Here is a 113,133-nt window from a genome sequence, read left to right on the forward strand (position 1 = left end):
AGGCGACAACTACCACTCCACCAACCGAGGAAGAATTACTTGTTCAGAATGCCGAAGCATTGGGTGCAGATGTCGTTGACCTTGGACGGAGTGCCGACTTGTTTGGAATGGACAATTTCACACTCAGTGCAACCTTTTCATTAAATTCCCTAAATGGAGGAAATCAAACGCTTTTGTGGAACCATATGCAGTATGGCATCACAGTAAAGGACAATGACCTCCAAGTAGCGCTAAGAGGGTCTGATGGAAACCTGGACTATATAAATATTAAGGACGTGTTTTCGGATACCGGTTGGCACGATGTTCAGGTTGTTCGGAATGCAGCGGGAAACACGCTTGAAATATTTGTAGATGGATCAAATGTTCACAGTCAAGACGCAACAAATTTTGAACTGACAGAGCCATTGTATTGGAATGTCACAGCGGGGGGGACGCCGTGGGGTGACTCCTTTGATGGAATGCTGGCTGATGTTTCTGTGGTGAGAAGTGCAGTGGAGGTTGATGAAAGTGCGTCTATCTACCAACGAATGTATGACATGGATGCAAATGATGTCGCAAAACCACTAGACGTTGAAATGCAAGAGACTACTGGTGGATCTGATGCGAATGATGTAGCGCTTCTGTGCCGCCTGCCGAGGAAGAAGATCCGGTTACTGAAGCTGAATATGTGACCGTCTCCAGCAAAGAGCAACTGATGTCGGTCATACAGTCTAATCCGGATGGTGTGTCTATCAAGGTGGCACCCGGCGATTACATTGGAATTGACCTTGTAGGCTTAGACGCAGCTAGCGGTATTTCAATTTCTTCGCTGGATCCAGCTGATCCTGCGCGATTTGCTGATGTAAATATTTCTGGTTCCTCAAATATCAGTTTTGCAGATATTGAGTTTAGAGCAGACAATAGCTCTGAGGCTTTCTGGGGAACGCATGTCGTTCGAGTGGATGGTAGCTCCGCAATTTCTTTTGAAGGGAGCACTTTTGCAGGTGGGCCCGGTATGATGAATGAAGGCCTTTTCGGCTTATATGTGAACCACAGCTCAGGAGTAACTGTTCATTCAAGTGAATTTACAAATACCGAGCGCGGTGCAATGTTTTCGGAATCTGATAATCTGGATATCAGGGGGAACTATGTTCATGATCTGCAATCGGATGGGTTCGATTTCTCTGGCGTTCAAAATGTCGTAATTGACGGTAATAACTTTGAAAGTTTTTATCCCGTGGAAGGAGATCACGCTGACTTTATTCAATTTTGGTTGGTGGGTTCTGATGAGGGAACTGAAAATATTCAGATCTCAAATAATTTTATGGCACAAGGTGCTGGATTGCCAGTACAGGGGATTTTCATTACAGGTTCCGATACACTTGCAAATACGAATTTTAGTATCGAAAACAATGTCATAAATCAATCTGCTTATCACGGAATCACTGTGATGGGGGTAGATGGACTTGAGTTAAATAATAATACGGTTTTGTCCTCTGTTGGTGAACAGAGAGATACCTGGATCATGCTGGAAAGTGTGACGAACGGAACCGTTGCAAATAATATATCGACCGCATTTGTTGAACAGAATTCTTCTGGAATTAGTTATGAAAATAACCTCATTGCAGACGAAGCGGGTTTCAATGGAGCGACATATTCAGAATTATTTCAAGGGCATATTACGCAAAACTCAAATAATGTTGAGCTGTTTGAACTGCAGGGAGATGTTGGGGCTGGTGCGGATGTTTATTCAATATTAGCTTCAAATTTGGGTAATTCATCAGGTACAAACTCAGATGATTTGATTGAATATACAGAAGGTGATCAATCAATCTCAGGCTTTCTTGGCGATGATACATTAATTGGTGGATCTGGTGACGATGTCCTTTTTGGTGGTTGGGGAGCGGATCATCTAACCGGTGGATCTGGATCTGACACATTTGTGTTTAAAAATTATTTTGATTCAGGTCTTGGCACGGATAGAGATGTCATTACTGATTTTGACGCTGTAGGAAATACAGATAAAATTGATATCAGCGCCATCGCGTTTGGTGACTTCAAATTTTCTACTGGATCTGAGTTCACCGCTCAGTCATTCAATGAAAATGAGAAAAATGTGGTGTTGGCAGAAAAGGCTGATGAGTTTGGTGCGGGTGTTGTCAATCTCGGACGAGACAGTTCTTTGTTTGGTTCTGAGTCTATGACAATTAGCGCAACATTCGAGATGAATAGTCTGGCAGGTGGCTCTCAAACAGTTTTATATAATCACACGCAGTACTCTATTTCTGTTGTAGACAACAGTTTGCAGGTAGGTTTAAGGCAATCTTCCGGCTCGATCCTTCCCCTGTCCTTTGATAACGTAATCACGAGCCCTGGCTGGCAAGACGTTCAAGTGGTGTTGGATGGGACAAGTAATTCTCTGGAAATTTGGATGAATGGAGAGAATTTATATTCTAGCAATGGTCATGATATTGAAATCGGTGACCCTTTATATTGGGATGTAACTGCAGGCGGAACTCCATGGGGAGGTGCCTTGGATGGACGGGTTGCTGATGTGAGTGTTGTGGATCAGGCAATAGATATGTCACAGATAAATGACTTGTTTGACAGAACGCTTCATGTCGACCAGTTTGATGAGTATCTGGAGCTCGACCTGAGTACTGGTAACACTGAAGTGATCTTCAATGAGCAGGATGATGTTTTGTCAATCGACATTGATGGGGATCAAAATGCGGATATGGAAATACAGCTGCTGGGTGTGAGCGCGGTTGATCTGGACGCGTCCGATTTCATCACTTGAGGGCTAGTTTTTCTTCGCACATAGCAAGACTTGTGGAGCCAGAAATTCATCCAAAACTCCTAATGTAATTTTCGACAACCATTTTTCTAGGCGACCGCTGAATTTATACTCGGTTTTTTCAGTGGTTGCTCCGACATTTTTTATCCATGACTTGACCCTCTTCATCGTTGTGATCTGAAGGTGGGTGTTGTCGAAAATACCTGCAGTTCTATTTGGGACGGTACCCTTTATAAATAGGTGGAAAAATACGCTGTAGTGGCGAAAATTTGGTACACTGATTATGATTTTTGCACCTGATGGCAGGAGCTCGCTGCATTTGAGCAATATCTGCTGTGGCTCTGTAAGATGTTCCAGGACATCTGACAACATAACGCAATCAAATGTTTCGTTGGCTAGTTCGTCAAGCCCTTCCTGCGCAGTTTTTCTGATCACTCTTAAGCCATTTGACTCCGCAATCGGAGCGGCTTCTTCTGATGGTTCGATACCGGTAATTTTCTTGCCTTGTTCAATCAAGACCTTTTCTGTCCTTCCAAACCCGCACCCAATCGACAGAATGCTGTTAGCTGTGTGAGGGACGTAACGCAGCACATCGGAGCGAACATAACCGTAATATATATTATTTTTTTGATCCATAGTCGCCTGACGTTAATAATTACAAATCAGAAAGAGCAGTTCTAATTTTTACTACTAGTTTACATAAAGCAAGTTAGAAAAAATAGCATCGTAATATGTATGGTATTATTTTTGCCATTGGACTTTGTTTAAGAATCCTTTTAATGCTTTAATATGTTATTGGCTTGCGTGGCAGTTGGTGAAACTGTTTATTTATAAATTGGTGTAGTCTTGCGAAGAATTGGCTGTAAAAACTTAAATGCCTTATATGTTTCTCGGCATGATCCCAAAAATATAAGCAGTTGGTCGGGAACCCCGCATTTTATATATGAAGAGCTATGTCGACAATTCGAAGATGTGGATGTCTTAGTCCCTAAATCTTTGCGATGGTTTAGGCTGGTTTCAAAAGCTTTTAAAAAACTGTTCCAATATTTCGGAAATCATTCGATTGATTTAACACGCACCAGCTTCTACTCAAAAAACATTGGTAAAGAAATTGCTGCTTATGTGCAGGACACTAAACCGGATGTGATTATCGGGGTTGCCGCTTCAATTGAACTGGCCCATGTTGAGACTGACATTCCGATTGTTCATATTTCAGATGCGACATTCGCAGCGATGATCAATTATTATCCTGAATTTTCGAAAGTATGGAAACTGCTCGAATCTGAGGGTAACAAGATCGAAAAACTTACTTTATCGCGAGCAAGAGCTGTAATTTGTTCTTCAAACTGGGCACGTAAGTCTGCGATTGAGTATTATGGTGTTTCATCAAGTAAAGCTTTTGCGATTCCCTTTGGGGCAAATGTTCCGAACCTGCCGGATTTATCTGATGCAATGCTTGAACAGAAATTTCATGGTACCTGTAAGTTACTTTTTGTCGGCAAGGACTGGCAGCGCAAAGGCGGTGAAATTGCTTTGGAGGTATTCAGAAAGCTAAGGCAGTTGCAAGTCGATGCTGAAATTATCATTGTTAATGATCAGGCTAGGGTTGAGCCTGAGGAGGGCGTGACAGTTCATGGTAGTATCGATAAGAGCACAGTCCAAGGGTTAAGTCTTTTTTGTCAGCTGTTTGAGGAGGCATCTTTTTTCGTCCTGCCGACACAAGCAGAAGCATTTGGCTTAGTATATGCGGAGGCAGCCGCGTATGGATGCATAGCGGTAGGACCTGAAACAGGTGGTGTACCTGATATTATTGATGACGATGTTACGGGTATACTTATGCCAGAAACTGCTACGGTCGATGAATATGCAAACAGAATTGCCGAACTGTGGAAAAACAAGAAGAAGTTAGAGCAAATTTCGAAGGCCGCACGAAATAAGTTTGATGATCAATTAAGTTGGTCTAATTGGGGAGCGCAAGTTTCTGAAGTCGTCTCAAAAAAATTGCAGAAGTGATATGTGTTCTGCCCCTTTTAAACTTTGTTGAACTGTGGATTTTTGAGCTCTTTTCCTTGTGTGCGGCCAAGCGGAATGCGCGACTTAGGAGCAATTTGATTTATTGAGACAAGGCCCCCTAACATAATATTACTGATGATCAAGCTGGGCCATAAATACCAACAGACATGCTCGTAATATTAAGGGCAACTATTGCTGACGCCATGCAGAATACCAAATGTCGGTATGGGATTTCTGTTGAGCGAGTGTAGGACTTGATCGCTTGTTTAACGGCGTAATAATGCGAGGCAATATAGAGAATAGGGGCCATGATACCGCTCAGGTAAGCCAGTAGTAAGAAGTGATTTACAATATCCAGGCTGGCCTGACTTCCGATTTCCTGGATCCAATGGTCGGTGCTTTTGCCATCCATTCCAATCAGCCAGTATTCGTTCAGATGGCTTATCATTACTTCAATTAGTCTTGTTCTGTACACGCTGTGCCTCCACTTAGCCCCAGATAACTGATGAGGTGATAAAAGTGCCTGTTTGAAACAACTTCGACAAATAGAATGCCAAGTAAACTGATGCCAATCATTGGCTTTATGTATTTTGTTTTTTTCTCGAAAAAATTGCAGAAAAATAAAATGGCGCAACCAATCCAAGGCCCGCTTGATAAAGAGGTTAAAGCACCTAATACAGCAGCGGCTATTGCAACCCAATGCAAGGCGATATGTCTTGCATGCGATTTTGTCGCCCAGAGAATAGCTGCTAGTAGAACCATCGCGAGACCAAAAAAGATTGGTGTTGATGTACTCGTCCTCGCGCGTAGAAAACCAAGTCTTTGGCCTGCTTCATCGCCAAGGTTTACCCAGTTACGATATTGTTCCAACTGATGATAGGGAGAGTAATGAGTTGCTGCTTCGAAGACGCCAAACAAACACATAGTAATAGAAATCAAAGCTACTGGAGTGATCAAATCCCTTACGCTTTTCTCTGTTGTAAGCGCGATCCTCGCCAGTACGTAAATCAGTACAGTGTCCAATCCAGCACCAACCATTCTTGATGGTTTCGGGCCGTTTTCGCTCAAGAGTGCAGCAAAAATTGTCCATAACCACAAGGCCAGAACGAGTAGATCGACAGCGCTGATTTTTGGTAACTTTACGCGTGGCGCTAAAACAAATTTGCAAACGAGTAAGAGCGCTATTATGCGGGGCGCCGACATTTCAGCCGGTCCTATTCCCACTCTCAAATACTCCGGCCAAATGAGAGTAGAAAATATGACTATTCCAACGGCAGTTCCAGGACGTGACATTAAAGCTAACACACTTAGCCCAATAGCAATCAATCCTGTATACAATTCCATTTTTGGGGCCTTTGTTATTCGAATTACTGTAAGGTTGGCGAAATGCTTATCATATAAAATCTTAATCCTAAACTAAGTGGCGAGGAAAAAGCTTGGAAACAATAATTAAAAAAATACTATTGTGCACAATCATGGCTATCAAATTTATTATTTGAGGTATTCTTTGAAAATTGTGACGAATGAAAATAGAAGCAATTTATGACCAATAACAATCGTGTTCGCAGCGGAGCCGTTTACCTTGTAACAGGTGAACTGGCATTTCAGTTTTTTGGATTTTTGCGTAACATCATTGTTGCTCGCGCGATTGAGCCAGAAGATTTTGGTATTGCTTCTGCAATAGCTGTTTCAGTCACTTTTATAGAGGTCCTTGGTGGTCTGGAGGTCGGCAGGTTTCTCTCTCGTAAGCATGAGGATGCGTCCTCAAATTGGCTCAGTATTACGCACACCATTACTCTGTTTCGCGGGTTGATGACCGCAGCTATGTTACTTTTGTTCAGTGGATTGATCTCTGAATTTATGGCTCTGCCTGAATATAGTTGGGCATTTGCAATGATGGCAATAGTTCCCGCCCTCAGAGCGTTTATTAATAATTCTCATTGGGTGGAACAAAGAAATCTGAATTTTAGGCCATTTGTAATATGTCAGGCTGTACCGCAAGTCGTCAGTTTGCTCTTAACATTTCCAGTTCTTTATTTATTCCCGGACTTTAGAGCATTGCTTGTCTTGTCGATAGTAACCGCCGCCACCCATACCTTGTTATCTCACTGTGTCACTCGAACCGTTTATTCGCTGAAAATCAATAAAGAACAGTTTATTGAGCTGTGGAGATATAGTTTCCCTTTGTGGTTCGACGGACTGTTAATGTTTTGGGTTCTCCAGGGAGAACGCGTAATCGTGAGCCGTGAGTTTGGCCCTCAATGGCTCGGTATATACTCAGCAGCATTCATGCTGACATGGACACCAGCTGCAATTGCTAGTAGATTTTGCCAGTCTATAGGGGTGCCGTTTTTTTCCAAGAGCCTGCACTCAGGCACTGATTATCAAGATCCAGAGCGAGTAATGGCCACAATTATTGGTACGCTCGCGGTTGGGTTCTCGGGAATTATGACGCTTGGTGGTGCCATTTTGCTAAGTTGGTTGTTTGGTAACGCATATGCGGTCCCTTTTTTGCTGATGGGCTTGCTTGGAGCGCATTACGCTTTCAGGATAATTAGAGTTACCCCTACAGTTCTTTTCCTCGCGTTTGGCAATACTAAATATATTGCACAAGCTAATTTAATACGAGGTGGCGGTGTTATTCTTGCTTGGTGGGCTGCCGTATTTACCCAATCAATTTATGCGATTTTTGTTGTTTCGCTGCTGATGGAATTTTTGGCGAGTGAATGGCTGTTTCTTAAATGTGCGAAAATATCGAAAATTTCGGTGGGCTATAGATACGGTATTTATTTTTTATGTATCCTTCCCTTTCTAGCCCTGTTGAGATGGAACGCAGATATTGAAGCATTGTCATCAAGCCAATATTCCTACTTCTTCATCGTATCTCTGGCCTCAGCCTGCCTTGCAGCGGTGGTATTTCTGTATTCACTTTTTCGATACAAGGGGCTTGGAAAGTTATTTCTGGATGTAATCGGGGGCAAAAATTAGTCCAGAGGTACTGAAAACCTTTATGCTATCCGATGTCACAATCAGTCATTTGGAATGAGCTGGTAATCTCTCTCGAGCTTTCTTCTGTGATGATACTTGGTCGTGACGGGCTTTCCAGGAAACAAATAGGAAGCGTTCTGTGTTTAACATATCCACTAAAAAGATAACTTAAGAGGTTAGACTGTTGAACGTTTACCTGGTCTTTCAGATAAACGCCATCATAGTCTGAATAGGTTAGCTTGCTGGCCAGTTTGATTAACTTCAATTTGGTGGAAAAGGAAATTGAATCCTTGTCGTGAAAACATTCTGAAACCAAAATTAGGTTTAAAAAGTCAAGCTTATGCTTCTTTAAAGCAAGAAAGAAGGACCATTCTTTATTGTATACACGAAAATATGCGCGCTCCAGATTTTCGCCCGGAAAATTCACTCTATTTAACCTGGATTTCAAATAATCTTCGCTAGCACAATTGAGACGACGAAAATTTCTGGTGGCGGCAATGTATTCATCAATGGACAGTTTTTCTATTTTGCCGTTTATACTTTTTACTTCGCGTCTTATAGGCAAATCAGAAGATTTAACGTCTGGTGCCTTTTTGAGTATTTTTTTTCTGAATATTGATGTTAGCCGTGGAAGAATAATGAGTTGGCTGTTGGTCTGGTCTATAAAACTGTAGCCTAGCTTTTTGTACCCTGGACCTGATCTGTCATTTGGAGTGCCATAAATGAGTTGGATTTCAGGATCATCAAATGCAATGGCTTTTGCAGTGTTCACCAATTTGGAGAACAAGCCTTGTCGTTGGTGTTGGGGATAAGTGTTAGTTCCGCCAATTTCATAGCATTTATATGTTGTGCCAGAAACCTGGATGTCTCTTCTCGTTAAAAAACAAGTGGCAGCTATCTCTTCATCTGTATGCGCAAATATTGCGTATCCGCCAAGTAAATTTTGTGGGGCCCAAAAGCATAAGCTGTCATGCGTGTATTTTTCTTGGGTTTCGTTTTTTAATTTACCAATGAGGTTGTAGAATTTATCCTCTTCAGTGCTCTTGAAATAACTAACCTCATAAGTCACTGTTTTATTCTCCCACAAATCGAAAATTAGCAAACGGGAAATTCAGAATTTAATTATATCAAAAATAGTAAAAATTAGGTAGCAAGCTTTTATAGATGGCGCTTATTTAATAGTTAATCATTTTCTCAGTAAATATAAGTATTAATTAACAACCTGATTTATTGAAAATACATTGCTTACCAAAACTTATAAGGAATTATGATGTTTGTTGTTCAGGTTTTTTTGATTTGCGTTGCGCTTATCTGTTTGGTTTGGGTTGTTTTTCCCTACTGCATTAAACGCTATTCAATTCAAAAATTACGCAACAAATGCGCTAAATATGGCTTGCTGTGCTTGACATATGATGATGGGCCATCACATCAAGTGACTATACCTATAGTTGAATTGCTGGATTCTTATAAGGTCAAGGCAACTTTTTATGTATTAGGAAATAAATTGCAGTCGAATAAAGAAGTTTTGAGTCAAATAGTTGAGAAAGGGCACGCTGTTGGATGTCATTCTTATCAACATCGGAATGCTTGGAAGAGTAACCCGATCAGTGTGCTCATCGATATCCAAAAGGGAGTGCAGAGCTTGGGGGAACATGGTTTAAGGCCTTTATTGTTTCGTCCGCCCAGCGGAAAAGTCACGTTTGGAAACATGTTGCAGGCGATGTTCTTAAAAATGAAACTGGGCTGGTGGACACTTGATTCAACAGATACATGGGCTCCGCCTAGCAAGATAAACGACATAGTGAAGAAAGTGATTGATGCAAATGGCGGGGTGGTATTGTTACATGACCATAACCGAACTGAAAATCCAGATCGCCACAGCTACGTTATTGACTTAACCAGAGCGTTATTGGACGCGGCTTTCAAGAATAATATTAAGTTGGTGACCCATGAGGAATTATTGAACCGAAAGTTGTGGCCATGACGAACATAAAAGTATTGGCAATTTCGTCCGCTGGAGGGCATTGGGTGCAACTTCAACGAATTTCACCGGCTTGGGATGGCTGCAAAGTAATATACGCTACAACAAGAAGTGAATATTTTGCAGAGATTTTAAAATCTTCAGCTAATCGCAATCAGACTGAGCCTGTGTTTGAAACTTTTGTTGCGGCAAATCGGTGGCAAAAAATTCGTTTGTTAATACAGCTTATTCAGATCTTATGGATTATTGTAAAACACCGCCCGGATTTTGTCGTATCAACAGGCGCGGCATCAGGGTATTTTGCATTAAGAATTGGTAAGCTAACCGGCGCTAAAACCATTTGGCTGGATAGCATCGCGAATTCTGAAGAATTGTCATTATCTGGTCAGAAAGTCTCGAAATATGCTGATCTTTACCTGACACAGTGGGAACATCTGGCCAACCCAGATCAAGGCGGCCCATTATTTAAGGGGGCTGTGATTTGATTTTTGTGACAGTTGGACATGAGCTCGGCTTTGATCGTTTGATCCGTGCAGTTGATATCTGGAGCCAAAGTCAAGACGTGCAGGTGTTTGGACAACTCGCGGAACTAACACCCGAAAGTTATCGACCTCAAAATTTTGATTATGTGGACTATTTGGGCCCAACCGAATATCAGAAAAAATTTGATCAGGCGGAGCTGATAATTTCTCACGCGGGTATGGGAACAATAATTACAGCGCAGACTACAGGTAAACCTCTGCTGATAATGCCAAGACGCGGGCAACTTAAGGAAACCAGAAACGATCATCAAGTTGCGACAGCACGTAAATTTTGCGGCAAGTCTGGAATTTTTGTTGCGGATGACGAAACGGTATTTCCAAATGTAATTAAGGTGGCATTAGAGGCTGTCCATACGGCAGATAGGCCGTCTGCAAGTGAGTTCGCAGAGCCCGCATTGTTGGACGCATTACGACATTTTATAAAAGAAAACGGATAAGGCTCGTGCTTAAAAAAAGTATGGAAAATACTGAATTTGACGGTGTCATATGTTTTGGTGGTGTTGACTGGTGGTACCATAATCGAGGGCATTACGACCTTCAGATGATGCGTGAGTTTAGTCAGAAATATCCAGTTCTTTATGTTAATTCAATTGGCATGCGCCCTCCAAAAATTGGTGAAGGTGCAATGTTTGTCACCCGAATTAAAAGAAAATTGAAAAGCCTGTTCAGAGGTCTTGTTAAGGTTCGCAATAATTTTTCGGTGTTTAGCCCTGTGACCTTACCTGGCGGTGGTAACGGACCATTTTCTGCGTGGGTTGCAAAAACTGCACTGGTAATGCAGGTGAAAATTGCTGCCTGGCGATGTGGAATCAGGCGACCGCTGGTCTGGGTCGCATGTCCCCCTGGCCTGGTTGCAGTTCCGCATCTGAAATCACAAGCAGTTATATATCAGCGTACCGACAGGTTCGAAGATTTTGCCGGCGTTAATTCGAAGCGGATAAAAGAATTCGATACAGAGCTTAAAAAGATTGCGGATATCGTTCTCTTTTGCTCTCGGGAACTATACCAAGCTGAAAAACAGCAAAACTCAGGATCTCTGTTTGTTGATCATGGTGTTGATTTCTCGCATTTTGAAAAAGCCGGGATTGCGTATGAAAAAAATGGCAAAGAGCCGCCAGATTTGTCCGGTATCCCTCATCCGCGGGTTGGCTTTATTGGGGGGATAGATGCCCACACATTTGATCCAGAATTATTTGTAAATGTTGTGAGCGGGCTTCCTGACGTCTCTTTTGTCATGATCGGTGCCTGTTCGCTGCCTGATAATTGGTGCCCTTATGAAAATGTCTACCTGTTGGGGCAAAGACCATATGAAGAAGTTGCCTCTTATATGGCAGCCTGCGATGTATTGATAATGCCCTGGAATCAAAGTGATTGGATAAAAGCCTGCAATCCAGTCAAGATGAAAGAGTATCTCGCTGTTGGAAAACCCATTGTCAGCACATATTTCCCCGAAGTGGATTTTTTCAGGGAACATATTCATGTGGCTTCCAACGCTAATGAGTTTCAGGACATGATTAAATCCTGCTTAGCGAATAGTGAAGAGCCACTTGAAAAGCGCGCATTTGTTCAGGATCACACCTGGTCAGCCAAAGCAGATGTTGTGCTTGGCGCATTAAAAAATTCTGGTTAGTTATACCCTTGCATCCACTCTTTCCGACGTTGCCATAATGACTGCCAATATGTTTCTTCTTGGGCCGAGCTGAAGGATTTTGAACGGGCACATCTTATGAAAACATACAGTTTCATCAGGTTTAACCCTATGGAAGTGGTAAGCCTTGGCCAATGGTCGATAATCAATGTGATTTTGGCTTTTAGGATCAGGAGCGTTTTGTCAAGCCGTTGGTCAGAGGACGCGCCAACCAGATGCATTATTTGTGCATCAGGAGTAATCATCGGAGAGTAACCTTGTTTTTTAGCTCGCAAGCACAGATCGGCTTCTTCTCCATACATTACATATTTCAGATTAAAGCCCCCAAGGTCGCTCCATAGTTTTTTACGTATCATAAAAAAACAGCCGCTCACAATGTCCACATGTCGAACAGTGTCTCTTTTCCAACCACCCATTGCTTCAGGGTTGAAAAGGTTGGTCTGAGGAAAGAGTGTTGTCAACCCAAACGCATGACAGAACATGCTCCATAGGGTGATCTTTTGCCAGCATGAGGCAATATTTAATGAACCATCAGGAAAGACTGTTCTTCCACCAGTAATACCCGCCTCTGGATGCTGCCGGGAAAATTTCAGTAAATTGTCAATGGCATGTTTGTGAACTTCTGTATCGGGGTTGAGCAGTAAAAGCCATTCCGTTTCGGCTTTTTCCGCAACTATGTTGTTGGCTTTTGCAAATCCAAGATTTTCATCGGAACGAATAAGCTCAACTTGGGGGAAGTGCCTTGCAACGGCGTCGGCTGAACCGTCGTGTGACGCATTATCAAACAAAACAGCCTTGAATTTAGTGCGTGACGTGTTCTGAAAAAGCGTTTCAAGACATTTTAAAGTTAAATCTCTAGTGTTGTAACTAACGATAATCACCGTCAGCTCATCCAATTCGTTATTTGCCATTAATACTAATCTCTACATGGGGTTTGCAAAGAGAATAAGGCGCTACATCTTAAAATGTTGTTCACGTAACAGTGCCCCCACTGGTTATTGTTGGTACATGAAAACTTCCAAGAGTTTAATAAACTCTTTAGAGGTTCAATTATAGTTAACAATCAATATTGTATAAATGGTATAAAGAAAACGGGCACATGATAGGCCTTGTCAGATATTTAACGCGACTGACGCAAGATTTGGGACGTAAACAGATGCGAAATCATTATATTGCAAGTACTGCAGGTAAAAAGATAATCACTGCTGTGATTGGGCTCTTGCTTTTGTTGAACCTTACCGCCTGTGACTCTCCGGAAGAAAAAGCGCAAGCATATTATCAGAATGCTATGCAATTGTTCGAAGAGGAGAATTTTGAAAAGGCGGATTTGGAATTTCGCAATGCGTTGCAACTTGACCCAAATATAGCCGATGCATGGTATCATCTGGCACTGTTAGAAGAGAAAAATGGCAAAGCGCGGCAGTATGCAGGTGATTTGCTTAAAACTGTTGAATTGGATCCAAATCACGTTGGCGCTCAGGTTCGCTTGGCGAAAATCATGCTATTTTCTGGACGACCCGAGGAGGCCCGTGAAAAATCAGATTTGGTTCTGAGGCTTGCACCAGAAAATCCAGATGTTTGGTCCTTGCGAGCTGCAGTGTTATTACAGGATAAACAGCAGGAGCAGGCACTGGAAGCCGCGCAAAAAGCACTTTCGTTGGATAAGGGACATGTTGAGGCCAGTCTCGTAATTGCAGTTGAGGCGCTTGGGAAGCAGGACTATCAAAAAGTCCTCGATATTATTGCGATGAGCCGTGAAGTTCATCCTGAAAATGTACCGCTTTTGCTTACAAAATTGCGCGTTCATGAAATGCAGAAAGATAAGCAAGGTATTGAGGAGACTTTTCGTGAGCTTATTCAGGTTGACCCTGAAAACCGTCAGTTCCGTACTAATCTGACCCGTTTTTATCTTGCTGAGGGGAATAAGGATAAAGCGGAACAGGAAATTCGGTCAATTGCAGAAGAAAATCCTGAAGATACCAATGCAAAGCTTGATATCGTTCGCTATCTGCAGTCGGTTTCTGGAACTGAAGTTGCAAAATCCGAGCTTCAGAAACTAATAAAAGACCAGCCAAACGAATATATCTATCAACTCGCACTGGCTGAAATGTATCTGTTGGAGAGGGATATAGAAGGCGCAAAATCCATTTTGCAAAAGGTTATAACCGGTGCAGGCACGGAAGAGGACGGCTTGAACGCTCGTATAAAGCTGGCCGAACTGCTCTTGCGTGAAAGCAAATTGGAAGAGGTAAACAAGCTGATTGAAGAAACAATCGCTGCTGATAACCGTAATATTCAGGCGCTGACCATGCGGGCTGCATTGGCGCTTGATGAGGGGCGAATTGAGGATGGGATTACGGATCTGAGATCCGCTTTGAGAGATCAGCCCGATAACGTGCGGGCAACATTGTTGCTTGCGCGTGCTCATGAAATGAACGGTGCCGTAGAGTTGGCAGACGATCGATTTGCTGCAGCCGTGAAACTTTCGCGAAATGCGCCAACCGCATCTTTACAATACGCACAGTTTTTAATTCGTCGCACCAATTTTGACCGAGCGACTAAGGTGCTGGAGCAATCATTGAAAGGTGCACGGCAAAATCGGGCGCTATTGACTTCGCTTGCCCAAGTTCATCTCATTCAGCAGAACTGGACCGCTGCGGAGGAAATTGCTGCTTATCTAAAACAAATCGATAAGGATAATCCTGTTTCGGACCAGATTCTGGGACGCTCCTACGCGGGTCAAAATGATCTGGAAAAGAGTATGGAGGCTTTTAAGTCAGCTCATGAAAATCTTCCAGGTGGTGTAAACACTCTGGTTGCTGTTGTTCGCTTGTATGTTTCGCAAGGTAAAACAGAAGAAGCTTTGACATTTTTGAACGAAATAGTTGCTGCGCGACCCGACAATCATGCTGCGAACCTGTTAATTGCTCAATTACAAAGTAGTTCAGGGAATGAAGAAGAAGCCTTGAAAATGTATGAAAAAGTCATAACGGCAGCGCCCAAATACGAGTCTGCTTATTATGCACTATTTACTCACCACGTTCGTCGTCAGGACTTTGGTGCAGCGCAAGCGACACTTGACCGTGGGCTTGCAGAGTTGCCCGCAAATTATACATTGATGATGTCGCAAGCCGGGCTTTATGAGTTGCAGAAAGACTATAAAGCAGCGATCTCTGTTTACGAAGACATCCTTGAAGAGCGGCCGAATACGGATGTTGTCGCTAATAATCTCGCAAGTTTGATGTCTACAGTTTATGATGATGAAGAAAATTTGCGAAAGGCCTATACTTACGCAAAACGTTTCAGAAGCTCGACTATAGCTCATTTCCAGGACACACTTGGCTGGATCCATTATAAGTTGGGCGAATATGAGTTGGCGACGGAGTTATTGGAACAGGCAGTCGAGAAAATGCCTGAATTTGGAACGCTCCGATATCACTTGGGTATGTCTTACCTTGCAGAGAGCCGAACTGATAAAGCTCTTACAGAGCTTGAGAAAGCAGTTGAAATAAGTGCTTCCAACCCTTATCCAGAAATGGATGAAGCCAAAGAGCAGCTTGAAAAGTTGAAAACGCCATAAGTTGCTACGAAGAGTCGTTATTTGTTAAGGGATTGCCTGTATCCTTCGAAGGGCAATCCTTTCTTTTAGGCAGTTGCCATGTTTGGTTTTAGCGAATGTATGAAGAGTTTTACGGGCTAAAGAATAAGCCGTTTTCAATCCAACCCGACCCGGAATTTATTTATTGGGGCCGTACACATTCACTCGCCTACGCCATGCTTGAATATGGCGTAATGAATCACGCTGGGTTCACTGTTATTACCGGTGAAATTGGCTGTGGGAAAACCACACTCATCAGGCACCTCTTAAACCGGCTCGAAGAAGACTATACGGTTGGCCTTGTGTCAAACATTCAAGGGGGGAATTTGCTGGAATGGGTTCTGTCGGCTTTTGATCAACCCTATGACAACCCATCCGAGGTTGCGCTTCATGATCAGTTGCAGAAATTCCTTATTGAGCAGTATGCATCAGGGCGAAGGACTATTTTAATTGTTGATGAAGCTCAGAATTTAGGTCACAAACTTTTGGAGCAGTTGCGCTTGTTGTCCAACATAAATGCGGATAATGACCAATTACTACAATTAATTCTGGTTGGGCAGCCGCAACTCAAAACCCTGCTTCAATCACCGAAGCTGGTCCAGTTTGCGCAACGAGTTGCATCGGATTTTCATCTTGTTTCTTTGGGCAAAGAGGATGTGAAAGAATATATTACTCACCGCCTTGAAGTTGCAGGAAGAGAGAGTGGATTATTTACAGACCTCGCTTGTGAACGGATTTTTGAAGCGAGCCGTGGCGTTCCAAGAATTATAAATATTCTATGTGATACTTGTCTCGTCTATGGCTTCGCACAAATGGCAGAACAGATCGATAGCGAAGTCGTCGATGAGGTGATCGCAGACAAGAAAGAGCATGGGGTATTTAAGCTTGGTGAAGAAGAGGCTTACCCTGCCAGCGATATGGATGAAAAAGGGAGCGCCGCCGAGGACGAGGATGACGAACCTGCTCTAGTCATCAGAGACAAAGAATTAGTGAAATTATTGCTGGAAAAACTGCAGAGTTAAAAGGCAAAAATCATGGAACTGCTGCTAAGGGTCCTAATTGTATTTGTTTTCTGTACTTATAGTTACAAGACAGGAACTGCAAAAGATCACTATGTGTATGCGGTTGGAAATGCAGGCTCCGCACCTGAAAAGGCCGTTCCAGTACAAGTGAACGGTCTACTCGAATTTTTGACCTCTGATAAGGTTGTTTCGGGGGATACTATTTATTTGTACCCCGGGAATTATGGAAACTTGGTCATCAGGAACTTTGACCAAAGTAAAGAAACCAGATTAATTTCCATAGAAAAACATAAGGCAGTATTTTCCAAAATTACGCTCTGGGGTTCTGATAATTGGACAATTGAGAGTGTGAAAGTACACAAGGATCACAACACTCCTTCGAGCGCCCGCAACTTGGTAGATATTGAGGCAAGGGCCAAGCATATAGTTATCCGGAACTCACTTATTCAGTCCGCAGCCAATACCAGTGGCTGGACAAAAAGCAGATGGAATTCGGGATTGCTTTCCGGCGTTTTCTCCCGCGGTGAACACATAAAGATATTGGATAATGAAGTTACGAACATAAATTTTGGAATTTCAATGTTGGGGGATTATTCCGAAGTTGTCGGTAATACGGTAAGCGATTTTGCTGGTGATGGTTTGCGAGGACTGGGAGACAACGCCCTCTTTGAAAAAAACTCAGTTTTAAATTGTCATTCTGTAAACGATAACCACGACGATGGGTTTCAGTCTTGGAGTGTCGGTGACGACGGGAAGCTGGGTGCTGGGGTTGTTCAAAATGTTGTTTTTAGAAAGAATTTAATTATTGGAAATGCCCGGCCAGATAATTCTCCAGCCTGCGAAATGCAAGGTGTTGGAATGTTTGGTGGGCATTTTCGAAATTGGGTAATTGAAAACAACATTGTAATTGTCGATCATTGGCATGGAATAACGGTTCTTGGTGCTGAGAATGTTAAAATACTGAATAACACGGTATTTGATCCAACTGGTAAAAAGCCTGGACCAGCGTGGATTAGAGTGACAAATTATAAAAACGGGAAAGCTTCTTCAGGGAATCTTGTCGCAAATAATCTAGCGCATTCGTTCAGTTTTCCAGATGGTGGTGTGTTACAGCTTCAAAACCAGATTATACGCAACCCTTATGCGCTTTTTGTGAACCCGGATGAAAATGACTTTCGATTAAAGGCCGGTAGCAGAGCTATTGACGCTGGGATGGATGGGCTTGGAGTCGCAAATGATTTTTATGGGAAACCAAGGCCTACTGGCAGCAAAACGGATGTTGGGGCTGTTGAATATCAGCCAAACTGAAACAGGGTTTCAGAATGCTTTGCGTAATCCAACTGTAAAAGAGTTTTCTGTAATGTCGCCGCTGCTGTCATTCTTACGTGTCAGGTTTGAATATCCTGCGCTTGCACTCAAGCCGTTTCCAAACTCATAGATATAGTTGGCGCCAAAACTATATACGGTTTCTTCTGCACTGGGAGTTTGACCGTCAATTACCTCTGTAAGACCAGCGGACAATCTTAAATTTGCGCGTGGTGTCAGTTGTCTGGAGAAATTACCGCTAATACCGACATTTCGTTCACTGCTATTATCTTCAAGAATTTCCTGTTCAATATAATTTCCAGAAAGGCCATAACTGTTTCGCCCTCGCGACCCTTGCCAGGAAACTTGCAGGCTTTTGGTTTTGCTGACACCATCAATATATCTGGCGACAGAAAAGTCCGGTTGGACCAGTTCGCCTTGCTCATCCAGAATATCTGTGTTTGCCAGCGAATAATCTGCAGCATTGATATTTACGGTATAGGTTGCCGAAATGCTGTCTTGGCTGGTTGGCAAGTAGGAAACATTTACGTCAAACACCAGATCATCAAAACGGTGCCCTATCTGAAAACTGGCATCAGTTCGCGAGTTAGGATGAAATCGAATGCCAGTACCGCCAAAAATACCTCCAAGATCATCTTCATCAGAAATGGAATTTATATCAAACTCATCATAACCAATGGTTCCCAGAAAGGAAAACATCCGGCTAACCGGGATTTCACCCGTCACCACGCTGGAATAGTGAGTAAACTCATCTCCTACATCGGACTCGTTAAATACTGCTCGATTATCAAAAGACCATTTCAGTTTTTCAAATCGAATGCCGCTTCCCAGATTGAGTTGGAATTCATTGGATTGCTGATTGGAAGGATTGGCCGTATCCGCACCAACATTGGGCTCATAAAACCGGGTCTCGGAATATCCATATTTAGCAGTTAAAATAGCCCAGTCGTCGAGGTTCTGTGTGTAATATGGTGAAATGGAGCCATTAAAAACCTGTGTTCTGTCTCCGGACTGGGTTCTATTCCCCGCACTTGTAGCTCCCACCGTATCAAGAGTTTCTTCTGTAAAGGTAACTCGGCCATCAACAAAAAATCGGTCATCAATCAGTTCAACTGTTGCATTTCCGATCAAATTTTGCCGGTACCCATCGAGTTCATGATATTTGGCATAATAATCCTGCGAAAGCGTGTAACTAAGATTTATTTCGCTGCGGCGGGTATTGCCTGTGACGTTGAAGCCAAGATCGAGCGTTGTGATAAAATCGCTTTTCTCATTATTGGTTGTGCCAAATACGTTATCCGTAAACTGCTCTTCTGCCGCCACAAACGGCTCAAACGTCCAGTCATTCGCCGAGGCAGCGTGTGAATACATGGTGACGCTTGCGAAAAGCACAGCAACTGCAGTGCCAGATGGCGCTGCAATTGCCGAAGTTAATTTTATCTGCTTGTGCGGTGAGCTCAACGTACCTGTGTCCTGACTGCTAATTGCTTCCAGTGTTTTCTTAAACTCTAGAACCAGCTTTCGGGAATGATGATGATGTCACCCGGCAGAAGCGGTACGTTTGCAGAAACGTCTCCGTCAAGAAGCAGGTCGTCCAGACGAACACGATATGTTTTTTTCTGGCCATTTTCATAACGCACTATGATTGATCGGTTGCCCGCAGCAAACTCGGTAATGCCACCAACCGCAATCATTGCGTCCAGAACGGTCATTTTATCATTGAAAGAAATTGCCATTGGTTGAACGGCCTGTCCAACGATCCGAACCTGTTGGCTGTACGGGCCCGCGAACTTTGTCACCGATACCGTGACAACCGGATCTACAATATAATCTTTAAGCCTGACAGCGATGTCCTTAGCCAGTTGGTCAGCCGTTTTTTCGGCGGCTTGGATATCTCCAATTAATGGAGTTGATACTTTACCGTCGGGGCGGACAGGAACGGTTACAGAAAGATCAGGATTCTGCCAGACGAATACCTGCAATTCGTCATGTGCCCCGATTACATACTCAGGAGCACTTGTTAAGGTCGTTGGTGCATCTTCAGAGAGTTCAGGGTAGGATGTGCATGCCGCAAGCGACATGGCCACGCCTACTGCGAAGGCGCATCGAAAGACGGTTTTCAAAAAGATGTTTTTCACAAAAGCCTCCCGCTGGTAGCAACCCAACTAATTTTAGCCACATTAAAGCATTATTCACTAACGCAGGAATATAACTACATTTTTAACGCGTGTAAAAGCGAAGCTTTTGTTTATTTTGGGTTTATTGACGGTAGTGTTATAGGCGCAACGTATAATAATATTTATGACAAACGCAGGTCGGGTGCTGCTGTGAAGCAAAAAGGACATACACTCTTAAAAGAAACCCTTAGTAAATGTCGCCGGGTCTTTGTCATTATTGCCCTGTTTGGCTTGTGCATTAATGTGCTTATGTTGACGGCACCTTTGTTTATGATGCAGGTGTTTGACCGGGTCATTACAAGCCGAAATACAGATACACTGATAATGCTCTTGCTTGTCGCGACAATCGCGCTTGTGACGATGGCAGCGCTTGAGGGTGTGCGCACCTATGTAATGGTAAGATTAAGCTCCTGGCTGGATCGACGCCTCGGCGGCATTTCCCTGACCGCCAGTATTTATTCTACGTTAAAAAAAGGCGAAGACCCCAACATACAAGGGTTGAGGGACCTGAACACCTTTCGCTCGTTCTTAACTGGTGCAGGTGTGTTTCCAATCTTGGACGCCCCCTTTGCTCCCATATTTCTCGGTATTATGTTTCTGCTTCATCCTTGCTGGGCGGCATAGCCCTTGCCGGAGCGGGAATATTGTTTTTGTTGGCACTTTTAAACGAAGTGGTTACCAGAAAGGCATTGGCGCAAAGCAGTCAGCATGCCTTTAACGCCATGAGCCAAGCAGAGGCAGCGGCGAGAAATGCGGATGTCATAGAGGCGATGGGCATGATGCCCAATCTGTTGGCAAAATGGGGGAAAGCCAATGATCAGGCGCTTGATATGCAGGCAAATGCCAGTGACCGGGGTGGGATTGTATCTTCACTCTCCAAATTTTTCAGAATGGGGTTGCAGATCGGTGTTTCAAGCGCTGGTGCATGGCTTGTCATACAGGGTGATATGACGCCCGGCTCCATGATTGCCGGATCGATGATTATGGGGAGGGCGCTGGGACCGGTTGAGCAGGCAATTGGAACCTGGAAAGGTTTTATTGGTGCACGCGCAGCCTATGGCCGACTTAAAGCAAAAATAGCTGAAACGGACATTGAGGCGAAATCCATGCCGCTACCTCGTCCAAAAGGAAATGTAAGTGTTGAAAATGTCACCTATTCACACCCCGGTCATTCCGAGCCTGTCCTTCGTAATGTAAGCTTTAAAGTTCTTGCTGGCGAAATTGTTGGTCTTATTGGTCCGACTGCTGCTGGCAAATCAACACTTGCTCGAATCCTTGTTGGAAATGTGGATCCAAGGAATGGGCATGCGCGTCTGGATAATATGGATGTGTCGGAATGGCCAGCAGCGGACCGCGGCCAGTATATTGGGTACCTGCCACAGGATGTTGAATTGTTTTCTGGAACAATTCGGGAAAATATTTCCCGCATGGCTGAGGGTGATTCAGAATTGGTTATAGAAGCGGCGAAGAAAGCAGGCGTCCATGAGATGATTCTTCGCATGGAAAAGGGATATGAAACTCAGATCGGAGATGGCGGAGCTGCCTTGTCCGGTGGACAGCGACAACGCATTGCACTGGCAAGGGCTATATATGGAAATCCCTGTTTGCTAGTTCTGGATGAGCCAAACGCCAATTTGGATAGCGAGGGAGAAAATGCCTTAATGAAGGCAATGGATTCCCTCTCGAATGAAGGCATGACCATCATAATTGTTGCCCATCGGCCCAACGTCTTGCGCTATGCTGATAAAATTGTTGTCCTGCGTAATGGAATGGTTGATGACTTTGGCTTCCGTGATGACATTCTTGAAAAACTGCAGGGCCCCAAACATTTAGCTTTGGGAGGACCCAAAGGATTTGAAGCACCGCAAGCTGAACCTGAATTGGTACTTTCCAAACCTGATAGAGCGAAACCGAAAACTGCTGAACAGGCAGGAAGAACTGGTGAAAATGAAATGTCAGCCAGATTATCTCGTTTGCAGGCAATTAAACAGCGAAATGCTAGGCGCTCACGCGTAAAATCCGAGGCGGTACAAAGTAAACCTCCTGCTACAGGTGTTATTGCCGCGTCTGGAGAAATACCGGGCTCGAGCTCTTCGATAAAACCAATTACCAGTGACATAAAAGCAGAAATAGTGTCATTAGCTGGTCGTGACTTGAGTGAAGCAGAAATATCGGAAATTTATAAGCTGTATCAATCAGGGGAAAAGCAAAGCATGCTTGAAAAATTGAAAGGCACTGGGTGATGCAGGCATGTATCAGTGAATGCCTTTGGAGCAGAACATGACTTCAACAAGTGAAAGCATGTCAAATATGGGAATCGCCAAACCGGTTTGGGTTGGTTTGATCATAATTGCGTTATTTTTTGGCGGTCTTGGTGGGTGGGCAGCTTATGCGCCACTTGGTAGTGCCGCGATCGCTACTGGCGTTGTAAGCGTAGAGGGAAGCCGGAAAACAGTTCAGCATTTTGAAGGCGGTATCGTATCCAGAATTTTGGTTAAAGACGGTGATCGGGTGGAGCAGGGGCAGCCTTTGTTCTTGCTCGATCAGACACAGGCAAAGGCGTCACTTCAGCTTATTTTTGGTCGTAAAGCCGTTGCGCTTGCGGAAAAGGCCAGGTTGGAAGCCGAACAATCCGGTGCAGAGCAGATAGAGTTTTCAGATTGGCTGACGGAGCGACAAGAAGATCCGATCGTAAGTAAAGCAATGGAAGGTCAGAGAAATATTTTTGAGGCCCGTAAGCTTGCCAGGCTAGGTCAGATCACGATCCTGAATCAGAAAATTGCTCAGTTGAATGAAGAAATCAAAGGGCTGCAAAGTCAAATCAGGTCTCTGGATCAGCAGATTAAACTGATTAACCTTGAACTGAAGGATGTTCAGTCACTCGTTGAGAAAAAGCTGGCGAAAATGACCCGTTTAAGATCTCTTCAAAGAACTGCTGCAGAACTGCTTGGCGCAAAGAGTCAAAATATCGCAAAGATCGCCCAATCGCGTCAGGCTATAGGTGAGATAGAATTACAGATATCGGAACTGAATAACAGCACCATCAATGAAGTGGTGGAAAACTTGAAAATCGTTCAGGCTCAGATTTTCGATCTACAGGAACAGGAACGTTCTTCAAAAGATATTTTAAATCGGACCGAAATTGTGGCGCCGACTGATGGCGTTGTCGTCAACCTGGCGGTTCATACTGTAGGAGCCGTGATTGCCAGCGGTGAGCCTTTGCTGGAGATTGTACCTGTAGATCAGTCATTAATCGTTCAGGCGCAGGTGAATCCAAGTGACATCGATGTCGTCAAAATCGGGGCCAAGGCTCGAATTACATTTCCGGCTTTCAGTCAACGGGAAGTCTCCCCTGCAGATGGTATTGTGACAAATGTTTCAGCGGACAGTCTTGTCAATGAAAGGACAGGCGAGTCCTATTATCAAGCTCAAGTGCAGATCGAAGATTTAAAAAGTGCCAATCTTACTTCAGAGCAGCTCCGGCCCGGAATGCAAGCGGATATCATGATTTCCACAGGCGAGCGCACGGCGCTGGAATATATCATGAAACCGATAATCGCGAGCTTTAGAAAAGCAATGACCGAACAGTGATCCTATTCGGAAGGAACATAACGCGGCAACACTTCAAAAAGCTCAGTTGCAAATTCGCTCAAACGTTGATCAGCAACAACTTCTGACATCTCGGTTGTGACGGGCATTGTCAAACGGACGAGTGCGCCGTCAGTGCGATTTGAGACGAGCCCTCCAACAAGCAAGTTGAACTTTGCCATGTATTCATTGGCTATATATTTACCGCGTTGCTGGAACCAGTAATAGACCAGTAGTCTTTGTTCACCTTTGCCAATCATAACTCTATTTACAGGAACGGGGGTCCCCTGATTGTTAAGTTCGATGGTTGTCAGGTCTGTAATTTTCCAGCCACCTGACGGGATACAGACTCTCGGAGAATGGGGTGTCTGTCCCGCAGATTGCTGTTCGTAATATCCGATAAATAGTGAAATTGGAGCGAGATCTTCTTCCCTGTAATGCCCAAGAAAATAATCGCTCATTTGCAAAATTTCTTGCTCAATTCCCGGAATCTGGTCCTCTTCTGCGATCATGCCATTAATTTTAAGCGGAAAACTTGCAAACGTTGCTCTCTCTGGAATGACGGGATCAATTGAGCGAAGAAAGAATGACAGAGGCCCAAGTGCGATACACAAGGCAATAACTGCAATTACAGGCGGTGTGTTGATCGTCATCTCGGAAGAATTATCACTCGCCTCTATTCTCAAGACGCCGTTACCAATTGTTTTCTTTTCAGCTTTCGTCAGCGTCAACCAACAGACGCCTAAAGTTAATGCAAAGGAAATGAGGAAGAACACCCAGCCTTCGAATAAATGGAAAAAGCCCTCAGATACGCCCATATCGGTAAATTCGACGAAGGCTCCTGTCAGGAATATGCGGACGCTATTCATAATAATGGAAACGGCCGCCGCCAGTACAAGGAACAAGCCGCGTTTCCAAAGATGGATATCGAATAACATGCCCGAAAGTGCACCCAGTCCGATCATTGGATAGAGGTATCGAAGACCACTACAGGCTTCTGCGACTTCCAGTTTCATTTTTCCAAGATCAATAATGTTACCATCCTGAAATACTGTAATTCCGATCGAGCGAAGCCAAAACACACTTACATCTGATGAGAAAAGCTGCAGCCCATAGGATAAGTTGGAATTCAGGAAGCTGGGAGGAGGAACAACAAAGGGTAGTAGAATGATGGATGGGAAAACATATCGGGCATAGGTCCATCCACCAAATGTAAGGAACAGGGCAAATATAAGGGAAAAAGTGCTTAGATGTCTTAAATTCTGAACGCCTGACTTGATCGCAAGCGCATATGCTGCAATGGAGATTAATGCAAGTGCTACGCCCGCATACCGCCCATTTTCACTCGGGCGTGACAAGAGTTCACGGCGTGCCCACAACAGATATATTGAGACAGCCAGCATCAATGGCCCATGACTGAACTCTTCTTGTTCCATCCAGGCATCCCACAGCAGATGCGCATCAGGCATGTAGAATGCCAGGACGAGTAAAATAGTAAGTGGGAGCAGAAGCTTTGGCCACTCCAAACCTGATGTTGATAGATTTGTCATTTGTGTCACTTAAATTTCCCCCTCATGCGCGGGTACGCCCTGTGGTATTCAATCTACAAGAATATAAGCTTTTAAAAACATTATGAAGTAAAATGAACGTTAGTAGTAATGTGTCTGACGTTCTGAGGATTTATTTAGGACGACGCCCAGCAGATTTGTGGATTGGATCTGCCGTCTAGCCTCTTTCACTTCAATTGGTTTTGTCTCTCCGCTTGCTACAACAAGAAGAACACAATCAACTTGCGGCATAAAAGCGATTGCGTCATCTCCCGCCATAAGTGGTGGCAGGTCATATATGACGATGCGGCTTTCATATCGTGACTTTAAGTCATGCACTAAAGATTTAACTCGACGAGAAGTGAGTGTCTCCGCAGAATTTTTAACTGGTACAGTATTTGGAAGGACGACCAGCCGGGGAAAGCCTGGATTGATGAGTATGTCTTTGACTTCCAGATCATGTTCAAGATAATCAAACAGGCTCGCTTTCGGCTTAAGCCCAAGATAGTCAGCAATTCTTGGACGCTTTAGATCAAAATCGACAGCAAGGGCAGTTTTGTCCGTTTGTTTGGCGATGCTGAGTGCGAGATTTAGCGCGACTACTGTTTTCCCGCATTCGGGCGAAGGACTTGTAATCGCAAGAGTATTCCAGCCATTCTCATCCATTTTTGCCAAAACCTGGGTTCTCAGAACATCAAATGCTACAGAATCCGGATCTTCGCTATCAAAGGTTATGATGCGGTTGCTTGACAGTTGTTTGGTATCCAGTTCGGTGACCGTCGTTTCGCTATATGCGATTTTTTCACTTTCCACATCCGGTGCGGGGCGACGGGGCCTTGAGGGTGAAAGTGATTTGTTCAGGCCTGATTGGGTCTGAGATTGTCGCGCTTTGGATATGGCGTCTTTGATGCGTTCCATTAGTGTCTCCTAAAAAGGCAGAGCGTTCATGCGCTCTAACGCTGCCCAAGCACGGTAAAACAGGATGTCCAATGGTTTGTAATACATGTGAATGAGTAAGATACCGATGGCACCTACAAAGGTAGGGGCTAATAAAAAAGCACCCAATTTGTAGCGTTTCTTTTGAATATCCCGTTGGGTTTTGATGAACGGAATAGCGACCAGTGGTGGATGTTTGAGCAAGGCCTCCAGCTCGCGCGATGAGCGAACGCGTTTGTCAACCAACTCCATCAGAACAGCGGTGCCAATTCCAGTCGCGAATGCTAGAAATACACCAATCCCAAGGAATTTAGGTCGGTTTGGCCACACAGGTTCTGTGGGTGCAATGGGCGGTTCTATCAGCAAAAACCGTTCCGCTTTTTTCTCTTCTTCAAGATTTTGCGCCAGCCGTGCTTTCCCTTGCTTGGCTTCCAGTTCCTGGTATTTTGCGTGAATTTCCCGATGAGTGCGAACCAGTACCAACAGGCCACGTTCGACTTCAGGGGTTTTTAAAATGAGCGCTTCGGTATCGATGGCTTTCTGTTTGAGTTCATTAAGCTGGTTGATCGTGTCCTGAGTCGCTTTGGCATTTGAATCAAGCCTAATCTGGATTCTTTTTACGAGTTGAGCAATTGCAGGATTGGCAGGGTTTGAGCTCTCTGTTTCTATGCCATCTTCGGCACTTGCGGCCAGTTCCTCATCCAACTTTTCTTCAAGCGCGGCAACTTTACGCTTAAGAGCTTTAATTGTCGGGTGCTTTTCAGTGAGCTGGGTTAATGCTTGTGTGAGTTGGTCTTCAGCTTTTTTGAGTTCCAATTCGGTTGTATTTCCAACTGTTTCAATATTCCCCGACTTGTTCAATGTTCCGCTTTTAGCGGCGCTCAGTTCAAGTTCCAGATATTTTCTTTCATCTCTCAGAGAATCCAGTTGTTGCTGGGAAGCCTTGATCTCTGACTGAATCCTTTCAAGTGTACCCAGGCGTATATCCAGATGCTCCGGCAAGCTTTCGTTATTTTCTCTTTTATATTCGGAAATGGCGTTCTCGGCAGCGACAAGCGCCTTGCGTAGTTTTTCTGCTTCCTGTTCCAGAAATTGCGTAGTTTCAGAAGCACGCTCGGTTCTTGTTTTTACATTTTCATTTAAAAAAAGTGTTGTCAGCTCATTTGCAACTTTCGCAGCTATTTGCGGGTTTTCGTGTTGGAAACCGACCTTGAAAGCAATTGTTACAGAGTTCCGGCTTCTCTGATTAGACTGAATTGTTTCAATTTTTATCAGCTTTTGCATTTCCTCAATGAGTTTGGAGACAGACAGAGATCTGCGCTCTTGAGGAAAAACGTCATACTTATCTATGACTTTGAGTAGATTTGAACGGGTTAAGACCCGTTGTTGGATAATTGTGATCCGTTGATTGGGATCGGAAGTTACTGTTGACTGAACCAGTTCGACCGGGATCTGTTGAGATTCAACAAGAACGGTTCCCAAAGATTCGTACCTTTGAGGAAGTGAATAGACCACGAAAAAGGAAATAATGGATCCTATGACCGCTGGAATAAGAAAAAAAAGGAACCGCCGTTTTGCAATCGAAATAATCTGCGACAGGTCAAAGGTATTTTCTTCTTCCTCAGTGTTGTAATAATCAGTTGTCATTTTGTATTCGCAATAATTCGATTGTTAGGTGTTAGTGATGGCCCCAAAAAGGGGCAGGTTCGTTTAAGTCAAAGACGGTTAGCTGTGAATACAGTGAAGTTTGGCGTTTTCGAGTGTTCAGTTTTGCAAAACTTAACCATAGAAACGTAAATAAACTGTGCATTTTGAGTGCCTTAATATGCGTTTTTATTAATAAAACCAACAAAAAGTGTTTTTATTAGGATCTGCATATCAAATAGCAGTGACCAGTTTTCACAATAATACATGTCATGTTGAACTCTGGCCTCCATTTTTTTCAACGTGTCTGTTTCTCCTCGCAACCCGTTCACCTGTGCCCATCCTGTAATGCCTGGCTTCACCCGGTGACGTCCAAAATATCCTTCAATCAATTCTGAATATTCTTCATTATGATCAACCGCATGTGGCCGGGGACCCACCAGTGACATAGATCCGAAAAACACATTTAGAAGTTGGGGGAGCTCATCAAGGCTTGTCCGGCGTATGAATTTTCCCACCTTTGTTATTCTGGGATCATCCTTGGTGGCTTGCTTTGTCGTTATTGTCGGAACGCTGTCGTGATACATTGATCTGAATTTGTAAATTTCAAATTCCTGATTGTTGTAACCAAAGCGCTTTTGTTTAAAAAGCACAGGCCCCTTACTCTCCAACCTTATGGCGATGGCTAAACACAGAAAAACGGGGGAGAACATCAACAGCAGAAGGAAGCTCAGAATTTTATCTTCAAGCCACTTTAGAAGCACGCCCCAACCAGACAAAGGGGAGTCCACGACCTCAATCATGGGGAGAGTACCAAAATGTCGCGGGGAAGGTTTGTTGGGATATCGAAATCCAACCAGATCAGAAGCCAGATGAACATGAGCGGGCAACTCGCGCAATTGACTGACGATTGAAACCTGTCTTTCATCAGCGTGCCATGGCAAGGCAACGATTATGTCATCAACCTGCTGTTTGCGGCAGTATGTTTTAAGTGCTTCAATGTTTCCAAGAAGGGGTATGCCTCTTAAATCAATTTCAATGCGCGAAGCCCGGTCATCAAATACACCGAGTATGCGATTAAGTGGATATTTTTGACCTTCGTTAAGCTCTTTAATCAAATGTGTGGCTTGTGGTCCCGCACCGACAATGACAATGCGCCGACAGATGATGTCTTTTGCCGCCAGCATTCTTAAAAGCCAGTAACCGCCAATTCGTGCCAGAGCCAGATACAGAAATGAAAATCCAAAGAAGCTATATATCCAGAAGCGGGAAAATTCACCAGAGATATTCAGTGAAAATGCAAGTGCGAGTAACAAAAGAAAAGTAATCGCACAGGTTCCGCCAATTCGCGATATTGTTTGCAATGGCGTCATGATGGCAGAAAATTCGTAAATGCCTGCGTAACGCCCTACAAAGAAATAAGAGCTGAAGATGAAAAAGATCGCAAAGAGGTATATCTCTCGAATGTAAAAGGGATTTCCGAGAATGCAGCTATAGGCCACAAGACCTGCGATGGCGATCAGGATTGTATCAATGAAACTGAACAGACCTGAAAGGACATAGGACGACAATGGGAAGCTGGTGCGGCCTTTATATGTAGGCGTGTCATGCTGTGCTGCGTTTGAGCTGCTCATTTCCTAGGCTTTCCCCCAAAAGCGAACCATTGAGTAATATCGTTAGACGATATTAATTGCATCTTTGTGTGAATGAAAACTTACTATTCACACAGTTATATATGTTTATCGTCAAAACAGATGAAAATTGTTAAAATTTCAGGTGAGACAGAAGAAATAAAATCTAAGCCATCCAAGCGGTAAGAGTTTAAAATGAATCTGAACAGTTTCCGACCAATAGCATTTTGCCTATGGGTGATCTCCATGTCCGTTGTCTGCATTGGATCGCTTTACCCTATCGACAAAATTCCCACAGATTTACCCCAGTTAAACGACAAGCTTTTGCATTTGGGTGCATATTCAGTGATTGCATTCCTTGGATTATCCGCTGCCAAGAATATCTCGCAGGGTTTGGTTTTCGTGATGGTGTCCATATTCTTTGGGGTTCTGATTGAATTTTTACAGCCCTTAACCGGTAGAGGGTTTGAATATCTGGATATGTTGGCAAACACTGCGGGTGTGGCAATTGCTTGTTTTGTCTTTGTTGTTGGAGACAAAATTAAAAGCAATTTATAGTTGCAATAAAATAATTTATAGCAATCTATGATTATGTTTTCGTTGTTAGTATCAAGTCAGGAGCATAATCATGAAGGAATTTATCAAATCCCATAAAGGTTTGATTGCATTGTCTGCAGCTTTTGTCGTCATTGTAAGCGCTGTAATATTTCATTACTTACATATGAAAGAAATTGCGGGGAAATTTGAAGGAAAATGGCGTGCTGCGGCTGGGATGCGTGTGGAACTTATCAATGCTCAGTTCGACGTTTTTGGAGGGGGCGGGAGTATTGGGAGTATATTGATCAGCGATCAGGATGAGAGTTATAAGCCACTCATTTATCTCGAAAATGTGGAGTTGAGATACGTACCCTTCAGTTCATATTGGGGGCCACTAAAAATAAAGGAATTTGCTGTTGCTGAGGGGGATGCCGAAGTAAATATTATTGGGTCCGGATGGCGAGTAAAGCTTCTCAATACGCAGCTTAAGGAACTCATTGAAACCAAAAATCAAGCAGAAACGAAAGCGTTTCAGTTTTCCAATGTACAAATTGGTCGAGGCCGAATGCTGATCGGGCCGGCACAAATTGGAGTAAATTTTGAACGTATTGCCGAGTTTCCGCCAACCAATCTGACTTTTTCGGAAGACCAGAATAAAGAACTGAGTGATATCGATGAAATTCGGTACATACTGTTCGAACTGACACGTCAATCTCTTGAGGCAACTTCTTACCCAATGATCCGTTAAGAACATCACTGTAAAGGATAAACTTGCTCATTGTGCCAGACATGACTAAATGTAGTGACAATCGAAATCAGAGCGGGAAAAAGCATGCATTCTGTTGTCACACTCTTAAGCACTGTTATTGAAATTTATGTCTGGCTCTTAATCGCCAGCGCAATTCTCAGCTGGCTGATCGCATTTAATGTTGTCAATATGAGCAATCAGTTTGTCTCTGCCGTCAGTCAGTTTTTGTATAAAATTACAGAGCCAGTGTTGCGCCCGTTAAGGCAGGTAATCCCATCAATCGGCGGGTTGGACGTGACGCCAATCATTTTAATCCTGCTTTTGTATTTTGTCAGAAATTTGATGTGGGAATATCTCATCTAGGAATTGCGTCGCAATTGAAGTTTTAATTTGCGACGAAAGTACAGCAAATACATTAAGGGTATAACTGGAATGGCTGGACAAAAGATTGACGGCAAGCAATTTGCTGAAAGCGTTAGAGAGCGGGTTGCACGCCAAGTCGACTATTTACAATCTGAGCATAAATTGAAACCAGGGCTCGCCGTGGTGCTGGTAGGAGAAGATCCGGCCAGCCAAGTCTATGTGCGCAACAAGAATACAGCAACTTTGAAAGCCGGAATGAAGTCTGAGGAAATCAGGCTGGAAGCGTCCGCGTCGCAGGAAGAGGTGCTGGAAGTCGTTCGAAAATTAAATGAAGACAGTTCGATCCACGGCATTCTGGTGCAATTGCCTCTTCCTCCTCAAGTTGATGAAACAGCCGTAATTAACGCTATTGATCCGGCTAAGGATGTGGATGGCTTTCATGTCATAAATACAGGCCGGCAGGCTGTTGGACTGGATGCCATGATGCCCTGTACACCACTTGGCTGCATTACGTTGCTCAAAGAGCGATTGGGCGATTTATCTGGCCTTAATGCAGTAGTTGTTGGCAGGTCAAACATCGTTGGCAAGCCGATGGCCAGCCTGCTTCTGGCAGAAAGCTGTACAGTAACAATTGCACACTCACGTACAAAAGATTTGCCTGAAGTCTGTAAAAGGGCTGATATTCTTGTGGCCGCTGTTGGCCGTCCGGAAATGATCCGCGGTGATTGGATCAAGCCAGGCGCAACTGTGATCGATGTTGGGATCAACAGGGTTAATGTAGATGGCGGTAAAACGCGTTTGGTTGGCGATGTCAATTTTGAAGAGGCCATTGCAATCGCTGAGGGGGTAACTCCGGTTCCGGGTGGAGTTGGGCCAATGACAATTGCCTTTCTATTGGTAAACACGGTGACGGCTGCGTGCCGTGCACATAATATTCAACTGCCTGAGGATATTTGATTTTACCGATGCAGGCCACAACGCGTACATATGCTGCATTTGCCAAAGCTGTAATTGTTGGGGCGCTTACCGGTGTTGTTTTTGGTGTGGTCCTGCTGGCGCTTCCCGGCGCGGCACTGCTTTTGCTGGTTGGTGTGCTGGGATTGCACTGGGACTTAAGCTGGATCCCGCAAGTATCAACAATCATGGTGATTGGTGGCTTGCTGGGCGCCGCTTTTGCAGGTGCGTTGTTTATAAAGGATCGACATGTCCCCTATGTCGAGGATGTGCAGGATTTTGAAGAAGATCCGCAGAATACAGATAGAGAATAAAAAAATAAAAAACGCCGTATCTGCAGAATACGGCGTTTTTTATTTGCTGAGCGTTTGATTAACTCTTTTGGCGATGAAGAAGTCTGAGCCTTAAGGCATTCAGCTTTATAAAGCCTTCTGCATCGCGCTGGTCGTAAACCGTATCTTCTTCGAAGGTGACATGTTCCATGGAATATAGCGAGAATTTACTCTTGCGCCCAACTACACTTGCACGCCCTTTGTAAAGCTTAAGCCTTACAACGCCTGATACTTTCTCCTGACTTTTGTCGATCAATGCCTGCAGCATTTCACGTTCCGGAGAAAACCACAGGCCATTGTAAATCAGCTCTGCGTAGCGAGGCATAATCTCATCTTTCAGGTGCATGGCACCCCGATCCAGGGTAATCTGTTCAATCCCCCGATGAGCTTCGAGCATAATTGTACCGCCGGGTGTTTCGTATATACCCCGTGATTTCATGCCGACGAAACGTCCCTCTACCAGATCAAGTCTGCCAATTCCGTTCTCACCGGCAACCTTGTTTAGTGCAGTGAGCATTTCAGCAGGGCTCAAACGTTTCCCATCAAGGGCGACAGGATCGCCTTTTTCATACTCGATTTCGATATATGTAGGCGTGTCAGGTGCGTCTTCCGGTGCAACTGTTCTGGAATAAACATATTCACCAGCTTCATCCCACGGATCTTCAAGGGCTTTGCCTTCTGCAGAAATGTGAAGCAGGTTTGCATCCACAGAGAAAGGCGCTTCGCCTCTTTTATCTTTGGGGATCGGGATCTGGTTTTTCTCGGCAAAGTCAATGAGCTTCGTGCGGGAGTTCAAATCCCATTCGCGCCAAGGTGCGATAACCTTTATGTCCGGATCCAATGCGTAATAACCCAGTTCGAAGCGAACCTGATCATTTCCTTTACCGGTAGCGCCATGGGCAACTGCATCTGCCCCGACTTCACGTGCAATTTCAATTTGACGTTTGGAGATGAGCGGACGTGCTATTGATGTGCCGAGCAGATACTGTCCTTCGTAAACTGCGTTTGCCCGAAACATTGGGAAGACGAAGTCGCGGACAAACTCTTCTCGTAGATCATCAATGAATATTTCCTTGATGCCCAACATTTCAGCTTTCTTGCGGGCGGGCTCCAGTTCTTCACCCTGTCCAAGGTCTGCAGTGAAGGTGACAACCTCACAATTATATGTGGTTTGAAGCCACTTAAGAATTACAGATGTGTCCAGACCACCTGAATAGGCGAGGACGACTTTTTTAATGTCTTTAGACATGGCAATTTACCTTTAGTGAAAAACAATGCCCTGTGAGCCGAAGCGCGAAAATACGGGAAAAGATGCTTGCCTGCAAGGTCCTGTTTACTGAAATCAGGCAAGCTGTATCGGAAGATTACAATTAGCCGGCCACAGCCCGTTTTGCGGAAGCACGCTCCTTTGTGCTCGCCGTTTTTAACTGACCGCATGCTGCCATGATATCCTGCCCGCGTGGAACGCGAACCGGGGAAGAATAGCCCGCATCGTTGACTATTTTCGCAAATCTGTGGATCGCATTATTACTGCTGCACTTGTAATTGCTGCCCGGCCAGGGGTTGAAGGGTATCAAATTAACTTTAGCCGGAATATTTTTCAGCAGCCTTACAAGTTCACGGGCGTCGGCAGGGCTGTCATTTATCCCGTCAAGCATTACATATTCAAATGTGATGCGACGGGCGTTATTGCTTGCGGGATAATCTCTGCAGGCTTGGAGCAATTCCTTGATCGGATATCTTTTATTGATCGGGACCAGAATGTCGCGAACATCATCACTTACCGCATGCAGGGAGATCGCCAGATTAACACCTAACTCTTCGCCGCACTGATAGATTTTTGGGACGACACCGGATGTGGACAGGGTAATTCTGCGTTTGGATAGGGAAATGCCCTCTCCATCCATGATAATCTTGAGCGCTTTTGAGACATTGTCATAGTTAAGGAGCGGCTCTCCCATTCCCATCATGACAATGTTTGAGATCATTCGATTGCCCTTTGGGCTTGGCCACTCGTTGATAGTGTCACGGGCGACAAGCATTTGCGCAATAATTTCTCCTGCGGTGAGGTTGCGAACAAGCTTCATTGTTCCCGTGTGACAAAAGCTGCAAGTCAGTGTGCAGCCAACCTGACTGGAGACGCAAAGAGCACCTCTGTCTTCTTCTGGAATATGGACTGATTCGACTTCCTGCCCATCGGGGAATTTGACCAACCATTTGCGAGTGCCATCAACAGACTTTTGCAAACTTGTAATTTCGGGCCGCTCGACCGTGAAGTTTTCAGGCAATGTTGCGCGCATTTCTTTCGAAATTGACGTCATGTCCGCAAAGTCGCTGGCGCCTCGATAATACAGCCAGTGAAAGAGTTGCCGTGCTCGCATTTTTGCCTGTTTTTCAGGGGTTCCAGCCTCAATGAGTGCCGCTGCAATGTCTGCGCGGTCCATACCGATCAGGCTCTTGCGAATAGCCAGAAGTTCGGGCTGGCGATTGACAGCCTCAACATCGGGAATCAAATGTTCCATGGGTCAAATATACTTCTATTAAATCTCCGCCTGCCACTTGCCGGCGGTCTTACATAATGCGCTGAATTAGCTGCAGCGCTTAACTGCAGCTTTTTCTAATCTGCTTGTGAGCTGCTGTAAAGCCCTGCAATGAATATGTATCTGTTGTAAGTGTCCCACGAGAGGATGTGCCTTTAACAATCATCCTTGAGCCACCGCGCATTGCTTTGATCAATTTTGCGTCACTTTCACCTTCGGGGACCCAGGCGACGTCATTATCTGTTGCCAGTTTGAATTTGCGCTTGTCGATAGTGACATCAACCACAGATTTGTTTTTGTAGGTGTACCCGGTTATGTGGCTCACTTCTTCTTTCGAGCGTGATTTTGGCCGATAGGTGACCATCATATAAATGTCTCCGCGTCTCACATTCGTTGGCAGAGATTTGGTGGGGCGCGATAGCATGTAGCACACTTTCTGACCGCCCTCGACCCATGTATATGCATTCCAGTCCTTAAAAGTTCCCAAGGAGCGTGGGTCTGGCCCGGCTGCATTTACTGCGCCGGAAATTGTGAGCATTGAGCTGAATAGCGTGATTCCCAAGGCAGATTTAAAAGTCATTTTTGTCATCATTTCAGTTCATTTGCTTTCGTTCACTAGTGTTTCAGATCTACTATAGCGGAGAATGTGAAAATCTTATGATCCCGCTGATTTTTTCAGTGTTCTGTTTTTAGGTGGTCCCTGAACGTGATCAGGCAGCGCGATTGCTTTGCCCAGCTCGCTTGTTGGGCGTTTTGCGAACCGGCCATGGGTGACAATCCTGTCATACATGACAACCGCGCCTGCGGTGGCGACGTTCAGGCAAAAGCTGGTCGGTATTTTAATGAAGTAGTCGCATTTCGCTTGCAGTTCGGGGGAGAGGGAGCCGCGCTCGCGTCCTAAAACATAAGCCGCACTTACGGGATGAAAAAAGCTCGGCAGATCTACGGCTTCATCCAATAGCTCCACGCCCACAAGTTTGCACAGATTTGGAAGACGCAGGTCGTCAACGCTATCGAAATCGTACCAGGGAATGTTCTTTGGTGCAACGCTGGTGTCTGATCGCGCTTTTCTGACAGAATATTCGGCGCCGATTGTAAAAACAAAGCTGGCGCCAAATGCATGGGCTGTTCGAAACAAATTACCAGCATTCATCGGCTTGCTTACGCCTTCGATGCCGATCCCAAAGTAACCACGACTAGTCATAAAAAAGGTTCACTCCACCCTTGTAAATCAGATATGTTGCACCGAGCTTTACGTAACATTTTCAATCAGGACAATCCCCATGATAACTCAATCGGCAAAAAATTCTACTGCGGCTCCGCTATCTGTTGATGTTTGGCGAGGCGATATGATTGAAAGCCGGCACTTAGTTCACGCAGTAATTACTGATTTCAGCGGCGCAATTGTGGAAAAATGGGGAGATGTTGAAAGCCCTGTCTATTTGCGCTCGGCCATCAAGCCCATTCAGGCATTGCCGCTTGTTGAAACCGGGGCGGCGGATGCTTTCAATCTGTCAGCTGCGGAATTGTCTCTGGCCTGCGCGTCTCATACGGGAGAAGAGCTGCATGCTGAAACCGTAAAGAAATGGCTTGCGAGAATAGGGCTTGGAATAGACGATCTTGAATGCGGGGCACATTGGCCAACCTACAAACCCGCAGAAAGAGCACTGGCGGCAAAGGGGGAAGAGCCAACGGCTGCTCACAATAACTGCTCTGGTAAACATGCCGGGTTTTTGACAACCTCTGTCCATTTGAAGGAGCATCACAAAGGCTATATTCATCTTGATCATCCGGTCCAGCAACGTTTGCTGAAAGTGCTGGAAGATTTCACAGATCTGGATCTCTCCCGGGCCCCAAAAGGAAGAGATGGCTGTTCCATTCCAACTATCGGTGTGCCACTTCTGAATGCAGCTCTGGCGATTGCACGCTTTGCGGATCCGCAAAAAATGCCAGCTGAGCGCGGAGCAGCTTGCAAAAGAATTCAAAGTGCGATTGCAGCTCATCCGGAAATGATAGCTGGCTCGGATCGCTTATGCACCGCATTAAACAGATCAGCAGACGGCGCTGTGATCGCAAAAGTCGGTGCCGAAGGTGTCTATCTGGCAGCCTTGCCGACATTGGGCTATGGAGTGGCGCTTAAAACGGTCGATGGCACAACACGTGGCGCTGAGGTCGCGCTTGGGTTCATTCTTGAAAAACTGGGACTGATGAGTAGCCGAATGCATGAAGAAATGGATAGCTTTGTGTTGCCTGTTCTCAAGAACTGGAATGAATATGAAGTTGGTAAAATTCGCATTGGCGCGCAAGTTTCTTAAGAACATGTTTGACCGGACGTCCTGTTCGGCATTAATTTGTGTGCAGCGCAAAATAAAATAACCCCAAGAACGGGAATAATAAGGAATGGGAAAAATGAAAGCTCTTGTTTGTAAAGAATTTGGCACACCCGATATTCTGGTAATGGAGGATATTGCCGAACCTGAAATTCAAAAAGGGATGGTTAAAATTCAGGTGCATTCAGTTGGTCTGAACTTTCCAGATACCTTGATGATTGCCGGAAAATATCAGTTCAAACCACCATTTCCCTTCTCTCCAGGCATGGAAAGCGCCGGTATCGTGACCGAAATAGGCGAGGGGGTCACCAACATCAAGGTTGGCGATCGTGTTATGGCCAATCACGGACATGGCGGCTTTGCGGAATATGTTCTGGCTCCTGAGGATGGAACATATGTCATTCCCGACAATATGCCATTTGATCAGGCCGCAGGATTTCCGGTTACATATGGCACCACATATCACGCACTTGTTGACCGCGGGAACCTGAAAAAAGGGGAGGTTCTGCTGGTGCATGGTGCCGCTGGCGGCGTTGGACTGAACGCGGTTGAACTTGGCAAGGCGCTCGGGGCAACTGTCATTGGCACGGTTGGTTCCGATGAAAAAATGGATATTGTGCGTCAATATGGTGCTGATCATGTCATCAATTATTCGACTGAAAGTATCAAGGACCGGGTTAAAGAACTGACTGGCGGTAAGGGCGCCGATGTGATCTATGACCCTGTTGGCGGCGATGCATTTGATCAATCCATGCGCTGCATCAATTGGGAAGGGCGCTTGCTGGTTATCGGTTTTGCATCCGGGCGGATCGCTGAACTGCCGACTAATCTGGCGTTGCTCAAAGGGTGCTCCGTGATCGGTGTGTTCTGGGGCGAATTTGCCAGACGGACACCTGAGAAAAATCGGGCAAACTTCAAAGCGATGCTGGACATGGTTGAAAAAGGGGAAATTAAACCGCATGTGTCCATGCATTTCCCACTCGAGAAAGGCGCTGATGCCATGAAAGCGCTGCTCTCCAGAAAATCAACGGGTAAAGTTATTATCACCGTTAAGGAGTAGATCTGTGGCGAAGGGGAGAGAGGGACGCGATAAAGCTGTTAAGGAACAGTATGAGGACTATCCCTATCCCCCTCGCGATCCCGAGGATGAACGGCATCGCCTGATTACGGGCAGTCCTAGCAATCTGCCAGAGATCAATCATTACCTCTATGGAGGTAAGAGAGACTTCTCGAAACCTTTCAGGGCTTTGGTCGCTGGCGGAGGGACCGGGGATGCTGCCATAATGCTCGCTCAGCAACTCAGTGATGCGGGAGATGGCGGCACAGTTACTTATGTCGATTTATCCAAAGCAAGCCGAGCAGTTGCTGAGAAACGAGCGAAAATCAGAGGGCTCGAAAATATCGAATTTCATACGGCCTCTTTGTTGGACCTTCCTGACATGGGGCTCGGTAAATTCGATTACATAGATTGCTGCGGAGTTTTACATCACCTGGATGATCCAGAAGAAGGACTGGCTGCACTTGAAGCTGTTCTTGAGCAGGACGGCGGGATGGGGTTGATGGTTTACGCAACTCTCGGCCGAACTGGTGTTTATCATGTACAGGATGCACTGAAATTACTTGTCGGAAATGAGCCGCGCAAAAAACAGGTGGCGCTAGCGAAAAAAATGGTGGCGCAGCTCCCGTCTACCAATTGGCTGGTGCGAAATCCGTTTGTTGGTGACCATAAACTTGGCGAGGATGCCGCATTTTTTGACTTGCTGCTTCATCCAAGGGACCGAAGTTACACGGTTCCCCAATTCATCAGTTTTGTGAGATCTGCAAATCTGGAGTTGGTCCAGTTTATCGAGCCCGTAAAATATGATCCGGCTACCTACTTAAAAGACAGGGATCTTATTCAGCGAGCCAGAAATTTGTCGTTGGAGGAACAGGCTGCGCTGGCCGAAAATCTCAGCGGGACCCAGAAAATTCATTTGGCATATGTGTCCAGACAGGGAAGTGGTAGGGCCGTAGCCAAACTCGCACCTGAGATGATCCCAATATTAAAAGAAGGCAATCCACCTGACGCTTTGGCAAAGGCGTTTAAAGGTCGCAAAACATTTGAAATTGCGTTTGACGGCGAACAAATATCCTTTGAATTGCCAGAAAAAAGCGCACAAATGGCGGGCTTGATTGATGGGCAGCGAAACTTGCGAGACATCCAACAGGAAATGGGAATGAGTTGGCAAAATTTTAGAGGGTATTTTGCGCCTTTTTTCAAGTTGCTTAACTCATGGAACATTCTTTGGTTAAATTCCAGCCAGACTGATTAGTATTATATTGCTTTTTTGCAGGTGCGAAAAAAGAGGTTTCCCTTGGGGTAATCTATTGGCTATGATCTGCGCGAAATTTGGGCGCAATCCGGTTTTGAGGCATTCAATCACAAGAATGACAAAGACCGGTTAAACCCCATTCAGACAGGCAAGGTAGGGAGTAATCATTTATGGCAAACAAGAGATTTAGTGATGCCTCAAGCGCGCTGGAGGGATTGTTATTCGATGGAATGACAATTGCCGCTGGTGGTTTTGGCTTGTGTGGCATTCCGGAAAACCTGATTTCGGCAATTAGGGATTCTGGTGTGAAAGATTTGACAATCTATTCAAATAACGCAGGTGTAGATGATTTTGGATTGGGGCTTCTTCTGCAGACCAAGCAGGTGAAGAAGATGGTTTCTTCTTATGTGGGTGAAAATGCCGAATTTATGCGGCAATACCTGTCAGGAGAGTTGGAGCTCGAGTTTAATCCACAAGGAACCTTGGCGGAAAGAATGCGCGCCGGTGGTGCTGGAATTCCAGGGTTTTATACAAAAACCGGCGTCGGTACACTTGTTGCTGAAGGAAAAGAGCACAAGGATTTCGACGGTGAAACCTATATTATGGAGCGGGGCATTGTTGCTGATCTTGCCATTGTGAAAGCCTGGAAGGGGGATGAACATGGCAATCTGGTCTATCGTAAAACTTCCCGTAATTTTAATCCTCTCGCTGCTACATGTGGCAAAGTAACCGTCGCAGAAGTCGAAGAAATTGTCCCTCTTGGGTCACTCGATCCGGATAACATTCATACCCCGAGCGTGTATGTTCAGCGTCTGCTCAAAGGGCAGCACGAAAAACGTATTGAACAGCGCACCATTCGCACAGCCTGAGAGGAGAAGAGATATGCCTTGGGATCGTAATCAGATGGCTGCTCGGGCAGCTCAGGAACTTGAAGATGGAACATATGTGAATTTGGGGATCGGTATTCCAACACTGGTCTCGAATTACATTCCAGAAGGTGTCGATGTCACATTGCAGTCCGAAAATGGAATGCTTGGCATGGGCCCATTTCCAACGGAAGATGAAATTGATGCTGACTTGATTAATGCTGGTAAGCAGACAATTACGGAATTGGACCGGACCAGTTATTTTAATTCCGCTGACAGCTTCGCGATGATCCGCGGCGGGCACATTGCTTTATCTATATTGGGTGCGATGGAGGTGTCTGAAACTGGTGACCTCGCCAATTGGATGATTCCCGGTAAGCTTGTCAAAGGAATGGGCGGCGCTATGGACCTTGTCGCTGGCGTTAAGCGGGTTGTGATTATTATGGATCATACGAATAAAGCCGGTGAGACCAAGTTGTTGAAAGAGTGCAGCTTGCCATTAACTGGTAAAGGGGTTGTCGATCGCGTGATCTCAAACCTTGGTGTGTTTGATGTGGTTGAAGGCGGCCTAAAGGTTGTTGAACTGGCGCCGGAAGTAACACTGGACGAAGTAAAACAAAAAACCGAAGCAACCATCGTCGAATAATTGGTTCAGAAATTTTATGCAGAAAAGGCCGCTTTTTGCGGCCTTTTTTCGTGCGTTACCAGAAATGCAGGGCTGCGTTGCAAACTTATCTCTTTTAGATTGTTAGCTTGCGTATTAATATGATCGAATGAGTTCCTTACGATTATCTTCAAACTTATTTAGCGATGCACCGGCGGCCTTTCAGGCGGCAATTTTGATGGTCATTGGCTGCCTGTTTCTTGCCGGTCTTGGTGGATTGATCAAGTATCTGGCCGATAGCGGAATGCATGTTTTTGAAATTGTGTTCCTTAGAAATCTGGCCGGACTGATTGTCCTTATTCCGTGGTTCTTGAAAAATGGGACCAGTGCCATGAAAACCCAGCGGCCGGGCTTGTATTTTGTTCGGGGGTTGTTTGGTTTTATTTCCATGCTGGCATGGTTTTGGGCCGTTACGACAATTCCACTTGCCGAAGCTGTGGCCTTGAATTTTACCGCGCCAATTTTCGGAACCGTTCTGGCAATATTTGTATTGCGTGAGGTTGTTCGCCTTCGGCGGTGGGTTGCAATCATTGTCGGTTTTTTAGGAGCCATGATCATTTTGCGCCCCGGTGCGATTGAACCAAGCACGGGAACGTATCTTGCTCTGCTCGCTGCTGCTACAATGGCCTGCTCAATTACATGTGTGAAAATGTTGTCCCGCACAGAAAGTACGCCTGCAATGGTGGCTTGGGCGCAGATCATCATTTTGCCCATGTCGTTCTTACCAGCAATGTATGTTTGGGAGATGCCTTCACTGGAAGCGCTGGTGGTTGTTGCTGCAATGGGGCTATGCGCAACATTTGGGCATTTGTTTTTCACACGTGCTTATGCGATCGCAGATGCAACCTACGTGATGCCATTCGATTTCTCCCGATTGATTTTTTCAGCCATCATCGGCTTTATCTTCTTTGCTCAGGAACCTGACATCTATGTCTGGGTAGGTGCGGCGGTGATTTTTGCCTCTTCCGTATACATTGCGATGCGAGAGGCAAAGAACAGCGATCAAAAACCCGTTCCCGATATAAAAGCTTAAAAGCCCGACATTCAGGATGGAGGCATGATCATACCGGCCAGCGCTCGAATTAGCAGATTTCAGATGCAGCTTACGGAATTGCCCGCAAATGTTCGAGGGGCAATCTGGATGCTTATTGGAAGCCTGTTATTTTCCATAATGGGATTGGGCGTGAAATATGTTGGTGCCCATTTGGATAGTTTTCAGATTGGCTTTTTCCGTGCTTTTTTTGGCTTGGTGGCGATCTTGCCCTTTGTTTTGTACAAGGGAATTCTGACCGTCCGAACAGCGCGATTGAAGCTGCATCTACTGCGTACATTTGTTGGTGTCACCGCAATGCTATCAGCGTATTATGCGATTACGCACATGCCTCTTGCAGATGCAGTTGCCCTGTCTTTTACAAGACCCCTGTTTTTGATCATTCTTGCCGTTTTGTTCCTTGGTGAAATTGTCAGGTGGCGCAGATGGTCAGCGACTTTCATCGGATTTGTTGGGGTTATTATAATGTTGCAGGCAAATGCGGAAGTTGGATTTGCCTCTGCTGTGGGCTTGTTTAGCGCATTTATGGTTGCGCTCGTATCTGTCTTGCTTAAAAAGCTGACAACGACAGAAGACCCCGTGACCATCATGTTTTACTTTGGCTTGTTCGGCACATTGATAACGGCTGTGCCAGCTGGTTTTGTGTGGCTTGAACCCACCTTGGAAGACATACTCGTGTTACTTGGCGCTTCACTTGTGGGGGCAGGGGGAAATTTTTGTATGATCCGGGCGTTAAAGGTTGGAGAAGCAACGGCAGTGACGCCCTTTGATTACACGAGGCTCATTTTTTCAGGAATATTTGCTTATCTCCTATTTGCAGAGGTCCCGACCTTGATGATGGTTGTTGGGGCTTTGATTATTGTGTCTTCAAGCCTTTATATCCTGAACAGGGAGGCTCGGATCAAGGCCCGTAAGTTGGCTGAAAAGGCACCTGTAGAGAGTTGATTACGTGTATAGGTAACTGGCATGGTGACGTAGATGGTCTTCAATGAAGGTTGCCATCAGGTAGTAACTGTGATCATAACCTTCCTGAATTCGAAGATTGATTTTCTGGCCCTGTTCTTTGCAGGCTTGAACAAATAATTCAGGCTTTAATTGTTCCTGATAAAACGGATCAGCATCGCCTTGGTCAATGAGGATTTCACCATTGAACTTATGTCCGTTATTGACCAGTTCCGTCGCATCATAGGTGCGCCAGTTTTCTGTGTCTGGACCCAGATATTTTTCAAGTGCATTTATGCCCCATGGTACCTGTGTTGGCGCAACTATGGGGGCGAAAGCGGACACAGACTTATATTTGTCAGGGTTTTTCAAAGCAATGGTCAGTGCGCCATGTCCCCCCATTGAGTGACCTGTAATGGCTGCGTTCGCAATATCTACGTTGAAATGACTGTCAATTACAGCAGGTAACTCTTCTGTGCAATAAGTGTACATCTGATACCCTGAAGACCAAGGTTCCTGAACTGCATCCAGATAAAATCCGGCACCAGTTCCGAAATCATAGCTATCGTCTTCTCCTTCATATCCAAGGCCGCGGGGACTGGTATCAGGACAGACGACTGCAATGTTCAGTTGCTCAGCAATTCTTTGAAAGCCTGCTTTCGTCGTTGCATTCTCTTGCGTACAGGTAAGACCAGATAGGTAATACAGAACCGGAACAGGGTGTGCTTTGCTCCTGCTTGGCATAAAAAGGCTAAACTCCATTTGGCAACCTGTAGACTTGGATGCATGTTTATATACACCTTGCAGGCCGCCAAACGCTTTCTGTTCGCTGATCGTTTCTAGAGTCATTATTCACCGGAAAGTTAGTCAAAGAGGACAACTGATCGAATGCTCTCGCCTTGATGCATAAGATCGAAACCTTCGTTGATGTCTTCAAGCGGCATGGTATGTGTGATCAGGTCGTCAATATTGATTTTCCCATCCATGTACCAGTCTACAATTTTGGGCACATCTGTCCTGCCTTTGGCTCCTCCAAACGCTGTGCCCCGCCATACGCGGCCGGTTACAAGTTGAAACGGGCGGGTGGAAATTTCCTGCCCGGCGCCTGCAACACCGATAATTGTACTTTCACCCCAGCCTTTGTGACAACATTCAAGGGCCTGACGCATGGTCGTTGTATTTCCGATACATTCGAATGAATGATCAGCACCTCCGTCGGTAAGGTCGACCAGATAGGGCACCAGATCGCCATCCAGTTCCGCCGGATTGACAAAATCTGTCATGCCAAATTTTGTTGCCAGCTCTCTCCTCGCAGGATTTATATCAACACCAACAATTTTATTGGCACCGACCAGACGGGCACCTTGGATAACGTTCAGGCCAATACCGCCGAGGCCAAAAACAATCACGTTATCCCCGGGGCGAACCTTTGCAGTATTAATGACAGCACCCACACCTGTTGTAACGCCGCAGCCAATGTAACAAACCTTGTCAAATGGGGCGTCTTTTCGAATTTTTGCAACCGCAATTTCCGGCAATACGGTGTAATTTGAAAAGGTTGAGCACCCCATGTAATGGAATATGGGTGTCCCATTTAGGGAAAATCGTGAACTGCCATCTGGCATTACGCCCTGTCCCTGGGTTTCTCGAATAGCCTGACAAAGATTTGTGCGGCCAGACGTGCAGTAACTGCATTGACGGCACTCCGGCGTGTAAAGAGGAATAACATGTTCTCCCGCTTTGACAGAAGTTACCCCTGCACCCACCTCCACAACAACACCCGCTCCCTCGTGGCCGAGAATAGCAGGAAAAAGGCCTTCCGGATCATCTCCGGATCTAGTGAATTCATCAGTGTGACAAATGCCAGTAGCCTTGATTTCTACAAGAACTTCACCAGCTTTTGGACCTTCAAGTTGCACGGTTTCAATTTGAAGTGGGGCCCCGGCCTTGAACGCTACAGCAGCTTTCGTGTCCATGATTTTCTCCCTGCCTGTGTTAGTGGTTTGTAATTTTTACAGACTATACTGAACAACTCGAAAATTAGAAATAAGTTAAGTTCGAGGTTATTGATTATTAATTTCCTGATTGAGGAATTTTTTAGCCTTTTCAGTATGTTCTTTGGTGACATGCTTTTTGACGGTGGAGATGGCAGCCATAAGTACGCTGGCATCGTCAGTGAAGCCCAAACCTGCGATGACGTCGGGAATGACATCGGCAGGCATGATAAAATAAGCGAGAGCGCTGAATAGGACAGCTTTAACAAAAAGGGGGCTTTTGGTGTCCATTGCGCAATAAAAAGCTGCAGTGACATCCTCAGCAAACGGTATTTTGCCGATGTTGCTGCGCAGCTTTTGGGCAAATTCCCGCATTACCAGCTTTTTATCACGCTGCATTTTATCGGGATCAAATGCCGAAATATCATCTTCATCATTAGTCATCTGATTTATATGAGGGCATTTTCAGTGATTTGCAACTTCCGATACTTTTCTTTTGTCGGGCCTGTGTGTATTTAGAAGGAAACACACGTATAAGAACAAAGACTGAATTGGAGAGTCTCTATGGATTTAAGTGGAAAATCGGCCATTGTTACCGGTGGTGCGTCAGGTCTTGGGGCGGCGACGGCAAGAGAGCTGGCTGCAGCGGGTGCAAAAGTTGCTATCTTTGATATGAACGAAGAGCTGGCACAGTCGGTTGCTGAAGAAATCGGTGGTGCCGCTTTTGCGGTGAATGTTGCAGATGATGCATCAGTTGAGGCTGCATTTGCCGCAGCGACTGAAAAACAGGGCGTTGCAAGAGTTCTGGTCAATTGCGCCGGCATTGGTCCTGCAGCCAAGACAGCTTCCAGCCGCGGTATGCATCCACTTGATAAATTTGAACAGGTAATCAACGTCAATTTAATCGGTACCTTCAATTGTATCCGCCGCGCTTCGCAAGCAATGATGGAGTTGGAGCCTATGGACAGCGGTGAGCGCGGTGTATGCATAAATACTGCGTCTGTGGCTGCGTATGATGGTCAAATCGGGCAAGCAGCCTATGCGGCTTCTAAGGGCGGCATAGTTGGTATGACGCTTCCAATCGCGCGGGATCTGGCAAGTGTTGGTGTCCGCGTCATGACGATTGCACCCGGCTTGTTTAAAACGCCGCTCTTGATGGGGCTGCCACAGGAAGTTCAGGATAGTCTGGGGGCTTCTGTTCCATTCCCGAGCCGTTTGGGAGAGCCGTCTGAATATGCGGCGCTGGCAAGGCATATCTGCGAAAACCAGATGCTGAACGGAGAGGTCATTCGCCTTGATGGTGCAATTCGCATGGCACCCAAATAAGGCTCCATGGAAAAGATTAGCTGGCAATCTCGTTTAGGAAGGTTGCCAGTTTAATATCTTTTTGGGTCACACCGCCCGCATCGTGTGTTGTCAAAGTGATATCGACAGTGTTGTAGATATTCATCCATTCCGGATGATGATCCATCTTTTCAGCTTGCAGGGCGGCACGCGTCATGAAGCAAATGCCTGATTGAAATCCTTGAATTTGAACCTTTTAAAAATCGCATTTTTTGCTTCCGATTTTTTCCAACCGTATAGTTTTTCTATACCCTCGGCGATTTCCTGATCTTGTAATTTGGTCACTGGTTCTATCCATTTGCGATATGAAAGTGTATATGTCGAAATATAGTCTGTTTCGCGATGTATGGAATATATGATGCCATCAGTTTTATTTGTTTGTCTTGGAAATATATGTCGCTCACCCGCTGCGGAAGCTGTCTTCAGGCATTTGGTCGAAGAAAATCATCTGGGGCATGCAATTGAGATTGATAGTGCGGGCACTGCAGGATGGCATGCAGGCAATCCGCCGGATGATAGAGCCCAGTTAGTTGGGCGCGAATATGGGTATAACCTTTCAAATCAGCGCTCACGGCAAGTCACTTTGAGTGATTTTGACCGATTTGAGTATGTGATTGCGATGGATATCAGCAATTTTGAAAATTTGAAAAAGATGGCGCCTGAAGATTATGACGGGACGCTTGCAATGATGCTTGATTTTGCCGGAAAAAAAGGCGAGGAAGTGCCCGATCCTTATTATGGAGGTATTGAAGATTACCACCATGTATACAAACTCTTGCAGCCGGCGGCTAAAGGGTTACTGGATCATATTCGCAAGACACACCAGATATAACAGGACAGAGCATAATGAAAGTCAGTGAGGCGAGCCGTAATTGGTGGCACGAGGAAACCGAAGGGGTTGCCTTTACACATGCGCTGGATATGCGTTTGCTGCATAGTGAACAAAGCCCATTTCAAAAAATTGAAATTTACGAGCATGAGACATTTGGAAAAGTCCTCACGCTGGATGATCTGGTGCAGGCGTCACAAGCGGACGAGTTTATGTATCATGAAATGGCTGTGCATGTGCCGTTATTGGGGCGAAACTGGACGGATGTCTCCGTCCTGATCGTCGGCGGGGGTGACGGCGGTATTCTGCGCGAAGTGTTGAAGCATGATTTCGTCACTCAAGTGAAAATGGTGGAAATCGACGAGCGAGTGGTTGAGCTGTCCAAGGAATATCTGGAAATAAACGGGGATTATAATGATCCCAGAGCTGAACTTCTGATTACTGATGCAGCCAAATTCATGAAGGACGCCCGAAATCGCGGGGATAAATTTGATCTGATTATTCTGGATCTTAGTGAGCCTGTTGGGCCGTCTTCTTCCGTATTTACCTATGAGTTTTGCGAAGATTTTTCAAACTGCCTGACCGACAGAGGCGTCGTTCTCGATAGTGACAGCATTTTTGTAGGGAAGAAGAGGGCCTATTTTTTGCAGGAACTTTGTGGTGATAAGGACCAGAATCTCGTCAGCATCATGCAAGGTAAAAAGCTGCTTCCCCATGTGTCCGGCTATCGTTCAATCGTACAATTATATCCAGCAGCGGAGTTTGGCTTTTTCCTTTATAGCAAGGATGGTCATGATTATTCTCAACCTGTATCCTCGCATATTGGGCGTCATTATAATCCGGAACTGCATAAAGCCTCTTTTGCGCTTCCCACCTGGTGGCGCGAACATCTGGGCTTCTAGCTTTCCTGCAAGTCGGCAGCCACATGAGTGGCTTCAAGGTCAAAGGTAAATTCTTCCTCATAATGAGGGCCGCCATGCCCAAGCCGACTTGAATAAAGCGTGAAGCAAGTGCTCTGAACAGATCGGCTTTTGAAAAGCGCATGGTCGGTCAAATACGACCTGACCCTTTCGTATGGAGAATTGTGAATACGCGCAAGTGTCACATGTGGGCGAAAGCGTCGCTCTTCCAGTTTGATCCCGCACCGACTTAAGACATTGGTCGTTTTTTGCTGTAACGCCACCAGTTCAGGCGTTGAGCGAATACCAGCCCAGAGAATTCGAGGACGCTTCGAATTTCCAAAGATCCCGACACTATCCAGAGAAAACGAGAATGAGGGTGCTTTAATTTTACCCAGGGCGAGACCGATATCCAGCATATCAGCCTGGTTTATCTCCCCCAGAAAATTGAGAGTTATGTGAGCATTTTCCGGTTTGGACCAATAGGCATCAGGGATGCCAGATTGCAATGCAGCTATTTGCTGCTTGAAATCTTCGGGAAGATCGATCGCAACAAATAGCCTCATGATACTTACTCCTTACGGACAGGGGTACGGGTGCAAATTGTGAATTTCATCTATAGACTTAAGGATGTCCTCTGACAGTTCAATGTCAATACTGTCGATGTTAGTCTCCAACTGTGCCAGATTTGTTGCACCAATGATATTAGAGGTTACAAACCGTCTTGAGTTGACATAGGCGAGCGCCATTTGAGCGGGATCCAAGCCATGCTCACGCGCGAGCGCAACGTATTTTCCCGTCAATTCCATGGCAATGTCTGTGGAATATCTCTTAAATCGGGTGAAAAGAGAAAGGCGTGATCCTTCTGGCATTTGTCCGCCAAGGTACTTTCCGCTCAGAACGCCCATTGCCAAAGGAGAATAGGCAAGCAGTCCACATTCTTCTCTAATGGAGACTTCTGCGAGGCCCACTTCATAGGATCTGTTTAGCAAGCTGTAGGGGTTTTGAACTGATACCATTCGTGGAAGATTGTGCATTTCGGACAGGTGGAGAAAACGCATTGTGCCCCATGCACTTTCATTCGACAGCCCCACATGTCGAATTTTGCCGCTTTTTACGATCTCATCCAAGGCCTGCAATGTTTCAAGGATCTCAACCGCATCTTCTTCTTCCACATGTTCGTAACCAAGGCGGCCAAAGTAATTTGTTGAACGTTCCGGCCAATGAAGTTGATACAAGTCAATATAGTCGGTTTGAAGGCGCTTCAGACTGTCATCAACAGCGGCTTTCAGGTGCCGAGCGTGCAGGCGGGAAATTTCACCGCCCCGATAGAAATCATTATCTGATTTGCCCACGGCCTTTGTGGCTAGAGTAACCTTTTCACGGTTTTGCCGATTGCTGAGCCATGATCCGATATATTGCTCTGTACGTCCTGCGGTTTCTTTCTTTGGTGGAACCGGATACATCTCCGCTGTGTCGATAAAATTGACACCTCTATCAAGCGCAAAGTCCAGCTGTTGGTGAGCTTCTTTTTCAGTATTTTGCTCACCCCATGTCATGGTACCCAAGCAGATCACACTGACATCTATGTCAGTTTTGCCCAGTTTTCTGTATTTCATTTATATTTTCCTTGATGTGTTACAGGCTTGCGCCCCTGTATTTTATATTTTGTTCTGTTGCAGAAATTTGATGAGGCTGGGAAGCATGTTCTGCACAATTACCGCAACCCCGTCCTTGTTCGGGTGAATTGCGTCTTCCTGATTGAGGTCTTCAACGGCTGCAACCCCTTCCAAAAAGAAAGGATAGAGAGCAATATCATATTTGTTAGCAAGATCCGGGAAAATGGAGTCAAATTCCTCCTGATATTTATTTCCCATATTTGGTGGAGCTTTCATGCCTGTCAGAAAAACGGGAATGTTTTTCGCTTGTATTTTTGTGATGATGGCTTCCATATTTTTTCGGGTCACAGAAGGTTCAATGCCGCGCAGGGCATCATTGGCACCCAATTCCAGAATGACCGCGTGAGGATTACCTGACAAAGCCCAATCGAGCCGCTGAAGGCCCCCTGTAGAGGTGTCACCGGAAACACCAGCATTTTCGATTGTGACATCAAATCCCTTTTTGTTAAGTGCGGCCTGCAATTGCACAGGGAAGGCGTCCTGTTGGGATAATCCGTATCCCGCGGTCAGGCTGTCACCGAATGCAAGTATTCTTTTGGTGTCTGAATTGGCATAGGCTGGATAAGTGACTATAAAAAATATGAGGCAAACACTCACAGAAAAGTTGAATTTTCTGGCAGATTTGCCATATGCCATAAAACGATTTATCAAATGCATAGGATCGCTGTGACCTCGCCCGAAATTATTTCCCTCAAAAATATCCATCTCACACTTATGTCTGATGCAGGCCCTGTCAATATCCTGCGTGGTATAAACCTGCAAATTCAAGAAGGTGAAACGGTTGGTATAGTCGGTCCCTCAGGGTCTGGGAAATCAACTTTAATGTCAATAATTGGTGGGCTTGAAACGCCCACTGAGGGCACTGTGAATGTTTGCGGAACCGATTTTAATCCCCTTAACGAAGATGAGCTTGCGCGGTTTCGAAGGGATAACATTGGTATTGTTTTTCAATCGTTTCACCTTGTTCCTACGATGACGGCGCTTGAAAATGTAGCTATTCCACTGGAGCTTGCCGGCCATCAGGACGCATTTGACATCGCGCGCCAGAAATTGACAGAGGTTGGGTTGTCGGGAAGAGAGGGACATTATCCAACCCAGTTATCTGGTGGTGAGCAGCAGCGCGTTGCGCTTGCGCGGGCTGTAATTAGTGAGCCACGAATTCTGTTAGCTGACGAGCCGACCGGAAATCTGGATGGCTCGACAGGTGATGTGATCATTCAGAAAATGTTCGAGCTGCACGATAGTCATAATACGACAATGGTGCTGATTACGCATGATGAAAGCCTTGCGAGCAAGTGCGATCGGACTGTGCGCATAGAAGATGGTCAGATCGTGGATATTAACGTTCCAAACAAAACGCGTAATCTGGAAGAGGTAACCCCTTGAAAACTCCAGCAGCAGAGAATTTAGGGCTATCGGCAAGATACGCTTTTCGTGAGTTGCGCGGTGGGCTGAAAGGGTTTCGTATTTTCGTTGCCTGCCTGATTTTGGGAGTTGCGGCCATTGCTGGTGTTGGAACGCTTGCGAGCTCGATAAATGAGGGCTTGCGGGCTAATGGTAAAGTCATTCTGGGGGCTGACATTGATGTCCGGTTGACCGCACGGCCAGCGACGGACGAGCAGCTGAACTGGCTTGAGCAGCAGGGAACGGTGAGTTCATTAATTGTTATGAGGGCAATGGTTCACGCACCTGCGGTTGATATGCGTTTGTTGGGTGAACTCAAATCAGTTGATGATGCTTATCCGCTGTATGGAAACCTGACAATCCGGTCTGCAGAAGGGGTGCATATAGGCTCACCAAACGAGTTTTTGCGCTATGATCAGCTTGCTCATGGTGCATTGGTTGAGCAGTTGCTCCTTGATCGGCTTGGCTTGGATATTGGTGCTGATCTGATCATTGGTGATCAACGTTTTTATATTTCAGGTGTGATTGAAAGAGAGCCAGACAAAGCCAGTCAGGGAATGGCATTGGGGCCGAGGGTTATCATATCAGACGCGGCGATGAAGGATACAGGCCTGATCCAACCGGGTAGCCTTTTGAAATATCATTACCGAGTTAAACTGAAAGAAGACCTGTCGATTGAGGATTTTCGTGAGCTGGCAGCGGCGGAACAGACTGATGCAGGATGGCGTATTACAGATTCAAATAATGGCGCACCGTATAAAGAGATTTGTTGATCGGGTGGCTATGTTTTTGACCCTGGTAGGGCTAACGGCCCTTGTGGTTGGAGGGGTTGGTGTCGGTAATGCAGTGCGTTCCTATCTGGATGGGAAAACCGAAACAATTGCGACGCTTAAATGCCTAGGAGCCAGTAGCGGCTTTATTTTTAGAATTCATTATTTTCAGGTGCTCGTACTGGCGTTGGTCGGATCGACAATTGGTGTTGTTCTGGGGGTTGGAGGCGCGTATGTCGCGTCACAATTTTTAGCTCAGGCGCTACCGGTTCCTGCGGTGGTGACATTGCAGGTGGCTCCGATTTTGCTGGCCGTGGCTTTTGGTCTGCTGACTGCGACCCTGTTTGCAATCTGGCCGCTGGCCAGAGCAAGAGAGACTTCTGCAGCTGCTCTGTTCAGAGATTTTGCCGGACAGAAGAAATGGCCAAAGCCTTTTTTTCAATTCATGACAGCTCTTTCGTTTATTCTGCTCATTGGATTGGCCATTGGGACATTTAACGAAAAATTCTTTGCTGTTGCATTTGTTCTGGCGGCGCTGGTTGTTTTTGCTGTCCTTTACCTTGTTGGGGTTGCTGTGCAAGCGGTAGCAAAACGGGCACCGCGAAGCCGCATGCCGATATTGAGGCTGGCGGTCGCCAATTTACACCGACCCGGCGCAGCGACAGCCAGTGTGGTGCTGTCCATGGGGCTGGGACTGACCTTGTTTGTAACGGTCGCGCTGATTGAAGGCAATTTGAGGGAACAAGTGCAGGATCAATTGCCTGAAAATGCACCGGCTTTTTTCTTTATTGATATTCAGAATGACCAATTAGCAGAATTCAAGAGCGTTACGTCGTCAATTGATGGCGTCTCCGATATTAATCATGTTCCAACTTGCGGGGGCGGGTGGTGTCTGTAAATGGTGTGCCCGCATCGGAAGTTAAAATTTCCAGTGATGTGAAATGGGTCCTTCGCGGAGATCGCGGGCTGACTTACTCACGTGAAATTCCCGTAAATGCGACAATAGTGGATGGGCAATGGTGGCCAGAGGATTATTCCGGACCACCGTTGATCAGCTTATCTGAAGATGCTGCGCTGGGCATGGGCATTGGTGTTGGTGACACAATGACGATCAATGTCATGGGCCGGGAAATTACTGCGACAATTGCCAGCCTTCGGAAAATTGACTGGAGCACGCTTGCCATAAATTTTGTCATTGTGTTTGATCATCATACACTTGCTGCGGCCCCGCACAGTCATTTGGCCACAGCAAAAGCAGAAGATAGCTCTGAGCGGGATCTTTTTAGAACTGTGACAAGTTCTTTTCCCAATATCTCAGTTGTTCGGATGAAAGAAGCACTGCAAACAGTGTCAAAAATACTCGAACAGTTATCATCGGCCGTGACTGCAACCGCGTCCGTTACACTGATTTCAGGTATTCTTGTGTTGGCCGGTGCATTTGCCGCAGGGCACCGCAAACGCGTCTATGACAGTGTTGTGCTTAAAGTTCTGGGAGCAACCCGCAAGGACATATTTAGAATTTTCATTCTGGAATATGCTCTGTTGGGATTTGTAACGTCCTTGATTGCGGCTGGAACAGGGTGGCTCGCTGCCTATATCGTTATTACGGATGTTTTGGAGGCAAACTGGATTAACCTGCCTTTTACTGTCTTGGGGACGATCGCGGTTAGTGTCAGCATCACGATACTTTTCGGGTTGTTTGGATCCTGGAAAGCGCTGGGTGAAAAACCGGCACCTGTTTTGCGTTCCGAATAGTTGTAGTCTCTCTTGAAAAACAGTATAATCATTCCAATATACTCGTTAAGTTTAATTGCCTTTATTTGGGAAGGGAAATATGGCTACTGATTTTTCACGGCTTAATTCAGCCACAACACGGACTGTTGACCAGGCCGCTTTGGATGAGGGCCTGCGCTCTCATATGCTGAAAGTCTATAACTACATGGCGTCAGGTCTGGCGTTAAGTGGTGCTGCGGCAGCTTTTACAGCATCCAACGAAACGCTTTTCAACGCTGTGTTTGGAACACCATTACAATGGGTTGTGATGCTGGCTCCTCTCGCCATTCTCTTTTTTATGGCTAAAGCGAGTGCAAGCACTTCCAAAGTTCTTTACTGGGTGATGGTCACAACGTTTGGTGTTTCCATTTCCTATATCTTTCAGGTCTATACTGCTGAAAGCGTTGTGAGGGTCTTCTTCATCACGGCGGCTACCTTTGGTGCAGCGAGCCTGTTTGGGTACACAACAAAGCGTGATCTAACATCAATGGGTTCATTCCTGTTCATGGGCTTGATCGGAATTGTTATCGCGTCTGTCGTGAACATTTTCCTTGGATCCAGCATGCTGCATTTTGTTGTGTCAATTCTGGGCGTGCTGATCTTCACAGGACTGACAGCGTTTGATACCCAGCGTATCAAATCAGAATACTACCATGGTCATGATGGTGAAATTCTGGAAAAAGGTGCGATTATGGGTGCTGTATCCCTGTACCTTAACTTCCTGAACCTGTTCATGATGCTGTTAAGCCTGCTGGGTAATCGCGAATAGAACGCGACTATATTCTTCAAGAAAACCCGGCCTTGTGCCGGGTTTTTTTATGCGCTCCTGACGATTTGTTTTTACTTGGCTGTTCGCGGGATCCTGTTAGAATAGTTGGAAAGCAAACATTATTTCTAGCCAGGGAAGTTAGTATCCATGCGTATTCTAATCGCCATGATGAAACACGAAACCAATACATTTTCACCGATACCGGCGGATTTGAAACGATTTGAGGATTGGGGAATTCATTTTGGTGACAATGCACGTGCAGCCTACGAAGGTACAGCAATGCCAATGGGGGCCTATATTGAGCTCGCCAAGTCCATTAATGCTGAAATCGTGACACCGGTTGCCGCAGAGGCTATGCCTTCAGGGCCAGTGACCAAGGAAGCCTATGAAGTGCTGTGTAATGCAATTTTGGATGAAGTTCGTGGTGGTGTAGATGCGGCAATGCTGGATTTGCACGGGGCCATGGTATCGGAGGTCACACCGGACGGAGAAGGCACTTTACTTGAGCGCATCCGCGAGATTGATCCCGACCTACCTATTGCTGTGACATTGGATTTGCACTGTAACCTAACCGATAAAATGATGCAGAATTGCACAACATTAATCGGTTACAAGACATACCCTCATGTGGATATGTACGAAGTTGGGATGCAAATTGGTCAGGCCTTGCTTGATAGTATGGAAGGTAAAATCAAACCGGTGATGTCCTGGGGAAATGTACCGTTGTTGAGCCAGACCCTATGTCAGGGAACGGATGATGAGCCATGGCGACACTGGTTCGGCTTTGCCGGGAGGCGGAAGCGGAAGAGGGGATTATCGCGGCAACAGCATTTGGCGGGTTTGCGCTTGCCGATATCAAGCAGGCCGGTAATTCGGTGATTGTTGTTGCAGATGGGGATCAGGCAAAGGCTGATGCTGTTCGCGATCGAATTCTGGCTGCCGCTTGGGAGCGCCGCGAAGATTTCATATACAAGCACGCACCGCTTGCGGAGAAAGTAGCTGAGGCAAAGGCTTTGACGGAAGGGCCAGTGATTTTGCTTGATCATGCAGATAACTGCGGGTCCGGCGCGACGCAGGATGTTATGACAGTTATTGCCGAAATTCATCGTCAGGGCCTTGAAGATGTTGCTGTCGGTGCGGTTTGGGACCCAGAGGCTGTTACGCAAATGCAGAAAGCCGGAGTTGGTAGCACCGTCACCATTAATCTTGGCGGCAAGACGGATATGCCATCCATCGGAGAAAAAGGTGAGCCCCTTGAAATTACGGGAACCGTGAAAGTTCTGACCAATGGGGAGTGGACCGTTCACGGCCCTATGTACACGGGAGTTAAGGTGTTTATGGGGCCAACGGCTGTTCTTGATACTGGTAAAATGGAGATTGTTGTCGTATCCAACCACCATGAACCTTGGGATCAGGGAGTATTTACATCCGTAGGTATACAGCCTGAGTTCAAAAAGTATATTGTTCTTAAGAGTCGAATTCACTATCGGGCGGGATTTGCCAAGCTCGCAAAGCATACGCTCACTCTGGATGGGAAGGGTGTCACTACGTCCGATAACAATTTGCTGGAATATCAAAATGTTCGCCGGCCGATTTATCCGCTTGATTTGATTAACGAGGCTTAGCTGATGGAAGATCTGTATGGTAACCTGGTTACAGCGCAGAACCCAAAGACTATAGAGGGAATAAACCGGTTCACCGAGAGTCTGATCGGCTTTGGCACCGATTTCGGTGTGATTTTTGAAGCCTCGGATGAAGATCCATCCTGTGCCCTGGCGGCCTCTTTGGCCGGTTTGTTGGGCCTGTTTATGGAAACGCCGGATAGGCTTGAGATTGCGGAGCGATATTTTCAACGGGCATTGAAGAACGCTCCGGTGGCTAGCACGCGCGAGCAGATTTTGATTGAGGCACTCTGGGCGTCCAATTGCGGGGATCTGGAAAAGGCAATTAAATGCCATAAGCGTTTGGCGGTTGAGTTTCCACGAGATTTACTGTCGGTGAAAATCGGTCAGACACTGTGTTTTAATCTGGGAGATGATGAAGGCATGTTGTGGCTCGCCGATCAGGTTATTGGCGAGCATCAAGATACAGCTTATGCGCATGGTATGCGGGCTTTTGGTCTTGAACAGATGTCATATCTGGAAGAAGCAGAAGAGGCCGCGCGGCATGCTACATCCCTTAAAAGAAGGGAGCCATGGGCACATCACGCTGCTGCTCATGTCATGCTAACGCAAGGGCGGTTGGATGACGGCATTTCATGGATGATGGAGCATAGCGATGAGTGGGAGGGGTGTAACTCTTTCATGTATACTCATAACTGGTGGCATTTGGCGCTGTTTTATCTTGAAGGAGAAGATTTCCAGAGCGCTTTGAAGCTATATGACGAGCGTGTTTGGACCCGTGACAAAACCTATAGCGAAGATCAGATCAACGCGATTTCATTACTGTGGCGACTGGAAATAGCAGGAGTGGATGTTGGAAACCGGTGGCAGGAACTGGCAGAATTTGTGTCCGCCCGGACATTGATAAATGATCAGCCATTTCTGGATATGCAATATGCATTTGCACTGGCGCGCGGCGAAAAACACGAAGAGCTTGAACATTTATTGCAGGGAATGGACGCAATGCAGGTTCGGGCGCCCAAATTAACAAGGACTGTTTGGCGTGATGTTGCCTACCCGGCAGCACAAGCGTTCGTGGCCTTTGCCAATGCGAATTATAATCGCGTAGTGGACTTGTTAGGTCCTGCCCGTGCGCATTTGCAGAAAGTTGGCGGCAGTCACGCCCAAAGAGATCTCTTCGAGCAGATTTGGATTACCAGTTTGCTGCGAGCTGGTCAGACGCAGGAGGCAATCGGCCTTCTGCAAGCTCGCGTGAATTTCAGAAAGACTGTTCCGCTGGACAAATCCTGGTTGGCTGCGGCTCAGTCTACAGTCTGAAACCGCTTTTTATCAAATACCCGAAGCACTTGTTTCAGGTCGTGACCGCGCTTTAAAATTCTGCCATTTTGCCCGAATATGGCATAGACCCCCTGTTTATTGGCAAGACGAGGTTCTTTGTAGATACGGTAGAGGGGTTTTTCAGTTGTTCTGTGAAAGACAGCAAAGCTGCAATTGTGTTTCGTCTGCCCAATCGCATAGTCACGCCATTCAGATTTTGCAACCATCTGGCCATAAACCTGCAAGATCAGACTTAATTCGGTTCTGTTGAAAAAAATTGGAGCGGGTGTCGCCGGTGAATTAATGCTCCGGCCTGTTTGTGTATTTAAATGCGCGCTTAATTGAACAATGTCGCTCATATACCCTTCCAGTCTATGGTGTAATCTTCGTTTAATTACGTAGTTCCGTCAAGTATTGTGAAATATTTTTGACAGTTTACAGTTGCACCATATGTAATGGTTAACAGTCCATATCATGGGAGAAATTGCAGGTGGAAAAAATCGTGAAGTCGGATGCTGAATGGAAAGCCCTATTAACGCCGGAGCAGTATAAAATTACACGTAAAAAAGGCACGGAAAGAGCGTTTACGGGTGCTTATGATGGCAACAAACGCAGCGGGGTCTATCGCTGTATCTGCTGTGACGAACCTTTATTCTCATCAGAGGCAAAATTTGACTCCGGGACAGGATGGCCGAGTTTCTATGAACCGCTGAACCCTGAAATGGTTGGAGAAGTGGAAGATCGTTCTTTTTTCATGCGCCGGACCGAAGTCATTTGCAACAAGTGCGATGCCCATTTGGGCCACGTATTTCCAGACGGGCCAGCCCCCACAGGCCTTCGGTATTGTCTAAACTCGGCGGCACTGAATTTTGAGGAAAAACAGAGCGATTAGGCGGTTGCCTCTTTCATAAGCTCTTGTGAAAAGTGACAGGCTGCCAAATGTTCCGGCCCAACCTTTTTAAGGGAAGGTGTTTCGCGCCGGCAGCGGTCTTGTGCCATGGGACAGCGATCCTGAAACGAGCAGCCAATTCTCTGTTCAGTTTGCCCGGTTACTGTCCCTTTGAGGCGAATGCGTTCTCTTTTCCGGCCCGAAGCGGGTTTTGGAACCGCGTCCAGCAGGACTTTCGTGTAAGGGTGTGCGGGAGACTTAAAGAGGTCTTCTGTTCGCCCTTTTTCGACGATAGAGCCCAAATACATGACAGCCACTTCATCGCATAAATACTCAACCACTGCCAGATCATGGCTGATAAACATGTACGTAACACCGAAGCTGTCCTGCAGGTCCTTTAGCAGATTCAGAACTTGTGCCTGAACTGATACATCCAGTGCAGATACTGGCTCATCAGCGACAATAAGAGATGGGCGAGTGATCAATGCACGTGCTATTGCGATGCGTTGACGTTGTCCGCCAGAAAATTCATGTGGATACTTTTCCGTGTCAGTTGATTTTAGCCCGACAGACTGCAGTACTTCTTTGACGCGGTTGTTTTTTTCTTCCGTACTGATTTTTCCAAGGGCCGCCAAGGGTTCAGCGACAATCCTTCCAACTGTATGGTGGGGGTCCAAGGACCCGTATGGGTCTTGAAACACCATTTGAAAATGCTGGCGGAGCGGGCGAAGTTCGCTAAAGCTTTTACAGACGACTTCTTCTCCCTGTATGATAACAGAGCCAGAATCCGTGGGCTCCAACGCCATGACATTTCTGGCAAGTGTAGATTTGCCGCAGCCACTCTCACCAACGATGCCAAAGCTTTTCCCCTCTTTTATTTCGAAGCTGACACCATTAAGGGCATAGACATATCGAGGTTTGGCGAAAAGACTTTCTTTGGGGAGTGGGTAATGCCGAACCAGATCAGTGACTTTCAGTACGGTTTTACTCATTCATACAGCCCCTTACTTCTCGCACTTACAGCCTGTTGCAGGTGATGACAGGTCACCAGATGAGAGCCTTCCATTTGATTTACGGGAGGAATGTTGCCCGCGCAGATATCGCTCGCAAGTGGGCATCGGTCAGTGAATGTGCAACCACTTGGCAGGTTGATCAAGTCTGGAACGGTGCCAGGAATTGTCGTAAGCCGTTTCCCACGCCCCATCCCGACTTTTGGCATCGCTGCAAAAAGGCCTTGAGTGTAGGGATGCGTCAGTTGATCAAAAATATGATCAGTTTTCCCACTTTCAACGACGGTTCCGCCATACATTACAATGACATTGTCCGTGTTTTCTGCAATCACTCCCAAGTCATGGGAAATGAGAACAAGCGACATGCCTTCTTCTTGCACCAGCGTTTGAATTAGCTCCAAGATCTGATCCTGAATGGTAACATCAAGCGCGGTAGTTGGCTCATCCGCAATCAACACATCAGGAGAGCAGGAGAGAGCCAGTGCGATCATTACGCGTTGGCGCTGGCCGCCGGAAAGCTGGTGTGGGTAATTGCTGACCCGTTCAGCCGGGTTAGGAATACCGACCCTGTCCAGCAATCTGATAGCTTCCTGCATCGCACTGGATTTCGACAGACCTTTGTGCAGCCTAAGCGGTTCCATGATCTGCCGGCCAACTGTATGAACAGGGTTGAGGGACGTCATGGGTTCCTGAAATATCATCGCCATTTTATTGCCGCGGACACGGCACATTTCAGCTTCTGATTTTTGAAGAAGATTTTCACCGTCAAGATTTACGCTACCTGTGGTAGAAGCGTTTTCCGGCAGCAATCCCATCAAGGCCAGTGCAGTCATGGATTTACCGCAGCCACTCTCACCCACAATCCCGAGGTTTCACCTTTGTTCAGGTCAAAGCTCAGATTTCGGACTGCGCGGGCAGGACCATTGGCGGTTTTCAAGGTGACGGTAAGGTCATTTACGTTAAGCAAACTCATTTTAGCGCTTCCTGCTCAGGCGAGGATCAAGGACATCGCGAAGACCGTCACCCAGCAAATTCAAGCCGAATACAGCCAGAGCAATTGCCGCACCCGGATAAACTGCTTGCATAGGCTGCAGGAACATCAGGGTTTGTGCTTCATTGAGCATGCGGCCCCAGGATGGATGTGGGGGTTGAGTGCCAAGCCCCAGATAGGAAAGGGCCGCTTCAGCGAGTATCGCGATGGCAAACTGGATGGTGGCCTGCACAATCAGGATAGACAGAATATTGGGTAACACATGCTCAATAGTGATCCTGAATTTGTTTTTACCTGACGCACGCGCAGCCATTACATATTCGCGTGCCCAAATAGCATTTGCCGAACCACGGGTGAGGCGGGCGAATACCGGGACATTATAGATGCCAATTGCAATTATCGAATTGACTCCACCGGGCCCCAAAATGGCGGTAATCATGATGGCAGAGAGGATTGCTGGAAACGCAAATGAGAAATCACTCATGCGCATGATCAGCTCTTCTGTCCACCCACGTTGGGCAGATGCCAGCAGACCCAGAGCAACACCCGCAAACAAGCCAATGGAGACGGCAACCACGCCGACAGTTATGGAGTTCTGCGTTCCTGTCATCAACATTGAGACAACATCGCGGCCAAATTGGTCCGTTCCAAACCAATGATCCGCCGATGGAGGCAGAAAGCGGGTTTTAATGGAAATGTCGATGGTTCCCGGTGTCCAGAAAAGTGAGACCGCCGCACAGGTGAGAAGAAACAGGGTAATGACGCCGCCGACCAGAAAGCTTCGGCTGTTGAGGCAACGACCAATAAATGACTGGGAAGATGAACTACTCATATGTCATGCGCTTTCAGGCGTGGATCAATGACGGCATATAAAATATCCACCACAAAATTTGTGATCACAACCATAGCAGCGAGCATAAGCACGACATTCTCAACTACGATTGTGTCTCGGTTATTAATGGCCTTGAGGACTGTTGAGCCTAAACCCGGCAGATAGAAAACATTTTCAACAACAACGGTACCTGCCAGAAGGTTTGCAAATTGCAGTCCCATCACCGTGATTACCGGGATCATCGCATTTCTAAGCACGTGTAACCAAAGTGTGGCTCGCTGGCTTAACCCTTTCGCCCGGGCGGTGCGGACAAAATCTTCGCGAAATACTTCCAAAACTGAAGAGCGCGTAATACGGGCAAGGATTGCTCCTTGCACTGTTGCCAAGGCAACTGCAGGCAAAATCAGGGCGTTAATGCATTTCCAAAAACCCTGATCCCATCCGGGGAAACCTCCCGGGGGAAACCATTTCAGGTTCACCGCAAAATACAGAATAAGCAGGACAGCAAGCCAGAAATTAGGAACAGATATGCCGAGCTGGCTGACGCCCATCAATGTCACATCGCTTGCCTTGTTGTGATTGGCCGCGGCATATAATCCGATTACCAAAGCGATGGTGACGCTTAAAATCATGGAGAGAATTGCCAGTGGGACCGTAATCTGCAGTGCGCCCTGGACCAATTCTGACACCGGTACTTTATAAGCGTAACTGTTGCCCAGTTCACCTTGAAGCAGGCCGCCGATCCAATCGAAATATCGCTCAAGCGGCGGGCGATCCAATCCGAGTTCCTTTGTAAGTGCCGCAACTGAGCTTTCTGTTGCATCTACACCCAGAATCACTAATGCAGGATCACCGGGAAGGATCTCCATAACGGTAAAGATCACAATTGATGCACCTATCAAGGTCGCAAGCAAAGTGATGAATCGTTTTGCGAGAAATACGCTCATATCCTGTTAGACTGCCCCATATTACCCAGACCAAGGAATTTATTTGCTCATTTTGTTGCCAATCTATTCGGACAATTGTTTGTAGTCAATCATTCTCACGTAGATAAAAGCAACAATATAACCGTTTATACGCTGGATATTACACAACATTACCGGCAGAGCGCTAGTGTTATGATTTGGCGTCTCACCCCGCCTTTTCGCTTGCCGATGATGGGACGGTGGACTAATTTCCGCCTATGAACGGAAATCAGGAAATAAATGGCTTAAACTCGCGTAGTTTGTCGGCCAGGAAAGGATTGCGCGCACGCGCTGCGATCTTCGTGACCGTTCTGGCGATATTCCTGAACCTGTTTGCACCCCTTACACATAGCGTCGCATTGCCGTCCCATGATGCCACAATGCTGGAAATCTGTACTGGCAATGGTGTGGAATATGTAAGTGCAGATGAGCTCTTAAACGAGCAACTCCCAGCGGAGGAGGACTGTCCGTTATGTGCGGAATGTCCTGTATGCTGGCAAGTCAGTTCTGCGAAACCTTATCTGAACGAAGCGGGAAATACCGAATATTTTGAAGCAGGATTATTTCTTCGCTTCACCCGCGGAGACGTTCAGCTTGAATCGCTGGAGTCTTTTCTTTGGCCGGAAAGCCGAGCGCCGCCAACTGTGACCGAGTTTGAATCCTAGTCAGTGGCATCAAGTTGAATGCCGCTAATTTTCCGATTTTTTCGGTTCCAGTTTCACAGGTTAATAATATGAACAGGTTTTTCACTTACGCCGTTTCGGTGCTTGTCGTTGTCGGATTGGTTATTGCTGCCTTTATTATCGCAAACGAAATGTTTGGTGAGCGTATTCAGGGAACATCTCGCACGATAGTTGGTGCTCCGCAAATTGGAGGGCCATTTACATTGGTGAATGAAGATGGTCAGCAAGTTACAGAAGAAGACTTTAAAGGTAAGTTGATGCTCGTCTTCTTTGGGTACACTTTCTGCCCTGATGTCTGCCCGACAGAGCTAAATGTCTTTTCTGAAGTCATGGAAGCTTTGGGAGAGGACGCGGAAAATGTTGTTCCTGTCTTCATTACAGTTGATCCCGATCGGGATACTGCGGAAGTCATAAAGGAATATACCGACGCTTTTCATCCATCGATCATTGGGCTGACGGGCACGCCAGAGCAAATCACGCATGTGAAAAAGCAGTACCGGGCATATGGACAGGCAGTAGAAAAGGAAAAAGATCCTGAGTTTTATCTGGTGGATCATACCTCTTTTACTTACCTGATGGGGCGAGATGGTGAAATGATCACTGTGTTCTCCTATGGAACAAAAGCCGAGGAAATCGTCGCGAATATTGAAAAACTTCTGTAATGAAAGATATCAAGATGATTAAGTTTCCTCGAATGGTGGCTATGGCATTGGTCGTTTGTGCCAGCCTTGCCGCTTTCCCTGTAGCTGCGGTAAAAGCCGCAGGCAGTCACGCCGTAATTTCCGTTGAAAACGCGTGGGCCAGAGCCTCGAAAGTTAAGGTTGCCGGCGCCTTTATGACATTGAACAATAAATCCACTTCCGACGATATATTGTTGTCTGCATCATCTGATGTTGCAAAGCGCGTGGAAATTCACACCACCAAAACTGTTGATGGCGTGATGAAAATGATTGAAATGGAAGAGGGTGTTGTTGTGCCCGCGAGCGGATCGCTTGTTTTAAAGCCCGGCAGTTATCATGTGATGCTGATGGGTCTGAAACACCCGCTGAAGGAAGGTGACACCTTTGCTATTCGTTTGAAGTTCAAGCATGCCGACGAGGTGGAGGCGCTTGTGACGGTGATGGCGGCCGGTGCCATGGAAGGCATGAAGCACGAGCATGGATCTCACAGCATGCAACATAAAAAACATAAGCACGACTAGTGATAGTTGCAGCATTTTCAAGAGCGCGCGGGGTAATCCCGCGCGTTTCCTAGAATTTTGCAGTCGCCTTTACAGCCAGTTCACCGTGCGGGCCAACAGCCCAAACGTCGCAAGTGGAGTCACTGGTTTTCTTCCCGCAGATCCGAAAGGGCGCGATATCGTATATTGGACTTGAGTTTCGGAACTCAAATGTTTTGAGGCTTTTGCTGCCCATATTATCGGAGGCCAGTTTCATCAGTAGCGTACCGATAAGAGGTCCATGGACAACAAGACCCGGATAGCCTTCAACATTAGTGACGTAATCGCGATCATAATGGATGCGATGACCGTTAAAGGTGAGTGCGGAATATCTGAATAGCATTACTGGATCCGGCACAATCGTTTTTTCCCAATCGAAATCGATAGGGGCCGCCGTTGGCTCTGGTGTCGGGTCACCCTCTTTGGCGGCCTCACGAAAAACGATATCGTGTTCTTCGCGCACGCATTGTGCGCCTTCTTTTTTTAAAAGATGTTCAACCGTGACAAATACAAGCTTGCCTGAACGACCCTCCTTTTCTTCAACGGAGAGTATGGTTGAGGTCTTTTCAATTGCATCACCCGTTCGAATTGGACGGGTGAAGGAGAGGCGCCCACCAGCCACATTCTACGGGGGAGCTTTACAGGTGGCAGAAACGAGCCTTTGCGGCTGTGGCCATCTTCGGCAAGATTGGATTGCCGATCTTTTGGTAGAAAATATAACCAATGGCATCCGGCAGGCAGGATTTCACTAACCGGGCCTTCTTCGTCCATTAATGCGGAAAAACCCTGCAAGGTTGGGGGAAAATGACTTCGTTTCGGGTTTCACTGTTACCAACCCAGTCTTTGAGATTATTCTTGCTTGTTTTCATTTCTGCTCTAGCCTGTAATTTGGAATGTTTTAAGCATACCGCAGATCATAATTTTCGTAAATGTCAGTGCGTCAAATGCTGCTCAAATCAGGAAGACGGCTTAAATTTGAATGGTGTTAGAAAAGTTACCATATCTGGATCTGGGTTCGGTCGAGTCAACCCATGAAGCTGCGCAATTGATTTTCAAGGAAAACCTCCTGCATCTCCAAAGGAACTTGGGCCTCTTTCTACAAGAGGAAAATGGGCAAGCTTTGATGCAAGTGCGGATTGCAACTCGCAGGATCAGAATGGCGATTACGACATTTGAAGCCTATTTAAGGCCCGTGAGTCGGAAACTGCTTCAAGATGAATTTAAACATTTTGGCCGAAAAATGGGGTTGGCCCGTGATCTGGATGTGTTGCTTCATGGAATTTTGGGGCCTTCATGCCCGCTTGATGGCATAGATGAAGAATATATGGCCCTGCGGGATCAAGTGGAGTTAATGCGGGATCGCGAGTTTGAGAGATTACGTGACAAGCTGCAAAGACGCCGTTTGAAAAGATTGCTGGAGCGGTTTGAAGAGTGGTTGCGAGCGCCTTTTGACCCGGAAAAACTGCCCTCTTGTCCCGCGTTACCCGATTTTGCTTTTGATGCTATTTCCCAGTCGAGAGAGGTACTGTTGGAGAGAGGCGAGAAGCTTGATTGGAACAGTGTTTCAGATTTACACAAGATGCGGAAAAACGTTAAGCAATACCGCTACAATATTCGTTTCTTCGCATCGAGAATTGCACCAGAAACTGTTGAGGCGGCTTATAATGTAATCGTACCGATGCAGGACTGCCTTGGGGACATAAATGACATTCATGTTGGTGCAGAAATCCTGCAAAAATTACTTCATGACATTCCACCCAAACGCATGAAACCTTTTTTAAAGATGAATACCAAGCTGCTGGATTATTACAGCGATGTCACAGATAAAAAAATGGAAGAATATTCAGATTTGTGGTCTCGTTTTCATGCATTCGAGTTGACGCGTGATAAATTTTCCTAGCGCTTGAAGGGTAAGCTTAAGAGCCAGAAAAAAGACTGTTTCAAATTGTCCTGATAATTACTAAGTCCAATCGTCATTCCCATATGCCCGTCATCCGGGGTTTCTTTGTAAGTGCGAAAAAGCCGATCCCATATTGAAAGGTTAAAGCCGAAATTCCGGTGATGCTCCGATGGTTTTACGGAGTGGTGTACCCTGTGCATATCAGGGGTCACGATCAGTTTTCGAACAGACTTGTCAATATTGGCTGGCAATGTGGCATTCGCATGGTTGAACATTGCCATACTGCTCAGAATGATTTCAAAGAGAATAACAGCAATAACCGGAGGACCAAGAAGAAACACTACGCCTATCTTAATGACCATTGAGAAGGCAATTTCCACCGGATGAAAACGGGCCCCGGTCGTAACATCGTAGTCAGGGTCCGCATGGTGCATTTTATGAAATCGCCAAAAGAGCGGGACGTAGTGAAACAGGACATGTTGAAAATAAATGACCAGGTCCTGAATTATAAGGGCGATCAGAATTTCAAAGGCAATCGGCAGGTTCACCAGATTAAGGACACCCCAGTTGTTTAATTCGCAGATAGCGGCAAATCCGACGGCCAATACGGGAAACAGAAACCTTAGGATGAATGAGTTAAAGATGGTGACGCCCATATTGTGGATCCATCTGAAGGATTTTGATACTCTTAAGCTTCTGCGCGGGGATAGAATTTCCCAAGCAGCAACCGCAACTAATGTGCCGAGGAAAAAAGTCATTCTCACGATCGGCTCGTGCTGAATAAGAAATTCGATCATATTGCCCTTCTTTGTAAAACATCTGTATTCTACAGATAATTCGCTGAATACTTATTCAAATCTTCGTTAAGGTATGGAAGTTATATGACCGACTATCTGCAAAATGGAAATCCGAATGCATCCAGTGTGCTGATCCTTGCGCATGGGGCTGGGGCACCCATGGATAGCCCGTTTATGGAATATTTTGCGCAAAATCTGGGAGGGGAAAGTCTGCATGTAATCCGCTTTGAATTTCCTTACATGCAAATCCGCCGCAAAGAGGGAACAAAGCGTCCTCCCGACAGGCAACCGAAATTGCTCGAGCGGTGGAGAGAGGTTATCGCTGACTTTGGCTCCTACAGGAATTTGATAATTGGCGGGAAATCAATGGGAGGTCGCATGGCATCCCTGATTGCTGATGAAATGCAGGTCAAAGGACTGGTTTGCCTTGGATATCCGTTTTACGCGCCGGGCCGATCTGACAAACCGCGTACAGAACATCTCGCGCAACTCAGTACTCCCTCGCTAATTGTACAGGGGAAGCGGGACAGTATGGGTAAAAAATCTGACGTTGAACTGTATGAACTGTCCAATCAGATTTCATTCCACTGGTGCGAAGACGGTGATCACAGTTTTAAGCCCCGAAAAGCATCCGGGTTGACCGAAGAGGAGAACTGGAAGCTTGCAGTTGCTGCTGTTTCGGAATTTGTGACCTCGATCAGTTAATGGCCCAACTCGATTATATGTGATTGTCCTGCCCCAACGTCCCCTGCGTGAGAAATATCGGAACCAAGACATTGCAGAACGGCAAGAGCCCTTTGATAATCATTTGCCGTGCCACCTGCTGAGATCATAAGCTCACCCTTTCCTGCAGCAAGCTCATCACCGACAACCGGTGCATCAATCCAGTGCGCGCTTTGCTGACTTACCAGATCTGCGTAGTGGCGTGTGCTGGTGAGGGGAGTTTGGCTTGTATCAATGACCAGCGTGTCAGGGCCGATATTTGCCACCAAACCTGCCTCACCCAATAAAATTTCTTCCATGTCCTTGGTGGAGCCCAGCATGAGAAGAATGATGCCGCCGCTTGTTTTGTGGGCGATTTCTTTGGGGGATACGCATAAGCTTATCCCTTCGCGGGCTAGCTCATATCTGACTGATGGGGAGCCATGATAGGCAAAAAGATTGGCGCCAGCCTCTTTTATGCGTAGCGCCATATGTTTGCCCATCGGCCCCAAACCAATAAAACCGATATTGGTTCCCTCAAGTGTTCCCATATCATCCCCCTAATTAGATTTATATTAATTAGGATGATATTATAAAGAAAACGAATTAGCTATTTCAATATTAAGCTTTTGATGTTCTGTTACAGGCGGGCATAACGTGTTGCTGCGCCACGCTCAATCGCTGCAGCGGTCAGACGATCTACGCCGAGGCCGTGACGCAGGAGCTCCAGAATACGCAGCTCTTCCTGACTGAGTTGACCATCACATACTGCAACATCACACGCGAGCGCATACGCTGTGTCATACAGTTTTCGTGGAAGAACAGCCTTGATTTTGGAAATGATGGCACTCAATTCGGAGTTTCCAGCAAACAAATCCATACTGTTGTTGGCGTCTCCGGTTAGGTGGTCCTGATTGTAGTCATCAAAAATAGGGAGGGTTTTGATAATTTCCCCGATCGTTTTGAATTCACTGTCGGTCATATTGCCATCTGATGCAGATACCATAACCATGGTCGAAATCAGTGCAGTATGAAGAGTAAGTGACATATCTGGTGTTCTCCGTTTATTTAATTCTCTACAGGATATGTGTATCAAGTTCCATTATCCAATGAATTTTTTCCGCTTTCCTGTTCTTTCTGTGCAATGAAGTTACGTGTAAGTGCAATTGCATCCTTAATTCCAACCCGTTCAATCGGAACGTCCGGCGGAAAGGCAGACGTCAATCGTGTTGGTAACATGCTGTCAAGCATAACAAATACGCCATAATCGCTCTCTTTTCTGAGCAGTCGACCAAATGCCTGTTTTAATTTGAGCCGGGTCAGCATGTCATCATAACGGCTCCCCCCAAATACTTTTTTACGCGCCTTGTGCTTAAGGTCCGGGCGTGGCCAGGGAACACGATCAAAGATCAACAACCGAAGAGAGCGCCCGGGCACGTCAACGCCATCCCTTACGGCATCGGTACCTAAGAGAACAGAATTCTCTTCTTCTCTGAAGATGTCGACGAGGGTGCCTGTATCCATCGCATCTTGATGTTGTGCATAAAGGTCGATACCATTTTCCGCCAAGGGAGATACGATATGTTTATACACCTCGCGAAGGCGCCAGATTGCGGTGAAAAGACCCAATCCACCGCCTTTTGAAGCCAGAAACAGCTCCCGATAAGCGCTGGCAACTTCTCGCACGTGATCGCGGCGTACATCTGTCACAACGACTATTCGGGTCTGGCTCCTGAAATCAAATGGAGACGATAGATAGGCCCGGCGTGGCGGCAGGATTAAATGACTTGCACCTGTTCGCAAATCTGCATTTTGCCAGTCATCGTCCGCATCCGATTGGTCCCTTAACGTCGCCGAAGTAATAAGTGCGCCATGTGAGGGTTTTAAGACGACTTCTGAAAATGGTTTGCTAGGGTCGATCCACGCGCGATAATAGCCAAGGTCAACTTCTCTGCCAGCTTGCTTTTCAATTCCGAGCCAGTCGACATAGATATCAGGTGTCGGCTCGGACAAACCTCTTAAAATTGATTGCCACGGAGCCAGCATCATTGTTGTGCGGCGCGATAGGCCCTGTACAGCCGCTTCAATTCGCTGCCTTGTAGAGCTTTCCAGATTTTCCGTATCGTCCTCGAGCCGTTTTACGAGAATTTTAGCGAGCTTCATAAGAGGGGTAACCAGTTCGGAGAGTTTTTTCTCCAGCAGGTGAGCGCTGGTCAGAAGCTCCTCATTGATGTCCTGTGTTGAGCATTCGATGGAATAAGAGCTATCTGGTGATCCGCTTCTTGCCTTTACGGTTTGTCTGACCAGCATCAGAAACTGTTCCATTGGCCCTTTGGGCGTTCCAGTCTCTATTCGTTTCAACCAACCATCAGAGGCAAGAGCGCGGCTGCAATGAAGTGCTTCTTGTAGTGTTTTTTGTCCTTCTTCGTCGTCTCCAATCAAGTCGGAGATGCGTTTCTCCAAACCACGCATGCGGCCAGATCTTGCTGTTTCACTCCCTGATATCCAACGCCGGAGTTCACTTCCTTCCTGTCCTGTCAGATGGACTGAGAAGGCACTGTCAGCCGCATCAAAGAGATGATGCCCCTCATCAAACACATGTCGCTTTGGAAGGTGGGGATCATCGGGGCGTGATGCAGCATTTATCATCATCAAGGCGTGGTTTGCGACGACCAGCTCTGCCTTTCTTGCTTTTCGAGTGGTCTTTTCAATGAAACATTTCTTATAATGACTGCAAGCGGAATAAATACATTCCCCGCGCCTGTCTGCGAGCCGCAATATTCTGTTCGCTCCGACAAGTTCCATCAGCCATCCTGGAAAATCACCCCCCAGATCACCATCTCGAGTTGCGCTAATCCAGCGTGCTACAATTCCAAGTATGATTTTATCCGTTGCTCGAGCGGCACCGCCTTGCAAAGCTTCTTCATAGTTTAGCAGACAAATGTAGTTCTCTCGCCCTTTTCGAACCACCGCTTTGGCTTCTTTCTCGGCGGGGTTTGGGTATAGGCTGTTTAATTCTTCATCGATTTGCCGTTGAAGATTTTTAGTGTAGGTCGAAATCCAGACAGCGGCTCCGTTTTTCTGTGCCCAAAGGCTGGCAGGAGCAATATACCCCAACGTTTTTCCTGTGCCGGTTCCGGCTTCGGCGAGGATTATATTGGGTTTATCTTCCTGATCCCTTGGAATGAATGCACCTGCAGCGGCTGCGGCAAAATCAGATTGCTGAGGTCTTTCTTCTGCATCGATATGGAGTAGTTCGCGCAATCTATGCCGCGCTTCCTGATCGGTTACAGCCTCATCTTCGGGAGGTGGCGAGGGCGCAAAATCTGGCCAATCCTGCAAATCTTTCCAAATGTCCATGCCGCCGAAGGGGCCACCAGTGTCTGTTATGCCCAGTGCAGCAAGCACCGAGGGCCCCAATTCCAACCGCTTCTGGACATTGTCATGGCGATTTGACTGGCGGATTTCAGCTCAGGCCCGTTCAGATAAGTTAGAGCTTCCAGCAATCTGCTCGCGGCTTCAAATAAGGAAAGTGCCTGGTCTTCCAGTGCTGTGGGTGGTTCCAAATCCAATGCTTTTGCAATTCCCCGTACGGTAGGCAAGCACTGTCTTGCTGGAAAAGTGAACGCAAATAGTTCTAAAATATCGAAGGCTGAAAAAGGGTTAATGTCCAGTTTTCGTGCGCAGGCAAGACGATGTGCTAAAAGCGGTGGGGTTTTCGCAACTTTCAGTCGGGCTTGATCAATCGATTCTTCCATGATTTCGCCATCAGCGGTGAGCCATACGCTTTTACCACCAGAAAGCACTAGTACTGGCGCTTGTGGGAGACGAATTTCTCTTCCAGAACCTGTTAATTTTGGATCCAGCGGGTTTTCTGACATATGCAGAGTTAAAATCCTGTGCCTATCGTTGACGACGTCACTTTGTACGCTTAAATTCCGCCGACCACAAATTATGGAGAATGAAACATGTCATCGGATGCAGAAATCGCATTGTCAAGTAACTCCTGGGCGTTTGCCGAGGCGAAGAAGCTTGTGGATCGCTATGCGAAAGAAGCACCGTCAAAGGGATATGTGCTGTTTGAAACCGGATATGGTCCGTCAGGTTTGCCGCATCTTGGCACTTTTGGTGAAGTCGCCAGAACATCCTGGGTTCGTCATGCCTTTTCATTGCTGAGCGATATTCCAACCCGGTTGATTGCGTTTTCTGATGATATGGATGGGCTGAGAAAAGTCCCGGATAATGTCCCTAATCCTGAATTACTGTCAGCGAACCTGGAAAAACCTCTGACCGAAGTTCCTGATCCCTTTGGTACGCATGACAGTTTTGGGGCGCATAACAATGCGCGGCTTGTTGCGTTTCTGGATCAGTTTGGTTTTGACTATGAATTCAAGTCGTCAACAGAAGCCTACAAGTCGGGGGAATTTGACGATACTCTGAAGCTGGTTTTGGAAAAATATGATCAGGTGATCAATGTTATTCTGCCAACATTGGGCCCTGAGCGTAGAGCTACTTATTCACCGTTCCTGCCGATTTGCCCTCGTACTCGCAAAGTTCTTCAGGTTCCGATCATTAAAAGGGATATTGAAAACTTTACTGTGACCTATGTTGACCCCGAAACAGATGAAGAAGTTACCGTGCCGGTCACAGGTGGGCATTGCAAATTGCAATGGAAAGTGGACTGGGCGATGCGCTGGCATGCGCTTGAGGTCGATTACGAAATGGCGGGTAAGGACTTGATCGATAGTGTGACACTGTCGAGCAAAATTGTTCGTATTCTTGGGAAGAAGCCACCGGAAGGTTTCAATTACGAGCTGTTCCTTGACGCTGAGGGTAAGAAAATTTCCAAGTCAAAAGGGAATGGTATCACGATTGAGGAGTGGTTGACTTATGCATCGCCGGAAAGTCTGGCGCTGTATATGTATCAAAATCCTAAGAAAGCGAAACGCTTGCATTTCGATGTGATCCCAAAAGCGGTTGATGAATATTATACCTTCTTGCAAAAATTTCCGACGCTTGAGCCCAAGCAACAGTTTGGAAATCCGGTCTGGCATCTGCATGCGGGAAATCCGCCAGCTGCAAATATGCCGATCTCGTTTGGAATGCTATTGAATCTGGCTGCTGTTGTGAACGCAGACGAGGCATCAGTTCTTTGGGGCTTTATTACGCGCTACGCAGATGGTGCGACTGCAGAAAATAATCCCGAACTGGATCGACTGGTGGGATATGCCATTGCCTACTATCGGGACTTTGTTAAACCAGCGAAAAAATATCGCCTGCCAAATGACCAGGAAAAAGCAGCCATGTCACAGCTGGTTTCGTTGCTGGGTGAAGCTGATCAGGATACTCCTGCGGGTGACCTTCAGAATATGGTGTTTCAGGTTGGTAACGATCAAGGATTTGAAAATCTTAGAGACTGGTTTAAAGCATTGTACGAAACGCTTTTGGGCCAATCACAAGGACCACGAATGGGTTCATTTATTTCCCTGTATGGGGTTGAAGAAACCATCGCACTGATCGAACGCGTTCTGGCGGGTGAAGATTTGGGTGCTGAAAAATAACTCAGTCTAATTTTAAAAAAAAAGGCCGCGAAATTCGCGGCCTTTTTAGTTTCTGAAGTCTGATTAAAATATCTGGCTGGCTTTGGAAAATTCCATATACATGTCCCGTAATTTTCGGGCAACTGGACCTGGTTGGAATTCCTTATCCTCAATTCTGGTAACGGGGAGAACTTTTCCGTAGTTTCCGCTATTGAAGACTTCGTCCGCTGACATGATGTCTTCTTTTTTCAGGAATGTTTCGCTGACTTCGATACCTGCCTCTTTTGCAAGTGCTTTGACGCGTGCACGCGTTATGCCAGCCAGAAAACAGCCAGTTGGTGCGGGCGTAAATGCGACACCGTCTTTGACTGTCCAGATATTCGAAGTTGCAAATTCAGCCACGTTATTATTTGCATCCATCATTATGGCATTGTCAAAGCCCAACGCCCTTGCTTCTGCGATTGCACGGCCGGAATTGGGATATAGGCAAGATGCTTTTGCATCCGTTGGAGCCATGTCACTTGCAGGCCGGCGCAAGCGGGAAAAATGAGCCGTGAAGCCATGCGCTTCGGGCATCGGGCTGTCATAGACAGCCAACACAAATTCGGCGCTGTCTGGATCCGGGTCGATAAATCCGCCACGCGCAAAATACATTGGGCGGATGTAAAGTTCAGATTCTTTGGGAAGTTTTTTGATGGCGGTTTTACAAAGTTCAATTATTTCCCCGCTTTCCAGCGAGGGGTTCATGCCAAGCGCTTTTGCAGATCGTCCGAGGCGCTCACAATGCAAATCCAGATCGGGTACCATTCCCTGAAATGAGCGGGCGCCATCAAATACGGATGACGACATCCAAAAGGCATGATCGCCCGGACCTGTGATCCGCGGACTTTCATCATACCAATCACCGTTATAAAAATAGACACCAGCCATAGTTACTTCCTGAAATTCTGTTTGGGGAACCTGATAATCTTCATTATCAGATATGCTTGTTGCTTAGCAAGTCACGTTAATTACAAATGAGACTAATTTGACTGTTGGCTGTTCATTTGACGCCAGATCAGCTAGGTTGCGCCGTTACGTTAGGAACCGAGGAATATCAATGACGACAATTTTCCATATGGCTGACAAAGATGCCTGGGCAGAAGCTGTTTCCAGAGGAAGCTATCCGGGTACTCCCATGGATCAGGAAGATGGATTTATTCACATGTCCACCGCTGAAACCATCGTGGAAAGTGCCGCAAAGCATAGGAAAGGTGTCACAAATCTGCTGTTGTTGGTAATTGATGCTGAAGAACTTGGTGAAAAATTGGTATGGGAGCCGGCACGCGGAGGAATATTATTTCCTCATCTTTATGAAGATCTTGACCCTGAAAAAGTCCGAAAAGTAGTTCCACTTCCCTTGGGAGATGACGGCCGTCATATATTCCCCGATCTTGGAGAGATTTGATGGGCAAACTATATGGTGCGTTTTCCAAGGCATTATTTTGTCTGGATCCTGAGCGAGCTCATAATTTTTCACTGGCAGCATTAAAGTCAGGTTTCATGCCTTTAAAGGACGCTGAAATTGATCCGGTTCTTCAATCTAATGTCTTTAATCTCGATTTTCCAAATCCGGTAGGGTTATCAGCCGGATATGATAAAAACGGTGCGGTCTTGGATGCCCTTTTGGGGTTGGGGTTTGGCTTTGTTGAAGCGGGCAGTATTACCCCACTTCCACAAGAGGGAAATCCCAGACCCAGGATTTTCAGGCTGACAGAAGATGAGGCGGTCATAAATCGTCTTGGCTTTAACAATAAAGGTCTGGAAGTTGCTGCGAGCAATTTCAAAGCTCCCCGCAGAGCGGGAGTGGTTGGTGCAAATCTTGGTGCGAACAAAGATAGTGACGATCGCATTGCGGATTATGTTTTGGGCCTGAAAACTTTGGCACCTTACGCCAGCTATGTGACTGTGAATATTTCCTCACCCAATACTCCGGGCTTGCGCGCGTTGCAAGGCAAGGGGGAATTGGAAGAGTTGCTGGGACGTTTGATGCAGGCTCGCAGCCAGTTGCCCGATGAAAATGACAGAAGAAAAGCCATTTTGCTCAAAATCGCGCCGGACCTTACAGCCGAGGATAAAAAGGACATTGCTGAAGTCGCGCTGGCGATGAAGCTTGATGGGCTTATTGCCACGAATACGACGATTACACGGCCAGATACATTGACCTCAACCCAAAAAGGAGAGACTGGTGGGTTGAGCGGTGCACCTCTTAAAGCATTGTCGGAGAGAGTGGTCAAAGATATGTATCAGCTAACCGGTGGTGAGATACCAATCATTGGCGTTGGAGGCATTGCGTCAGCGGAAGATGCCTACTCTCGGATAAGAGCGGGTGCATCACTGGTGCAGCTTTATTCAGCAATGGTTTATCACGGACCATTTCTCGCGCACAAAATAGCGTTGGGTCTTGCAGGCTTATTAAAGGCCGATGGCTATAAATCAGTGTCTGAAGCTGTTGGTGTCGACGCTGGTAGTTAAAAACTGGGTGGTGTACAGGCGCTTACGACAACTGCCTCCTCATCACCGATACATCTAAAACGATGCGGTTTGTGGCTTTCGAAATAAAAGGCATCTCCAGCTTTCAAGACTTTACGCTCGGCACCTACAGTGACTTCAAGCTTGCCTTTAACGATGACGCCAGCTTCTTCCCCTTGATGGATAGCATGTTGCGGCCTGTATCAGCGCCAGGTTTATAGGTCTCATGAAGGACCTGCAGACCTTTTCCGGTCAAGTCACGTCCCACCTGTTTATATTCAATTTTACCTTCGGAAATTCTGGCAAGTTCGTCTTCGCTAAAGAATATCTTGCGCCGCGATGAAAAATCATGCGCAAAGAAATCAGACATGGCGATGGGAAATCCGTCCAGCACTTTTTTGAGTGAACCGACAGACGGGCTAGTTCGGTTTTGTTCAATCATCGATATGGTGCCATTTGTAACTCCGGCGCGGGCCGCGAGTTCCCGTTGGGAGTATCCATGTTCCAGACGCAGTGCCCGGAGCCTTTTACCAATGTCAAATTCCATTCTTTCAATCCTGATTCTGACGGAACTGTTTAGAATTTTAAACATAAAAATCAAAATTGAAACCACGAAAGCGCGGAAAACAAGGATTCAATTTTTCACTTGTCGGATTTAATGAACCCGCTAACGTGCGAATTAATAGTCTAACGGGAGTTAATCGATGTCTACATCAGCAGCAAATAATCTTGATGCATTCTGGATGCCGTTTACGGCAAATCGTCAATTTAAATCTAATCCTCGCATGTTGGTGAGTGCAAAAGACATGCATTACATGAACGCCGAAGGCAGAAAATTCTGGATGGGACCGCGGGGCTTTGGTGTTGTAACGCAGGTCACGGCCGCGAAAAAATTGTAGAGGCTGTCAGTAGCCAGATAGGCGAGATGGATTACGCACCTGCATTTCAGATGGGGCATCCAAAGGTTTTTGAACTGGCCGCACGTATTTCAGCCATGATGCCGAACGGTCTTGATCATGTCTTCTTCACCAATTCTGGTTCAGAATCTGTTGATACAGCGCTTAAAATCGCCCTTGCCTATCACCGGGCCAGAGGGGAGGGGACACGCACCCGTTTGATCGGGCGTGAACGCGGATATCATGGTGTTGGTTTTGGCGGGATTTCTGTTGGTGGGATCGTCGCCAACCGTAAGACTTTCGGGTCATTGCTGACCGGCGTTGACCATATGCCGCACACGCATCTGCCGGAGAAAAACGCGTTTACCCGTGGTATCCCCGAATATGGAACAGAACTGGCGGATGAGCTAGAGAGAATTGTGACGTTACATGATGCTTCAACAATTGCGGCGGTAATTGTTGAGCCGGTTGCGGGATCAACAGGTGTGATCTTGCCACCAAAAGGCTATTTGGAACGTCTTCGCAAGATCTGCGACAAACACGGCATTTTATTGATTTTTGATGAGGTGATAACTGGCTTTGGCCGGTTGGGTACAGCATTTGCCACAGATTATTTTGATGTGAAGCCAGACCTGATCACAATGGCGAAAGGGCTAACCAGCGGGACCATACCAATGGGTGGCGTTGTCTGTTCGAAGGATATCTATGATGCCTTTATGACGGGTCCGGAAAACATGATTGAGCTGTTCCATGGCTTTACTTATTCCGGACATCCGGTTGCAGCGGCCGCTGGACTTGCAACCCTTGATGTTTATCAGGAAGAAGGCTTGTTTGAACGGGCAAATGCGTTAGCTCCTTATTGGGAGGATGCGCTGCATTCTCTGAAAGACTGCCCAAATGTAATTGATCTGCGGAATTTGGGGTTGATCGGCGCAATTGAGTTGCAACCCATTGAAGGAAAGCCGACAGCCCGTGCATTTGAAGCATTTCTGAAATGTTACGAGAAAGGTGTCTTGATCAGAACGACCGGCGACATCATTGCTCTGTCTCCGCCATTGATTTGTGAAAAAGAGCATGTGGATCAGATCTTTGACACAATTAGAACTGTACTGAATGAAATCGCCTGAATTGGTGTTTTAAAGGAAATTTGAAATGTTAATAGGTGTACCTGCTGAGATTAAAACCCTTGAATCTCGCATCGGCATGACCCCCGGGGCTGTACGCGAAGCCGTCGCTCATGGTCACAAGGTTGTTGTGCAAAGTAACGGTGGTCTAAAGATCGGCCTGACCAATGATGACTATGTGGCCGCTGGCGCGACCATTGCGGATACCGCAGAGGAAATTTTTGCCACTGCAGATATGATTGTGAAGGTTAAAGAGCCGCAGCCGCAGGAATGCAAGATGTTGCGCGAAGGCCAGCTGCTCTTCACGTATTTGCATCTGGCTCCGGATCCAGTTCAGGCTCAGGGATTGCTGGACTCTGGTTGCACGGCAATTGCGTATGAGACTGTTACAAGTCCCCGCGGAGGCCTTCCGCTGCTTGCACCCATGAGTGAGGTTGCTGGCCGCATGTCAATTCAAGCTGGTGCCCATTGTCTTGAAATGCGTCAGGGCGGTGAAGGTATTTTGCTCGGTGGTGTGCCAGGTGTTCCAGCCGCTAATGTTGTTGTGCTTGGTGGCGGTGTCGTTGGTGTAAATGCTGCGCGGATGGCCATGGGGCTGGGTGCCAATGTAACTGTTCTGGATAAGTCCTTATCTCGTTTGGCAGAGCTGGATGCTTTATATGGTCCAAATCTGAAAACCATTTATTCAAGCAAAGATACCGTTGATGAATATGTAAGCAACGCGGATCTGGTCATTGGTGCTGTTTTGATACCTGGCGCTGCTGCTCCCAAGCTGGTCAAGAAAGACCACTTGAAAAATATGAAAAATGGTGCCGTGGTTGTTGATGTGGCGATTGACCAAGGCGGCTGTTTTGAAACATCGAAGGCAACGACGCATGTTGAACCGACATATATTGTTGACGGTGTGGTTCATTATTGTGTTGCCAATATGCCTGGTGGGGTTGCGCGGACATCCACATTCGCACTGAACAATGCCACCATGCCATTTATGATAGCGCTAGCGAATAAAGGCTTTAAACAGGCGTTGTCTGATGATCCGCACTTGAGAGAAGGTCTTAATGTGCACGCTGGAAAACTTACCAATGCTGCGGTCGCAAGAGACCTCGGCAAAGAGTATATTTCCACCACTGAGGCGATAGCCGCCTGATCGTATTATTGCGCGTCAATCAATAAAGGTCCGCCGACAGATCATTTAATATCTCTGCGGCGGACTTTTTTTCTTTTACATCTCCCACACCTTGCCCTGCATAGAGTTGCACTGTTCTTGCAAAAGCCTCGCTGTCTGAACGGCGGGCTCCTGCAGCTTTGAAATTACGTAAACTGTAGTTTTTCCCTGGTTTAATGACCCGATAGGGAGTTCCAATCGGCCAGCCATAGGAATAAAAATGTCCGTGATGGGTATCATCCACGGTGGCTTCAATCAGACGTTCGCGATAAATTTCATGCGCATTTGACTCGGTAGCAACAATGAAACTGGTTCCGACCCAGACACCAGCTGCGCCCATACCTAGCACTGCCTTTATTTTTGATGGATTTGATAAGCCACCCGCTGCGAGGACCGGTGTAGTGCCAGCAATTTTCAGAACATCGGGCAGTATACTCATTAAGCCGATCTTACTTTTGACATGTCCGCCTGCTTCAATGCCCTGAGCGATAATGGTGTCAGCGCCATCTGATAACGCTTTTTGGGCTTCCGCCAGACTGCCAACCTGAACCATCACACTAATTCCGGCTTCCTTTAGCTTGGGAATTACTGAGCCAAAATCACCCCAGTATAAAGAAACCGCCTTTGGTTTTTCGGAAATTGTGACGTCCAGCTGTGCGTCAAACCCATCAGGCCCACCGCCCGGTGGAACCAGATTGACGGCGAACGGCTTGTCGGTCAAAGCTTTGGTTTGCGCAATCCAGTTCTTTAAATCTTTGGCAGATAGGCGAATGGCACCAAGGTGACCCAAGCCACCAACGTTACTTATGGCTGCCGTCAGCTCCGGCCCAGCGATCCCTCCCATTCCTGCCTGAAAGATCGGGTTTTTTGTCCCATAAAGTGTGTCGAGCTCAGCCATATTCGTAATTCCAATCGTTGATTTTGGAAGTTTAGGGGAATTATTGTATCTTTAAAAATGAATTATAAAGATAATAAATATCATTTTTTGAGATATTAAAATGAATCTGGATTTGAAATCGTTGGAGATTTTCGTGTGTGTCGTGGAAGAGGGAAAAATCTCCAAGGCTGCGAAAAAACTAAATCGGGTGCAATCAAACGTAAGCACTCGCATAAAACAACTTGAAGCGGAGGTCGGAAAGCAGTTGTTTGTTCGCTCTGCTCGCTCGCTCCAACTAACTGCAGAAGGGGGACTGCTTCTTGAGTATGCCAAGCAGATGTTACAGCTTAGAGAACAAGCTTCATTGGCATTGGGTGACGACACACCAAAGGGCATATTACGAGTTGGTGCGATGGAGAGCACTGCAGCAGCACGCCTTCCTTCGATAATACAGACTTTCAGTCATAAATATCCCGACTTGCATGTTGATCTTGTCACAGATACCGCCGCAGGGCTTATTTCACGTCTGGCGGACGGGCGAGTGGAATGTGTTTTTGCGGCGAAATCCGCGGCTGATTTTCGCTTTGCCAGTAAAACAGTATTTCACGAAGAACTTGTTCTGGTAGCGCCTGAGACGATGAGCCATATCAAGGAATATGAAGACCTTGAAAATGTCCCGCTTGTAGCTTTTGAAAAGGGATGTGCTTATCGGGGTTACCTGGAAGATTGGGTGAAGCTTCACCACATTAAACCCAGTACTATTTTGTCTATGAATTCTTATCTTGCCATTATCTCCTGCGTCAGTGCGGGCAGTGGCTTTGCCGTAATACCGCGTTCAGTATTAAACCTTTTTCGGAAAGCCTTTCCTGTTCGCGAACTTGGAACACCTAGTGAGTTCAAAAAGATACCGACATTATTGATGTGGCAGAAGGGGCCGAAGAGCAACAATTTCGCTGCATTTTCCAGAGAATTTCATATTTAGCTAAAAAACTACTTTTATTAACCATTTAATGACGCTTGTATTAGATTATTGTCCAATGGACTTAGGGTGTTGCTCGAGTGAATCCAAGTGCAAAGGAAGTAGTAAGTGAAAAGTTTTGCCAAAATTTCAGTCTGTCTTCTATTAATCTCAGCTTTGTTTTTGTCAAAAGAAGTTGTGGCGGCCAATATTGAAATTGGTTTGAACGCAGACATGTCATCAAGTTCTGCTTTGGCGGGCCGTGCAATCCAAAGAGGCGCCCAAATCGCAATTGATGAAATTAATGAAGGCGGAGGTATACTGGGTCGACAGCTTGAACTTGTCACACGTGACCATCGTGGCAATCCCGCCAGAGGTAAAGATAACATTCTTGAATTGTCGGAACGTGAGAATATTGTTGCTGTCTTGGGCGGATTGCATACACCTGTTGTGCTGGCTGAGTTGGATCTTGTTCATAAGAAAAGGCTGCCATACCTGATCCCCTGGGCGGCTGGAACCCAAATAATACAGAATAACCATTCTCCGAATTTTGTTTTCAGGGTATCTGTTCGGGATGAATATGCGAGCTCGTTTTTGTTGTCAGAAGCAAAAAAACTGGGTTACAAACGGCCGTGCTTGCTGCTTGAAAATACGGGCTGGGGGAGATCCAATAATAATGGTTTTCATAATGCGGCTAGTACAATCAACATGCCAATACCTGCTACCCAATGGTTTAATTGGGGGCAAACAGACTTCCAGGATATTCTCAAGAATTTGGTTTCTGCTAATTGTGACGTCATTATGTTTGTTGGCAATTCCAGAGAAGGCAAGCATATGGTTCAGTCGCTAGCCTCTTTGCCAGTTGCAGATCAACTGCCGATAATTTCTCATTGGGGTATTACTGGCGCAGACTTTGTCAAAGTTGCTGGACCTGATATATCAAAAATCAATCTTGTATTCCTTCAAACATATTCGTTTCTTGAGCCAACCGATCAGCGTTTAGCTGACAAATTCGTCAAGCATTACTTTAAAAGATTTCCGGATACCAAATCCGTCACTGACATTAAAGCACCCGTTGGGAGTGCCCACGCATACGATCTGGTGCATATTCTTGCCACTGCCATCCGTCAGTCAGGATCGCTAGACAGAACTCGCGTGCGTGAAGAGCTTGAAAGAATAGAATTTTATTCAGGACTTGTTCGCAAGTATAAACCGCCATTTACCGAAGATCAGCACGATGCCTTGGACAGCTCGGATTTCAGATTGGCTCGTTTCAATGAAGCTGGTGTTATAATACCTCTTGAAAGCAATCAGTGATGATGCAAGCCACTGGCGAAGATATACAAAAACGCTCTCGATCACTCGCAAGTTATTTAAATTTTCGGGTGATTTTACCGTCGGTCTTTATAATGGTGGCGGTGTCAGTCATGGCCACCTTGTTTATTCAAAAGCAAATGACGGCGGACGTAAAAGAACGTTTAACCAGTCAAGTAAAGCAAAGTGCTGATGTTATGGCTTTGCGTTTGAATTTGTTAGTGGAATCCGTACAAGCGATCGCAGAAAATGATTTGGTTGTAAATGGTGTCATTGACGAGCAAAACCGTCAGGGGTACTTACCGGCATTTTTTAATTCTTTGAGACTTGCAGAGACGCATAGCGGTGCGATTTATCTAACAGATTACAAAGGCCGGGAAATTGCCGGAAGCAAATCAAAGGACATTTATTCACTTCCAAACGTCGAGATTTGGCTGCAACAGGTGATGTCAGGTGAAGTGTATTTTGACTTGCAGCCATATCATCTGGTGATAGCTGTACCAGTTATTTACAATGACCTGCCTGAAGGGGCAGTTGTTGTGTATTATCCGCAAGGTGGGCTCCATGAAATACTGGATTTACCCTCACTTACAACGTTTAAAGCTGTTGTCGGTCGCGATGGAGCTAGTCTCTTTTCTTCAATTCCGGGCATATACGGGTCAGGTTTAAACCAGTCAAACGAAGCTAATGGCGACTGGATATTTGAAACCATTGTAGTTCCAGGATATGAAAATTTGCGTGTTGTTGCAGGAGAGACTGCGAGTAACGCATATGCAATGAGTGAGCAGGCGAAGTTTGTGTTTATACTCACAACTGTCATTTTCATTGTTGTGATGTTGCTTTGTAGCGTCACTTTACTCGGAAAAGTGAGTAGGCCGCTCAAGGCGCTGAGTGCAACTGCCGATGCTATCGGGCGAAAAGGCAAATTAAGTGAGCGCGCTAAATTTGTGGGTGCAAAAGAGTTTCAGGATCTTGCAGCCAGTTTTAATCGCATGCTCGAAAAGGTAGAAAGTTCTTCAAACGACCTTAAGACTGAAATTGAAGAGAGAAAAGAATTAACGCAAAAACTGGAAGACAGTAAGCACAGTTTAATGCGGGCTCAGAAGGTCGCTAACATAGGTTATTGGAAGTTAAATTGGATCACAGGTGAAGAAGAATGGTCGCCTCATCTTAGAAGCATTTATGGGGTGTCAGGTCACGTAAAGCCTAGTTTTAAGCAATTTCAGGCCTGTGTACATGAAGAGGATTTGCCATACGTTCTCAAATCACAAAAAGCGGGCCTGGAAGAAAAGAGACCTTTTTCTACTGAATACAGACTTGTTCATAAAAATGGAAATATTAGGCAGGTAATATGCTACATAGATCCAGAATTGAACGAAGACGGAGAGTTGGTAGCCGTTGCTGGTATCGTCCTCGATGTTACCAACTTACGAAATACGCAAAAAGAACTGAATAGTTCGTTGCAAAAATTACATGAAACCAACATGTCGCTGGAAGCTACTGTAGAGCAGCGGACCAGAGAGTTGCTTGAAGCGAAAGAAAAGGCTGAACAAGCAAGCCAAGCGAAAAGTGAATTTTTAGCATCAATGAGTCATGAAATTCGCACACCTATGACCGGTGTCATAGGTTTTGCTGAAATGCTGCTTGAAGATGAGATGCCTGCTAAAAGCAGGGCCAAAGTTCAACGGATCATAGAAGCGACTAAATCACTTCTCAGCATTATTAATGACATTTTGGATATGTCTAAAATGGATGCTGGCAAGATGGAGCTTGAAAGAATTGACTTCAAGCTACCCAAACTGATCGAGAATGTGGTTTCTCTGTTCGATGAAAAAATTGCTCAGTCAGATGATCTGACAATTGTGACCAGCATTGACACTCGCTTGCCAGAAAAAATTAAATGTGACCCGACAAGGTTGCGGCAAATTTTGGTCAATCTTGTTGGAAACGCAGTTAAGTTTACGGACAAGGGAGAAGTTCGAATCAATGTGAGCTTAAAACAACCGAAAGGTGGTGGCTCTTATTTGAAGTTCCTCGTAGAGGATGAAGGTATCGGCATGGATGAAGAAACCCTGTCCGCTATTTTCACCGAATTTAGTCAGGCTGACGCCTCGATTTCGCGAAAATATCAAGGCACAGGGCTTGGTTTGGCTATTTGTAAAAAGCTGGTTGCATTATGCGGTGGGGAAATCGGTGTGAGTAGCCGCTTGGGTGAGGGGAGTCGTTTCTGGTTTGAAATACCTTTCGAAGAAAGTACTGCAAATGATGACGAGATCATTGAAGAGTTAGCTCCACAGTACGAAGTGAGCCAATCACTTAAAATTCTGATTGCTGAAGACAATCAAGTGAATCAGATGATCATAGCAAATACCGTAGAGGGATTTGGGCATTATTGCGATGTGGTTCCGAACGGCGCGGAAGCAGTCAGGAGATTGAAAGAACAGCCGTACGATTTAATTTTGATGGATGTTCGTATGCCTGAAATGAGTGGGCCGGATGCAACCCGTGTCATTCGCAAGCTTGAAGATCAGGAACGGGCAAATGTCCCAATTATTGCATTGACAGCAGATGCTATGAATTCCCAGCGTCAAGGGTATCTGGATGCTGGCATGAATGATTGTGTCACTAAACCGTTCGAGCGTAGTGATTTAATCGCTGCAATCAATAAAGTAATGGGAAGAGATATTCATCTGCCGTCACAAGAGAGTCAAAAGCCAACGGAAACAAGTAAATCGACTCAAAATATTCTTGAACAGATAGAGGCAATTCCCATCGGTAACGAGGATGAGCTTAATACTTTGAGCCATACACTTGGGTCAGATAAGTTTATGATGATACTGGAAACCGCACTCAGCACCCATAAAGACCAGCTGGTTCAACTCAAACAGTGTGTTGAAGCGGGAGATGCGGGCACAATTCATAATGTTGCTCATTCTATCAAAGGGTCGTCCGGGCTGTTGTTTGGAACGCGCTTAGCTGCATTAGCTGCAGAAATTCAGTCAAATGCTGAAGATATTGAATATGTGAAAGCAATTTTGCCCGCAACAGAAGCGACTTTAAACGAGACACTTGTTTGGTGGGAAAGTAAAAGCATAACGCCGTCAGCCAAGATCCTTCATTAAATTACAATATTCTTATTTGCGATTGATTGTGATGTTTAGTTGCAATTTTTTGTGATCATGATTATAAGCAAGTTAGTTTTAATAATCATTCGCAATCTCAGAAGGAATAAATTATGCGTTTGGCTAAGATTCTGGTTACTGCTGCCGCTGTTGTAACTGCCCTAAGCTCTCCGTCATTTGCAAAAGCGGACGAAGTCAATCTCTATTCCTACCGACAGGAAAAGTTAATTCGTCCTATTTTGGATGAGTTTGAAAAAGACACAGGCGTTAAGGTGAATGTTGTGTTTGCTAAGAAAGGAATGCTGGAGCGCTTGAAGTCAGAGGGCATGAACAGCCCAGCTGATGCGATCCTGACTGTTGATATTAGCCGCCTTGCTGAACATAAAGAGGCAGGCGTATTGCAGGCAATTTCTTCCGAAGAGTTAAATTCAAACATTCCTGCGCAATATCGGGATCCTGAAGGTTTCTGGTATGGCCTCACTGTTCGCAGCCGGGTTGTTTACTATGCGAAAGATCGAGTGAACGCAACTGACCTGACTACATATGAAGATCTGGCTGATCCAAAGTGGAAAGGCAAGATTTGTATTCGTTCTTCCTCAAATGTGTATAACCAGTCAATGCTCGCCGCTATGGTTGCGCATTTGGGTGAGAAGCAGGCCGAAGAGTGGGCGGCCGGTATCGCTGCAAATATGGCGCGTAAACCGCAAGGTGGCGATCGCGATCAAATTAAGGCTGCGGCCGCAGGTGAATGTGATATCGCAATCGGCAACACATATTACTACGGTAAAATGCAGACTTCTAAAGATGCAGAACAGAAGTCAGCAGCAGAGAAAGTTGCGATATTCTGGCCAAACCAGGATGGGCGTGGTGCTCATGTCAATATTTCCGGTGCCGCGGTTACTAAAGCCGCGAAAAATAAGGAAAATGCGATTAAGCTGATTGAGTTCCTTTCAAGCGACAAAGCACAACAATTCTATGCATCTTCAAATTTTGAATATCCGGTAAAACCAGGTATTGAAATTGATGGAACTGTTGCTGCTTGGGGTAAACCAAAATTCGATGCTATTGGCCTTGACAAAGTTGCTGATAAGCAAGCAGATGCGGTAAAGATTTTTGACCGTGTTGGCTGGCGCTAAGCAAGACCACAAGATCATAATCAGACGGGCGCCAATGGCGCCCGTTTTTTTATCTGAGTGCGTTATTTAAGTGGGTGACCCCTTCTGAAATTGCTGCTTTGGCTTTGTCTATTGCGCCGCCCAGATTAATGAACCCGTGGATCATGCCAGCGTAATCTGTATAGGTTACGGAAGCGCCTGCTTCTTGAAGCTTCATGGCAAAAGCTTTCCCTTCGTCTTTCAATGGATCGTATTGCGCGGTTTGTATCAAACTGCCCGGCATGTTGGACAATTCGGGGTATAGCAATGGGGAAGCTCGCCAGTCATCACGATCCGATGGGGACCTTAAATAGTGGTTTTGGAACCAGTTCATCAGACTGGTCGTCAAAAAATAACCTTCGCCGCAATCCTGATGGGATGGTGTCGTCATATGCATGTTCGTTGCTGGATAGATAAGCCATTGAAAATCGGGCAAGGTAAATTGGTCTTCGAGTGCCATCAGTGAGACGACAGCACTCAGGTTTCCCCCAGCACTGTCACCGGCGACCGCTACTTTGGATGGGCCACCACCAAATTTACCAGCATTGGCTCTGGCCCATTTATAGGCCGAAAATGAGTCCTGTGGGGCAGCAGGAAAAGGTGCTTCTGGCCCCATACGGTAGTCAACAGAGATAACTAGAAAATTTCCTTCGTTACTGATCTGTCTGCACAGGCTGTCATGGCTGTTTCGACTGCCAATAACCCACCCACCCCCGTGGTAGAAAACAATAACCGGAATATTTTGATCACCTGAAACCGGGGAATAGATCCGTAAAGGAATAGTGCCATTAGGACCCTCTATCTCCAGATCCTCTGTCTTCCCGATTGGAATATCTTTTAAACAAAGCTTCTGAGCACGCTCTTCATAAGTGCGTTTCGCTTCTTGAGCTGTCATTTCCTCAAGCGGAGGGACTTTTGCCTCAATTGCGATATCCAATACCCATTTTGCTTGCGGGTCCAGTGTCATGAATTTGCCTCGCCAATGAGTTTTTTCTCTACAAAATCAAGGCGATCCTGACCCCAGAATATTTCGTCATCGATCACATAGCTGGGGGCTCCAAATACGCCTTTGTCGACCGCTTCTTGCGAATATGATTTGAAGAGGGTCGAATATTTTTCAGCTTTAGCCTGATCAAGTAATTCCTGACCCTTGAAGCCGTATTGGTCCGCAATTTCAATAAGAGTGTCTGAATTTGAAATATCCTGCTCGTCTTTCCAGACTGCCTGCAGAAACCTCTCACCAAGTCCCAAAGCGTCAAGATTGTTTTCCGCTGCTGCCAGACACATGTAGGAAGCCAAGCCAGCATCTACGGGAAAGTATTTGGGCTCCAAGTTTAAGGGAATATTGAGTTCGGCCTTCCATCGCTTGAGTTCCATAAAGCGATACCTTTGTCTTTCGGGTGCGCGTTTTGCAAGAGGAAGGCCACCTGTCGCGGGGAAAATCAACCCAAAATCCACAGGTTTAAAGTTAATTTGCGCATTGTGCCGGCTGGCAATATCGCAAAGTCTTCTGTGGCCGAGATAGGTCCAGGGGGACGATAGGCCAGCATAATAGTCAATAATTTTTAGCATGGTGCTTCCTTTTGCTTTTTAAGCCATATTGGCAAGCTTTCTTGTGGATGTCCACGCAGCAGTTGGGGCTTATTGATTAAACAAATCGTGAGCCATCAGAGTAGCTTGTGTTCTGTTTTTAACTGACAGCCGTTTATATAAAGATGTCGCGTGTACTTTCACGGTACCTTCTGACAATCCCATTTTTTCGGCAATTTCGCGATTACTTAATCCTACAGAGATTAATTGCCAGATTTGCCGTTGTTTGGGGGTAAGGTTTCTGATCTTGTCAGAACCGCCGATCGGTTCGTTGCTGGTGCTGTTTTTGTGTTTGCGGAAAGCAGACGTTATCAATTCGAACAATTTAACGTGACTACTCACAGGTGCTGTTTTTTCAATAACACCATCAAGCCCGTTTTCTTTTATCTGAGCCACATCTGCTGGCTCATCAACGCTGATGATCACTGGGCTGCCGCCGCTCATTCGGCGGAGTTTCGTCAAGGTTTGTGAGCTTTTGTCGGGAAGGGTGTTGCTGCCAACGACAACCAGATCATAGCCTGACTTCTTAAGCGAGCTTTGAAGTTGGTCGTAGGTATCACAGTGAAGGACTTCGCAATCGGCGGAGCAGGCTTCATTCAATGCGAATTCTATTCCATCTCTAAATAAAACATGCGCATCTGTCACGATAACAAGCATGTTAAAATCCCCCAATGCTGGCACCGCCAAATTCGATGACATAATATGGTGTAATGCACCTTATGAGGGTAACCCAAACTGTGATGCGAGTATAGGTTTTTTTCTGTTACCTCAAGACCTGTTAAGTATAACCGCGTAAATCATTAAATTGCCGAACGGCAAATGAGTCTGTCATACCGGAAACAAAATCAGTAATATCAAGCAACCATTCATAAAGGGGCTTGGACTGCTGGCGCTGATTGCCAAATAAATTCATGACCACTTTTGAGCGCGGGGAAGGCGAGGTCCCATTTCTCAAATACTGTTCCCACTCGGAATTAGCGATGAAGAAGGCATCAAGCATTGTATTGAGAATTTCTGATCCTCTTAACTCCGCCTGAATCCTTTCACGATGATTGAAAATGCGACTTTTACAGAGGTTTTCGACCTCTTTAAAGATTGAAGCGTTCATGGAATAGCTGAGCAGATCTTTCTTGAAAGTACCGGCTAGAATTTCCCCTTCAAAATCTGCGAAAATTGAGGAAACCTCACCGATAAGATGCCCAATGCATTTAGCGCGGAGATACGAAATTTTCTCAGAATTATCGGTGATTTCGCCGTAACGGTGAGGGGCTTCAGCCAACAGGCGCAGCATTAGATCTTCTGTTTCATCAAATTCCAGTCGACCAAGCTTGTAGCCATCTTCGATATCTACAACCGAATAACAAATATCATCGGCAGCTTCTACCAGATAGGTCAAAGGGTGCCGGCACCAATATGTTTCAGTTCCACGACGGATAAGGCCAAGTTCTTCTGCTATTTCTTCAAACTCGGGTATTTCCGACTGCATAATACCAAATTTTTTACCGGCCTGATCATCCTCAATTTGGCCGCTGATTATTGAAGTTCTAGGGTATTTCATAAAGGTGCCAAGAGTTGCGTAAGTGAGGCGAAGACCACCGTCGTGGCGCCAGTTTTGCAACTTGGTTAAAACACGAAATCCTTGCGCATTTCCTTCAAAATTCAGGAAGTCCATTTTTTGCGGAGGGGAGAGTTCATCAAGTTGCCCCTGCGCATTGGGTTTGACGTTGAACCAGTGACGAATTGTATCCTCGCCAAAATGGCCAAAAGGCGGGTTTCCTATATCATGTGCCAGGCAGGCAGCAGATACGATATGTCCAAATTCAGCGGCCGTGTAATCACTATTTTTAAGATGTCGGTCGATCACAACCTGTCCTGCGTTGGCGCCCAAGGATCGCCCAACTGAAGCAACTTCCATCGAATGGGTAAGACGCGTTCTAACATAATCGCTTTCGGACATCGAATGGACCTGAGTTTTATCCTGCAGCCGGCGAAAAGCGCTGGAGAAGACAATTCTGTCCTGATCTTTGTGAAAAGGGCTTCGGGAAGCGGAAACTGGGTCGTTGAGCTGCTGGCCATATCGTTTGCTTGACAGCAGCTTGTACCAATCCATCATTTATCCATATTCCTTTTCGATGAGTTGTCTGATTTGATATGTGCGTTGTATCGGATCTTAAAATAGGAACTTATATAGACAGAAACAAATATTAACTGCCTAATTTCCCCACCCCGGATATGTAATAATTAGATCAGCCACAAGCTCTCTGTTGTTTCGGTCCATTGAGTGAAGCAGTTTGGGGAAGGAGCCGATTCCTTCTGCAAAGATACGATCAGCTTCTCTACCGTTCCAAAGTGCAACCAACAGAATTAGCATGCGCCTTTGCGCATGGGATAACTTTAAACCGCCAGCTGAATCCCGATCTTTTTCAATCTCTTTTATATCGGGTGCTATTTCGAAGTGATTTGTTAACCTGTCTAGGTCACTATCTTTAGGAGTAAAGTAACGTTCGAGCTGATTGTATGTGATCGCCGCTTTTAGGGTTTCTGTAAAATCTTCCTCGTGCAAAGCTTGATACCTTTATGATTCGAGCAATATAGTAGTAGATGTAAACATTTGTATTTTAGGCAATGAGTGAAAAGCGCGCATTAATAATCGACGACGAAAAACTATTTGCTGACTTTGTGAAGCAGGTAGCTGAAGGCATGGGATATGATGTGCGGGTAACCGACCAGGCCGATACCTTCAAGGAAACTTTCAAAAATTTTGATCCAACCGTTATTATACTTGATATGGTCATGCCGGGCGTTGAAGGAATTGAGCTGGTTAATTGGCTAGCTGAAGTCGGGTGTTCCGCAAAGATTATGGTGGTTACGGGTTACAATCCCAATTATGTTGATTTTGCAAAAACCATTGGTAGCGCCCGTGGTCTTTCTTCAGTCCAAAGTTATACCAACCTATAAGTCTGGCTGATTTAAGGGAAGCCTTGTCGTAGAGCCGCCCTCAAGTGGCTTGCTTTTCAAAAAACACTGTGAAATTATGATCGCAATATTGCGCTCGACTGCGAGCGGAATGTTCTCAGGGCAGGGTGAAAGTCCCTACCGGCGGTGAAAGCAAATGCTTAAGCCCGCGAGCGCTCAATGATTGAGGTCAGCAGATTTGGTGTAAATCCAAAGCCGACGGTTACAGTCCGGATGAAAGAGAACATGATAATCTCACTCGTGACAGAGATGTCTCGTTGAGGATTAATGTTTTGCCTTGAGTTTTTGATGATTTTTGAAACTGAGGCAAAAAAATGAACGAAAAGAATAATTCCGACAGTCTTCATTCAGCGGTCAAGAACTCAACTCGTAAAATTGCTGTTATTCAGGCGAACTGGCACATAGATATTGTATCGAATGCCACTGGATCCTTTATTCAGGATCTCGTGAAAGCCGGTTTGACTGAACAGAGAATTGATGTGATTGATGTCCCTGGAAGTCTGGAAATTCCTTTAATGGCGCAAAAGCTTGCTAAGAGTAATTCGCATGATTTGATTATGGCGACCGGTCTCATAGTTGATGGTGGTATTTACCGTCATGATTTTGTCTCCAGAACAGTGCTGGATGGTATGATGAGAGTGCAGCTGGATACAGAAGTTCCGGTGCTCTCTGTTGTGCTAACACCGCACAATTTCCAAGAGGTGCCAGCACATATGGAGTTTTTTGCAAATCACTTTGTTCAGAAAGGGCAAGAAGCGGCAAAGGCTGCCATTCAAACTTTGAATACATTCGCTACCCTTCAACAGCCTGATCGTCTGGCTTCGTGATTTTAAATTATTTTGCTTTCGTGGTCTTTCCAGTATCGATCACGTAGCAGCCTTTTATACAGCTTTCCCGTCGGATGGCGGGGAAGCTGTTCCATAAAATTAAGTGACTTTGGACATTTGATGGGACTTAAATGATCACGGCAGTAAGTGATGAGCTCTTCTGCCAATCGGTCATTTGCGATTGACATATTTACAGGTTGAACGACAGCTTTAACCTCCTCACCAAAATCCGCATTGGGGATGCCAAAGACAGCGACATCATAAACAGCGGGGTGATTGATGAGATGATCTTCTATTTCTTGGGGGTATATGTTGACGCCACCGGAAATGATCATAAAACTTTTACGATCCGTGAGATACAGATATCCGTCTTCATCCAAATAACCAATATCTCCAAGCGTGCTCCAACCCTTTTCATTATAGCTTTCAGCGGTTTTTTCCGGATCGTTGTGGTACTCAAAATCCTTTCCATCGGAAAAGTAGATTGTACCGGTTTCATTGGGTGGCAGTTCTTGTCCAAAATCATTGACGATATGAATAACGCCAATGACGGCTTTACCAACTGTACCGGGGTGTTCCAGCCATTCCTGGGGTCCGGTTGTACAATATCCGTTTCCTTCCGTGCCACCGTAATATTCATAGATAATTGGTCCCCACCATTCGAGCATTTGCCGTTTAATTTTTTCCGGGCAGGGGGCGGCTGCATGAATGGCAACTTTAAGGGAACTGACATCATACTGGTTACGAATTTCTTCAGGCAGCTTAAGCATGCGGACAAACATCGTCGGAACCAGTTGAGTGTGTGTAATTTTATACTTCTGAACCAGTTCCAGATAGGTTTCAGGATCAAATTTCTCCATAATCACGCATGTGCCGCCAAAACGTTGGACACGCATGTTATATCGAAGTGGTGCCGCGTGATAGAGCGGAGCCGGAGACAGATACACGACATCATTGTCAAAACTGTAGAGGGCTTTCAGGATATTGTACAAGTTATCTTCAGAGCCAATCGGATTTCCAATTTCCACCGGTTTCACGCCCTTGGGGCGCCCTGTTGTTCCCGATGAATAAAGCATGTCCGCGCCTTCACATTCGTCCTCAAGAGGCGTGATTGGATATCGTTCCGTTTCCTGTTCATAACTTGAAAAGCCTTCCGTGGTGCCATTCATCATCAGGCATTGGCGAACTGTTCTCAGGAGAGGTTTGATCTCTGTCGCTGTTTTTTCAAGATATGTTGAGGTAATAAATAGCTCTGCACCACAATCATTAATGATATACGCAGCTTCTTCCGCGGAGAGTCTGGAAGAAATGGCGGTGTAATACAAACCTGCTCTTTGTGCCCCCCAACAGAGTTCGTGAAAGCGGTTATTATTTTCAAGAAAGAACGCGATGTGGTCGCCGATTTTCAGCCCCTGAGCACGCAAAAACTGGGCAACCTGATTAGATCGCTCATCTAGCTGTTGGTAGGTTATTACCTCGCCTGTGCTGGCCATTATTACCGCAGCTTTATCTGGCTGAGATTTTGCAAAATCTCTTATATGCATCGCTTCCCCCCATTTTCCAACGCCAGGGTGGCATCAGGCAGTTTTTATTGCTTTGCTCTTAATTAGGTTATTGATTGTATCTTCTGGAACACCAGACTCAATAAGTACTTCTTTCGAATGTTCACCCAACAGGGGTGGGTGACGGCGTATGCTGCCCGGTGTTTGCGAAAACTGAGTTGGTATGCCGGTGAAACGCAGCCTTCCCTCAGTAGGGTGCTCCATTTCATGCCAGAAGTTGGTCGCGACCAGATGTGGATCGGAAATGAGATCACTCGCAGTATTAATCGGGACTGCAGGAATTCCGGCTTCGTCTAGCATTGATAGCCACTCTTCAGCAGTGCGTGTTTCGATTATGTCAGAGAGAATAGAATACAGTTCATCAATGTTTGCCAATCTTTTGGAAATGCTGCAAAAGCGGGGGTCCTGCATGAGCTCGGGTCGCTCGGCCAGATCAAAAAACGCTTTCCACTGTTTGTCGACATAGGGCAACACGCCAATCATTTTGTTATCCTTGGTCTTGTATGGATGGCGCGTCGGAGAAGTGGCTCGTGGGTATCCTGCTGTTCCCTGCGGGGGAATAAAATGTTCTCCATAAATATGTTCCAGCATGTGAAATTGGACCATAGTCTCGAACATAGGGACTTTGACTTCTTGTCCTCTGCCTGTCCGCTCTTTGTGAAAGAGCGCCATTGTGATCGCATAAACGACAGTCAGACCGGTTGCTTTGTCGGCTAATACAGTAGGCATATAGGATGGCCGTCCGACCAGATCGCTTTGGGTTGCGGCAATTCCACTTACGCCCTGAATCATATCGTCATAAGCAGGCTTGTTCGCATAAGGACCATCCTGTGAAAACCCAAATGCACCGCAATAAATGATACCCGGATTTATTTTTTTAACTTCTTCGTAACTGAGGCCTAGCCGATTAACTGCGGAAGGGCGCATGTTGTGAACAAAAACGTCTACAGTTTTCAGAAATTCGACAAAAGCTGCTTTGCCGTCTTTATTTTTCAGGTCAATGGACAGGCTTCGTTTATTTCGGTTTGCATGCATGTATACAGCGGCCATGCCTTCTGAATGACGGGGCCCGATATCACGCGTTGTATCACCATCCAAGCCTTCTATTTTTATGACGTCAGCACCGTGATCTGCCAGAATTTGTGTCGCAAAAGGCCCGAGCAGGACGGAAGTTAAGTCCGCGATTTTTACCCCACTTAAAGGGCCGTCGCTTTGAGAATGTGTGTTCATGGCTGGCCTATTAGTATGATTTTGGCAGGCCGAGAGCCTTTTCCGCAATGTAGCACAGAATTAATTGTGGGCTGATTGGGGCAATACGGCAAATCATGACTTCGCGCATTAATCTTTCCACTGTAAATTCTTTGGCATAACCTACGCCACCGTGAGTGAGAACAGCTTGCTGGCAGGCCTTAAACCCTGCTTCGCCGCCCATATATTTGGCGGCATTCGCATATGTTCCGCATTCTTGTCCACTATCGTAAAGATAAGCAGCCTTCATTGCCATCAACATGGCAGCTTCCAATTCCATCCAGTTTTCAGCCAGTGGATGCTGGATGGACTGATTTTGCCCAATTGGCCTGCCGAATACCTCACGGTCTTTGGCATATTTTGTTGCTCTGGCCAGGGCGTTCATGCCAACGCCGGCACCCTCGGCACCGATAAGAACTCTTTCTGGATTAAGGCTATGAAGCAGGTAATAAAACCCTTTACCCTCTTCCCCAACGAGATCTTCTTTTGGGATCGGCAGGTCATTAATAAAGACTTCGTTTGAGTCTACAGCTTTTCGCCCCATTTTTTCGATGACACGGACATCACAATGTTCGCGGTTCAAGTCGGTATAGAAGATGGACAATCCATCGGTGGGTTTCTTGCACTCTTCGATTGGTGTTGTCCTTGCAAGAAGCATTATTTTGTCTGCTTCTTGTCCAGTTGTTGTCCACATTTTTTGCCCGTTGGCAATGTAGTGGTCTTTATTCCACACAGCCTTTGTCTGGATCGCAGAAGTGTTAAGGCCGGAATTAGGTTCGGTTACACCAAAACAGGTTTTGATCTTCCCTTGGATCAGATCAGGTAACCATCGTTCTTTTTGTTCCTGATTACCAAATACGACAATAGGATGCGGACCAAAAATATTTATATGAATTGCGGAGGCTGCAGACATGCCACCAGGTGACTTGGCAACCTCATGCATCATTATAGCGGCCTCTGTCACACCTAGATTGGCGCCACCAAACTCCTCAGGCATTGTAATGCCGAGCCAGCCAGCATCAGCCATGGCTTTGTGAAATTCGTGCGGAAATTCACCCGTACGATCATGGTCGTGCCAATATTCATCATTAAAACGTGCGCAAAGTCCGGCCACGTTATCCCGAATTGAGAGCTGATCATCAGTTAATGAAAAGTCCATTTTTTGGTCCTTTTTATTTTTATTTTTATGAAGCTACACTGCACGAACTCAGCTCAGCGATCAAGCTTTCCTAGTGAAAATTGACGATATTTCGGATTAAATTCTTATATCTGAACAAAAAAGGCCCGCATTTTACTGCGGGCCTTTTCTTTTTTGATAGTTTGGCTTAGTTCAGCATTGTTTGTGGTAACCACAGAATGAGCGATGGGAACGCTATAAACAGTGCCACCGTCAAAATATCTGCTACAAAAAACGGACCGATCCCTCGGAAAACATCCGCAAGCGGAATATCAGGCCGGACACCGTTTACGACATAGCAGTTCAATCCAATTGGTGGTGTGATGAGGCAAATCTCAACCATTTTCACAACGATAATTCCAAACCAGATAGGATCATAGCCAAGGCCAATAACTGCTGGATACACAACTGGCAGAGTTAGCAGCAGCATGCCAATTGCGTCCATGAACATACCTAAAATGGCATAGCCGCACAGAATGAGCAGAATGGTTACAGTTGGCGGGAATGGTAACCCAAGGATCCATTCAGCAAAAGCTTCTGGTAAGCCAGAGAAGCCGAGAAAACGAACGAATACCAAAACACCCCAGATAATCGAGAAGATCATAACACTGAGTTTGGCAGTTTCAAATAAGGCTTCTTTTAATTGCTTGGTTCTCATCCCGTGAGCAAATGCAAGGATCAGAACAACAAAAGCTCCGAGTGCACCGGCTTCTGTGGGAGTTGCCCATCCACCGTAAATCGCGCTGAAGATAATGCCAATTACAGCCACGATAGGTAATGTTCCGGGTAAGGATTTTACCCGTTCAGCCATTGTAAAGCCGCGAACTGGTGGTCCTAGCTTGGGATTAACCGTTGCACGCCCCATAATAATGAACGCGTATATGAGCGCTGATACGATGCCAGGAATGAAGCCTGCCAACAATAATGCGCCCACGGATTGTTCAACGATAATGGCGTAAATAACCAGAATAGCACTAGGCGGTATGAGTGACGCAAGCGTACCGCCAGCAGCAACAACACCCGCAGCTAGCCTGCGATCATAACCCGCGCGCAACATTTCCGGGATGGCGACGCGGCTGAATACCGCTGCTGTAGCAGTACTCGCACCGGAGACCGCTGCAAAACCTGCAGCAGCAAAAACCGATGCCACAGCGAGGCCACCGGGAACCCAGCCAATCCATTTCTTTGCCGCATCAAAGGCGGCGGTTGTAATACCTGCGTGAAATGCCAAATAACCGATCAGGATAAACATTGGCAAAACGCTTAGCGAATATAGTGTGGATTTGGAATGTGGAATTGTTCCAACGATGCCGGTACCCGCATCCCATCCAATGATGGATACTATGCCGATCATACCTACAACTGTGGCGGCGATATAAACCCGGACACCCAGGAAAACCATTAGCATCAGGGCGCCCATACCGATAATGCCGGTAACTAGAGGATCGAGTTCCATTATTTTTTCCCCCCGGATTTACGGTACGATTTGTCAAATTCTGCTTCTTTGGCGGCTTCTTCTCCCAATGCATCGGCAATCTCATGCCGAGCCTGTTCCTCCACATCTTCGATCACGGGAATAGCGACAATTGGGGCGTTTGGATAAATGAACATGCGTCCGAAACCAACCGCCTGAATGGCAAAGCGGATCCATAAGACACCAAAGGCTAGCGGAATTATCAGCTTTGCGGGCCAGATAGGCAGGCCGATATCAATCGTAGAGTCGCCAAAATCATAAGCTCTTTCAAAGTGAAGCCAGCTTTTCTGGATGAGTACGGTTATGACAAAAAGACCAACGAGCGTTGCTAGAAACTCAAAGAAGTACAGCGTGCGACCGTTGAATTTTGCCATAAACAGATCCATACGGACATGACCACCTAAGCGTTGACAATAGGCAATACCAAAAAAGGCAAAAATCACCATGCTTTGTTCGATGAAGTCGATATAGCCGTAAATCGGCATATCCAGTAATTTTCTGCCAAGTACTTGCGACACGCCGAGGATCATGACGATAAAAATTGCCGTAGCCGAGAAACCGTTAAGAAAGTTTTCCAGTTTAGAAAACCAGAAATCAAATTTGCCAAGTAGCCCTGTCGGCGGCTCTTGAGGAGAAACTGAGTGTGTTATCATTGACTATCTCTCTAGAAAGAGGAACCAATAAGCTCCAGTTGGAGCCGTTTGTATTTCTTCTAACTTCTTAGTGGTTAGATTTATTTGGAATTTCCACGAAAAAGGGGCCGGTAGCGTGAAAGCTATACCGGCCCCACATTCATCACCTATTACTGTTTGGCAGTTGTCAGGATCAGGTCAAGCAACTCCTGACCATTAATGTCTTTTTCAGCCATTTCCTTGATCCAGTCGTCCCATACGGGTTTCGCGCCAACTTTACGAAACTCGTCCAGTTCAGCGTCAGTGTATTTGATCGACTGAAGACCTTTTTCCTTCATGAGAGGAAAGTTTTTGGCATCTGCTTTTTCGTAAGCCACGAACAGGGACTCATAAGCAGGTGTTTTGGCTTCTTCCAGAAGGGTTTTGTACTGGTCAGGCAATTCATTGTAGGCTGGAATGTTTACCACAACTGGACAGTTGTTCGCTCCTGGGCTCAGGTTTGAAGTGTGCCATTTACCAATATCTGTGAGTTTATAGGCAACATGCGCATAAGTGAATGGGAATGACGCTGCATCAACAGTGCCACGCTCCAATGATGTGTAAACTTCAGAGGCAGTAACAGTCGTTGGAATTGCGCCAAGTTTTGTCATCGCTTTACCGATGCCGCCAAGGGCACGTACACGCATACCTTTCCAGTCATCCAGTGTCAGTGGTGGCTTACCAACACCCGTAAATTCATACTGTGGCAGCAAAGAGCTCATCAGGAGTTTGGCATTCCAGCGAGCGAGATCTTTTTCTACAGCAGGATGTGCGTAGTAAGCTTCATGCACTTTCGCTTGGGTGCGAAGGTTGGGGAACGGTAAGAATGGCAGGTCAAGACCGCTCAGAGTTGGGTTTTTGTCTGGATGGTATGCAGAGCAGAACATTGCCATCTGGAATGCTCCCAAGGAAATACCGTCCAGATTCTCTCTGGATTTGGACAGCGCTTCACCGTAGTGAATCTTAATTTTGAATTTTCCGCCAGTCCGTTCGTCCACATATTTGGAAATTTCTTCAATGCCGGCTGTAAACGCCCGCTGCTTTCCCCAAACAGACAAATTCCATTTTACTGATGGTCCATCAACCATTTCCGCTGCTGATGCGCCAAATGCGAAGCCAGCAACAGTCGTAGCCGCAGCAATAGACAAAACAGTCTTTTTAAGCATATTTCTACTCCCTGTATTTGTTAGTGTTTCTTGTTATTTTTCCTGAGACTAAAGCATGGTTTTAGCCTCAATTCAACTAGTTGTTCCTCTATCTCAAATAATTTCGCCTATAATTTCTCTTGTAACGGATAATAGTTGAGTTTTATACACGCAAGATATGGTGGTGAGAGCTGCTGAAGGTTGCAGTTTGGAATATTTTTCAGGAAGCCCATTTACCGATCTTTTGTAACTCTTTATGGTGAGTTTTATGCAACCATCCAGGCCCACGTTGATATTGATCGGTCATGGCTCTACTACAAGCGAAAGAGCCAAAATCGCTATTGAAGAGCATGCAGAAACCCTACGTCTTAGTCCTCGATTTGGAAAAGTGCAAACGTATTATTTAATGGATGAGGCTGCTAAACCGATCATTCCTGCTGGCGAGAGCTTTCTGTTGCCGTTTTTCATGAGTGAAGGGTATTTTGTCAAAAAACGAATACCTCAACTTTTTGCGCTGGAAGATTTCAAATATCTGGATGAAACGCATCAAATTTATCAGTGTGATTCTTTAGGAGTTGATCCTGAGCTTGCTGAAATCTTGAATCAAATGGCCAAGGAATGTGTGTACGAGAATGAATTGAGTATTGGTAAAACTGCTTTTCTACTGATCGCACATGGCTCTGAGAAAAACTCTGCATCGGCGGAAGCGGCATATTATCAGCGTGACCAGCTTGGCGAAATTGCAAAAACCCAGAACCTCGGGGTTGCATTTTTAGAGCAATCACCTTCGATTGCTCAGGAATTGTCCAGATTGGCGGAAGCGGTGGATGCCATAGTATGCCTGGGTTTATTCGCCGCAGAGGGGCCTCATGCGATTGAGGATGTACCTTCTGAGATCGAAACTTGGTCGGAAAATAATAACCGTACAAAAGTTTATTATCAGGGACCTGTTGGTGTGCGTAGTGAAATTGTAAGACTTGTACAAAATAGTGTAAGTCGACGTGCGCACGGATTCCAGTCCTGATACAGCAACGCATCGCTTGCAATTTTGGCACTGCGTCGGGAATTTCGAAAAGAATACACGGAATTGATTGAGATTCTCTTCCTTTTTATGTATTGCAGGGGGAGAAATTACTAAAGAGGTCCTTATTGGATGGTTGATCGCAAGCCCGCTAAAGCTGTTAAGAAAAAAATTGCAGCAACAGTAAAATTTTTTGATGAGAGTAAAGGATTTGGTTTTGTCTCTCCCTCGGATGGCTCACCAGATGCTTTTATTCATATTTCAGTGTTGCAGGACACGTCATACACCGAACTTGCTGAAGGTATGCGTATAGTTGTCGATCTAAGCGCGGGAGATCGTGGAGCACAGGTGTCGGCCATTTATGAGCCGGAAGAAGGTGAAGTGGCGGCACCTGCTGGTCAGGATGTGGAAGTTGAAGGCGTCGTGACGGAATTTGTAGAAGAACACAATTACGGTTTGATCTCTCCCGATGGTGGCGGCAAAAAAATCTTCTTCCATGTTAATATGCTGGAGAGATCAGAGGTCGATATGGAGAAGTTCGGTGTTGATGCGAAAGTGCGCTGTGTCGTAAGACAGGGTATCAAAGGCCCAATTGCTGACAGCCTGGAACTTCTGTGAAACGGGATAGGAAGACGATATGACAAGAACTGAAACCTTGCGTGTGCAGCGCTATCTCCGTGAAAAGTTTGCGAATGATTCCTTCGTGGTTAAAGAGAGACGCCCATCTGACGGGACTGCGGAAGTCATGTTGGACGATGAGTTTATTGGTGTCGTCTATCGTGACGAGGATGAGGGGGAAGTTTCTTTCGCATTTCATATGACGATACTGGATATCGATTTGCCCGAAACATCTTAAGTTCCAACCCAACTAAAGTGTATTGAACCTGATTTGCGCGCAAATCAGGTTTTTTTGTTTTTATTAACCGATCCACTCTACTGTTTAGGCTATGATTGCGTTGTTAAGAATTATAGCTCTTGCCTTACTCACGATATTTGCGGAGGCAATTTCAAATCCGGCTTCTGCGGAGAAATTTATCCTCATTGATGTCACCGGCGATAAAACAGAAAAAATTTCTGGAGATTGCTATTTATTGCGACGTAACGGTCAACTCGCGCGGCAAAGACTACAAAGTAAAGTCCCCACCCGTTTCTGGCTGCCAACAAGTGCGGTGCGGTGCAATTTTGAAAAGTCAGATGCGGTATTGCCGGTGACTGTCACCATTATCAGAAATGGAGAAGTGGAGTACAGGCTGACCAGTCGCCCTCCTTTTAAATGGATGGTTTTTCGTTCATCTGGTCCTTGGGGGCTTGCGGAAGGTAATTCATATCCGACCAGACCAGCTTTTCACCCTTGAGGAAAAATTAGCAATTAACCGAACTGGTAAATAATTGTCACAATCGCGCTATGTTTAGAGATTATCGGTGGATTCAAGTGTCCCATTTCGAGGAATTGATGTCTGGACGGTCAAAAAATGCTACATTTTTGTCACTTAACATTGAAATATAGTCCAGCCGGATTACATTGACTCCAAGTATTCGGGATGAATAACTATTAGAGTATTAGAAATATATTCTATATTTATGTCTGCCGTGATTTCCGTAAGGGGTATGCCGGTAGAAAATGCTGAGGCTCTTTTTGAGTGCTTTTACTCAATTATTAGGGGAGAGATATGAAAAAGTTAATTACCTTTGCTGTATTTGGTGCAGCGTCCGTGACGCTTGCAGCTTGCGGTGGAAAACTTGGTGAGGCGGAAATGATGACAGCTTCCGGGTCAGCATTTTCTCAAGCGCTTTACAATGATTATATCACATTATCACGCGGTGAATATGGTGAAGGTGACTATACAGACGCCGACCGTTTCGCCGTTAAGGCAATGTCTGCAGCACGGGGTAATGATGTTGCGCCTTATAATCCTGGTGAATGGAAAATTCCGGAAGATCGTGTGCCCGTGTTAACCGGCGCGTATAACCGCTTGGTAGCGGCCCTGAACGGTACAGCAAAAGACAAGGCGACAGTTCAACTTGCTCGCGCACAAACCAGCTTTGATTGTTGGGTTCAGGAGCAGGAAGAAAACTTCCAGCCTGATCATATTGCTGCCTGCCGTGACGCATTTGTAGCTGCGATGGCGGATGTCGATAAAATGACTATGGTGGCAAAGCCAGCTCCTGCACCAGCGCCTGCGCCAGCGAAGAAGGAAATGGTAGCAGAAGCCAAAACATGGGAAGTTCTATTCCATTTTGACAGCACCAGTATGTTACCAGGCTCAAAAGCTAAGGTTAAGGAAGCTGTAGATTACGTGAGTAATTTCAAGCGTCCTCGTGTGACAATTGCTGGCTATACGGACACTTCCGGGTCCGCAGAATATAATGCCGCACTTTCTGAAAGACGTTCTGAAGCGCTTGCATTAATGGCAATGGATATGGGGCTTGACCCAAAAAACGTAATTATGCGCAGCTACGGTGAGGATAGAACTGCTGTCCCGACCGGCGATGGGGTTAAGAAACAGGAAAACCGCCGCGCTACAATTACTATTGAAAGTAAATAATATCGGTTGGGGAGCGGTAGAACCGCTCCCCAAATTATTCAAAGGAACCTGAATGAAATCAGTAGCCAAAATTGTTTGCACCGGATTTTCAGTTGTGATGCTTTCTTTCGCTGTTTCTGCCTGTTCGCCTGAAGTGGGCAGTAAAGAATGGTGTGAGGATATCAAGGAAAAAGGCGCAGAGAATGTAACCGCCAAAGAGGCGGCAGATTTTGCGAAACATTGCGTATTGTAATGATAAATTCGTTCATATTTAAATACAAAAAACCGGCTCTTGAGCCGGTTTTTTAATGGTGACCCCGGCAGGACTCGAACCTGCTACCCCCAGATTAGGAATCTGGTGCTCTATCCTGATGAGCTACGGGGCCAGTGTTGTTTCTGATACAACAATCATTGCGATATTGACAATAGAATAATAACAGCTTCCCCAGATCGGATTGAGACTGAAGAACAGAATTTTAATTTAACTAAAGATTTACCTAATTTATGCATTTTGGAGGCTTGTTATCAGGGCATGTGAAAATTTAATCGGGGGTGAGAATAGAGAATGTCAAGCGAACAGAGAGACATAGTCGCGGAAATTGCATCTCGAACTGGCGGGCTTGGAGTTACGGCTGCAGATATTGCAGGGCAGATTTCAGAAGTTCATGGCAGAAGTCAGCAACAAAACTCCATTATAACTGATCTTATTTCTGCTGTTCAGGAGATGGTCTCCACCAATAGCAGTATTGAGGATACAGTTCTAAAAACCAAAGAGGCGACGTCTTCTGCGAGTAATGATGTTCAATCCTCTCAGAAAAATATTCAAAACGCTGTTGAAAATATTTTTGCCCTTGTAAAGGGTGTCCAGAGTATGGAGCAGCAATTAACCAGTTTGAGCGCAGCACTAGAAAGTGTTGCCAAAGTGGCGGCAGGCATTGAAGGCATTGCGAGCCAAACTAACCTGCTCGCGCTCAATGCGACAATCGAAGCTGCTCGCGCAGGAGAGGCAGGTAAAGGGTTTGCTGTTGTGGCAAGTGAGGTGAAAAGTCTTGCTGATGAAACAAGAAAAGCGACAGTTGAGATTACAGATACAGTAAATGAACTGACAGGTCAGGTGACTTCTCTGCAGAGCGAGAGTGAGGTCAACACTGCTAAGGCGGAAAGTGTGCAGGAGGGGACCACCAGCATTTCGGAGATATTCGAAGCTTTGCGGGTAAATCTGGACCAGATCGATTTGAACGTTGGTAATATTGCGTCTGTGGCTGAGAAAAATCAGCAGCAATGTGACTCTGTTGCTGCGCGCATGACTGACCTGATAGAGGGAAATGAAAAGACGTCGAAAAATTTGGCTGTAGCTGATGAGGCCGCAAATGGATTGTTGAAAGTCAGCGAAACATTAATCGAATTATTGGCGAATAGTGATCATGAGACTGAAGACAGTCGATTTATTGCATTAGTGAAAGAAAAGTCAGCCCGTATATCTGAAATTTTCGAGCAGGCTGTAGATAGTGGAAAGCTTTCAATGGAGGATTTGTTCGATGAAGAATACAAGCCCATAGAAGGAACCGACCCTGTTCAGGTTTTAACAACATTTACGCTGTTTACCGATGAAGTCCTACCTTCAATTCAGGAGCCAGTGTTGGAGTTCGATCCGGCAGTTGTATTTTGCGCAGCGGTGGATCGGAACGGTTATCTCCCGACACATAACCTGAAATTTGCGCAGCCTCAGCGTCCGGGAGAGCCTGACTGGAATATGGGTAACTCCCGGAACCGTAGAATTTTTGATGATCGTACTGGTATTGCCGCTGCTAAAAATCAAAAACCGATTCTACTGCAAACCTACCGGCGTGATATGGGGGGCGGAGTGTTTGCAACCATGAAAGACTTAAGCGCGCCCATCGTGGTTAAAGGAAGGCATTGGGGTGGACTGAGGTTGGCCTATAAACCTTTGTAATTATTAGACTCATTTCTAAAATCGTGTCTTTTTCGTAACAGTATGTTGTTGCGTTAAATTTTGTAATCGCGCGCACGTTTTTTCTTTTTCTTTATAGGCTCTTTTTTGTTTTGTGATGCTCGTCACTATCTCCGGACGGGCGCATGCGTCTAAAACCTAACCAGTTGAAAAAAATCAACTAATCTTGGTTCACTCACTTACAGTTTTGCCATTCGGCAAAATGGAGATTTAAATGAAAAAATTGATTCTGGGCACGAGCGCGATCGTGGCAGCTTCAACGCTAGCAGCGACCCCCACCGTTGCAGCTGAGAAGATAAAACTGGGTTTGAGCGGTTATTTACAAACCTCTTTTGTTGTTGCTGATTATGACAATGGTGATCAGCTGCCAACAGATATTCGTCACGAAGGTGAAGTTCATTTCACTGGTGAAACAACACTAGATAATGGACTTACATTTGGTGTCAACATCCAGCTCGAAGCTCGTCAGGATAACGATCAGGTTGATGAGACCTACATGTATGTAGAAGGTGCATTTGGTCGTATCAACGTCGGTTCAGAAAACTCTGCTGCCTATTTGATGCATTATGCATCACCATCACCAGTACCGGCATGGAGCTTGAACGATCCAAATGCGGAAGCTGGTGGATTTGAAACACCTGCCACATCTGCAACAGAAGTAAGCGATGCGGATAAAATTACTTACTTTACGCCTCGTTTCAGCGGATTCCAGCTTGGTGTATCCTACACTCCTGATGGAGACGAGGAAACAGGCACAGCTTCTCCTTACGCCATCATTGCAGACGAAGGTGCTGAAGATGAGGCGTACTCTATCGGTGCAAACTATTCCGGTAAAATCGGTTCCGTTGCGTTGAATGCTTCATTAGGATATGACTTGATCACTCGCAGCACGTCAGACGACACAGATGAAATCACCGGTGGTTTCAATGTTGGGTTTGGCGGATTTGTCGTTGGCGCTGGATATAAATTCACGGATAATGATGATGGCACTGATGACAGAGAACGTCATGATTACAATGTTGGTGTGACATACGGCCAAGGTCCGTGGAAAGTTGGTGTCCAGTATGCAGGTATCGATCTTGATGACGCTGCCGATGGTCATCTCGATGCGGTCGTAGTCGGTGGACAGTATGTTCTGGGCCCAGGCATTACTGCATTTGGTGGTGTGCAGTTCTTTGAAGGTGAAGACGATCTCGAAGGTGATGGCGGCGAAAACGCAACGGTCTTCTTCGTAGGTACAGCACTGACTTTCTAAGTGTTTGACTACATTGACTTTGAAAAGCCCGGGGAATATCCGGGCTTTTCTTTTTTCAACATTTGCTGACTAAGCGCCTTCACGCCCAACAATGGTTAGTGAGCAGACATTTTGATGAGGGAAGCCGCCAAGATTATGTGTCATTCCAAACACTGGGTCGTCCTCCCGTTGGCGTTCACCCGCTCGGCCGCTCAATTGAAGATACATTTCATAGATCATACGAATGCCTGATGCACCGATTGGATGCCCAAAACATTTCAATCCACCATCAATTTGGCAGGGGATCTTGCCGTCAGCATCATAGAAACCGTCCATAATATCGTTTACAGCACGTCCTTCCGAAGAAATGAAAAGATCCTCCATCGTCACCAGTTCGGTAATTGAGAAGCAATCATGCACTTCAAACATACTGATTTGCTCGCGTGGGTTTGTGATGCCTGCTTCCTGATAGGCGCGTTTGGCTGCCGCGCGTGTCGTTACGAAGTGACTGCCATCCCAGGAATTATGTTGTGCTTCGCGTCCATTTGAAGCGGATAGTTGCATTGCTTTTACCGTCACCAGGTCTTTTTTACCCAGTGATTTAGCAATCTCGGGGGTTGTGACAATTGCAACAGCGGAACCATCGCTTACACCGCAGCAGTCAAAAAGCCCAAGAGGTTCAGCAATCATCGGCGCATTCATAACTTTGTCTTCGTCGATTTTGTTACGCAGATGGGCTTTAGGGTTTTTTGAACCGTTTTCATGGCTTTTGACCGATACATGTGCCATCGCACGTTTCAAGTCTTTTGCGTTGATTTTATGCTTGGCCGCATATGCAGAAGCAAGTTGCGCAAAAGAACCTGGTGCCGATGCATTGGCCCAGAATAAATCATTTACTGCACCACGACTTCGCTGTGGAAGCCCGCCATATCCTGTGTCTTTAAGTTTTTCTACGCCAACTGCCATCGCAATGTCAGCCGCACCTGATGCGACAGCATAGACCGCTCCGCGCAGTGCTTCTGATCCACTGGCACAGTAGTTTTCGACGCGAGTAACTGGAATATTGGGCAGACGCAGAGCCATCGAGAGAGGAACGGCTGATTTTCCAACATGTTGTTCTTCGATGCCAGTGCCGAACCACGCTGCATCGATTTGACTTTTATCTATTCCTGCATCTTCAATTGCTTCTACGAAGGCTTCGACAATCAAGTCCTCAGCATTGTCATTCCATCTCTCGCCAAAGCGTGAGCAACCCATCCCCAAAATTGCAACTTTATCTTTAATTCCTGTAGCCATTTTTATTCTCCTGCATTTGTGTCCACAGGGACAGCTTTCCAAAAGTAGCGCCGAAACCCGCGTTTATTGTCGTAATCTTTAACTCTGAACACCATGCGCATTTTCATGCCAACAGTGAGTTCGTCGTCGGGGAAAATGTCAGTAAAATCATTCATTAGACGCCCACCACCTTCGAACTGGATCATGCCATAATAGGCTGGCGGATCTGGCGAGAAAGTCAAGCGGTCTGCGGTATAGGAATTAAGAGTTGCCGTTTTTTCCGCGAAGGGGTGATCTTTCTGGGTGTCAATTGCGCCGCAGTTTTCATTCACGCAAATGTTGCTTTTTGGAAACTGTATTGTGCCGCAGTTGCTGCATTCACCACCGACCATCCGCTGGGCCATAAATCTGTTGCGATAATGGGTTGTAAGGCCAGTATTTTTGTCGACTTCTGCGCGGATGCCCAGATCCATTTCAATGCCTTCATTAAAAGCAAGGAAACGATTGTAATTTGTCACTTTCCGACCTTTAGCGAGGGAGGCGCTAACACCAGCTTGACCGCTGAATTCATTAATTACCTCTGTCACTTCGAACAAAAGTGCGTCACTGCCTTGCCCAAAACTGGCGACGAGAATTTTGTCCCCTGCTTTGGCTGTTTCAAGGGCATGGGCAAGCATGATTAAGGACTGTGCGCTGCCAGCTTCCCCCATGTTCGATTGTAGTTGTCGGCAACTGCATCAGGGGAGATGCCAACTTTTTTTGCAAGACCTGTTGCAACATTTCTGGCGGCTACTGGGAAGCAAAAAGTTGTGATTTCTTCTGCTTTCAGATTGGCTTTAGCAAGCGCGCCTTCGATCGCGGTTGGCACAATTTTCATGTAGCCTTCATCGCGAATCCAGCGCTCTTCCCAAGTGTAGTCGTACTGTTCCTCTTCGCCGCGGAAATGGTCCACAAAATCGACACTTTCCGTGTGGCTGCCGATCAAGCGGGCAATTATGTTCCCCGAACCAATTAAAAATGCGGCGGCCCCATCACCGGTTGTCATCTCGAGCGCGCTGCCAGCTTTCGTTTTTCGTTTTTCCGCAGCGCAGAGGAGTATCGGTCCATTGTTTGCCCCTGCAGCCTGCAAGGCGACACTCAAGCCAGATGTGCCAGCGCGCATGGAAGAAGAAAAATCAAGCGTTTGAACTGAGCTTCTCAAATTCAAGGCATCCGCCACAATTGCCGCATTTTGTCGATCCAGAAAGGGAAAGGTTGTTGATGCCATATAGACACCTGAAATGGTGTCTCTGTCCATCGACTGAAGACAGCCACGAGCCGCCTCTACTGACATAGTTACGCTATCTTCGTCCCAATTTGCCATTGACCTTTCACCGCGTGCTAAGCCTTTTAGCCCGGGGTTAAACCATGCGTGCGCTTTGAAAATTTCTTCGCGCTGCAATCTGCTTTTGGGAATATATCCGCCATAAGCAAGAATTCCGACTTCCACATTTACCTCCTTTAACGGTAACTTTTATCGTTGGCACGGACCTGTGATTTGTATCCGTGCCTGCTGGACTCATTGACCTGGGTTCTTGGTTGTTATTTTTTCAGGTTTGCATCCAAATAGCCTGTTTAAATTAACTTTCTTGTAATTAATAAGCAAGCTAATTATATACATGCGACATATTTAAGCACGGATGCGTTGCACTGAAATTATGGGGCGCTATAGTGTGCTAAAAAGTGAGAGATAGAACATGGATTATACTGATCATCGGGCCGGATTTGTGTTTGCGGATATTGCGCGGTTCAGAGTTCGTCTGTTTGATCGGCTACTGGCGCCGCATGGACTTACTACTTCTCAGGCTTGGGTCTTGGCTCATTTGTTTATCGAAGACAATTTACCGCAGACCGAATTGGCCAGGCGCATGGATGTTGGCGCGGTGACAATTGGCGGGTTGATTGAGCGGCTGGAAGCTCGTGGTTTTGTGGAACGAAAAGTTGACTCAGAAGACAGGCGGGTGAAAAGAGTTCTGCTGAAAGAAGAAGCAAAAAGTATCGGACGCATCATGGCGGAATGTGGACGCACCTTAAATGAAGTTGCTTTTTCAGGAATGGAAGCTGAAAAGGCTAAAGCTGTAATGGATGGTTTGCTGTCCGTTCGGCAAAATTTATTAGATGCTCTGGCTGAAGACACAGATATCAAGAGTGCGACAGATATTTTGCTGAGCAAAAAATAGAATTACTGTTTGTTTTTGTCCATCATATGCATGCTCTCTCCCAGTTTGTTGAGATAATGGGCGAAAGAAATTCGGTCATCCGGGGAAAAATTTCGCAACGCTTCGTCATAAAACTTGTTAATTAAAGGGGTGATATTGCCCCAGAGTTCGTGACCTTTTTCACTCAAACAAATATACCGCTTGCGCTGATCCTGATCATCGACGGTACGGGAAATCAATCCGCGCTCCTCAAGCCGCTTGAGTACGCCGGTCAGGTTTTGCCGGCTCAAGCGTAAATATTCGCACAGTTCTGAGACGGTCATACCTTTTTGGACGCTGGTTCGGGACAAAGCTCCAAGGATTGACCATTGCTGTGTTGTTATCTGTTCCGACTCAAGTGCCTGTGCACCAACTTTTTGTAGGGTGTTGGCGGTTTGGTAAAGTCGAAAAAACAACCTATTGCTTAATTCATCTATCATAATGGCTTATTATAAGGGATAAATCGAAATAAACAATCAATACATTGACATAAATTCGTAATTGCGAAATGCTGAAAAAAAGTATGGGAGAGGGTTTATGCATTTCGCAATGAACGAAGAACAGCAATTAATTGTGGATGCTGCAAAGCAGTTTGCAGATCAAAAACTTGCGCCAGGCTACCAGCAAAGAGATCGTGAAGGGGTATTTGATCGGCGCCTGACAGAACAGATGGGCGAATTGGGCTTTGTCGCGCCAGAGCAATCCGTTGAGTTCGGGGGGAGTGGGATATCCTATCTTACCAGTGGTATGGTGATGGAGGCGATCGCATCAGCGGATTTCAACATGGCCTATGTGCAGTTGCTTGCTTCGCTGAATACACAAATCTTGGCAAGATATGCAGTTCCGGAACTCGCGAAACATTGGATTCCTCAAATTTGCAGTGGGAATATTATTTTAGGTGTTGCTCTTACTGAGCCCGGTGGTGGTTCGGATGCCGCAAACCTACAGCTTCGAGCAGAAAAAACTGAAGGAGGTTATCTCCTTGTCGGTGAAAAGGCATCTATTTCAATGTCTGATCAGGCAGATTTAATGATTGTCTTTGCACGTACCGGTGCCAAAGATAGCCGGGCAAGGGGAGTGAGTGCGTTTCTGGTCGAAATGGATAGCCCCAACATTACTACTTCGCGATATGATGATCTGGGGCAGCGATGTGTTGGCAGAGGGTCCATTTATTTTGATAAGGTCTTTGTGCCGGAGAAAAATCGGCTGGGTAGTGAAAATCGAGCTTTTTCCCAAGTGATGGAGGGCTTTGATTTCAGTCGGGCTCTTATCGGGTTACAGTGCCTTGCAGTTGCCGAACAGTCTTTGGGCGAAGCCTGGAAGTATAGTCAGGAACGCGAAGCATTTGGCAAGCCAATAAGTGTCAATCAGGGTGTCGTTTTTCCCCTTGCCGAAGCTCAAACTCAGTTAGAGGCTGCAAAATTACTTTGTTACAAGACACTTTGGCTAAAGGATCAGGGGAAGCCACATACAGCAGAAGCTGCCATGTGCAAATGGTGGCCCCCCAAACTGGCGTTTGAAATTATCCATCAATGTTTGTTGACACATGGCCATGGTGGCTACGCGCGAGATTACCCGTTTGAACAGAGATTGAGAGATGTTCTCGGTCTGCAAATCGGGGATGGAACTGCGCAAATAATGAAAATGATAATCGCAAGAGAAAAGTTGGGAGAGTATCAATGAAAGGGCTCAAGGGCAAAAATGCAATCGTGACTGGTGCTGGAGGCGGACTTGGAACTGCAATATCACAACGCCTGGCGGAAGCGGGATGTTCTGTTGGCATTTTCGATTTAAATGCAGAAGCGGCTCGATCAACTGCTCGGTCAATTGGGGAAAAGGCTTCCGCTCATACAGTCGATATATCCGATCTTGATGCAGTCAAAAAAGCGGTAGCAGAATTTGAGGAAAAAGTCGGCCCAGTAGATATTCTGGTGAATAATGCAGGTTGGGACAAGGTCGGAAATTTTCTGGAAACAGACAAAGCGCTGTGGGAGAAAATTGTCGCTATTAATCTTTGGGGACCGCTGCATGTCACCCATACGGTTGCGCAAGGTATGACCGCGCGCGGAAAAGGCAAAATCATCACAATTGCATCTGATGCTGCTCGCGTCGGCTCAAGCGGCGAGGGGGTCTATTCCGCATGTAAGGGCGGAATGGTTGCTTTTTCAAAAACGCTTGCCCGTGAACTGGCACGCAAGAATATCAATGTGAATGTTGTTTGCCCGGGGCCCTCTGATACACCGATCTTAAATGACTTTGTTGGTGAAGGAGAGGTCGGGCAGAAAATATATGAAGGTCTAAAACGAGCGATCCCGTTCAAGCGCCTTGGTCAACCCGAGGATTTTGGAGGCATCGTCGCGTTTTTGGCGAGTGACGAGGCAGATTACATTACAGGCAGGTAATAAGTGTCTCTGGTGGTTTAACAATGGCGGGATAAGAAAGGAAAATAACATGTCATACGAAGATATTTTATACGAAGAAAGAAACGGGGCGGCATGGATAACAATAAACCGCCCAGAAGTTTACAATGCGTTTCGAGGGCAGACCGTTGAAGAAATGATTCATGCAATGAACGAGGCTGCATGGAATAAGGAAATTGGTGTAATTGTTCTTGCCGGTGCAGGTGATAAAGCTTTTTGCACGGGGGGCGATCAATCTGCGCATGATGGCCAATATGATGGCCGTGGTATTATCGGTCTTCCTATTGATGAGTTGCAAAGTCTCATTCGTGATGTTCCCAAACCTATTATTGCGCGCGTGCAGGGGTTTGCGATTGGTGGTGGAAATGTGCTGGCAACGTTATGTGATTTTACGATTGCTTCTGAAAAAGCCCAGTTTGGACAAGTAGGGCCAAAAGTAGGTCCGTGGATCCAGGGTTTGGTACTGCTTATCTAGCCCGAATAGTGGGGGAGAAAAAAGCTCGGGAAATGTGGTATTTGTGCCGTCGCTATAGCGCGAGCGAAGCTGAGCGTATGGGGTTGGTAAATAAAGTTGTGTCGCATGAAGAGCTGGATGCCGAGGTGGAGCGCTGGTGTTCTGAGATAATGGAGAAAAGCCCCACAGCGATTTCCATCGCAAAGAAATCCTTTAATCTGGATTCAGAAAATATTCGGGCTATTTCCTCTATGGGTATGCAGGCTTTAAGTCTGTATTACGATACAGATGAATCGCGAGAGGGAGTCGCTGCATTTAACGAAAAGCGAAAACCGGATTTCAGAAAATTCACCAAATAGAACTGCTTGCCAAATATTGGCGAAGATGAGTTGCCAGCCCTGAGAGCAGGGCTGGCAGATATTCACTTATCTCTCCAGCCAGTCCCAAATTTCCTGCCAAAGTTTTTCCCGGCCTTTTCTAAAAGCGCCTCATGTCCAATCCGTTTAACGCCAAAATCACTTGGTTTTTTGAATATGGTTTCCTTTGGGGCGTTGGGGTAGGTAACCAGTACATCTTTGGATGACCGTGGGGTGGCGATAGGGTCGTCCGTAAAAATCCAGGACCTGATCGGGCTTTGGACTTCTTCAAAATGTCCGGCAGGTAAGCGTTTGTTCAGTTCATTTCTAAAATAGTGTTTTTTATGGCTCCATCGCCGCCAGGTTTTAAACACATCTGGTGGCAACGCGGCTCCTTTCCATCCGCCAACTGGTTTAATATAACCCCAACGGGCCAGGCTAAAGCTGCCGAGCAGCCACCAGAAATACATGGAAGCAGGTAAATTGGATTTATGATGACCGCCAAAATATCCCGTTCCCACACTGACAAAGGCGTTTTTATTTATGAGATGCTGTTTATCAACAAATCCAAGAAAATGCCCTCCCACACTATGAGCTATATGATTGAGTGGGAGATTGGTAGCCTCAGCATTTAAAAATGCCAGTGCTGCTGATTGATCTTTAGCCCAGTCGATCAACTGAATGTTTGATTTGGCAATGTTCTCTGGGGCTGATTCACCAATGCCTCTGTAGTCAAATATGAGAACCATCGCCCCTTTTTCAGCCAGAAATTCAGCGATGCCAGCGTAAAATTGACGCGGGAATCCAGTTCCTGCCGAGACAAGAATTTTTTGCGTAGGATTCTGTGAAGATATTATATCTCCT

109 protein-coding genes, 1 tRNA gene, 8 pseudogenes and 1 riboswitch (1 of these 119 only partly in view) are annotated in these 113,133 nt (G+C 46.1%); of the genes and pseudogenes, 65 read left to right on the forward strand and 53 right to left on the reverse strand.

The features are described 5' to 3' along the window. Together JCM23214_RS21480 and JCM23214_RS16575 are read left to right on the forward strand one after the other, a co-directional pair. A partial coding sequence (locus tag JCM23214_RS21480) for a LamG-like jellyroll fold domain-containing protein (RefSeq protein WP_037493868.1) occupies positions 1-671 on the forward strand: 671 nt, incomplete at its 5' end. Next, entirely contained in the window at positions 623-2,779 is a 2,157-nt protein-coding gene (locus JCM23214_RS16575; protein WP_025899917.1) for a right-handed parallel beta-helix repeat-containing protein, read from the forward strand. The genes JCM23214_RS21480 and JCM23214_RS16575, both read left to right, overlap by 49 nt. Positions 2,780-2,782: 3 nt before the next feature. Here JCM23214_RS16575 and JCM23214_RS16580 read toward each other — a convergent pair whose 3' ends face one another. Further along, the gene (locus JCM23214_RS16580; protein ID WP_025899918.1) at positions 2,783-3,412 is read right to left on the reverse strand and encodes a class I SAM-dependent methyltransferase; all 630 of its coding nucleotides are present in this window, start codon (positions 3,410-3,412) and stop codon (positions 2,783-2,785) included. A gap of 210 nt (positions 3,413-3,622) precedes the next feature. Here JCM23214_RS16580 and JCM23214_RS16585 point away from each other — a divergent pair, with 210 nt between their 5' ends. Beyond that, the gene (locus JCM23214_RS16585) at positions 3,623-4,789 is read left to right on the forward strand and encodes a glycosyltransferase family 4 protein (RefSeq protein ID WP_148301922.1); all 1,167 of its coding nucleotides are present in this window, start codon (positions 3,623-3,625) and stop codon (positions 4,787-4,789) included. Between the two features lie 139 nt (positions 4,790-4,928). On the opposite strand, the gene JCM23214_RS16590 is transcribed toward JCM23214_RS16585, so the two are convergent. Both JCM23214_RS16590 and JCM23214_RS16595 read right to left on the reverse strand, forming a co-directional pair. Next, positions 4,929-5,264, reverse strand: coding sequence for a hypothetical protein (locus JCM23214_RS16590; protein WP_148301923.1), 336 nt, complete (start codon positions 5,262-5,264; stop codon positions 4,929-4,931). Then, on the reverse strand, positions 5,246-6,133 hold the full coding sequence (locus tag JCM23214_RS16595) for a hypothetical protein (protein ID WP_025899921.1): 888 nt from the start codon (positions 6,131-6,133) through the stop codon (positions 5,246-5,248). The genes JCM23214_RS16590 and JCM23214_RS16595 overlap by 19 nt, the downstream gene beginning before the upstream one ends. 198 nt (positions 6,134-6,331) lie before the next feature. Here JCM23214_RS16595 and JCM23214_RS16600 point away from each other — a divergent pair, with 198 nt between their 5' ends. Then, complete coding sequence (locus JCM23214_RS16600) at positions 6,332-7,777, forward strand: oligosaccharide flippase family protein (RefSeq protein ID WP_025899922.1); 1,446 nt, start codon at positions 6,332-6,334, stop codon at positions 7,775-7,777. Positions 7,778-7,802: 25 nt separating this feature from the next. Here the strand turns inward: JCM23214_RS16600 and JCM23214_RS16605 are convergent, their stop codons facing one another. Continuing rightward, a complete protein-coding gene (locus JCM23214_RS16605) occupies positions 7,803-8,846 on the reverse strand; it encodes a GNAT family N-acetyltransferase (protein ID WP_037493870.1) in 1,044 nt (347 codons plus the stop codon). Positions 8,847-9,044: 198 nt separating this feature from the next. Between JCM23214_RS16605 and JCM23214_RS16610 the strand changes: the two genes are divergently transcribed. The 4 genes from JCM23214_RS16610 to JCM23214_RS16625 are packed head-to-tail and all read left to right on the forward strand — an operon-like array spanning position 9,045 to position 11,930. Beyond that, positions 9,045-9,761, forward strand: coding sequence for a polysaccharide deacetylase family protein (locus JCM23214_RS16610; RefSeq protein ID WP_084264907.1), 717 nt, complete (start codon positions 9,045-9,047; stop codon positions 9,759-9,761). Beyond that, complete coding sequence (locus tag JCM23214_RS16615) at positions 9,758-10,243, forward strand: glycosyltransferase family protein (protein WP_025899925.1); 486 nt, start codon at positions 9,758-9,760, stop codon at positions 10,241-10,243. Before JCM23214_RS16610 ends, JCM23214_RS16615 begins: the two co-directional genes overlap by 4 nt. Before the next feature lie 5 nt (positions 10,244-10,248). Further along, positions 10,249-10,737, forward strand: coding sequence for a glycosyltransferase (locus JCM23214_RS16620; RefSeq protein WP_234397791.1), 489 nt, complete (start codon positions 10,249-10,251; stop codon positions 10,735-10,737). A 5-nt stretch (positions 10,738-10,742) separates the two neighbouring features. After that, positions 10,743-11,930 carry a glycosyltransferase gene (locus JCM23214_RS16625; protein WP_037493872.1) on the forward strand — a complete coding sequence of 396 codons (1,188 nt, stop codon included), beginning with the start codon at positions 10,743-10,745 and terminating at the stop codon, positions 11,928-11,930. Here the strand turns inward: JCM23214_RS16625 and JCM23214_RS16630 are convergent. Then, a complete protein-coding gene (locus JCM23214_RS16630; RefSeq protein WP_025899928.1) occupies positions 11,927-12,859 on the reverse strand; it encodes a glycosyltransferase family 2 protein in 933 nt (310 codons plus the stop codon). The genes JCM23214_RS16625 and JCM23214_RS16630 overlap by 4 nt on opposite strands. A 245-nt stretch (positions 12,860-13,104) precedes the next feature. Here JCM23214_RS16630 and JCM23214_RS16635 point away from each other — a divergent pair, with 245 nt between their 5' ends. From JCM23214_RS16635 to JCM23214_RS16645, 3 genes are all read left to right on the forward strand, one after another. Next, positions 13,105-15,528: a tetratricopeptide repeat protein gene (locus tag JCM23214_RS16635; protein ID WP_159104380.1), complete on the forward strand. Its 2,424-nt coding sequence runs from the start codon at positions 13,105-13,107 to the stop codon at positions 15,526-15,528. A gap of 95 nt (positions 15,529-15,623) precedes the next feature. Then, positions 15,624-16,568 carry an ExeA family protein gene (locus JCM23214_RS16640; RefSeq protein WP_025899930.1) on the forward strand — a complete coding sequence of 315 codons (945 nt, stop codon included), beginning with the start codon at positions 15,624-15,626 and terminating at the stop codon, positions 16,566-16,568. A 12-nt stretch (positions 16,569-16,580) separates the two neighbouring features. Continuing rightward, positions 16,581-17,876, forward strand: coding sequence for a choice-of-anchor Q domain-containing protein (locus JCM23214_RS16645; RefSeq protein WP_025899931.1), 1,296 nt, complete (start codon positions 16,581-16,583; stop codon positions 17,874-17,876). Positions 17,877-17,885: 9 nt separating this feature from the next. On the opposite strand, the gene JCM23214_RS16650 is transcribed toward JCM23214_RS16645, so the two are convergent. Both JCM23214_RS16650 and JCM23214_RS16655 read right to left on the reverse strand, forming a co-directional pair. Beyond that, positions 17,886-19,355: a TIGR03016 family PEP-CTERM system-associated outer membrane protein gene (locus JCM23214_RS16650; RefSeq protein WP_025899932.1), complete on the reverse strand. Its 1,470-nt coding sequence runs from the start codon at positions 19,353-19,355 to the stop codon at positions 17,886-17,888. A 47-nt stretch (positions 19,356-19,402) separates the two neighbouring features. Next, a complete protein-coding gene (locus JCM23214_RS16655; protein ID WP_084264919.1) occupies positions 19,403-19,975 on the reverse strand; it encodes an XrtA/PEP-CTERM system exopolysaccharide export protein in 573 nt (190 codons plus the stop codon). Positions 19,976-20,221: 246 nt separating this feature from the next. Between JCM23214_RS16655 and JCM23214_RS24950 the strand changes: the two genes are divergently transcribed. From JCM23214_RS24950 to JCM23214_RS16665, 3 genes are read left to right on the forward strand one after another with little or no spacing between them, the layout of a single operon-like run. Beyond that, positions 20,222-20,695: a type I secretion system permease/ATPase gene (locus JCM23214_RS24950; RefSeq protein WP_199899687.1), complete on the forward strand. Its 474-nt coding sequence runs from the start codon at positions 20,222-20,224 to the stop codon at positions 20,693-20,695. Between the two features lie 26 nt (positions 20,696-20,721). Continuing rightward, positions 20,722-22,314, forward strand: a complete 1,593-nt coding sequence (locus tag JCM23214_RS21485; protein ID WP_234397788.1) for a type I secretion system permease/ATPase — start codon at positions 20,722-20,724, stop codon at positions 22,312-22,314. Positions 22,315-22,351: 37 nt separating this feature from the next. Next, complete coding sequence (locus tag JCM23214_RS16665; protein ID WP_037493891.1) at positions 22,352-23,662, forward strand: HlyD family type I secretion periplasmic adaptor subunit; 1,311 nt, start codon at positions 22,352-22,354, stop codon at positions 23,660-23,662. 2 nt (positions 23,663-23,664) lie between these two features. Here the strand turns inward: JCM23214_RS16665 and xrtD are convergent, their stop codons facing one another. The 4 genes from xrtD to JCM23214_RS16685 form a co-directional block, all read right to left on the reverse strand. Then, a complete protein-coding gene (gene xrtD, locus JCM23214_RS16670) occupies positions 23,665-25,209 on the reverse strand; it encodes a VPLPA-CTERM-specific exosortase XrtD (RefSeq protein ID WP_025899935.1) in 1,545 nt (514 codons plus the stop codon). Positions 25,210-25,308: 99 nt separating this feature from the next. Next, positions 25,309-26,124 (reverse strand): CpsD/CapB family tyrosine-protein kinase, encoded by an 816-nt coding sequence (locus JCM23214_RS16675; RefSeq protein ID WP_025899936.1) that lies wholly within the window; start codon positions 26,122-26,124, stop codon positions 25,309-25,311. A 9-nt stretch (positions 26,125-26,133) separates the two neighbouring features. Then, the gene (locus tag JCM23214_RS16680; protein ID WP_025899937.1) at positions 26,134-27,789 is read right to left on the reverse strand and encodes a hypothetical protein; all 1,656 of its coding nucleotides are present in this window, start codon (positions 27,787-27,789) and stop codon (positions 26,134-26,136) included. A gap of 173 nt (positions 27,790-27,962) precedes the next feature. Next, a complete protein-coding gene (locus tag JCM23214_RS16685; RefSeq protein ID WP_025899938.1) occupies positions 27,963-29,420 on the reverse strand; it encodes an undecaprenyl-phosphate glucose phosphotransferase in 1,458 nt (485 codons plus the stop codon). Between the two features lie 192 nt (positions 29,421-29,612). On the opposite strand from JCM23214_RS16685, the gene JCM23214_RS21490 reads away from it, so the two are divergent. The 5 genes from JCM23214_RS21490 to JCM23214_RS16710 all read left to right on the forward strand — a co-directional run bounded on the left by JCM23214_RS21490 (position 29,613) and on the right by JCM23214_RS16710 (position 32,333). Then, positions 29,613-29,975 (forward strand): VanZ family protein, encoded by a 363-nt coding sequence (locus JCM23214_RS21490; RefSeq protein WP_148301924.1) that lies wholly within the window; start codon positions 29,613-29,615, stop codon positions 29,973-29,975. Positions 29,976-30,045: 70 nt separating this feature from the next. After that, positions 30,046-30,702 carry a hypothetical protein gene (locus tag JCM23214_RS16695; protein WP_025899940.1) on the forward strand — a complete coding sequence of 219 codons (657 nt, stop codon included), beginning with the start codon at positions 30,046-30,048 and terminating at the stop codon, positions 30,700-30,702. 84 nt (positions 30,703-30,786) lie between these two features. Next, positions 30,787-31,065: a YggT family protein gene (locus JCM23214_RS16700; RefSeq protein ID WP_025899941.1), complete on the forward strand. Its 279-nt coding sequence runs from the start codon at positions 30,787-30,789 to the stop codon at positions 31,063-31,065. Positions 31,066-31,134: 69 nt separating this feature from the next. Continuing rightward, a complete protein-coding gene (gene folD / locus JCM23214_RS16705; RefSeq protein WP_025899942.1) occupies positions 31,135-32,022 on the forward strand; it encodes a bifunctional methylenetetrahydrofolate dehydrogenase/methenyltetrahydrofolate cyclohydrolase FolD in 888 nt (295 codons plus the stop codon). Between the two features lie 8 nt (positions 32,023-32,030). Next, positions 32,031-32,333: a hypothetical protein gene (locus JCM23214_RS16710; RefSeq protein WP_025899943.1), complete on the forward strand. Its 303-nt coding sequence runs from the start codon at positions 32,031-32,033 to the stop codon at positions 32,331-32,333. Between the two features lie 58 nt (positions 32,334-32,391). Here JCM23214_RS16710 and JCM23214_RS16715 read toward each other — a convergent pair whose 3' ends face one another. From JCM23214_RS16715 to JCM23214_RS16730, 4 genes are all read right to left on the reverse strand, one after another. Continuing rightward, complete coding sequence (locus tag JCM23214_RS16715) at positions 32,392-33,600, reverse strand: argininosuccinate synthase (protein ID WP_025899944.1); 1,209 nt, start codon at positions 33,598-33,600, stop codon at positions 32,392-32,394. A gap of 121 nt (positions 33,601-33,721) precedes the next feature. Further along, positions 33,722-34,873, reverse strand: coding sequence for a dual-specificity RNA methyltransferase RlmN (gene rlmN / locus JCM23214_RS16720; protein WP_025899945.1), 1,152 nt, complete (start codon positions 34,871-34,873; stop codon positions 33,722-33,724). A 79-nt stretch (positions 34,874-34,952) separates the two neighbouring features. Further along, positions 34,953-35,471: an invasion associated locus B family protein gene (locus JCM23214_RS16725; RefSeq protein WP_199899689.1), complete on the reverse strand. Its 519-nt coding sequence runs from the start codon at positions 35,469-35,471 to the stop codon at positions 34,953-34,955. Positions 35,472-35,546: 75 nt separating this feature from the next. After that, positions 35,547-36,095, reverse strand: a complete 549-nt coding sequence (locus JCM23214_RS16730; protein ID WP_025899947.1) for an RNA methyltransferase — start codon at positions 36,093-36,095, stop codon at positions 35,547-35,549. A 79-nt stretch (positions 36,096-36,174) separates the two neighbouring features. Here JCM23214_RS16730 and JCM23214_RS16735 point away from each other — a divergent pair, with 79 nt between their 5' ends. The 7 genes from JCM23214_RS16735 (at position 36,175) to JCM23214_RS16765 (ending at position 43,059) form a co-directional block, all read left to right on the forward strand. Continuing rightward, on the forward strand, positions 36,175-37,206 hold the full coding sequence (locus tag JCM23214_RS16735) for an asparaginase (RefSeq protein ID WP_025899948.1): 1,032 nt from the start codon (positions 36,175-36,177) through the stop codon (positions 37,204-37,206). 94 nt (positions 37,207-37,300) lie between these two features. Further along, positions 37,301-38,281 carry an NADPH:quinone oxidoreductase family protein gene (locus tag JCM23214_RS16740; RefSeq protein ID WP_025899949.1) on the forward strand — a complete coding sequence of 327 codons (981 nt, stop codon included), beginning with the start codon at positions 37,301-37,303 and terminating at the stop codon, positions 38,279-38,281. A gap of 4 nt (positions 38,282-38,285) precedes the next feature. Next, complete coding sequence (locus JCM23214_RS16745; RefSeq protein WP_025899950.1) at positions 38,286-39,533, forward strand: class I SAM-dependent methyltransferase; 1,248 nt, start codon at positions 38,286-38,288, stop codon at positions 39,531-39,533. A 170-nt stretch (positions 39,534-39,703) separates the two neighbouring features. Then, positions 39,704-40,402, forward strand: a complete 699-nt coding sequence (locus tag JCM23214_RS16750) for a CoA transferase subunit A (RefSeq protein ID WP_025899951.1) — start codon at positions 39,704-39,706, stop codon at positions 40,400-40,402. A gap of 13 nt (positions 40,403-40,415) precedes the next feature. Then, positions 40,416-41,045, forward strand: a complete 630-nt coding sequence (locus tag JCM23214_RS16755; RefSeq protein WP_025899952.1) for a CoA transferase subunit B — start codon at positions 40,416-40,418, stop codon at positions 41,043-41,045. Positions 41,046-41,172: 127 nt separating this feature from the next. Beyond that, the gene (locus JCM23214_RS16760; protein WP_084264909.1) at positions 41,173-42,096 is read left to right on the forward strand and encodes a DMT family transporter; all 924 of its coding nucleotides are present in this window, start codon (positions 41,173-41,175) and stop codon (positions 42,094-42,096) included. A 24-nt stretch (positions 42,097-42,120) separates the two neighbouring features. Beyond that, positions 42,121-43,059 carry a DMT family transporter gene (locus JCM23214_RS16765; protein WP_025899954.1) on the forward strand — a complete coding sequence of 313 codons (939 nt, stop codon included), beginning with the start codon at positions 42,121-42,123 and terminating at the stop codon, positions 43,057-43,059. Here JCM23214_RS16765 and fghA read toward each other — a convergent pair whose 3' ends face one another. The 3 genes from fghA to JCM23214_RS16780 form a co-directional block, all read right to left on the reverse strand. After that, complete coding sequence (fghA, locus tag JCM23214_RS16770; RefSeq protein ID WP_025899955.1) at positions 43,060-43,905, reverse strand: S-formylglutathione hydrolase; 846 nt, start codon at positions 43,903-43,905, stop codon at positions 43,060-43,062. Between the two features lie 14 nt (positions 43,906-43,919). Beyond that, positions 43,920-45,032 (reverse strand): S-(hydroxymethyl)glutathione dehydrogenase/class III alcohol dehydrogenase, encoded by a 1,113-nt coding sequence (locus tag JCM23214_RS16775; protein WP_025899956.1) that lies wholly within the window; start codon positions 45,030-45,032, stop codon positions 43,920-43,922. Positions 45,033-45,119: 87 nt separating this feature from the next. Further along, positions 45,120-45,494, reverse strand: a complete 375-nt coding sequence (locus tag JCM23214_RS16780) for a YkvA family protein (RefSeq protein ID WP_025899957.1) — start codon at positions 45,492-45,494, stop codon at positions 45,120-45,122. Between the two features lie 120 nt (positions 45,495-45,614). Between JCM23214_RS16780 and JCM23214_RS16785 the strand changes: the two genes are divergently transcribed. After that, positions 45,615-46,376, forward strand: coding sequence for an SDR family NAD(P)-dependent oxidoreductase (locus JCM23214_RS16785; protein WP_025899958.1), 762 nt, complete (start codon positions 45,615-45,617; stop codon positions 46,374-46,376). A 16-nt stretch (positions 46,377-46,392) separates the two neighbouring features. Here JCM23214_RS16785 and JCM23214_RS26850 read toward each other — a convergent pair. Then, positions 46,393-46,679: pseudogene (locus JCM23214_RS26850) on the reverse strand (4a-hydroxytetrahydrobiopterin dehydratase). 70 nt (positions 46,680-46,749) lie between these two features. On the opposite strand from JCM23214_RS26850, the gene JCM23214_RS16795 reads away from it, so the two are divergent. Further along, complete coding sequence (locus tag JCM23214_RS16795; RefSeq protein ID WP_199899692.1) at positions 46,750-47,226, forward strand: low molecular weight protein-tyrosine-phosphatase; 477 nt, start codon at positions 46,750-46,752, stop codon at positions 47,224-47,226. Between the two features lie 14 nt (positions 47,227-47,240). Continuing rightward, positions 47,241-48,125 carry a spermine/spermidine synthase domain-containing protein gene (locus JCM23214_RS16800; protein ID WP_025899960.1) on the forward strand — a complete coding sequence of 295 codons (885 nt, stop codon included), beginning with the start codon at positions 47,241-47,243 and terminating at the stop codon, positions 48,123-48,125. Here JCM23214_RS16800 and thpR read toward each other — a convergent pair. From thpR to JCM23214_RS16815, 3 genes are read right to left on the reverse strand one after another with little or no spacing between them, the layout of a single operon-like run. After that, entirely contained in the window at positions 48,122-48,688 is a 567-nt protein-coding gene (thpR, locus tag JCM23214_RS16805; protein ID WP_051548225.1) for an RNA 2',3'-cyclic phosphodiesterase, read from the reverse strand. The genes JCM23214_RS16800 and thpR overlap by 4 nt on opposite strands. A gap of 12 nt (positions 48,689-48,700) precedes the next feature. Continuing rightward, positions 48,701-49,741, reverse strand: a complete 1,041-nt coding sequence (locus JCM23214_RS16810; RefSeq protein WP_025899962.1) for an NADP(H)-dependent aldo-keto reductase — start codon at positions 49,739-49,741, stop codon at positions 48,701-48,703. 42 nt (positions 49,742-49,783) lie between these two features. Continuing rightward, positions 49,784-50,458, reverse strand: a complete 675-nt coding sequence (locus JCM23214_RS16815; RefSeq protein ID WP_025899963.1) for an arylesterase — start codon at positions 50,456-50,458, stop codon at positions 49,784-49,786. Here JCM23214_RS16815 and JCM23214_RS16820 point away from each other — a divergent pair. From JCM23214_RS16820 to JCM23214_RS16840, 7 genes and pseudogenes are all read left to right on the forward strand, one after another. After that, the gene (locus JCM23214_RS16820) at positions 50,453-51,187 is read left to right on the forward strand and encodes an ABC transporter ATP-binding protein (RefSeq protein WP_025899964.1); all 735 of its coding nucleotides are present in this window, start codon (positions 50,453-50,455) and stop codon (positions 51,185-51,187) included. The genes JCM23214_RS16815 and JCM23214_RS16820 overlap by 6 nt on opposite strands. After that, positions 51,184-51,978 (forward strand): ABC transporter permease, encoded by a 795-nt coding sequence (locus JCM23214_RS24965; RefSeq protein WP_051548226.1) that lies wholly within the window; start codon positions 51,184-51,186, stop codon positions 51,976-51,978. The genes JCM23214_RS16820 and JCM23214_RS24965 overlap by 4 nt, the downstream gene beginning before the upstream one ends. A 10-nt stretch (positions 51,979-51,988) precedes the next feature. After that, entirely contained in the window at positions 51,989-52,873 is an 885-nt protein-coding gene (locus JCM23214_RS24970; protein ID WP_199899693.1) for an ABC transporter permease, read from the forward strand. Continuing rightward, the gene (locus tag JCM23214_RS24975) at positions 52,864-53,730 is read left to right on the forward strand and encodes an ABC transporter permease (RefSeq protein ID WP_051548228.1); all 867 of its coding nucleotides are present in this window, start codon (positions 52,864-52,866) and stop codon (positions 53,728-53,730) included. Before JCM23214_RS24970 ends, JCM23214_RS24975 begins: the two co-directional genes overlap by 10 nt. A gap of 79 nt (positions 53,731-53,809) precedes the next feature. Beyond that, positions 53,810-54,517 (forward strand): Bax inhibitor-1/YccA family protein, encoded by a 708-nt coding sequence (locus JCM23214_RS16830; protein ID WP_025899965.1) that lies wholly within the window; start codon positions 53,810-53,812, stop codon positions 54,515-54,517. Between the two features lie 147 nt (positions 54,518-54,664). Next, positions 54,665-56,142: pseudogene (locus JCM23214_RS26855) on the forward strand (M81 family metallopeptidase). A 3-nt stretch (positions 56,143-56,145) separates the two neighbouring features. Beyond that, positions 56,146-57,456, forward strand: coding sequence for a tetratricopeptide repeat protein (locus JCM23214_RS16840; RefSeq protein WP_051548229.1), 1,311 nt, complete (start codon positions 56,146-56,148; stop codon positions 57,454-57,456). On the opposite strand, the gene JCM23214_RS16845 is transcribed toward JCM23214_RS16840, so the two are convergent. Next, positions 57,441-57,815, reverse strand: coding sequence for a DUF2794 domain-containing protein (locus JCM23214_RS16845; RefSeq protein WP_025899967.1), 375 nt, complete (start codon positions 57,813-57,815; stop codon positions 57,441-57,443). The genes JCM23214_RS16840 and JCM23214_RS16845 overlap by 16 nt on opposite strands. A 131-nt stretch (positions 57,816-57,946) precedes the next feature. On the opposite strand from JCM23214_RS16845, the gene msrB reads away from it, so the two are divergent. Further along, entirely contained in the window at positions 57,947-58,348 is a 402-nt protein-coding gene (msrB, locus tag JCM23214_RS16850) for a peptide-methionine (R)-S-oxide reductase MsrB (RefSeq protein WP_025899968.1), read from the forward strand. On the opposite strand, the gene JCM23214_RS16855 is transcribed toward msrB, so the two are convergent. The 4 genes and pseudogenes from JCM23214_RS16855 to JCM23214_RS16870 all read right to left on the reverse strand — a co-directional run bounded on the left by JCM23214_RS16855 (position 58,345) and on the right by JCM23214_RS16870 (position 62,125). Continuing rightward, a complete protein-coding gene (locus JCM23214_RS16855; protein WP_025899969.1) occupies positions 58,345-59,337 on the reverse strand; it encodes an ABC transporter ATP-binding protein in 993 nt (330 codons plus the stop codon). The genes msrB and JCM23214_RS16855 overlap by 4 nt on opposite strands. Then, positions 59,334-60,328, reverse strand: a pseudogene (locus JCM23214_RS21510) (ABC transporter ATP-binding protein). Before JCM23214_RS21510 ends, JCM23214_RS16855 begins: the two are co-directional and overlap by 4 nt. A gap of 1 nt (position 60,329) precedes the next feature. Next, the gene (locus JCM23214_RS16865) at positions 60,330-61,178 is read right to left on the reverse strand and encodes an ABC transporter permease (protein WP_025899970.1); all 849 of its coding nucleotides are present in this window, start codon (positions 61,176-61,178) and stop codon (positions 60,330-60,332) included. Beyond that, a complete protein-coding gene (locus tag JCM23214_RS16870) occupies positions 61,175-62,125 on the reverse strand; it encodes an ABC transporter permease (RefSeq protein ID WP_025899971.1) in 951 nt (316 codons plus the stop codon). Before JCM23214_RS16870 ends, JCM23214_RS16865 begins: the two co-directional genes overlap by 4 nt. A 236-nt stretch (positions 62,126-62,361) precedes the next feature. Between JCM23214_RS16870 and JCM23214_RS16875 the strand changes: the two genes are divergently transcribed. The 3 genes from JCM23214_RS16875 to JCM23214_RS16885 all read left to right on the forward strand — a co-directional run bounded on the left by JCM23214_RS16875 (position 62,362) and on the right by JCM23214_RS16885 (position 64,027). Beyond that, positions 62,362-62,808 (forward strand): hypothetical protein, encoded by a 447-nt coding sequence (locus JCM23214_RS16875; RefSeq protein ID WP_025899972.1) that lies wholly within the window; start codon positions 62,362-62,364, stop codon positions 62,806-62,808. A gap of 68 nt (positions 62,809-62,876) precedes the next feature. Then, positions 62,877-63,488 (forward strand): SCO family protein, encoded by a 612-nt coding sequence (locus JCM23214_RS16880; protein WP_025899973.1) that lies wholly within the window; start codon positions 62,877-62,879, stop codon positions 63,486-63,488. A 14-nt stretch (positions 63,489-63,502) separates the two neighbouring features. Then, positions 63,503-64,027 (forward strand): copper chaperone PCu(A)C, encoded by a 525-nt coding sequence (locus JCM23214_RS16885; RefSeq protein WP_159104381.1) that lies wholly within the window; start codon positions 63,503-63,505, stop codon positions 64,025-64,027. A gap of 49 nt (positions 64,028-64,076) precedes the next feature. Here JCM23214_RS16885 and JCM23214_RS21515 read toward each other — a convergent pair. Then, a pseudogene (locus tag JCM23214_RS21515) lies at positions 64,077-64,914 on the reverse strand (HTD2 family dehydratase). Positions 64,915-65,024: 110 nt separating this feature from the next. On the opposite strand from JCM23214_RS21515, the gene JCM23214_RS21520 reads away from it, so the two are divergent. After that, positions 65,025-65,945: a CHAD domain-containing protein gene (locus tag JCM23214_RS21520; protein WP_037493875.1), complete on the forward strand. Its 921-nt coding sequence runs from the start codon at positions 65,025-65,027 to the stop codon at positions 65,943-65,945. On the opposite strand, the gene JCM23214_RS21525 is transcribed toward JCM23214_RS21520, so the two are convergent. Next, positions 65,942-66,742 (reverse strand): sterol desaturase family protein, encoded by an 801-nt coding sequence (locus JCM23214_RS21525; protein WP_037493877.1) that lies wholly within the window; start codon positions 66,740-66,742, stop codon positions 65,942-65,944. The two genes, JCM23214_RS21520 and JCM23214_RS21525, sit on opposite strands and share 4 nt — an antisense overlap. A gap of 84 nt (positions 66,743-66,826) precedes the next feature. On the opposite strand from JCM23214_RS21525, the gene JCM23214_RS16905 reads away from it, so the two are divergent. Continuing rightward, positions 66,827-67,447, forward strand: a complete 621-nt coding sequence (locus JCM23214_RS16905) for an alpha/beta family hydrolase (protein WP_025899975.1) — start codon at positions 66,827-66,829, stop codon at positions 67,445-67,447. On the opposite strand, the gene JCM23214_RS16910 is transcribed toward JCM23214_RS16905, so the two are convergent. From JCM23214_RS16910 to JCM23214_RS24990, 4 genes are all read right to left on the reverse strand, one after another. Continuing rightward, a complete protein-coding gene (locus JCM23214_RS16910) occupies positions 67,444-67,995 on the reverse strand; it encodes an NAD(P)-dependent oxidoreductase (protein ID WP_025899976.1) in 552 nt (183 codons plus the stop codon). The two genes, JCM23214_RS16905 and JCM23214_RS16910, sit on opposite strands and share 4 nt — an antisense overlap. An 89-nt stretch (positions 67,996-68,084) precedes the next feature. Further along, the gene (locus tag JCM23214_RS16915) at positions 68,085-68,492 is read right to left on the reverse strand and encodes a tellurite resistance TerB family protein (protein WP_025899977.1); all 408 of its coding nucleotides are present in this window, start codon (positions 68,490-68,492) and stop codon (positions 68,085-68,087) included. Positions 68,493-68,536: 44 nt separating this feature from the next. Further along, positions 68,537-70,852: an ATP-dependent DNA helicase gene (locus JCM23214_RS21530; protein ID WP_199899697.1), complete on the reverse strand. Its 2,316-nt coding sequence runs from the start codon at positions 70,850-70,852 to the stop codon at positions 68,537-68,539. After that, complete coding sequence (locus JCM23214_RS24990) at positions 70,831-71,325, reverse strand: hypothetical protein (protein WP_199899698.1); 495 nt, start codon at positions 71,323-71,325, stop codon at positions 70,831-70,833. Before JCM23214_RS24990 ends, JCM23214_RS21530 begins: the two co-directional genes overlap by 22 nt. Before the next feature lie 87 nt (positions 71,326-71,412). On the opposite strand from JCM23214_RS24990, the gene JCM23214_RS16925 reads away from it, so the two are divergent. After that, a complete protein-coding gene (locus JCM23214_RS16925) occupies positions 71,413-73,005 on the forward strand; it encodes a lysine--tRNA ligase (RefSeq protein ID WP_025899978.1) in 1,593 nt (530 codons plus the stop codon). Positions 73,006-73,068: 63 nt separating this feature from the next. Here the strand turns inward: JCM23214_RS16925 and JCM23214_RS16930 are convergent, their stop codons facing one another. Continuing rightward, positions 73,069-73,914 carry a branched-chain amino acid aminotransferase gene (locus tag JCM23214_RS16930; protein WP_025899979.1) on the reverse strand — a complete coding sequence of 282 codons (846 nt, stop codon included), beginning with the start codon at positions 73,912-73,914 and terminating at the stop codon, positions 73,069-73,071. Between the two features lie 169 nt (positions 73,915-74,083). Here JCM23214_RS16930 and JCM23214_RS16935 point away from each other — a divergent pair, with 169 nt between their 5' ends. Both JCM23214_RS16935 and JCM23214_RS16940 read left to right on the forward strand, forming a co-directional pair. Next, complete coding sequence (locus JCM23214_RS16935; RefSeq protein WP_084264911.1) at positions 74,084-74,431, forward strand: DUF952 domain-containing protein; 348 nt, start codon at positions 74,084-74,086, stop codon at positions 74,429-74,431. Beyond that, positions 74,431-75,498, forward strand: a complete 1,068-nt coding sequence (locus JCM23214_RS16940; protein ID WP_025899981.1) for a quinone-dependent dihydroorotate dehydrogenase — start codon at positions 74,431-74,433, stop codon at positions 75,496-75,498. The genes JCM23214_RS16935 and JCM23214_RS16940 overlap by 1 nt, the downstream gene beginning before the upstream one ends. On the opposite strand, the pseudogene JCM23214_RS21535 reads toward JCM23214_RS16940, so the two are convergent. Next, positions 75,495-76,042, reverse strand: a pseudogene (locus JCM23214_RS21535) (cupin domain-containing protein). The gene JCM23214_RS16940 and the pseudogene JCM23214_RS21535 overlap by 4 nt on opposite strands. A 157-nt stretch (positions 76,043-76,199) precedes the next feature. On the opposite strand from JCM23214_RS21535, the pseudogene aptA reads away from it, so the two are divergent. After that, positions 76,200-77,518 (forward strand): annotated as a pseudogene (gene aptA / locus JCM23214_RS21540) (omega-aminotransferase AptA). 25 nt (positions 77,519-77,543) lie between these two features. Then, entirely contained in the window at positions 77,544-78,662 is a 1,119-nt protein-coding gene (gene ald, locus JCM23214_RS16955) for an alanine dehydrogenase (RefSeq protein WP_025899982.1), read from the forward strand. A 19-nt stretch (positions 78,663-78,681) separates the two neighbouring features. On the opposite strand, the gene JCM23214_RS16960 is transcribed toward ald, so the two are convergent. Next, on the reverse strand, positions 78,682-79,578 hold the full coding sequence (locus tag JCM23214_RS16960; protein WP_025899983.1) for an NAD(P)H-dependent flavin oxidoreductase: 897 nt from the start codon (positions 79,576-79,578) through the stop codon (positions 78,682-78,684). A gap of 100 nt (positions 79,579-79,678) precedes the next feature. On the opposite strand from JCM23214_RS16960, the gene JCM23214_RS16965 reads away from it, so the two are divergent. From JCM23214_RS16965 to JCM23214_RS16980, 4 genes are all read left to right on the forward strand, one after another. Continuing rightward, the gene (locus JCM23214_RS16965; protein WP_051548231.1) at positions 79,679-80,539 is read left to right on the forward strand and encodes a LysR substrate-binding domain-containing protein; all 861 of its coding nucleotides are present in this window, start codon (positions 79,679-79,681) and stop codon (positions 80,537-80,539) included. A 105-nt stretch (positions 80,540-80,644) separates the two neighbouring features. Then, positions 80,645-81,832, forward strand: a complete 1,188-nt coding sequence (locus tag JCM23214_RS16970) for an ABC transporter substrate-binding protein (RefSeq protein WP_025899985.1) — start codon at positions 80,645-80,647, stop codon at positions 81,830-81,832. A gap of 110 nt (positions 81,833-81,942) precedes the next feature. Continuing rightward, on the forward strand, positions 81,943-84,951 hold the full coding sequence (locus JCM23214_RS22855; RefSeq protein ID WP_159104382.1) for an ATP-binding protein: 3,009 nt from the start codon (positions 81,943-81,945) through the stop codon (positions 84,949-84,951). 113 nt (positions 84,952-85,064) lie between these two features. After that, a complete protein-coding gene (locus JCM23214_RS16980) occupies positions 85,065-86,087 on the forward strand; it encodes a Fe(3+) ABC transporter substrate-binding protein (RefSeq protein ID WP_025899987.1) in 1,023 nt (340 codons plus the stop codon). 49 nt (positions 86,088-86,136) lie between these two features. Here JCM23214_RS16980 and lipP1 read toward each other — a convergent pair whose 3' ends face one another. The 5 genes from lipP1 to JCM23214_RS17005 all read right to left on the reverse strand — a co-directional run bounded on the left by lipP1 (position 86,137) and on the right by JCM23214_RS17005 (position 90,258). After that, the gene (lipP1, locus tag JCM23214_RS16985; protein ID WP_025899988.1) at positions 86,137-87,072 is read right to left on the reverse strand and encodes a LipP1 family hormone-sensitive lipase; all 936 of its coding nucleotides are present in this window, start codon (positions 87,070-87,072) and stop codon (positions 86,137-86,139) included. Continuing rightward, positions 87,069-87,677 (reverse strand): 2-hydroxychromene-2-carboxylate isomerase, encoded by a 609-nt coding sequence (locus tag JCM23214_RS16990; RefSeq protein ID WP_025899989.1) that lies wholly within the window; start codon positions 87,675-87,677, stop codon positions 87,069-87,071. The genes lipP1 and JCM23214_RS16990 overlap by 4 nt, the downstream gene beginning before the upstream one ends. A 69-nt stretch (positions 87,678-87,746) precedes the next feature. Beyond that, entirely contained in the window at positions 87,747-88,394 is a 648-nt protein-coding gene (locus tag JCM23214_RS16995) for a response regulator transcription factor (RefSeq protein WP_084264913.1), read from the reverse strand. 79 nt (positions 88,395-88,473) lie between these two features. Beyond that, positions 88,474-89,808: a deoxyguanosinetriphosphate triphosphohydrolase gene (locus tag JCM23214_RS17000; protein WP_051548232.1), complete on the reverse strand. Its 1,335-nt coding sequence runs from the start codon at positions 89,806-89,808 to the stop codon at positions 88,474-88,476. Between the two features lie 99 nt (positions 89,809-89,907). Then, a complete protein-coding gene (locus JCM23214_RS17005) occupies positions 89,908-90,258 on the reverse strand; it encodes a hypothetical protein (RefSeq protein ID WP_025899992.1) in 351 nt (116 codons plus the stop codon). A 62-nt stretch (positions 90,259-90,320) separates the two neighbouring features. Between JCM23214_RS17005 and JCM23214_RS17010 the strand changes: the two genes are divergently transcribed. Together JCM23214_RS17010 and JCM23214_RS17015 are read left to right on the forward strand one after the other, a co-directional pair. Further along, entirely contained in the window at positions 90,321-90,653 is a 333-nt protein-coding gene (locus JCM23214_RS17010) for a response regulator (protein ID WP_025899993.1), read from the forward strand. Positions 90,654-90,760: 107 nt separating this feature from the next. Next, positions 90,761-90,900, forward strand: a riboswitch (FMN riboswitch). Positions 90,901-90,985: 85 nt separating this feature from the next. Continuing rightward, complete coding sequence (locus JCM23214_RS17015; protein ID WP_025899994.1) at positions 90,986-91,498, forward strand: 6,7-dimethyl-8-ribityllumazine synthase; 513 nt, start codon at positions 90,986-90,988, stop codon at positions 91,496-91,498. A 2-nt stretch (positions 91,499-91,500) separates the two neighbouring features. On the opposite strand, the gene JCM23214_RS17020 is transcribed toward JCM23214_RS17015, so the two are convergent. The 6 genes from JCM23214_RS17020 to JCM23214_RS17045 all read right to left on the reverse strand — a co-directional run bounded on the left by JCM23214_RS17020 (position 91,501) and on the right by JCM23214_RS17045 (position 98,796). Then, the gene (locus tag JCM23214_RS17020) at positions 91,501-93,042 is read right to left on the reverse strand and encodes an AMP-binding protein (RefSeq protein ID WP_025899995.1); all 1,542 of its coding nucleotides are present in this window, start codon (positions 93,040-93,042) and stop codon (positions 91,501-91,503) included. A gap of 33 nt (positions 93,043-93,075) precedes the next feature. Further along, positions 93,076-94,290, reverse strand: coding sequence for a CaiB/BaiF CoA transferase family protein (locus JCM23214_RS17025; RefSeq protein WP_025899996.1), 1,215 nt, complete (start codon positions 94,288-94,290; stop codon positions 93,076-93,078). A 10-nt stretch (positions 94,291-94,300) separates the two neighbouring features. Then, positions 94,301-95,467, reverse strand: a complete 1,167-nt coding sequence (locus JCM23214_RS17030; RefSeq protein ID WP_025899997.1) for an acyl-CoA dehydrogenase family protein — start codon at positions 95,465-95,467, stop codon at positions 94,301-94,303. Positions 95,468-95,633: 166 nt separating this feature from the next. Continuing rightward, positions 95,634-96,941 (reverse strand): TRAP transporter large permease, encoded by a 1,308-nt coding sequence (locus tag JCM23214_RS17035; protein ID WP_037493879.1) that lies wholly within the window; start codon positions 96,939-96,941, stop codon positions 95,634-95,636. After that, positions 96,941-97,612, reverse strand: coding sequence for a TRAP transporter small permease (locus tag JCM23214_RS17040; RefSeq protein WP_025899999.1), 672 nt, complete (start codon positions 97,610-97,612; stop codon positions 96,941-96,943). The genes JCM23214_RS17035 and JCM23214_RS17040 overlap by 1 nt, the downstream gene beginning before the upstream one ends. A 149-nt stretch (positions 97,613-97,761) precedes the next feature. Continuing rightward, positions 97,762-98,796 (reverse strand): C4-dicarboxylate TRAP transporter substrate-binding protein, encoded by a 1,035-nt coding sequence (locus JCM23214_RS17045; RefSeq protein WP_025900000.1) that lies wholly within the window; start codon positions 98,794-98,796, stop codon positions 97,762-97,764. 274 nt (positions 98,797-99,070) lie between these two features. Here JCM23214_RS17045 and JCM23214_RS17050 point away from each other — a divergent pair, with 274 nt between their 5' ends. The 6 genes from JCM23214_RS17050 (at position 99,071) to JCM23214_RS17075 (ending at position 102,574) form a co-directional block, all read left to right on the forward strand. Beyond that, complete coding sequence (locus JCM23214_RS17050) at positions 99,071-99,799, forward strand: CbiX/SirB N-terminal domain-containing protein (protein WP_159104383.1); 729 nt, start codon at positions 99,071-99,073, stop codon at positions 99,797-99,799. 129 nt (positions 99,800-99,928) lie between these two features. Next, on the forward strand, positions 99,929-100,414 hold the full coding sequence (locus JCM23214_RS17055) for a cold-shock protein (protein WP_025900002.1): 486 nt from the start codon (positions 99,929-99,931) through the stop codon (positions 100,412-100,414). Positions 100,415-100,433: 19 nt separating this feature from the next. Continuing rightward, on the forward strand, positions 100,434-100,652 hold the full coding sequence (locus JCM23214_RS17060) for a DUF3126 family protein (protein WP_025900003.1): 219 nt from the start codon (positions 100,434-100,436) through the stop codon (positions 100,650-100,652). A 100-nt stretch (positions 100,653-100,752) separates the two neighbouring features. Then, a complete protein-coding gene (locus tag JCM23214_RS17065; RefSeq protein WP_148301925.1) occupies positions 100,753-101,151 on the forward strand; it encodes a hypothetical protein in 399 nt (132 codons plus the stop codon). 315 nt (positions 101,152-101,466) lie between these two features. Further along, the gene (locus JCM23214_RS17070; protein ID WP_025900005.1) at positions 101,467-102,342 is read left to right on the forward strand and encodes an OmpA family protein; all 876 of its coding nucleotides are present in this window, start codon (positions 101,467-101,469) and stop codon (positions 102,340-102,342) included. A gap of 52 nt (positions 102,343-102,394) precedes the next feature. Next, entirely contained in the window at positions 102,395-102,574 is a 180-nt protein-coding gene (locus JCM23214_RS17075) for a DUF3012 domain-containing protein (RefSeq protein WP_025900006.1), read from the forward strand. Between the two features lie 56 nt (positions 102,575-102,630). Here the strand turns inward: JCM23214_RS17075 and JCM23214_RS17080 are convergent. Further along, positions 102,631-102,707 (reverse strand) — tRNA-Arg (locus tag JCM23214_RS17080). Positions 102,708-102,886: 179 nt separating this feature from the next. On the opposite strand from JCM23214_RS17080, the gene JCM23214_RS21550 reads away from it, so the two are divergent. Further along, positions 102,887-104,275: a methyl-accepting chemotaxis protein gene (locus JCM23214_RS21550; protein WP_037493881.1), complete on the forward strand. Its 1,389-nt coding sequence runs from the start codon at positions 102,887-102,889 to the stop codon at positions 104,273-104,275. Between the two features lie 232 nt (positions 104,276-104,507). Further along, positions 104,508-105,548 carry a porin gene (locus JCM23214_RS17090; RefSeq protein WP_025900007.1) on the forward strand — a complete coding sequence of 347 codons (1,041 nt, stop codon included), beginning with the start codon at positions 104,508-104,510 and terminating at the stop codon, positions 105,546-105,548. A 69-nt stretch (positions 105,549-105,617) separates the two neighbouring features. Here JCM23214_RS17090 and JCM23214_RS17095 read toward each other — a convergent pair whose 3' ends face one another. Genes JCM23214_RS17095 through JCM23214_RS25010 form a run of 3 tightly spaced genes read right to left on the reverse strand, consistent with a single transcriptional unit; the run spans position 105,618 to position 108,291 of the window. Further along, positions 105,618-106,823, reverse strand: a complete 1,206-nt coding sequence (locus JCM23214_RS17095; protein WP_025900008.1) for an acetyl-CoA acetyltransferase — start codon at positions 106,821-106,823, stop codon at positions 105,618-105,620. 2 nt (positions 106,824-106,825) lie between these two features. Next, on the reverse strand, positions 106,826-107,512 hold the full coding sequence (locus tag JCM23214_RS25005; RefSeq protein WP_199899701.1) for an OB-fold domain-containing protein: 687 nt from the start codon (positions 107,510-107,512) through the stop codon (positions 106,826-106,828). After that, positions 107,482-108,291 (reverse strand): hydroxymethylglutaryl-CoA synthase family protein, encoded by an 810-nt coding sequence (locus tag JCM23214_RS25010; RefSeq protein ID WP_199899702.1) that lies wholly within the window; start codon positions 108,289-108,291, stop codon positions 107,482-107,484. Before JCM23214_RS25010 ends, JCM23214_RS25005 begins: the two co-directional genes overlap by 31 nt. Before the next feature lie 247 nt (positions 108,292-108,538). Between JCM23214_RS25010 and JCM23214_RS22860 the strand changes: the two genes are divergently transcribed. Next, entirely contained in the window at positions 108,539-109,021 is a 483-nt protein-coding gene (locus tag JCM23214_RS22860; RefSeq protein WP_025900009.1) for a MarR family winged helix-turn-helix transcriptional regulator, read from the forward strand. A gap of 2 nt (positions 109,022-109,023) precedes the next feature. On the opposite strand, the gene JCM23214_RS17110 is transcribed toward JCM23214_RS22860, so the two are convergent. Then, on the reverse strand, positions 109,024-109,479 hold the full coding sequence (locus JCM23214_RS17110; RefSeq protein ID WP_025900010.1) for a MarR family winged helix-turn-helix transcriptional regulator: 456 nt from the start codon (positions 109,477-109,479) through the stop codon (positions 109,024-109,026). A 97-nt stretch (positions 109,480-109,576) separates the two neighbouring features. Between JCM23214_RS17110 and aliB the strand changes: the two genes are divergently transcribed. From aliB to badI, 3 genes and pseudogenes are all read left to right on the forward strand, one after another. Then, positions 109,577-110,722: a cyclohexanecarboxyl-CoA dehydrogenase gene (gene aliB / locus JCM23214_RS17115; RefSeq protein ID WP_025900011.1), complete on the forward strand. Its 1,146-nt coding sequence runs from the start codon at positions 109,577-109,579 to the stop codon at positions 110,720-110,722. Further along, a pseudogene (locus JCM23214_RS21565) lies at positions 110,719-111,476 on the forward strand (glucose 1-dehydrogenase). Before aliB ends, JCM23214_RS21565 begins: the two are co-directional and overlap by 4 nt. A gap of 14 nt (positions 111,477-111,490) precedes the next feature. Further along, positions 111,491-112,272, forward strand: a pseudogene (gene badI / locus JCM23214_RS21570) (2-ketocyclohexanecarboxyl-CoA hydrolase). Between the two features lie 62 nt (positions 112,273-112,334). Here badI and JCM23214_RS21575 read toward each other — a convergent pair. After that, positions 112,335-113,133, reverse strand: partial view of an alpha/beta hydrolase family protein gene (locus JCM23214_RS21575; protein WP_199899704.1) — the 3' portion only. The gene runs 59 nt beyond the window's last position; 799 of the gene's 858 nt are visible here — the last part of the coding sequence; its start codon lies beyond the right edge, outside the window — the gene reads right to left on this strand; it ends in the stop codon at positions 112,335-112,337.

It is taken from the genome of Sneathiella glossodoripedis JCM 23214 (assembly GCF_000616095.1).
In the GTDB taxonomy this organism is placed as follows: domain Bacteria; phylum Pseudomonadota; class Alphaproteobacteria; order Sneathiellales; family Sneathiellaceae; genus Sneathiella; species Sneathiella glossodoripedis.

Excerpts from the sequence above, each read along its gene's own strand:
- JCM23214_RS16580 (WP_025899918.1), bottom strand. The coding sequence starts at position 3,412 with ATGGATCAAAAAAATAATATATATTACGGTTATGTTCGCTCCGATGTG.
- JCM23214_RS16595 (WP_025899921.1), bottom strand. The coding sequence starts at position 6,133 with ATGGAATTGTATACAGGATTGATTGCTATTGGGCTAAGTGTGTTAGCT.
- JCM23214_RS16600 (WP_025899922.1), top strand. The coding sequence starts at position 6,332 with ATGACCAATAACAATCGTGTTCGCAGCGGAGCCGTTTACCTTGTAACA.
- JCM23214_RS16610 (WP_084264907.1), top strand. The coding sequence starts at position 9,045 with ATGATGTTTGTTGTTCAGGTTTTTTTGATTTGCGTTGCGCTTATCTGT.
- JCM23214_RS16615 (WP_025899925.1), top strand. The coding sequence starts at position 9,758 with ATGACGAACATAAAAGTATTGGCAATTTCGTCCGCTGGAGGGCATTGG.
- JCM23214_RS16630 (WP_025899928.1), bottom strand. The coding sequence starts at position 12,859 with ATGGCAAATAACGAATTGGATGAGCTGACGGTGATTATCGTTAGTTAC.
- JCM23214_RS16635 (WP_159104380.1), top strand. The coding sequence starts at position 13,105 with ATGCGAAATCATTATATTGCAAGTACTGCAGGTAAAAAGATAATCACT.
- JCM23214_RS16640 (WP_025899930.1), top strand. The coding sequence starts at position 15,624 with ATGTATGAAGAGTTTTACGGGCTAAAGAATAAGCCGTTTTCAATCCAA.
- JCM23214_RS16645 (WP_025899931.1), top strand. The coding sequence starts at position 16,581 with ATGGAACTGCTGCTAAGGGTCCTAATTGTATTTGTTTTCTGTACTTAT.
- JCM23214_RS16655 (WP_084264919.1), bottom strand. The coding sequence starts at position 19,975 with ATGTCGCTTGCGGCATGCACATCCTACCCTGAACTCTCTGAAGATGCA.
- JCM23214_RS16665 (WP_037493891.1), top strand. The coding sequence starts at position 22,352 with ATGACTTCAACAAGTGAAAGCATGTCAAATATGGGAATCGCCAAACCG.
- xrtD (WP_025899935.1), bottom strand. The coding sequence starts at position 25,209 with ATGACAAATCTATCAACATCAGGTTTGGAGTGGCCAAAGCTTCTGCTC.
- JCM23214_RS16675 (WP_025899936.1), bottom strand. The coding sequence starts at position 26,124 with ATGGAACGCATCAAAGACGCCATATCCAAAGCGCGACAATCTCAGACC.
- JCM23214_RS16680 (WP_025899937.1), bottom strand. The coding sequence starts at position 27,789 with ATGACAACTGATTATTACAACACTGAGGAAGAAGAAAATACCTTTGAC.
- JCM23214_RS16685 (WP_025899938.1), bottom strand. The coding sequence starts at position 29,420 with ATGAGCAGCTCAAACGCAGCACAGCATGACACGCCTACATATAAAGGC.
- JCM23214_RS21490 (WP_148301924.1), top strand. The coding sequence starts at position 29,613 with ATGAATCTGAACAGTTTCCGACCAATAGCATTTTGCCTATGGGTGATC.
- JCM23214_RS16695 (WP_025899940.1), top strand. The coding sequence starts at position 30,046 with ATGAAGGAATTTATCAAATCCCATAAAGGTTTGATTGCATTGTCTGCA.
- JCM23214_RS16700 (WP_025899941.1), top strand. The coding sequence starts at position 30,787 with ATGCATTCTGTTGTCACACTCTTAAGCACTGTTATTGAAATTTATGTC.
- folD (WP_025899942.1), top strand. The coding sequence starts at position 31,135 with ATGGCTGGACAAAAGATTGACGGCAAGCAATTTGCTGAAAGCGTTAGA.
- JCM23214_RS16710 (WP_025899943.1), top strand. The coding sequence starts at position 32,031 with ATGCAGGCCACAACGCGTACATATGCTGCATTTGCCAAAGCTGTAATT.
- JCM23214_RS16715 (WP_025899944.1), bottom strand. The coding sequence starts at position 33,600 with ATGTCTAAAGACATTAAAAAAGTCGTCCTCGCCTATTCAGGTGGTCTG.
- rlmN (WP_025899945.1), bottom strand. The coding sequence starts at position 34,873 with ATGGAACATTTGATTCCCGATGTTGAGGCTGTCAATCGCCAGCCCGAA.
- JCM23214_RS16725 (WP_199899689.1), bottom strand. The coding sequence starts at position 35,471 with ATGACTTTTAAATCTGCCTTGGGAATCACGCTATTCAGCTCAATGCTC.
- JCM23214_RS16730 (WP_025899947.1), bottom strand. The coding sequence starts at position 36,095 with ATGACTAGTCGTGGTTACTTTGGGATCGGCATCGAAGGCGTAAGCAAG.
- JCM23214_RS16735 (WP_025899948.1), top strand. The coding sequence starts at position 36,175 with ATGATAACTCAATCGGCAAAAAATTCTACTGCGGCTCCGCTATCTGTT.
- JCM23214_RS16740 (WP_025899949.1), top strand. The coding sequence starts at position 37,301 with ATGAAAGCTCTTGTTTGTAAAGAATTTGGCACACCCGATATTCTGGTA.
- JCM23214_RS16750 (WP_025899951.1), top strand. The coding sequence starts at position 39,704 with ATGGCAAACAAGAGATTTAGTGATGCCTCAAGCGCGCTGGAGGGATTG.
- JCM23214_RS16755 (WP_025899952.1), top strand. The coding sequence starts at position 40,416 with ATGCCTTGGGATCGTAATCAGATGGCTGCTCGGGCAGCTCAGGAACTT.
- JCM23214_RS16760 (WP_084264909.1), top strand. The coding sequence starts at position 41,173 with ATGAGTTCCTTACGATTATCTTCAAACTTATTTAGCGATGCACCGGCG.
- JCM23214_RS16765 (WP_025899954.1), top strand. The coding sequence starts at position 42,121 with ATGATCATACCGGCCAGCGCTCGAATTAGCAGATTTCAGATGCAGCTT.
- fghA (WP_025899955.1), bottom strand. The coding sequence starts at position 43,905 with ATGACTCTAGAAACGATCAGCGAACAGAAAGCGTTTGGCGGCCTGCAA.
- JCM23214_RS16775 (WP_025899956.1), bottom strand. The coding sequence starts at position 45,032 with ATGGACACGAAAGCTGCTGTAGCGTTCAAGGCCGGGGCCCCACTTCAA.
- JCM23214_RS16780 (WP_025899957.1), bottom strand. The coding sequence starts at position 45,494 with ATGACTAATGATGAAGATGATATTTCGGCATTTGATCCCGATAAAATG.
- JCM23214_RS16785 (WP_025899958.1), top strand. The coding sequence starts at position 45,615 with ATGGATTTAAGTGGAAAATCGGCCATTGTTACCGGTGGTGCGTCAGGT.
- JCM23214_RS16795 (WP_199899692.1), top strand. The coding sequence starts at position 46,750 with ATGATGCCATCAGTTTTATTTGTTTGTCTTGGAAATATATGTCGCTCA.
- JCM23214_RS16800 (WP_025899960.1), top strand. The coding sequence starts at position 47,241 with ATGAAAGTCAGTGAGGCGAGCCGTAATTGGTGGCACGAGGAAACCGAA.
- thpR (WP_051548225.1), bottom strand. The coding sequence starts at position 48,688 with ATGAGGCTATTTGTTGCGATCGATCTTCCCGAAGATTTCAAGCAGCAA.
- JCM23214_RS16810 (WP_025899962.1), bottom strand. The coding sequence starts at position 49,741 with ATGAAATACAGAAAACTGGGCAAAACTGACATAGATGTCAGTGTGATC.
- JCM23214_RS16820 (WP_025899964.1), top strand. The coding sequence starts at position 50,453 with ATGCATAGGATCGCTGTGACCTCGCCCGAAATTATTTCCCTCAAAAAT.
- JCM23214_RS16815 (WP_025899963.1), bottom strand. The coding sequence starts at position 50,458 with ATGCATTTGATAAATCGTTTTATGGCATATGGCAAATCTGCCAGAAAA.
- JCM23214_RS24970 (WP_199899693.1), top strand. The coding sequence starts at position 51,989 with ATGTTTTTGACCCTGGTAGGGCTAACGGCCCTTGTGGTTGGAGGGGTT.
- JCM23214_RS16830 (WP_025899965.1), top strand. The coding sequence starts at position 53,810 with ATGGCTACTGATTTTTCACGGCTTAATTCAGCCACAACACGGACTGTT.
- JCM23214_RS16840 (WP_051548229.1), top strand. The coding sequence starts at position 56,146 with ATGGAAGATCTGTATGGTAACCTGGTTACAGCGCAGAACCCAAAGACT.
- JCM23214_RS16845 (WP_025899967.1), bottom strand. The coding sequence starts at position 57,815 with ATGAGCGACATTGTTCAATTAAGCGCGCATTTAAATACACAAACAGGC.
- JCM23214_RS16855 (WP_025899969.1), bottom strand. The coding sequence starts at position 59,337 with ATGAGTAAAACCGTACTGAAAGTCACTGATCTGGTTCGGCATTACCCA.
- JCM23214_RS16865 (WP_025899970.1), bottom strand. The coding sequence starts at position 61,178 with ATGAGTAGTTCATCTTCCCAGTCATTTATTGGTCGTTGCCTCAACAGC.
- JCM23214_RS16870 (WP_025899971.1), bottom strand. The coding sequence starts at position 62,125 with ATGAGCGTATTTCTCGCAAAACGATTCATCACTTTGCTTGCGACCTTG.
- JCM23214_RS16875 (WP_025899972.1), top strand. The coding sequence starts at position 62,362 with ATGAACGGAAATCAGGAAATAAATGGCTTAAACTCGCGTAGTTTGTCG.
- JCM23214_RS16880 (WP_025899973.1), top strand. The coding sequence starts at position 62,877 with ATGAACAGGTTTTTCACTTACGCCGTTTCGGTGCTTGTCGTTGTCGGA.
- JCM23214_RS16885 (WP_159104381.1), top strand. The coding sequence starts at position 63,503 with ATGATTAAGTTTCCTCGAATGGTGGCTATGGCATTGGTCGTTTGTGCC.
- JCM23214_RS21520 (WP_037493875.1), top strand. The coding sequence starts at position 65,025 with ATGGTGTTAGAAAAGTTACCATATCTGGATCTGGGTTCGGTCGAGTCA.
- JCM23214_RS21525 (WP_037493877.1), bottom strand. The coding sequence starts at position 66,742 with ATGATCGAATTTCTTATTCAGCACGAGCCGATCGTGAGAATGACTTTT.
- JCM23214_RS16905 (WP_025899975.1), top strand. The coding sequence starts at position 66,827 with ATGACCGACTATCTGCAAAATGGAAATCCGAATGCATCCAGTGTGCTG.
- JCM23214_RS16910 (WP_025899976.1), bottom strand. The coding sequence starts at position 67,995 with ATGGGAACACTTGAGGGAACCAATATCGGTTTTATTGGTTTGGGGCCG.
- JCM23214_RS16915 (WP_025899977.1), bottom strand. The coding sequence starts at position 68,492 with ATGTCACTTACTCTTCATACTGCACTGATTTCGACCATGGTTATGGTA.
- JCM23214_RS24990 (WP_199899698.1), bottom strand. The coding sequence starts at position 71,325 with ATGTCAGAAAACCCGCTGGATCCAAAATTAACAGGTTCTGGAAGAGAA.
- JCM23214_RS16925 (WP_025899978.1), top strand. The coding sequence starts at position 71,413 with ATGTCATCGGATGCAGAAATCGCATTGTCAAGTAACTCCTGGGCGTTT.
- JCM23214_RS16930 (WP_025899979.1), bottom strand. The coding sequence starts at position 73,914 with ATGGCTGGTGTCTATTTTTATAACGGTGATTGGTATGATGAAAGTCCG.
- JCM23214_RS16935 (WP_084264911.1), top strand. The coding sequence starts at position 74,084 with ATGACGACAATTTTCCATATGGCTGACAAAGATGCCTGGGCAGAAGCT.
- JCM23214_RS16940 (WP_025899981.1), top strand. The coding sequence starts at position 74,431 with ATGGGCAAACTATATGGTGCGTTTTCCAAGGCATTATTTTGTCTGGAT.
- ald (WP_025899982.1), top strand. The coding sequence starts at position 77,544 with ATGTTAATAGGTGTACCTGCTGAGATTAAAACCCTTGAATCTCGCATC.
- JCM23214_RS16960 (WP_025899983.1), bottom strand. The coding sequence starts at position 79,578 with ATGGCTGAGCTCGACACACTTTATGGGACAAAAAACCCGATCTTTCAG.
- JCM23214_RS16965 (WP_051548231.1), top strand. The coding sequence starts at position 79,679 with ATGAATCTGGATTTGAAATCGTTGGAGATTTTCGTGTGTGTCGTGGAA.
- JCM23214_RS22855 (WP_159104382.1), top strand. The coding sequence starts at position 81,943 with ATGGCCACCTTGTTTATTCAAAAGCAAATGACGGCGGACGTAAAAGAA.
- JCM23214_RS16980 (WP_025899987.1), top strand. The coding sequence starts at position 85,065 with ATGCGTTTGGCTAAGATTCTGGTTACTGCTGCCGCTGTTGTAACTGCC.
- lipP1 (WP_025899988.1), bottom strand. The coding sequence starts at position 87,072 with ATGACACTGGACCCGCAAGCAAAATGGGTATTGGATATCGCAATTGAG.
- JCM23214_RS16990 (WP_025899989.1), bottom strand. The coding sequence starts at position 87,677 with ATGCTAAAAATTATTGACTATTATGCTGGCCTATCGTCCCCCTGGACC.
- JCM23214_RS16995 (WP_084264913.1), bottom strand. The coding sequence starts at position 88,394 with ATGTCATCGAATTTGGCGGTGCCAGCATTGGGGGATTTTAACATGCTT.
- JCM23214_RS17000 (WP_051548232.1), bottom strand. The coding sequence starts at position 89,808 with ATGATGGATTGGTACAAGCTGCTGTCAAGCAAACGATATGGCCAGCAG.
- JCM23214_RS17010 (WP_025899993.1), top strand. The coding sequence starts at position 90,321 with ATGAGTGAAAAGCGCGCATTAATAATCGACGACGAAAAACTATTTGCT.
- JCM23214_RS17015 (WP_025899994.1), top strand. The coding sequence starts at position 90,986 with ATGAACGAAAAGAATAATTCCGACAGTCTTCATTCAGCGGTCAAGAAC.
- JCM23214_RS17020 (WP_025899995.1), bottom strand. The coding sequence starts at position 93,042 with ATGCATATAAGAGATTTTGCAAAATCTCAGCCAGATAAAGCTGCGGTA.
- JCM23214_RS17025 (WP_025899996.1), bottom strand. The coding sequence starts at position 94,290 with ATGAACACACATTCTCAAAGCGACGGCCCTTTAAGTGGGGTAAAAATC.
- JCM23214_RS17030 (WP_025899997.1), bottom strand. The coding sequence starts at position 95,467 with ATGGACTTTTCATTAACTGATGATCAGCTCTCAATTCGGGATAACGTG.
- JCM23214_RS17035 (WP_037493879.1), bottom strand. The coding sequence starts at position 96,941 with ATGGAACTCGATCCTCTAGTTACCGGCATTATCGGTATGGGCGCCCTG.
- JCM23214_RS17040 (WP_025899999.1), bottom strand. The coding sequence starts at position 97,612 with ATGATAACACACTCAGTTTCTCCTCAAGAGCCGCCGACAGGGCTACTT.
- JCM23214_RS17045 (WP_025900000.1), bottom strand. The coding sequence starts at position 98,796 with ATGCTTAAAAAGACTGTTTTGTCTATTGCTGCGGCTACGACTGTTGCT.
- JCM23214_RS17055 (WP_025900002.1), top strand. The coding sequence starts at position 99,929 with ATGGTTGATCGCAAGCCCGCTAAAGCTGTTAAGAAAAAAATTGCAGCA.
- JCM23214_RS17060 (WP_025900003.1), top strand. The coding sequence starts at position 100,434 with ATGACAAGAACTGAAACCTTGCGTGTGCAGCGCTATCTCCGTGAAAAG.
- JCM23214_RS17070 (WP_025900005.1), top strand. The coding sequence starts at position 101,467 with ATGAAAAAGTTAATTACCTTTGCTGTATTTGGTGCAGCGTCCGTGACG.
- JCM23214_RS17075 (WP_025900006.1), top strand. The coding sequence starts at position 102,395 with ATGAAATCAGTAGCCAAAATTGTTTGCACCGGATTTTCAGTTGTGATG.
- JCM23214_RS21550 (WP_037493881.1), top strand. The coding sequence starts at position 102,887 with ATGTCAAGCGAACAGAGAGACATAGTCGCGGAAATTGCATCTCGAACT.
- JCM23214_RS17090 (WP_025900007.1), top strand. The coding sequence starts at position 104,508 with ATGAAAAAATTGATTCTGGGCACGAGCGCGATCGTGGCAGCTTCAACG.
- JCM23214_RS17095 (WP_025900008.1), bottom strand. The coding sequence starts at position 106,823 with ATGGCTACAGGAATTAAAGATAAAGTTGCAATTTTGGGGATGGGTTGC.
- JCM23214_RS25005 (WP_199899701.1), bottom strand. The coding sequence starts at position 107,512 with ATGGGGGAAGCTGGCAGCGCACAGTCCTTAATCATGCTTGCCCATGCC.
- JCM23214_RS22860 (WP_025900009.1), top strand. The coding sequence starts at position 108,539 with ATGGATTATACTGATCATCGGGCCGGATTTGTGTTTGCGGATATTGCG.
- JCM23214_RS17110 (WP_025900010.1), bottom strand. The coding sequence starts at position 109,479 with ATGATAGATGAATTAAGCAATAGGTTGTTTTTTCGACTTTACCAAACC.
- aliB (WP_025900011.1), top strand. The coding sequence starts at position 109,577 with ATGCATTTCGCAATGAACGAAGAACAGCAATTAATTGTGGATGCTGCA.